This is a genomic window from Ramlibacter sp. (assembly GCF_028291745.1).
In the GTDB taxonomy this organism is placed as follows: domain Bacteria; phylum Pseudomonadota; class Gammaproteobacteria; order Burkholderiales; family Burkholderiaceae_C; genus Ramlibacter.
Genome location: NZ_JAQGNQ010000056.1, coordinates 55873 through 165535, shown reverse-complemented (window position 1 = coordinate 165535; position 109663 = coordinate 55873). Strand labels below are relative to the sequence as shown.

The window sequence follows — 109663 nt, the reverse complement described above, 5'->3', positions numbered from 1 at the left end:
GCGTTGCGGCGCGGCGAGCGCGCGGCCTATTACCTGTTCGACGAAGGCCTCTCCACGCTGGTGGTGCGCGGCAAGGCGCTGGGGCTCGACATGTCGCCCTTTCTCGAGAGCGGGCAGCTGCGCGTGATTGCGCTCGACCCGGCCGAAGTATCGGCCGGCGAGTTCGCCCACATGGTGCGCCACGCGGTCGAAGACGACCAGGCGATGATCGTGGTGATCGACAGCCTCAATGCCTACCTGCACGCCATGCCGGGCGGCAAGTACCTGATGCTGCAGATGCACGAGTTGCTCACCTACCTGAACCACCGCAATATCGTGACCATCCTCATCCTGGGCCAGCACGGCATGCTCGGGGAAATCGAGTCGGACATCGACATGAGCTACCTGGCCGATGCCATCCTGCTGTTTCGCTTCTTCGAATCCCGCGGCAAGCTGCTCAAGGCGATTTCCATGGTCAAGAGCCGCACCAACCGGCACGAGCAGACGATCCGCGAATTCCGCATGGGCCCGCAGGGGATAGAGGTCGGGCCGGAACTGACCGACTTCCAGGGCGTGCTGGCCGGCGTCACGGCCTATCACGGCAAGCTTCCCCTGCTGGGCGATTCCGCCGCTGGAGCGCGATGATGGACCTGCGCGTCCTGATCCATGCCCCCCGCGGGCGTGACGGCAACGTCGTGCAGACGGTGCTGTCCGGACAAGGCATTCCCTCGCTGGTGTGCGCCGGCGAGGACGAGCTGATCGCCGCGTTGCAACAAGGCGCGGCCGCCGTGATCCTCACCGAGGAGGCACTGCCGCAACTGCTGTCGGATGACCGCCTGCTCGCGTGGCTCAAGCAGCAGCCGCCCTGGTCCGACTTTCCCTTCGTGGTGCTGGCGACCAAGCGCGAGGGGCGGCGAGCTGACAACGATTTCCACTCGCTGCACAGCCTGGGCAACCTGGTGCTGCTGGAGCGGCCCCTCAATCCGGAGACGCTGGCCAGCGCCGCCGAATCGGCCGTGCGCGCGCGCCGGCGCCAGTACGCCGCCCGCGAGCACCTGGAAGAACTCAAGCGCACGCGCAGCGAACTCGAAGGCCTCAACGGCGAACTCGAAGACCGTATCCTGATGCGCACGCGCGAGCTGGCCAGCGCCAACGACCGCCTGATGAAGGAGATCAACGAGCGCGAGCGGGCGCAGCAGGCGCTGACCCAGGTGCAGAAGATGGAGGCGATCGGCCGGCTCACCGGCGGCATTGCCCACGACTTCAACAACCTGCTGCACGTGGTCAACATGAACCTCGAGCTGGTCTCCCTCTATGCCAAGGAGGAGAAGGTCAAGCCCGTGGTCGAGCGCGCCAAGAGCGCGGCGCGCCGGGGCGCGCGGCTGACCAACCAGTTGCTGTCGTTTGCCCGCAGCCAGTCGCTGTTGCCCAAGCTGACGCGCGTCAACCAGTTGATCCTGGGCATGAAGGACCTGCTGGAGATCTCGGTGGGTTCCGGCGTCGAGGTCGAACTCGACCTGTGCGAGGAAGACGCGGCCGTGGTGCTCGATCCGAGCCAGCTCGAGATGGCGATCCTCAACCTCGCGGTGAACTCGCGCGACGCGATGCCCGAGGGCGGCAAGCTGAAGATCGCCACCGGCACCCGCTACCTCGATGAGGACCCCGACATCGAGCCGGGCGACTACGTGCTGATCTGCGCCACCGACAGCGGCTCCGGCATCCCGTCGAACATCCTGCCGAAAGTGTTCGATCCCTTCTTCACCACGAAGCCGGTGGGCACGGGAACCGGCCTGGGCCTGAGCCAGGTGTACGGCTTCACGCGGCAGTCATCCGGCATCACCCGCATCCGCAGCGCCGAGGGGCAGGGCACGACGGTGGAGATGCTGTTCCCGCAGGCCGATGCCGAGGGCGAGGAAGCGACTGCCGTGCGCCAGCAGCCGGAAGTTCCCGCACTGGCCGGTGCCTGCCACATCCTGGTCGTGGAGGACGATCCCGATGTGCGCCGGGTGATCGTCGAATGCCTCAGCTTGATCGGCTACAAGGTGACCGAGGCCGCCAACGGCAGCGAAGCGCTGGCGCAGCTTGCGGCGGTGAAGCCCGACCTGCTGGTGGTCGACTACGCGATGCCCGACATGACCGGCGCGGAGGTGATCTCCGAGGCCCGCAAGCTGGTGGGCAACCTGCCCGTGATCCTGGCCACCGGCTACGCCGACATGGCGGCCGTGGAGCGCCTGGCCGGCAAGCCGCGCATCCTGCGCAAGCCCTTCGACATCGCCCAGTTGGGCGATGCGGTGAGCGGCGTGCTGGAAGAGGCGAAGGACCGCGCGGTGGCGTGAGCGAGGCTAGGAGCCTGGGCGGCCGCCCAGGCTCCTAGCGCCTGCTGCGCATGGCCAGGCTGCCCACCAGCAAGCCCAGCGCAAAGCACGCGTAGACCCCCGTCATGTCGGGCCGCGCCAGCCGATGCTCGAAGCCGGGCGTCAGGCGCTTGGGCGTGAGCTGGTAATCGACGAAGCAGGCGACGCTGGCGGCGGCCACCGCACCGGCCGCGGCCGGCAGCGGCTGCTTCGCGATCGCCCGCGTGCCCCAGGCCTTGGCATGCAGCACTCCCCAGAACAGCGAGGCGCCGTGGTGCGTCAGATAGCCCGTGAGCGTGTAGGTGAGACTGGGCGCGTCCTGCCGCAGCGAACGGTCGCCGAAAAACCAGTGGCTCACCGCGTTGACCGGGGCGGCCGGCACGCCGCGGCGCGCCCCGGCCCAGGCCAGGTACAGGGCGGAGAAGACGCTCGCGAGGCTGCCGGAGACCAGGCCCTCGCGCATTGCTTGTTTCCAGGTGCTCATTGCGCCGAGTCTAGGCAAGGCGCGGCGCGCCGGGGGCTCGGCTTCTCAAAGGGTAACCGGCCCAGTGACCCGCGCCGCCGCGAACAGGCCCTAGACTGGCGGCTCCTTGCCCGCCACCGCCATGCGCGTTCTTGTCACCGGTGCTTCCGGCTTCATCGGCCACGCTGTCGCGCATGCCTTGCGGCAGCGGGGACATCGCGTCGTGCGCGGGCTGCGCCATCCGCCGCCCGGCGCGACCGACACGCTGCTGGTGGACTTCGCGATGGTGCCGCGCCGCGAATGGTGGCTGCCGCGGCTGAAGGACATCGACGTCGTCGTCAATGCGGTGGGCATCCTGCGCGAGCAGCGCGGGCAGAACTTCCGCGGCCTGCACAGCGATGCGCCCGGCGAGCTGTTCCACGCCTGCGCGGCAGCCGGGGTCGGCACCGTGGTGCAGGTCTCGGCGCTCGGAGCCGATGGCGACGCGCGCTCCGCCTATCACCTGAGCAAGAGGGCGGCGGACGACGTGCTGCGCACCCTGCCGCTGCGGGGCGCGGTGGTCCAGCCCTCGCTGGTGTACGGCCCCGGCGGCACCAGCGCGGCCCTGTTCAACAAGTTGGCGGTGGCACCGCTGTTGCCCTTTCCCGAGGGCGGCCGCATGCAGGTGCAGCCGGTGCACATCGCCGACCTGGTCGCCGGCATCGTGCGCGTCGTGGAGCAACCGCCGCCGGCGATCGAGACGCTGGTCTTCGCGGGCCCCCAGCCGATCGCGCTTGCTGCCTATCTCTCGCAGTTGCGACACGGCCTGGGTGAAGCAGGGCGCCTGCGCATGCTGCCGCTTCCGGCCAGTCTGTTCCGCCTCGGTGCCAGTCTCGCCGCGCACCTGCCGGGGAGCATGCTCGATCGCGAGACCGCGGACATGCTGCTGGCGGGCAACGCCACGCAGCACAACGCGCTGCCCTCTCTGCTGGGGCGGGCGCCGCGGCCGCCGGAGAATTTCATCGCTCCGGAGACGCGCGAAGCAACGCGGCGCATGGCGGTGCTGGATCTCTGGACGCCGGTGCTCCGCGCGGCCCTGGCGTTCCTCTGGATCTGGACGGCCATCGTGTCCTTCGGCCTGTACCCCGTGCAGGGCAGCTACGAGCTGCTGGCGGGCGTGGGGCTGCACGGGCGCATCGCGACCTTCGCGCTCTATGGCGCGGCGGCGCTCGACCTGCTGTTCGGCGTGCTGACCCTGGCGGCGCCGGCCCGCTGGCGCCGCTGGCTCTGGCTCGCGCAAGTGGCACTGATCGCCGGCTACACGGTGCTGATCACGGTGTTCCTGCGCCAGTACTGGCTGCATCCTTATGGCCCGATCTCCAAGAACATCCCCTTGCTGGCCCTGATCGGCTTGCTCTGGGCATTGGAGCCGCGAGCCCCGAGGCGACGCTGATGGACTACCTGGTGCTGAAGTGGGTGCACATCCTCTCGTCCACGATTCTGTTCGGCGCCGGCATCGGCTCGGCCTTCCACCTGTTCGCGGCGACGCTGCGGCGGCACATCGCGGGGGTGGCCAGCAGCACGCGCAACGTGGTGCTGGCCGACTGGCTGCTCACCACGCCGACGGCCATCCTGCAGCCGGTGAGCGGCATCGCCCTGGTCAACAAACTCAGCCTGCCCCTGGGCACTCCCTGGGTGGCGTGGTCGCTCTCGCTGTACGCCGTGGCGATCGCCTGCTGGCTGCCCGTCGTGGTGCTGCAGATCCGGATGCACAAGGTCGCCGCTGACGCGGAACTGCGAGGCGCACCCGTGCCCGTTGGCTACGACCGCATGTTTCACTGGTGGACCGGCCTGGGCCTCGCCGCCTTTGCCGTCTTCCTGCTGATCTTCTGGCTGATGGTCACGAAGAAGCTCCCATGGTCTCCCTGATTCCCGCATGCCCGAAGAACTCCTCGATTGCCTGATCATCGGCGGCGGCGCCGCCGGCCTCACGGCCGCCGTGTACCTGGGGCGCTACCAGCGGCGCGCCCTGATCGTCGATGCCGGGCATAGTCGCCTCCAACGCATTCCGCGCACGCGCAACGTGCCGGGCTTTCCGGACGGCATCGAAGGCGCGGAACTGCTGGCGCGCATGCGCGAGCACGCGCGCAAGTACGGCACACCCACCGAGCAGGCCACGGTGGAAAGCCTGCAGCGCCTGGAGGACGGCAGCTTCCGTGCCGAAGCGCAGGGGCGCGCCTGGCGGGCCCGCTTCGCGATCCTGGCCACCGGTGCGTGCGACGTCGAACCGGAGATCGATGGCATCCGCGACGCCATGCTGGCCGGGCAGGTGCGCTACTGCCCGATCTGCGACGGCTTCGAGACGCAGGGCCAGCGGGTCGCGGTGCTTGGGCGATCCGGCCACGGGCTGCGCGAGTCGCTCTTCATCTCCGGTTTCGACAACCAGGTCACCTGGCTCGCCATGGCGACGCACGAGGAGGTCGACCCGGCGCAGCTCGCGCAGTTGCGCGCTGCCGGCGTGCGCCTGGCCGAAAGCCCGCCGCGTCGCATCGACTGCGGATTGGAGAACTGCGGCGTGCGCGTGGAGCTGCAGAACGGCCAGGTGCTGGAGTTCGACACGCTGTATCCCGCGCTGGGCCTGCGGCATGTGTGTGAGCTGGCGACGGCGCTGGGTGCCCGCGCCCGCGAGAACGGCCAGCTGGAGGTGGACGCGCACCAGGAGACGACGGTGCCCGGCCTGTATGTCGCGGGCGACGTGGCGGTCGACCTGAACCAGATCAGCGTGGCGGCAGGGCACGCGGCGATCGCGGCGACGGCGATTCACAATCGCTTGTAGCGGGACCCTCGGATGTCATCCCGCGCCCGTTGGATGTCATCCCGGGCTTGACCCGGGATCCACGACGGCCTGTGATCGATTGCCGCGTGGATTGCGGGTCAAGCCCGCAATGACATCCTCCGCGCCCCGCAATGGCATCCTCCGCGCTCCGCAATGACATCCTCCGCGCTCCGCAATGACATCCCTCGCGGCCGCAATGACCTTCACGAAATCTCCGCGCCGCGCTCCACCAGCAACTGCCGCAACACCGACCGGTGGCAGTGCTGCTCCTCCTCGCAATAACATCCGAGCGAGAACGCCGTCTGGTGCGACAGCGCCGCCAGCGTATCGAGCACATGGCTCGCCTCGGGCCGCTTCATCTCCGCCTGGAACTTGCGGCGGAAGGCGGCCCACTGCTGGTCGTCGGCGGCGGCGCGCCCGTGCGTCATCAGCTCCGCACTGGGTGCGAGGTTGGGCAGCCACACGTCGTAGAAGTCGCGCGCCGCGAATTCCTCTTTGGGCACCCCGCGCGGCGGCCGCCGCACCGTGCCCAGCCGCAGGCCCTCGCCGGGTGCGCGCGGGGTGCCGAGGCGGACGATGCGGATGGCCATGCCGGCGAGCTTGCCGGCCTCAGGACGAGCCGACGTTCTTCAGCCCGAGCACGTCGATGCGCTCGATGGACGGCGGCTTGGAGAACAGCTCGTCGGCCTTGGCCATCAGCGCCTGCGCGATCGGTCCGTTCAGGTGCGCGTCCACCCCTTGCTGGTTCTCGAAGGCGTCGAAGATGCCGAAGGTGCTGGGCGACAAGCGCAGCGCGAACCAGATCGGGGTGGTGCGTTCGTCGCGCGCCATCTGCAGGCCGGCCTGCAGGAAGCCGGCGACCGCTTCCTCCTTGCCGGGCTTGGCTTCGAGACGGGCGAACAGGGCGTGCGTGATCATGATGAGGCTCTCCTGGGTGGACCCGCCAAAGCGGCAGACCGATGCGCACTGTAGGCCTGGCAAGACGCGCCTGGAATGGTCAGAATGGACTGGTTCCATAGCGATCCTGCCAATATGCAAATCTCCGTTCTGGCGCTCGACGGTGCCTTCGATACCGGGCTGGCGGCGGTGATGGATGCCTTCGCCACCGCCAACGAACTGGCCGAGATGCAGGGCCTCGCCTCGCTGCATTTCGACGCGCGCCTGGTCGGCTTGCGCCGGCGGGTGAAGACCGCGCTCGGCCTGACGGTGCCGGTGGTGCCCGCCGGGCAACTGAAGTCGCCGGACTGGATCGTCGTGCCTGCCATCGGCACCAAGATGCCCGGTCCGCTGGTGGCCGCCCTGGACCGGCCCGACGTCCGTGACGCCACCGCCGCGCTGCGCCAGTGGCATGCCGGCGGCGCGCGCATCGCGGCCGCCTGCATCGGCACCTTCGTGGTCGCCGAGTCGGGGCTGCTCGCTGGCCAGCACGCCACCACCACCTGGTGGCTCGCGCCCCTGTTCCGCCAGCGCTATCCCGAGGTGCGGCTGGAGGACTCGCGCATGCTGGTGCACTCGGGGGGCTTCCTCACCTCGGGCGCTGCGCTCAGCCACATCGACCTGGCGCTGGCGCTCGTGCGACAGGCCAGCCCCGAGCTGGCGGCGCTGACCGCGCGCTACCTCGTGGTCGACCCGCGCCCTTCGCAGTCGGCGTACGCGATTCCCGATCACCTCGCGCATACCGATCCGCTGGTGGAACGCTTCGAGGCGTGGGCGCGTGGCCGCCTGGACCAGGGGTTTTCGCTGAACGACGCGGCCAGCGCGCTGGCCACCAGCAAGCGCACGCTGGCGCGGCGCATGAACGTGGTGCTGGGCAAGTCGCCGCTGTCGTACTTCCAGGACCTGCGCGTGGAGCGCGCCGTGCACCTGCTGAAGACGAGCCCGCAAAACCTCGATCGCATTGCCGAGCAGGTCGGCTATGCCGACGGCCTCACGCTGGGGACGCTGCTGCGCCGGCGCCTGGGCAAGGGCGTACGCGAGTTGCGCACCGCCCAGGCGTGAGGCCGCGTTACCCTGTCGCCAAGCCAAGGAGAGCCAGCCGATGAAAGTCCTGATGTTCTACGAACTGGCCGAGGACGGCCTGAAGCGGGTGCCCGTCCACATGGCCAATCACCTGGCCCGCGTGCGCGAGTTCCATGGCCGCGGCGTGATGCTGATGGCCGGCCCCTACGGCGTGCCGCCGGTGGGCGCGCTGGGCGTCTTCACATCCCGCGCCGCTGCCGAGGAGTTCGCCCGCGACGACCCCTTCATGCTCAATGGCGTGGTGGGCCGCTGCACTTTCCACGAGTGGAACGAGCACCTCGCCTGACGCAGACAATGGCGGCATGACCGCTGCCCTGCGCCTTTCCGTCCTCGACCAGTCCGTTGCCTGCGCGGGTCGCCCGCAGGACGAATCCATCAGCAACACCGTCGCGCTGGCGGAGCACTGCGAGCGCCTCGGCTACGAGCGCTTCTGGCTGAGCGAACACCATGCGCTGCCCACCATCGTCGGCACCGCACCGGAAGTGCTGATGGCGGCCGTGGCGGTGCGCACCTCGCGCATCCGTATCGGCAGCGCCGGCGTGATGCTCCCGCACTACTCGGCCTTCAAGGTCGCCGAGCAGTTTCGCGTGCTGGATGCGCTGGCGCCGGGCCGCATCGACCTGGGCGTGGGCCGAGCGCCGGGCAGCGACCAGCGCACGGCGATGCTGCTCAATTCGAATGCCCGCGCGGCCGACGACTTCCCGCAGCAGGTGCGCGATCTGCACGCCTGGGTGAGCGGCCAGGATCTGCCCGGGGGCCATCCCGGCCGCGGCGTGTCGGCCTATCCGCGCGGCAGCACCGAGCCGCAGCTGTGGATGCTGGGCAGCTCGGGCTATGGGGCGCAGTTGGCCGGGCACTTCGGCCTGCCGTATTCCTTCGCGTACTTCATCACCGAAGGCGAGGGTGCTGCCGAGGGGCTGGAACTGTACCGGCACATGTTCAAGCCGGGCGTGATCGACAAGCCGCAGGCCAACATCTGCGTCTGGGCCCTCGCCGCGGACACCGAGGAGCAAGCGTGGCACCTGTTCGCCAGCCGCGAGCGCGCCCGCGTCGACCGTCAGATCGGCCGCTTCGGCCCGCTGCTGCCGCCGCAGGAGGCCGCACGCGAGTACACGGCGGGCGAGGAGGCCTACCGGCAGACGCTGCGGCGCAAGGCGATCGTGGGCACGGGCCCTCAGGTGCTTGCGCGGCTGCGCGCGCTCGCCGAAGAACTGCAGATCGACGAGGTCGTCGTCATCACCTGGACCTGGGATCCGCTGGCGCAGCGCCGGTCGTATGAATTGCTGGCGCAGGCAATGCGCGAAGCCAGGTAAGACTCGCGTTGGGGACGCAAGTCCAAGGCGGACATCCGGCCTGCGACAACTACAACCTTAGTCCCGCGCCAAGCCCAGCGCGATCGTCACCGCTGCCCGCAATTCCTCGGTGCTGGCGCTCTTGGACAAGGTGGGGTACTCGCCGAACACGCCTTCCAGGTCGGGCGCTTCCTCGGGGCCGACCAGCGCCGTCAGGTAGAGCAGGGGCACGCCGGCCGTGCGCGCGTCCTGCGACAGCGCAAATGCGACCTCGTCGCCCTGCAGGCCCGGCATGTTGATGTCGCACAGGATCACGCCGGGCAATTCCGTGCGAGCCGTCTCCACGGCCTGGGCGGGGTCGCTCAAACCGACCACGTGGAAGTCGGGGCCCAGGCGGCCGGCAATGGCCCAGGCGACCGCTTCGTCGTCGTCGATCACGAGGACACAGGGCTTGGCTTTCTCCGGATCGGGCAGGGTGCGCATGGGTGCGTGGGGCTGGGCTTTTGCGGTAAGGTGCCACGATCATAGGTGCACCGAAGTAATCAACGGCCCAGGAGACCACTGCATGTTCCCAACGACGATCGCCGGCAGCCTGCCCAAGCCGGAGTGGCTGGCCGAAACCAACAAGCTCTGGCCGCAGTGGCGGGCCCAGGGCCAGGCGCTGCAGCAGGCCAAGGCCGACGCCACGCTGCTCTGGATCAAGGTCCAGGAAGACGCCGGTCTCGACGTGATCACCGATGGCGAGCAGTCGCGCCAGCACTTCGTGCACGGCTTCCTCGAGCAGGTCGATGGCATCGACTTCGCGCACCAGGTGGAGATCGGCATCCGCAACGACCGCTACAAGGCGATGGTGCCGCAGGTCGTGGCGCCGCTGCGGCTGAAAGGGCGGGTGCATGCCTTCGAGGCGCGGCTGGCCCGCGCGCACACGAAGAAGAAGCTGAAGTTCACGCTGCCGGGGCCGATGACCATCGTCGATACGGTGGCCGATCGCTACTACGGCGACCGCGTGAAGATGGCTTTTGCCTTTGCCGAACTGCTGAACCAGGAGGCGCGGGCGCTGCAGGCGGACGGCGTCGACGTCATCCAGTTCGACGAGCCGGCCTTCAACGTCTACATGAGCGACGCAGCCGATTGGGGCGTGCGCGCGCTCGAACGCGCGGCCGAGGGGCTGACCTGCACCACGGCCGTCCACATCTGCTACGGCTACGGCATCGACGCCAACAACAACTGGAAGAAGACGTTGGGCGAGGAATGGCGCCAGTACGAGCAGGTGTTTCCCGCGCTTGCGGCCAGCCGCATCGACCAGGTGAGCCTCGAGTGCTATCACTCGCACGTGCCGCCCCACCTGATGGCCTTGCTGGCGGGCAAGGACGTGATGGTCGGCGTGATCGACGTTGCCAGCCCCGAGGTGGAAACGCCGGAACAGGTGGCCGAAACCATAGGCCGTGCCCTGCAGTTCGTGGCCCGCGACCGCCTCTTTCCTTGCACCAACTGCGGCCTGGCACCCATGGACCGTGGCATTGCGCTGCGCAAGCTCGAGGCACTCGGCAAGGGCGCGGCCTTGGCGCGCGAACGATACGGGGCCTGAGCGTGCGGGCAAGTTAGTACTGGCCTTGCAAATTGTTCTGTAGGACTTCTTCGACTCGACGTCGGACGCCGCCTTGTGCAGCCGCGCACGGCCGCCTACACGGGGCTACTGCAGCGCTTGGGTAGAACACGGCAGTTCCAAGGGAGCTGTCATGACAACGAGCGCAAAGTCATTCCCGTCCAGGTCCGTGTTCGCCGCCGCAGCCCTGCTGCTTGGCGGCTTGGCTGCCACGGCCGTGGCCGCGCGGGAGCCGGAGGACTGGCGCAATGCCACGACCGGCGGCCCGCTGCGCCCCGGCGTCTATGGACGCATCGTGATCAAGGGCAAGGTCGCGCCGCCGGTGATCTTTCCCCATCCCCTGGTCGCCGATGGCAGCGCGCCTGTTCATGCGCAAGCCGTCTACCTGTACGTTCCGCCGGGGCAGGTGCGCAAGTGGAGCCAGAACTGCGCCAAGTGGTCGGCGTGCGAAGAGCCCGTGCTGTTCGTGCGCGTCGACGACAGCCCCAGTCGCTGGGGGCATTGGCGGCTGTTGCGCGAGCAAGTGGCCCTGCACCAGCACGACTGAAGCCCCGCGGCCCCACGGGCCCGCGAATTTCCCCGCCGTGCTGTAATGATCCGGCAGGGAATCCACTCAACCGGCGGCGCTGCGGCAGCAGACGCGCTGCACACCAGGAGGCCGGATCCATGTCCTCGAATCCCATTGCCGCGGGGCCCGTCATGCCGGCGGGCGCCAGCCGGCAGGCTCTGGCCGAGCGCTTCGCGGCCGTGCGCGCGCGCACCGTCGCCCTCGCCGCGCCGCTGTCGCCCGAAGACCAGTGCGTGCAGTCGATGCCCGAGGCCAGTCCCACCAAGTGGCACCTCGCGCACACGAGCTGGTTCTTCGAGGCCGTCGTGCTGGCGGCGCATGCGCCCGACTACCAGGTGTTCGAGCCGCGCTGGCACCACCTGTTCAACTCCTACTACGAGTCGCTCGGGACGCGCCATCCGCGGCCGCAGCGCGGCCTCTTGACGCGTCCGCTGCTGGCCTCCGTGCATCGCTACCGCGCGCACGTGGAGGCCGGCATGGAGCAGCTGATGACGCAGGCCGACGGCGACACGTGGCGCGCCGCGCAGCCCCTCATCGAGCTGGGCGTGCAGCATGAGCAGCAGCACCAGGAGCTGATCCTCACCGACATCCTCCATGCGCTGTCGTGCAATCCGTTGCTGCCCGCGTACGAGCCGGTGGATGCGCCCGCGCTGCGGCTGGCCACCGCCACGCCCGCGCTCGAGTGGTTGGCCGGGCCGGCCGGGCCGGTGCGCATCGGCCATGCGGGCGAGGGTTTTGCCTTCGACAACGAAGGGCCGCGGCACACCGCCTGGCTGCAGCCGTATCGCATCGCCGACCGGCTGGTGACCTGCGGCGAGTACGCCGACTTCATCGCCGATGGCGGCTATCGCAGGCCGGCGCTGTGGCTGTCCGATGGCTGGGCCCTGGCGCAGGCGCAGCAGTGGCAGGCGCCGTCCTACTGGCTGGCGCCGGACGACCCGCGCGCCCCCTCGTCGCAGTGGCAGGTCTTCGGCCTCGACGGCGTGCGGCCGCTGGATGTTCACGCGCCGGTGCTGCACCTGAGTTTTTACGAGGCAGCGGCGTATGCGGAATGGGCCGGCGCGCGGCTGCCGACCGAGGCGGAATGGGAGGCGGCCTGCGAGCTGCCCGGCATCCGCCAGATGAATGGCCACGCCTGGCAGTGGACGCGCTCCTCGTACGACCCCTACCCTGGCTATCGGCCGTGGAGCGGCGCCGTCGCGGAATACAACGGCAAGTTCATGGTGGGCCAGGTCGTGCTGCGCGGCAGCAGCCTCGCCACCGCGCCCGGCCATGCGCGCGCGAGCTACCGCAACTTCTTTGCGCCGGCGGCGCGCTGGCAATTCAGCGGGCTGCGGCTTGCCAAGGACGGTGCATGCTGAGCGAATTCGCCCGCGACCTCATCGCTGGTCTGGCGACCCGCCCGCACAGCATCTCACCCAAGTACTTCTACGACATCGAGGGCTCGCGGCTGTTCGACCGCATCTGCGAGCTGCCCGAGTACTACCCCACGCGCAGCGAACTGCAGATCCTGCAGGACCGCGCGGGAGAGATCGCGGCGCTGGCCGGGCGCGGGGCGGAGATCGTCGAATTCGGCGCCGGCTCGCTGCGCAAGGTGCGGCTGCTGCTGCAGGCCTTCAAGGCGCCGGCGCGCTACCTGCCGATCGACATCTCGGGCGAGCATCTGCGCGACGCCGCCGGCATCCTGCGCGGCGAATTCGCGGGGCTCGACGTGCAACCCGTCGTGGCCGACTACACGCAGGCGCTGCAGCTGCCGCCGGCGCGCGGCACGGGCCAGCGCATCGGCTTCTTTCCCGGCTCCACCATCGGGAACTTCACGCCCGAAGAAGCGCTGGTCTTTCTGCAGCGCGCGGCCGAAATGCTGCGCGGCGGCGCGCTGCTGCTGGGCGCCGACCTGGTCAAGGATCCGCAGGTGCTGCACGCCGCGTACAACGACGCGCAAGGCGTGACCGCGGCCTTCAACCTGAACTTGCTGGCGCGCGCCAACCGCGAGCTGGGCGCCAACTTCGTGCTGCCGCAGTTCGCCCACTACGCTTGCTATAACGCGCCGCGGCAACGCATCGAGATGCACCTGCTGAGCCGGGTGCGGCAGGAGGTCGCGTTTGCCGGCCAGCGCTTTTCGCTCGACGAAGGCGAGAGCCTGCAGACCGAGAACTCGTACAAGTTCACCATCGAGGGCCTGCGCGCGCTGGCGCGGCGCGCCGGCTTCCGTCCGGGGCCGGTGTGGACCGATCCCGCGCGCCTGTTCAGCGTGCACTGGCTGCACGCGCCCTGAAAGGAGATCCGCATGAAAGCCATATGGAAGGGCGTGACCGTGGCGGAGAGCGACGACACGGTGGTCGTGGAAGGCAACCACTACTTCCCCGCCAGCGCGCTCAAGCGCGAGTACGTCACCTTCAGCAACCACCGCACGAGCTGTCCGTGGAAAGGGCAGGCCAGCTACTACTCGCTGATGGTGAACGGCGAGTTGAACCCGGAAGCAGTCTGGTACTACCCCGATCCCAAGCCGGAGGCCGAGATGGTGAAGGACCGGGTGGCGTTCTGGAAGGGCGTGACGGTGACGCAATGAGGGGCAGCGCGATTCGTTAAGCTCGCGGCATGCTCCTGCGGCCTGCCTATACCTATCCCGATCAACTCACCGCCCTGCTGCGCCAGCAGGGCTATGCGGTGCTCAGTCCGCAAGGCGTGGCGCAATGGAGCGGCTGCAGCCTCGAAGAGCTGATGGCGCTGCGCACCACGTGGGGCGCGCTGCCCCCGGACCAGTACCTCAAGGACGGCGGCCGCTATCGGCGGCGGCGCCACTCCTGCTTCGTCGCGCGAGACAGCGGCGTGGCGCTGGCACCGCATCGCGCCCACTGGCAGCCCGTGGAATACAACGCGCTGCATGGCGGCATGCAGCGCTGGTTCGAGCCCATGGAAGCGGGCCTCGTCGCGCAACCGGCATGGACCCGGCTTCTTGCAGCGATGGCGCAGGTGGCCAGCGATGTGCGCGGGCCGCAGCCGTGGTTCCTGGAGGCGCACCAGTTCCGCATCGACACCGAAGGCGGCATCGGTCGGCCGACGCCCGAGGGCGCGCATCGCGATGGCGTCGACCTGGTGGCGGTGTTCCTGATCGCGCGCGAGGGCATCAAGGGCGGTGAGACCCGCGTCTTCCAGTCCGACGGCCCGGCCGGCCAGCGCTTCACGCTGACCGAGCCCTGGAGCCTGCTGCTGCTGGACGACGCCCGCGTGATCCACGAATCCACCCCGATCCAGCCGGTGGCGCAGGCGGGGTATCGGGATACGCTGGTACTGACGGCGCGGGCCGAAGGATTCCAGGGCGATTGATGTCGTAGGCTGGGCTTCGCGTCAGCGAACCCCAGCTTTCCCGGCGCAGCGCTGGGGTGCCTGTCGGCAGCCCAGCCTGCGAGAAGCCGCGCTTCAATCGCGCACGTCGGCCACCGGATTGCGCCCGAAGTCTTCCCGCTGCAGGAAGGCGATGATGCGCGCCGCGGCCTCCTGCGGCGACGCCAGCATGCCCTTCTCCTTCAGGCCCACGAAGTTGCCGCGGTCGGGGAACTGCGAGGCATCCGCCCCGCGCAGCTGCACCTGCATGTCGGTATCGATCACGCCCGGGGCCAGCGAGCAGATGCGCGCGCCGTGCGGCAGTTGCTCCTGCTCCAGTGCCACGCAGCGGGTGAAGTGGTCCATGCCGGCTTTCGCTGCGCAATAGACCGCCTGCGATGCCATGGCGCGCCGGCCCAGGCCCGAGGAGATGTTGAGGATGCGCCGCGGCATCGCCCAGGCGGCCGTCGCGCGCAGGAAGGCCGCCGTCAGCAGCATCGGCGCTTCCAGGTCCACCCGCATGGCCTCGGCCAGGTCGGCGGCCGCAATGGCTTCGACCGGCGCGATGCGCGGAATCATGCCGGCGTTGTTGATCAGGGTGACCGACGCCAGCTCACCGCTGTCCTGCGGCTTCAGCCAGGCTTCGAGCCGCGCTGCGGCCGTGTCGGCGCGGGCCAGGTCCTGCGGCCACTGCTCGCAGCTGCGGCCGGCCTGCGTGGCCTGGGCCGCGAGTTCGTCGCTGGTCTTGCGCGAGAGGCACAGGAGGTCGTGGCCACTGGCCAGCAGCTGCCGCGCCATGGCGAGGCCCATGCCGCGCGAGGCGCCGGTGAGGATGGTGAGGTGTCGCTGGGTCATGCGCGCATCGTACGCAAGTTGCTAGAACGGCGCGGCGCTGGCGAAAACCAGTGGCTCGCCGCTTGCCGGATGCGCCAATGCCAGGCCCGTCGCGTGCAGCGCCAACCGGTCTGAGCGCTCGCGCACCGTGGTCGGCGCATAGAGCGCATCCCCCAGGATCGGATGGCCGATCGCCTGCAGGTGCACGCGCAACTGGTGGGTGCGGCCGGTCACCGGCTCCAGCGCCAGCCGCGTGCTGTCGTCGCCGCGCTCCAGCACGCGCCAGTGGGTCACGCTGGGCCGGCCCTGCTCGGGGTCGACCTTCTGCTGCGGGCGATTCGGCCAGTCACGGCCAACGGGGAGGTCGATCATGCCTTCATCCCCGGGGATCGTGCCGGCGACGACTGCCTCGTAGCGCTTGGCCACGGCGCGGTCGGCAAAGGCGCGGCTCAGCACGCGCTGCATGTGCAGGCCGCGGCCCATGAGGACCAGGCCCGAGGTGGCCATGTCCAGCCGGTGCACGATCAGCGCGTCGGGCCACAGGCGCTGGGCACGCGCGGAAAGACAGTCCTGCTTGTCCTCGCCGCGGCCAGGCACGGCCAGCAGGCCCGAGGGCTTGTCCATCACCAGCAGGTGTTCGTCGACGAAGACCAGGCCTTCGGAGAATCGGTAGGGCGTGCTGTATTTCATATTCCGCAATGGGCAAGGCGACCCCGCAGGTAAACTGCCTGCGGTTTGCATAACGACATCCTCCGGCGCGCTCCTCCCCCATGCTCTTCAAGAAACTGCTCCCAAAAGAAGGCAACTTCTTCGAAATGTTCAACCAGCATGCCGAGCGCATGGTGGAAGGCGCCCACGCCTTCTCCAACCTGGTCGCGAACTACAACGACATCAATCTGCGCGAGCAGTACAACCGCGAGGTCGACCACGCCGAGCGCGCGGCGGACAAGGTGACGCACGAGGTGAACCGGTTGATCCACTCGACCTTCATCACCCCGATCGACCGCGAGCAGATCCACACGCTGATCAACACCATGGACGACGTGGCCGACCTGATCCAGGATTCGGCCGAGACCATGGCGCTGTACGACGTGCGGCACATGACCGAGGAGATCACGCGCCTGACCGACCTGAGCGTGCGCTGCTGCGAGCGGGTGAAGGAGGCGGTGAGCCTGCTGTCGCGCCTGTCGGATCCTAACTGCGCCACCGCGGCCCTGAAGACCTGCGAGGAAATCGACAAGCTCGAGTCCGACGCCGACCGCGTGATGCGCTCGGCGCTTAGCAAGCTGTTCCGCGAAGAGCCGGACGTGCGCGAAGTGCTCAAGCTCAAGGCGATCTACGAGCTGCTGGAGACCATCACCGACAAGTGCGAGGACGTGGCCAACGTCGTCGAGGGCATCGTCCTCGAGAACTCCTGAGGTCGGCATGAGCTCAACGCAAGCGGCCCTGTGGGTCGTCGTCCTGCTGGTGGCGATCGCCCTGGTGTTCGACTTCATGAACGGCTTCCACGATGCCGCCAACTCGATCGCCACCGTCGTTTCCACCGGCGTGCTCAAGCCAGCGCAGGCCGTGGTGTTTGCCGCCTTCTTCAACGTCGTCGCGCTGTTCGTCTTCCACCTGAGCGTGGCCGCCACGATCGGCAAGGGGGTGGTCGAGCCCGGGGTGGTCAACGTGCACGTGGTGTTCGGTGCCCTGATGGGAGCCATCGCCTGGAACTTCATCACCTGGTGGTACGGCATCCCGAGCAGTTCCTCGCACGCGCTGATCGGCGGCATCTGCGGCGCCGTGATCGCCAAGGCCGGCGCCAGCGCGCTGGTGGCCGAAGGCATCTGGAAGACGGTGATCTTCATCTTCGTCTCGCCGGTGCTCGGCTTCGTGCTCGGTTCGCTGATGATGGTGATCGTCGCCAACATCTGCCGGTCCACGCGCCCCAGCAAGGTCGACAAGTGGTTCCGCCGGCTGCAGCTGATTTCCGCCGGCGCCTACAGCCTGGGCCACGGCGGCAACGATTCGCAGAAGACCATCGGCATCATCTGGATGCTGCTGATCGGCACGGGCCACGTGGCGCAGAGCGCGGCGATGCCGCCGGCCTGGGTGATCATCTGCTGCTACACCGCCATGGGCCTGGGCACCATGTTCGGCGGCTGGCGCATCGTCAAGACCATGGGCCAGAAGATCACCAAGCTCAAGCCGGTGGGTGGCTTCTGCGCCGAGACCGGCGGCGCGCTGACGCTGTTCCTCGCGACCGCGCTGGGCATCCCGGTGTCGACCACCCACACGATCACTGGCGCGATCGTCGGCGTGGGCTCCACGCAGCGCATGAGCGCCGTGCGCTGGGGCGTGGCCGGCAACATCGTCTGGGCGTGGATCTTCACGATCCCGGCGAGCGCGTTCGTGGCGGCGATTGCCTATTGGGTGAGCTTGAAGCTGTTCTGAACTTCCAGCCACCGGACGCAGAAGGCGCGGAAGTTACGCAGAAGTCGCAAAAGGAATTCAAGAAAATCTTGATCTTTCTCTTCTGCGACTTCTGCGAAGTTTCTGCGCCTTCTGCGTCCGGTTGTCCGCATTCGACGGCCCTTACTGCGAAATCGCCCGCCCTTCCTCCACCTGGTTCTCGAAGTACGCCTGGAAGCTGATCGCGATGCTGGTCATGAGGACGGTGGCGCCGACCATCAGGGCCAGCGCGATCGCCCAGACGGTCGCCCAGCGGGTCTGGCCGGCCGCGGCTTCGGGGTCGGCCTTCGGATTGAAGCGGGCGTTCCAGTCCTCCGGCTTCTTCAGGCCATAGACGATCGCCGTGAGGCAGCAGGCGGCGAAGGTGAACCCGAGCAGCGGCACCAGCAGCCAGCTCAAGACATCGTCCTGCCCCAGGTCGCGCATGCGCAGCACGCCGTAGACGCCCATCACCGTGGGGAGCGGCAGCAGCCAGCCCAGGAGGTCGCGCACGCCGTGCAGGTAGAAACGGTGCAGGCCGATGGGGCCGCCGAGGAAGGCCAGCCAGGCGGCCAGGGTCTTGTTCTTCATGCGGCCTCCGGCGGGGTGCGGCTGCCTTCGCCGATCGATTTTTCCATCAGCACGATGTCGAGCCAGCGGCCGAACTTCCAGCCGCAGGCCTCGATGGTGCCCACGTGGCGAAAGCCCACGGCCCGGTGCACGCCGATCGAACGCACGTTGCCCGAGTCGCCGATCACGGCGATCAGCTTGCGCACGCCCGCGGCATGGGCGTGCCGCACGAGTTCGGACAGCAGCTTGTTGCCGATGCGCTGCCCCGCTGCGTCGGGGTCGAGGTAGATCGAGTCCTCGGCCGAGTAGCGGTAGGCCGGGCGCGGCTTGAACCACTGGCAGTAGGCGAAGCCCAGCACGCGGCCGTCGAGATCGGCCACGAGGTAGGGCAGGTCCTTGGCGAGCACGTCGGCGCGGCGTGCCGCCATGTCGGCCTCGCTCGGTGACACGGTCTCGAAAGTGCCCGTGCCGTGGGACACATGATGGGCGTAAATGGCAGTGATGGCGGGGAGATCCCCGTCGGTACTGGGCCGCAGAATGAGCATTGGGTGGAAGGAAGTTATAATCGTCGGCTTTGCGGCGTGTCGCTGGCCGGGTGGCCTAGTCGCGTGTCTCAACGTCGCAGGAATCAATTGCTGGTTTCGTAGCGAAACCCTTGCATCCACCCGAAGGATAAATCATGGTCGTCATTCGACTCTCCCGCGGCGGCGCCAAGTCCCGCCCGTTCTACAACATCGTCGTCGCCGACAAGCGCGTGCGCCGTGACGGCCGCTTCATCGAGCGCCTGGGTTTCTACAACCCCCTGGCCAAGGATGGCGAGGAAAAGATGCGCGTGGCGCAGGACCGCCTGACCTACTGGCGCGGCGTCGGCGCGCAGGCTTCGCCCACGGTCGAACGCCTGCTCAAGGATGCGGCCGGCCAGGCTGCTCCGGCGGCCGCTGAAGCCGCCCCGGCACAGGCTTAAGGCGCCATGGCCGCACCCGGCCGCCCGGCAGCCACGCTGCCGGCGCAGATCGAGCCCGCGGAACTGCCCGCGGACGCCATCGAAGTCGGGCGCATCGCCGATGCCTGGGGGATCAAGGGCTGGTTCAAGGTCCTCCCCCACAGCGCCGACCCGCAGGCGCTGTTCTCTTCGACCCGCTGGTACCTGCAAGCTTCCGAGCGAGGCCCGCAAGCCTTCACCGGCACGGTGCTGCTGCGGGTGCGCGAGATCAAGGAGCATTCCGACACCGTGGTCGCCCGCGCCGATGGCGTGGAAGACCGCAGTGGGGCCGAGGCATTGCGCGGCGCCCGCGTGTTCATTCCGCGTTCCTCCTTCCCGACGGCGCAGGAGGACGAGTTCTACTGGGTTGACCTGCTGGGACTCGACGTCTTCAATCGCGAAGGCGTGCACCTGGGGCGCGTGAAGGAACTGATGGCCACCGGGCCGCATTCCGTGCTGGTGCTCGAATACGAAGAGGGCGGCAAGACGCTCGAACGCATGCTGCCCTTCGTGGCTGCCTATGTCGATGGCGTGGACCTGCCCGGGCGCCGCATCAACGTCGACTGGCAAGCGGACTATTAGCAGCCGTGCAACAGCAGACTCGACAGGGTCTGCCTTCTTCGGCAGCATCGCGCGCAATGAAGTACAACCCAGCGCTGGACGGCCTGCGCGCCGTGGCCATCCTGGCCGTGATGCTGTTCCACGCGCGAGCCCCGCTGGCCTCGGGCGGATTTCTCGGCGTCGACGTCTTCTTCGTCCTGAGCGGCTACCTGATCACATCGCTGCTGCTCGCGGAACTGGCGGTCTTCGGACGCATCGAGCTGGCGGCGTTCTGGCGGCGGCGCCTGCTGCGGCTGACGCCGCCCTTGCTGACGATGCTCGCTGTCTACGTGCTGGTGGCGCCCCGGCTCTGGCCCGAGGTGCGGGACCACGGCAGCCAGGCGGCTCTCGCGGCTGTCTATCTATCCGACTACGGCGTCGCCTGGTGGGGGATGCCGCGCTTCGTCAGCCACACGTGGTCGCTGGCGGTGGAAATGCATTTCTACCTGCTGTGGCCCTTGCTGCTCTGGGGCGCATTCCGGCGCTGGAAGGGGGCTTCCCTGCCGGCGGTGCTGGCCGTCGGCTGGCTGCTCGCCACCGTGCTGCGGTGGTTCTGGCTGGTGCTGGGACATGGTTGGCAGGAGGTCTACTACCCGACCGACACGCGCCTGTCGGGCCTGATGCTGGGGGCGTGGCTCGCAGCGGCGCTGCGCGATGCGCGCTGGCGACTGGGGCTGCGCAGCCTGCAGCCCTGGACGCTTTGGCTGCCGGCGGCGGCGATGCTGTGCCTGCGCTTCCAGTGGCAGGACTTCTCGGTGATGACGTGGGGCATGAGCCTGGTGGAAGTCGCCACCGCTGCCGCGCTGTTCGCGGTGCGGGACCGTTCCTCGCAACTGGCGCAGATGCTCTCGCGGCCCTTGCTGGTCTGGTTGGGCAAGCTCTCGTACGGCCTGTACCTGTGGCACTATCCCGTCTTCTACTACCTGCGCGAGGACTGCCGCTATCGCTGGGACGACGTGCTCCTGGTCGGCGGCCCCCTCAGCCTCGCATTAGCCGCTGCTTCCTGGTACACGGTCGAAGCATGGGTGACCCGCCGGCGAGGCGGCGGGCTTGCGGTCCGGGCGCGCTGAACGCGAACCGACATGCGCTTCGACGTCGTCACCCTGTTTCCGGAACTGTTCGCGCCTTTCCTCGCGGCGGGCGTGACGCGCCGCGCGTACGAGGGCCGGCTGGTCGACGTGCGCCTGTGGAACCTGCGCGATTTCGCGCAGGGCAATTACCGGCGCGTCGACGACCGTCCTTTCGGCGGCGGCCCCGGCATGGTGATGATGGCCGAGCCGCTGGCCCGCTGCCTCGCGGCGCTCAAGGCCGAGCGATCGGATGCCGCTCCCGTGGTTCTCTTCTCGCCGATCGGCGAGAGGCTGGATCACGCCGGCGTCGAGCGCTGGTCGGCGAGTGCCGGTGCCATCCTGCTGTGCGGCCGCTACGAGGGGATCGACCAGCGCTTCATCGACACGCACGTCGACGTGCAACTGAGCCTGGGCGATTTCGTGCTCTCGGGCGGCGAACTGGCGGCCATGGCACTGCTCGATGCGGTGGCGCGCCTGCAGCCCGGCGTGCTGAACGACGCCGGCAGCCACCAGGAAGACAGCTTCAACCCCGCGCTCGACGGCCTGCTCGATTGCCCGCACTACACCCGGCCCGAGGAATGGCAGGGGCAGAAGGTGCCGGCCGAACTGCTGTCCGGCCACCACGCCCAGATCGGTGCCTGGCGCCGCCGGCAGCGGCTGGCCATCACTGCGCGGCACCGGCCCGACTTGATCGCCGCCGCCCGCCAGGCCGGGCGCCTGACCCGGCTCGACGAGGATTTTCTCGCCGGGCTATAATCACCGGCTTCCCGATCCTCTGTTCGGCCGTGTTGCCGCCGTCGCCCCCTGGGTGACCCCGGTGCGAGCAACACCCTTAGCGCAGCGCGGACACGATCGCCCAAGGAAACCATGAACCTGATCCAGACCCTCGAGCAAGAGGAAATCGCCCGCCTGGGCAAGAAGATCCCCGAGTTCGCCCCCGGCGACACGGTGATCGTCAGCGTCAACGTCGTCGAAGGCAGCCGCAAGCGTGCGCAGGCCTATGAAGGTGTGGTGATCGCCAAGCGCAACCGCGGCCTGAACAGCGCCTTCACGGTGCGCAAGATCTCCAGCGGCGAAGGCGTCGAGCGGACTTTCCAGACCTACAGCCCGCTGATCGCCAACATCGAAGTCAAGCGCCGCGGCGATGTGCGCCGCGCCAAGCTGTACTACCTGCGCGAGCGTTCCGGCAAGTCGGCCCGCATCAAGGAAAAGCTGGCCTACCGCGACCGGGCGCCCGCCGCCGAGTAATCGGACGGAGCCAGCCTCCCGAAACAGCCGCCGCCTGCCCAGTGCTCGCGGCGGTTTTTCTTTGATGCACCCCATGCCGATCGACCCGTCCGCCGCCATCCCGCCCGACACGCCGCTGTCCAAGATCCCCAACTTCGACCCGCGCGAGGCGCCCGTCGTCGCCGTCGACACGCAGTTGCCGGCGGTGGCTGCGGCCCGCCTCACGCCCGACGCACTGCGCCGCCGCTTCGCGCAACCGCCCGCGTGGGAGCCGGAGCTGCGCTCCGAAAAGCGCTTCAGCCAGCGCGAGCCCGCGGCAGCCGCGGTGCTGGTGCCGATCGTGCTGCGTGAACGGCCGACGGTGCTGCTCACGCAGCGCACCGTGCACCTCACCACCCACCAGGGCCAGGTCGCGTTTCCGGGGGGCAAGCGCGACGACACCGACGTCGATGCCGCCGACACCGCGCTGCGCGAGGCGCACGAGGAGATCGGTCTCGAGCGCCCGCTGGCGGAAGTGATCGGCACGCTGCCCACGTACACCACGGGCACGATGTTCATCATCACGCCGGTGATCGCGCTGGTGCAGCCGGATTACCAGCTGGCGCTGAACGCGTACGAGGTGGACGATGCCTTCGAGGTGCCGCTGGATTTCCTGATGGATCCGGCCAACCACCGGCTGCATGCGATCGAGTTGAGCGGCGTGCGCCGGCAGTGGTTCTCGATGCCGTATGCCGACAACGGCAAGGACCGGTTCATCTGGGGCGCGACGGCGGCGATGCTGCGCAACCTGTACCGGTTCCTCGCGGCCTGAGTTTTTGCATGGATGTCGTCCCGGGCTTGACCCGGGATCCACGCTGCGCCGATGCAAGGGCAGTCGTGGATTGCGGGTCAAGCCCGCAATGACATCCTGGGACATCCTCCGGCCCCTCGTTATGATCCCCGCATGTCCTTCTTCGCGATCCTGTTCGCGCTGCTGATCGAGCAGGTGCGGCCACTGGCGCCGCACAACCCGATTCATTCCGGGCTGCGGGTCTGGGCGCGTTGGGTCAGCAGCAATTTCGACGCCGGCAAGCCGCAGCATGGCTGGGTGTCATGGGTCCTGGCGGTGGTGGCCCCGGCCGTGCTCGCCCTGGCCATCCACTGGCTGCTGCTGGTCTTCATCGGCTGGCCCGCGGCCATGGTGTGGAGCGTGCTGGTGCTGTACGCCACGCTGGGCTTTCGGCAATTCAGCCACCACTTCACGCAGATCCGCGACGCTCTCGAGTCCGGCGACGAGGTCCGCGCCCGCCAGTTGCTGGCGCTGTGGCAGCGCGGCGACGCGAGCGAACTGCCCCGCAGCGAGATCGTGCGGCACGTCATCGAATACTCGGTGCTGGCCGCGCATCGCCATGTATTCGGTGTGCTGGCGTGGTTCTCCATCCTGGCGGCCTTCGGCCTCGGTCCCGCGGGGGCCGTGCTGTATCGCATGGCCGAATTCGTCGCGCGCTACTGGCGCCATCGCAATCGCATGCAGCTGCAGCCGGCCAGCGAGGCCCTGCAGTCCGCGGCGGCACGCGCATGGACGGCGGTCGACTGGCTGCCCGCGCGCATCACGGCGATCGCCTTTGCGGTGGTCGGCAGCTTCGAGGAAGCCATTGATTGCTGGCGCAACCATGCGCAGCGCTTTCCCAACGACAACGACGGCGTGATCCTGGCGGCGACTTCGGGGGCGGTGAACGTGCGCCTGGGCGGCGAAGCACTGCGGCCGGTGTTCTCGCCAGGCAGCTCGCAGACCTTCCAGGCCGCGGGCCTCGCCGCCTCCGAGCCGCCGACCGACACGACCAGCACGCCGGGCCGCGAAGCCGAGGTGGGGCACCTGCGCAGCATCGTGGGGCTGGTGTGGCGCTCGGTGGTGTTGTGGATGGTGTTGCTGGCCTTGCTCACCCTGGCCCGGTTGTTGGGGTGAGCGGGCGCGCTGGGGTGCGCTACGCGCAGCCCAGCCAACCAATGCGAATCACGCCGGCGTGAACACGCGCGCCAGCTGCGACTGCGTCCAGCGCACGATGTCGGCGGTGCCCATCGCGCCGGCCTGGCGCGCCACCTCGCGGCCGCCCGCGAACAGGGCCAGCGTCGGAATGCTGCGGATGTTCAGCCGCGCGCCCAGGCCCTGCGCTTCCTCGGTGTTGACCTTCACCAGCTGCACGCGCGGTTCGAGCTGCGCGGCGGCCTGCTCGTAAGCGGGGGCCATCATGCGACAGGGCCCGCACCAGGGCGCCCAGAAGTCCACCAGCACCGGCACCTGGCTGCGCGTGATGTGACGCTCGAACTCGGTGGCACTGAGGTTGACCGGCTCGCCCGTGAAGAGGGCGCGGTGACAGTTGCCGCAATCGGGTCCCTTGGCCAGATCCGCGCTCTGGACCCGGTTGGTGGTGTGGCAATGCGGACAGACGACATGCAGCTGGCTCATGGGCGGGTGCGCTCCTCCTTGCTGGAAGATGCGGGCGGCCCGCCGGGACACAAGAGCCTGAAATGCCTAGTACTTCGGCTGCTGCGACAGCTCCTCGAACAGCAGGCGGTAGATGCGATAACGGCTGGGCTCGATGCGGCCTTGCGGCGCATCGGGCAGGTCGCTCACTGCCGCCATCACGCCGCAGCCCGGTTCGTGCAGGTGGGTGCAGTTGTAGAACTTGCATTGCGCCACGTGCGGCGCCAGGTCCGGCATCAGTCCGGCCAGTTGCGTCGGCGCGATGTGGTGCAGGCCGAATTCCTGGAAGCCCGGCGAGTCGATGATCGCCGTGCTGCGCTGCGGGTCCACCCAATACCAGGTGGTGGCGGTCGTCGTGTGCTTGCCGGAATTGAGCGCCTGCGAGATTTCGCCGGTCTGGGCCTGCGCCTGCGGCACCAGCAGGTTGATCAGCGTGCTCTTGCCGGCGCCCGAGGGGCCGAGCACCAGCGTCGTCTTGCCCAGCATGTGTTGCAGCAGGTGCTCGCGGTCGGTGTCCTTCGACAGCCGCAGCGACAGCGGCAGCACGCCGTAGCCCATGTGGTGATACGGCACCAGCCGGCGCCACGCGCGCTCGAAGGGCTCGACCAGGTCCGACTTGTTCAGCGCGATCACCGGGGCGATGCGCTGCGCCTCGGCGGCGATCAGGGCGCGCGCGAGTTGCATCTCCGAGAACTCGGGCTCCGCGGCGATCAGCACCAGCACCTGGTCGAGGTTGGCGGCAAACGACTTGGTGCGGACTTCGTCCTGCCGGTAGAACAGGCTGCGGCGCTCCTCCACCCTGGCGATCACGCCTTCGTCGCCGGTGGGGCGCCACTGCACGCGGTCGCCCACCACCGTCTCGTTCTTCTTGCCCTTGGCGTGGCACAGCCGGCGGCTGCCGTCCGGGGACTCCACCACGCAGTGGCGGCCGTGACTGGCCACCACCAGGCCGGGGTGCGTTGGTTCGTGATCGGGCGTCATGCGAGCAGGGCGTCGGTGCGCGCGGCGCACTCGAAGTCGGCCTCCGAGATGGCGGCGAGCGAATGCGTGCGGAAGCGCACGATGCAGCGGTCGTACTGCACCGTCAGGTCGGGGTGGTGATCCAGCGAGTTCGCGACGAAGGCCAGCGCATTCACGAAGGAGATCGTCTCGTAGTAGTCGAAGAAACTGAAGCTCTTCTCGATCGACAGCTCCGGCCCGTTGCCACTGAGCTTCCAGCCGGGAAGGTCCGCCAGCCGCTTGACGATCTCCGTGGGGGTGAGGGCGCGGCGCTGTATGCGAGACCAGTCCCGGACCTTGAGCACCGATTCCGTCATGCACTGGCCCCGGCGCCGAGCCGCGCCAGGCGTTCGGAGGCGGGCGGATGCGAGTAGTAGAACTTGACGAACACCGGGTCGGGCGTGAGGGTGGAGGCGTTGTCCTCGTAGAGTTTCAGCAGCGCGCTGCCCAGGTCCTTGCCGCTGGTCTGCGTGACGGCGAAGGCGTCGGCCTCGAACTCGTGCTTGCGCGAGAACTGCGCCATCACCGGCGAAATGAAATAGGTGAACACCGGCACGGCCAGCATGAACAGCAGCAGTGCCAGGGCGTCGTTGGGCCCCTGGACATTGGGCTGCACGCCCAGCCCGGTGTAGAACCACAGGCGGGTGGCCAGCCACCCGAGCAGCGCGAAGCCCAGCAGGCTCATCGCGAACAGCGCCACGATGCGCTTGACGATGTGCCGGTGCTTGAAGTGGCCGAGCTCGTGCGCGAGCACCGCGTCGACTTCACCCGGCGACAGCTTGGTCAGCAGCGTGTCGTAGAAGACCACGCGCTTGGCCGCGCCGAAGCCGGTGAAATACGCATTGGCATGGGCGCTGCGCCGGCTGCCGTCCATCACGAACAGGCCCTTGGCCGCGAAGCCGCAGCGCTGCATCAGCGCAGTGACGCGCGCCTTCAGCGTCTCGTCTTCGAGCGGCTGGAACTTGTTGAACAGCGGGGCGATGAAGGTGGGATACACCACCAGCAGCAGCAGGTTGAAAGCGATCCACACGCCCCAGGCCCACAGCCACCACCAGCTGCCCGCCGCCCCCATGAGCCAGAGGATGAGCGCGGCGATGGGCGCGCCGATCAGCGCACCGAGCAACGTGGACTTCACCAGGTCGCCGAGCCAGAGCTTCCAGGTGATCTTGTTGAAGCCGAAGCGCTCTTCCACCACGAAGGTCTGGTACAGCCCGAAGGGCAGGTCCACCAGGCCGCTGATCACGGCAAACGCGGCCAGCAGTGCCAGCTGCTGGATCATGCCGGTACCCAGCCAGTCCACCAGCGCGCGATTGAGCGCGTCGAGGCCGCCCAGCAGCGTCCAGGCCAGCAGCACCGCCGCGCCGAACGCCGTCTCCAGCAGGCCGACGCGCGACTTGGCCACGGTGTAGTCGGCGGCCTTGCGATGCGCCGCCAGCGACACGGTGCCGGCAAACAGCGGCGGCACGGCGTCGCGGTGGCGGACCACGTGGCGCACCTGCCGGGTCGCCAGCCAGAACTTCACCGCCAGGCCCGCCACGAGAAAGGTGGCAAAGGCAAAGGTGAGTAGGGCGGAAGCTTGCATAGGTAGGCATCTTAGTTCCCCAGGCTCCTGCCACGCCGCAGCCACGGAAACTGCACGGCCATTCGCGTGCCGCTGCGGAACCGGCTTTGCCGGGCCGCTGGTGGCGCCCATCGGCGACAATTGACGGATATGGCAGACCCGACGGCAGCAAGCGCCCAGACGCTCGCGAAGAGCGACCAGAACCTCGTCTGGCTCGACTGTGAAATGACCGGGCTCGACCCGGACCGCGATCGCCTGATCGAGATTGCGGTGGTAATCACCGGCCCCGAGCTCGAGCCGCGCATCGAAGGGCCGGCGCTCGCGATCCACCAGAGCGACGAGCAACTGGACCTGATGGACGCCTGGAACAAGGGCACCCACGGCAAGAGCGGCCTGGTCGACAAGGTGCGGGCCTCGACGCTGGACGAAGCCCAGGCCGAGCAGCAGGTGCTGGACTTCGTCAGCCGCTACGTGCCGCGCCAGGGCAGCCCGATGTGCGGCAACAGCATCGGCCAGGACCGCCGCTTCCTGGTCAAGTACATGCCGAAGCTGGAAGCCTGGTTCCACTATCGCAATCTCGACGTGAGCACGCTCAAGGAGCTGTCCAAGCGCTGGCGGCCCGAGGTCTATGCATCGTTCAAGAAGCGGCAGCTGCACACGGCGCTGGCCGATGTGCAGGAGTCGATCGATGAGCTGGCGCATTACCGTGAGCATTTTTTGAAGCTCGGGTGAACGGGCACGCTGGGGTGCCTGCCGCAACCCATCCACTGTGCCCTCAAGCGACGCCGTGGATGGCGCGCTGCAGCATCTTCGAAAACGTCCTATAATCAACGACTTGGTTGCAGACAACGCAACCTTCAATCGCGCATCTGCCTTCTCGCACCGGCTCGCCACTCAAGGCGCATAGAGCCACACAGGTTGCAAAACCTGCGTAGTCGTTGGAATGGAAGATGTTCTCTAACCATTCTGATGACGGCGCACCCGCCCTGGGTAGCGCTGCGTGGGACTCTTCATGACCGATTTCGAATCCAACTCCGTCGCCGGCGACACTGTCGCCTTCGACAACACGCCCGTGGCCTTCGACGACACGCCGGTGGCCGCGCAAGCCGTGGACAACACGCCTGCCGCGCCGAATGGCTTCGCGCTGCTGAACCTGGCGCCCGAACTGATCGCGGCCGTCGCCGACCTGGGCTTCACCCAACCGACCTCCGTGCAGCAGCAGGTGATCGGCCGTGCCCTGGCGCAGGACGCGCAAGGCCGCTCGGTGAACGACCTGATGGTCTCCAGCCAGACCGGCAGCGGCAAGACCGCGGCCTTCCTGCTGCCCGTGCTCGACACGCTGATCCGCCAGAAGGCGGCCGAAGCGGAGGCCGAACAGAAGGCCTACGACGAAGCCGTCGCCCGTGGCGATGCGGGGGCCAAGCGCGCTCGCAAGAACCCGCTGAACCCGCGCACCTTCAAGGCCGCCGTGCCCGGCGCGCTGATCCTGTGCCCGACGCGCGAACTCGCGCAGCAGGTGGCCAACGACGCCATCGACCTGGTGAAGCACGCCCGCGGCCTGCGCATCGCCAGCGTGGTGGGCGGCATGCCTTACCAGATGCAGATCGCGCGCCTGCAGAACGCCGACCTCGTGGTCGCCACGCCGGGCCGCCTGCTGGACCTGCAGCGCTCCTCGCAGATCAAGCTCGACAAGGTGCAGTTCCTGGTCGTCGATGAAGGCGACCGCATGCTGGACCTGGGCTTTGCCGAGGACCTGGAAGCGGTGCACCAGATGACCGCGAACCGTCACCAGACGATGATGTTCAGCGCCACCTTCGCGCCGCGCATCCAGCAGCTGGCCACGCGCGTGATGCGCGAGCCGCAGCGCATCCAGGTGGACTCGCCCCAGGCGGCCCACGCCAACATCCAGCAGAAGCTGTTCTGGGCGGATACCCCCCAGCACAAGCGCCAGCTGCTGGATCACTGGCTGCGTGACAAGAGCATCGACCAGGCCATCGTCTTCGCCAGCACCCAGATCGAGTGCGATGCGCTCGCCGAAGACCTGCAGCAGGAGGGCTTCGACGCCGTCGCGCTGCACGGTGCCCTGTCGCAGGGCCTGCGCAACCGCCGCCTGATGGCGCTGCGTCGTGGCCAGGTGCAGATCCTGGTGGCGACCGATGTGGCCGCGCGCGGCATCGACGTGCCGACGATCACGCACGTGTTCAACTTCGGCCTGCCGATGAAGAGCGAGGACTACACCCACCGCATCGGTCGCACGGGCCGTGCCGGACGCGACGGCCTGGCCGTCACGTTCGCCGAATTCCGCGACCGTCGCAAGATCGGTGACATCGAGCATTACAGCAAGCAGCGCATCCAGGCGGAAGTGATTCCGGGCTTGGAGCCGAAGCAGCGCTTCTCCGCGCCGCCGCCGGCCCGCGCCGGCTTCGGTAGCCGCCCCGCGCGTCCGGGCGATCGTCGCCCGGCTGGTGGTTTCGGCAAGGCACCCGGCTCCGGCGCCAAGAGCTTCGGCCCGCGTGACGGCCAGGGCAGCCGCGATGGCGGCTTCGGCGGCCGCGACCGCGACGCCGGTCGTGGGCGTCCGACGCGCTAACGCGCGGTGATGGGGATTGAACAGGGCGGCCGTTGGCCGCCCTTTTTCTTTAGTGCATCAAGCAATCTTGAACGCAGAAGTCGCAGAACGAATTCAGAACACGCAGAAGAATATCCGAGAAGGATTTCAACTTCCGGATCCTTCTGCGTGTTTGGTTTTCCTTCTGCGACTTCTGCGTTCAAGATTCGCCGATCCAGGCGCGAGCCATCCAGCCAGACCCCTATGCGATCGCCGCGCGCCCCGTCTCCGGCCACTGGCGCCTGAGCCAGAGCCACGCCACCAGCCCCACGCTCATCATCAGCAGCGAAGCGAGCGCAAGGTGGCGCGTCGATCCCATCACCAGGGGCGCGATCACGCCGGCCACGATGCCGTTGGCCGTGGAGCCGATGAAGGCCTGCAGCGAGGAGGCCATGCCGCGCCGCTCGGGGTAGAGGTCCAGCACCAGCAGCGTCACCACCGGCACCATCAGCGCCCAGCCGAAGGCGAACAGCGCGATCGGAAACAGCGCCCATTCCACGCGCGGCGTGAACAGCCAGTTCGCCGCCACGTTGACCAGCGACACCGTGAACATCACCACGAAGCCCCAGCGGATCTGGTGCTTGGGCTGGATGCGTCCGGCCAGCCGCCCGCTGGCGAAGGAGCCGGCCATGATGCCGCCGATGGTGAGCAGGAAAAACCAGAAGAACTGCGTCGGTGCCAGATGCAGGTGCTCGCCCAGGAACGCGGGCGCCGACAGCACGTAGAGGAACATGCCGTTGAAAGGCACGCCACTCGCCAGCGCCAGCAGCAGGAACAGCGGATCCGATCCGAGCTGCCAGTAGCCGCGCAGCAGGTTGCGGACGTTGAACGACTGCTTGTGGGTGGCGTGCAGCGTCTCCGGCAGCAACTGGTAGTTGGCGATCCACAGCGCGATGCCCACGCCCGTGAGGAACCAGAAGATGCTGTGCCAGCCCGCGTGCACCAGCAGCCAGCCGCCGACCACGGGCGCGATCGCCGGCGCGACGCCGAAGTAGATCGTCACCTGGCTCATGACCTTCTGCGCCTGGTCCGGGGGGAACATGTCGCGGATCACCGCGCGCGACACGACCCAGCCGGCGCCGGTCGACAGTCCCTGCAAGGCGCGGAACAGCACCAGCTGGCCCACGTGCTGCGAGAGGGCGCAACCGATCGAGGCCAGCGTGAACACCGCGATGCCGCACAGCACCACCGGGCGCCGGCCGAAGCTGTCGGCGAGCGCACCGTGGAACAGGTTCATGAAGGCAAACCCGAACAGGTACGCCGACAGCGTCTGCTGCATCTCCACCGGCGTCGCGTTCAGCGCCTGCGCGATGCCCGAGAACGCGGGGATGTAGGTGTCGATCGAGAACGGACCGAGCATCCCGAGCAGCGCCAGCAGCATGGCGAGCGCCCAGCGCGGGGCGGTCCAGATTTGGTGGGCGTCGGGATTCATTGCGCAGAGCAGGGCAAAGGTCCGCTTGTACCAGACCTCGCGGATCGGGGCTCTCGTGGGCCGGTAGGCTGGGCTGCCGCAGGCACCCCAGCGTTTGCCGCGGCCGGTGCTGGGGTTCGCTGCGCGAAGCCCAGCCTACGTCGCCTGTAGCTTGTCCAGCATTTCCTTGGTGACCAGCACCACGCCGCTTTCGGTGCGGTAGAACCGGCGGCTGTCTTCGTCCGCGTTTTCGCCGATGACCGCGCCCTCGGGCAGCTTGCAGCCGCGGTCGATCACGACCTTGGACAAGCGGCAGCCGCGGGAGATGGTGGTGTCGGGCATGATCACCGCCTCGTGGATCGTGCAGCAGGCATCGACCTTCACGTTGGAGAACAGCACCGCGCGCCTGATGTTCGATCCCACCACGATGCAGCCGCCGGAGACCAGCACATTGGAAGTCTCGCCGTTGAGGCCGCGCTCGTCGGGGACGAACTTGGCGGGCGGCAACTGCTCCTGGTAGGTCCACACCGGCCAGTTGCGGTCGTACAGATTGAGCTCCGGCAGGTCGGAGGCGAGGTCCAGGTTGGCGGCCCAGAACGCGTCGACCGTGCCGACGTCGCGCCAGTAAGGCCGGTGGCGCGTGGACGCCGGGATGCTCGAGAGGTTCAGCGGGTGCGCCAGCGCGCCGCCGTCGCGCACGATCTTGGGAATCAGGTTCTTGCCGAAGTCGTGCTCGGAACTGTCGTCGGCGCCGTCCTGCTCCAGCAGCTGGTACAGGTACTCGGCATCGAACACGTAGATGCCCATGCTGCCCAGCGCGCGGTCCGGTTTGCCGGGAATCGCCGGCGGGTCCTTGGGCTTTTCGAGGAAGTCGGTGATGCGGCGGCGTTCGTCGACGTGCATCACGCCCAGCGCGGTCGCTTCCATGCGCGGCACCTCGATGCAGCCGACCGTGACCTTCGCCTTGCTCTCCACATGGTCCAGCAGCATCAGCGAGTAGTCCTGCTTGTAGATGTGGTCGCCGGCGAGCACCAGGATGTATTCGGGCTCGTAGGCGCGCAGGATGTCGATGTTCTGCGTGATGGCATCGGCGGTGCCGCGGTACCAGAAGGCCTCGTTCACCCGCTGCTGGGCGGGCAGCAGGTCGATGAACTCGTTCTGCTCGCCGCGCAGGAAGCTCCAGCCGCGCTGCAGGTGCCGCAGCAGCGAGTGCGACTTGTACTGCGTGAGCACGCCGATTCGGCGGATGCCCGAGTTGATGCAGTTGGACAGCGTGAAGTCGATGATGCGGAACTTGCCGCCGAAGTACACGGCCGGCTTGGCGCGCCGGTCGGTGAGATCCATCAGCCGCGAGCCGCGGCCGCCGGCCAGCACCAGCGCGATCGTTCGCTTGGGAAGCTCGCGCGCCAGCACCACCCGTTCGACCGCCGAGTCGGGGCCAAGCCCGCCCACGGCTTCGAGAATGCTCATGTTCTCTTTCATCACGTTATGCCTCTGTTAGCCCGGCTTCACTGTGTGACAGGCGCACACACAGCCATGTAGGACGCCAGCGCTTTTCCTGCGCCAGCCCGGCATTCGACGCGCACCTCAAGACGCTGCGTTGCTGCTGCGTTGCTCCTCCTTGCGGCGCCGGACGGTGCGCTTCCGGACGAGCGCGGCGGCCCCCAGCCACGCGGCACCGACGGCAAGGAGCAGGATGAAGGCGTTGGCGATGTTGATCATCCCTGTTGGACTGGCCGGCCGCGGCACGTTCGTAGGACGCCACCCCAATTGGAGGAGGGGGCCGCAAGGCGGCACCGTGGCGCGCCGCGATCCGGCTAGCATGACCCTCTCGCCGATCGATCCGGGAGCCACACCGTGCCGCTTGCCACCCCTCGAACGCGCATCGCTTTCCTGCTGCTGGCTGCCGCATTGCTGCTGGTGGTCGCGGCCGTCGTCGCCAGCGTGGTGTGGCTGCACGATCCGGTGCTGGCCGCCATTCTCGCGACCGCGGGGGTGGCGGCCAGCGTGGGCGGCGGGTTCGCATACGCCGTGTCGCGCGAAGGCGATGGCGCAGCGGCCTGGGCCGCCGATCGCCTGCCGGACGTCGCGACGCCGGTGGCGCCGATCCCGGTGCCGCGCGCGCCGATCCGGATCCAGTCGCTACCCGTGGCCGATCTCCCGCCGGCTTACCTGGCCGCGGTCATGAAGGGCGTGCATGCCAATCGCACGGCGCAGCCGGCGCGCGTGCTGCCCGAGGTCGAGCTGCGGCACTGATCGCCGGGTCACAGCAGCGCGTACAGCGTGCCGCAGGCGAGCGCCGCCACCAGCACGCGCGACACGAAGCGGCCACGCTCGCCGCTGCGATCCAGCCAGGCCATGGCGACCATCGCCGCCATGCCGATCGGCACCAGGGCAAGCGCCATCGGCGAACCGCTTGCGTGCCAGAGGGTGAACGCCAGCGGCAGCGAGAGCACTGCGAATCCCGCCGAGAGCACGAGCAGCGTGATGCGAAACAGCGTGCCGGCCGCGATGCCGAGCGCTGCGTGCATTCGCTCCATCGGCCGGTGCAGGCGCTTCACGTCGAGAGCCAGGGCCGCCACCCGGAACAGCAGCGGCGGCAGCAGCAAGAGCAGGGCGACGGCAATCACCGGGGCTTGCACGCCGCCGCGCTGGAGAAAGGCGAACAGCGGCGCCGGCATCGCGGCCGTGAGCAGCAGTCCGAAATGCCGGCCGAGCGCGCCAGTGCCGAACAGAAAGCGCACGGTGATCGCGGCCAGCTGCACGCCGGGGGACCAGTGCGCCCGCAAGGCGAGCCAGGGTTGACGCAGGCGGGGGGCGCGCGCCCTCGCACGCGGCTTGTGGGCCAGGCCGGCGGCCATGCCCGCCAACGTGCCTGCGCACAACAGCCACGGCTGCCCGCTCGCACCGATCGCCGCGAAGCCCGCGCAGGAGCCGAGCACGCAATACGCGACGCCGCGCGGCCGGCGCAGCGCGAGGCACTGCACCACCGGAACCTGGCCGGCCAGCGCGAGCACCGCTGCCATCGCGCCGCTGGTGGTCGTGCGCTGGAGCGCGAGCGAAGCCACGGCCGCGACGAAGGGCAGCCACAGGGGCAGGTCGGCGATCGCCAGCACGGTGAGGTCGACGGCTGCCGCCACGCGGGGCGCGAGCGGCATCGCGGTGAGGTGGTCCCAGGCCTTGCCACCGGCCACCGCCTGTCCTTGCAAGGCCGTCCACGACCAGGCCAGCAGCAGCATCGTGGCCCACACTGCGATGGAGCGCGCCGGATGGTCCGTCTGCACCGTCTGCAGCACGGGCGTGGCCAGCAGGTGCAACTGCTCCGCGAGCGGCATGTCCGCCGGCGACAGGAGCAACAACAGGAACACCATCGCGTGCCAGCGCCGCACCAGCAGGGCAAAGGTGGCGGCCGCGAGATGCCGCAGCCGCCAGCCGCACAGCTGGGGATAGAGACTCATGCCGCTTGCAGCGAGGCGAGTTCTATCGGCTGCGCGCCCAGCCGCTGTTGCTGGCCGATGTCATGGCAGGTGAGGACCACCAGTCCCCGTTGCGCGCGCTGCGCCAGCTGCTCCCGCAGGACTTCGAAGGAGGCCGCATCCAGGCCGTTGGTGGGTTCGTCGAGCAGGAGCACGGGCGTGGCGCACATCAGCGCCGAGACCAGCAGGAACTTGCGGGCGGTGCCGAGCGACATCGCGCCGAAGCGCACATCCAGCTGCGACTGCAGCTGCAAGGCGACCAGCAGCTCTTGCGCGATGCTGTCGTCGCAGCCGCGCAGGCCCTGCACGAAGGCGAGCCATTCGCGCCCGGTGAGAAAGGGGTAGACGGGGCAGTCGTCCGGCACGTAGGCGAGCAGGCGGCGTGCCGCCTGCGGCTGCGCGGCGAGGCTGTGGCCCTGCACCAGGATCTCCCCGGCATCGGGCGCCAGCGCGCCGGCCAGCAGCGCCAGCAAGGTCGTCTTGCCCGCGCCGTTGGGGGCACGCACGCACAGCATGCGCGGCGCATCCCAGGCGAAGTCGAGGCGCCGGAACACCATGCGCTCGCCCATGCGCCGGGCGACGCCGCGCGCGGCGAGCATCGCAGTCAAGGGGACCTCCGCATGGCGGGATCCTAATACCCCACCATGTTCCTGCGCACGTGGGCGAGATGGACCCGGGTTGCTTCCTTGGCGGTCTGCGCATCGCGCTCGCGCAGCGCCTGCACGATGTTGCGATGCTCCTTCTCGTACTCGGCGCGGCGTTCGGGCGTCACGCTGCGCTTCTTCAACAGGCCCCACTCGGCGCGGGAGCGGACCTGGTTCATCAGGCGGAACACGTTGAGCATGAAGCCGTTGTGCGCCGCTTCGGCAATCACCTCGTGCAGCATGCCGTCCCAATATTCGAACTCCTCCAGCGAGGGCGCCGACTCGGCGCGCTCGCAGCAGGTCAGCATGCGGGCGAAGTCGCCGACGGTTGCGTTCGCAACGACCATCTCGACGACCGCGGGTTCGAGGACCAGGCGCGCCTCCATCAGCTCCGAAGGACTGATGCCGTCCAGATGCAGGCCGGCCGCGTTGTGCGCGAGCAGCGTGCCGATGTCGTCGGACACGTAGGTGCCGCTGCCCACGGTCGGCGTGATCAGCTTCTGGTCCTTGAAGTCCGCCAGCACGCGGCGCACCGTGGTGCGGCTCACGCCGAACTGCTCGCCGAGCTCGCGCTCGGTCGGGATGCGGTGGCCCGGTGGCCATTGGCCCGACTTCAGCCGGGCCCGGATCGCGTCGCGCAGGGTGGCGGCAGGCGTCATGGGGCGGATTGGTGCACTTGGGTGTACCAATGATCCCCGCCGCGGCGGGCTGGCGCGGCAGTGCTTTCCCTCGAAAACCGAAGCTTTAGGGGAAATCCCCGCGCATTGGTACACCGTGGCGACACCAATTGGTATTGCGCATCGCCGCCGGCTTGCCGACCATACGCCCGAACAACCCAGGAGTTCCCATGACGGTCACCGCATTCACCCCCAACGCCAGGAACCACGCCGGACTCGGCGCGCTTGCCTCCCGTGTCGTGCACGCCAACGACATGGAATGGGAGCCGATCAAGTACCCCGGCTGCCAGGTCAAGACGCTCATGGTCGATCCGAAGAGCGGGCTGCTGACCGTGCTGCTGAAGATGGAGCCGGGTGCGCTGCTGCCGGACCACGAGCATGCGCTGATGGAGCAGACCTACATGATCGAAGGCCGCCTGGTGGACACCGAAGGTCCGGAGAAGGGCCTGGAGGTCGGCCCCGGCGAATTCGTCTACCGGCCCGCCGGCAGCCGCCACTCCGCGTACACGCCCGAGGGCGGCCTGATGCTGGCCATCTTCCAGGTGCCCAACAAGTTCTTCGAAAAGGATGGCGGCATCGTGGACCTGGTGGGCCAGGACTGGCAGAAGAAATGGGGCCACGTGGTGGGTTGAGCCCGTGCGCCCTTGACGACGTTCCAAAAACATAATCACCTGGAGACAAGCATGGAGAGCACTTCGTTGGGCCAGCAGGAGCTGGCGGGCGTACCCGCCGGCGCAGGCGGCGCGTTCGCCTGGTACAAGGAACTGGGAAGCAAGGAGCGCAGGACCTTCTGGGCCTGCTTCGGAGGCTGGTCGCTCGACGCGATGGACGCCAACCTGTACAGCTTCGTGATCCCGACGCTGATCGCGGCCTGGGGCATGTCGCGCGGCGACGCCGGCATGCTGGCGACGGGGGCGTTGCTGTCGTCGTCCATCGGCGGCTGGATGGCCGGCATCATCTGCGACCGCATCGGCCGCGTGCGCACGCTGCAGCTCACGGTCGTGTGGTTCGCGGTGTTCACGGCGCTGAGCGCCTTCACCAACTCGTACTCCGAGCTGCTGGTGGTGCGCATCCTGCAGGGACTCGGCTTCGGTGGCGAATGGGCGGCCGGCGCCTTGCTGATCGGCGAGATCATCCGCCCGCAGCATCGCGGCAAGGGCAATGGCGTGGTGCACAGCGGGTGGGCCGTGGGCTGGGCCGCGGCGGCGCTGCTCTACACCTTCCTGTTCTCGGTATTGCCGCCGCAGCATGCCTGGCGAGTGCTGTTCGCGGCGGGTCTGCTGCCGGCCGCCTTCGTGTTCTTCATCCGCCGCTTCATCGAGGAGCCGAGCAGCTTCGTCGCGGTGCAGCGCAAGTACCAGCAAGGCGCCGCGCGGGCCAGCAGCCTGCGCATCTTCCAGGGACCGTACCTGCGCATCACGCTGTTCGCCTCGCTGCTGGCCGTGGGAGCGCAAGGCGGCTTCTACGCCATCATGGTGTGGCTGCCCACGTACCTGAAGACCACGCGCTCGCTCTCGGTGCTCAACACCGGGGGCTACCTGATGGTGGTGATTTCCGCTTCGTTTCTCGGCTACGTGATCAGCGCGTACCTCACGGACGTCATCGGCCGGCGCAAGTGCTTCTACCTGTTCTCGATCTGCTCGGCGCTCACGGTGCTGGCCTACACCTTCCTGGACATCGGCAACACCGCGATGCTGTTCCTCGGGTTTCCGCTCGGCTTCTTCGCCTCCGGGATCTACAGCCCGATCGGCGCGTTCTTCAACGAGCTCTATCCCACGGAGATCCGCGGCTCGGGCGTCGGCTTCTGCTTCAACTTCGGACGCGCCGTGGGTGCGGTGTTCCCGGCGCTCGTCGGCGCCCTGAGCGGCACGATCTCGCTCGGGCAGGCGATCGGCTTCTTTGCGGTGGGTGCCTACGGCCTGATCATCATTGCCGCTTCGCTGCTGCCGGAGACCATGGGCCAGGCGCTGCGGTCCGAGTCGCTGGAACCAGCGTGATCAGGCGCTAGTCCCAGACGTAGCGCACGCCGACGAACGCCGTGCGCGGCGCGGCCGGCCCGATGAAGCGGGCCGGCTGCGGATCCTCCCCGGGGGCCAGCGTCCGCCCGCCCGGAAAGAAATCGAAGTTGCCGACCGCGGTGGTGGCGAAGCGCTTGTCGGTCACGTTGTTCACGCGCAGCCAGGCCTCCCAGCCGCGCGCGAACAGCCAGCTCGCACGGGCGTTCAACACGCCGTAGCCAGCGACCCGGCCCAGCTGCGGCACATTGCCGCTTTCATTGCCGGAGACCACCTGGCCACTCGCGGCCAGCAGGTCCACGCCCAGCCGCACTTGCGGCAGCGCGCGCCAGCCGAGGGACAGCTTGAGCACCTGCTTAGGAATGCCCGCGAGGCGCGTACCGGGCTGGAAGGTGTTGGGCGTGGTGTCGGTGCTCAGGGGACCGGGCAGCACGCCGCTGGACTGATAGGTCGCATCGACGTGGTTGTAGCTCGCGCTCCAGTCCCATGTGCGTTGCCGACCTTGCACCGCGAGTTCGAGACCCTGCCGGCGCGTGCGGTCGATGTTGGTGAAGAAGCCGGCCTGCGACACGCCGGAGCGCACGAACACGATGTCGTCGCGGTTGTCGGTGCGGAACACCGCGGCGGACCACTGCACGCCCTGGCTCACGGTGCCGCGCACGCCGGCTTCGAAGGTGCGGCTGACCACCTGGCGCAGGAAGGGGTCGGCCTGCAGTCCCGTGGGCAGCACGCAGGGCTGCGCGGGATCGGCGCAACCGAGCTCCAGGGCGGTGGGCACGCGGTTGCCTTGCGCCGCATTGCCGAAGAGGACGAGGCCGTCGCGCACGACGTAGCTCGCCCCCAGGGCCGGATTCAGCTTGCTGTAGCGGAAGGACTCGTCGAGCGCGGCATCGGGATGCCCCAAGGCGTTCTCGACCCGCACCAGGTTCCAGCGCAAGGAAGGCGTGAGCAAGGTGCGCGGCGACAGCGTCACGATGTCGGCGGCGAACAGCGCCAGGCGCTGCGTGCGTCCGCGCAGCGCCACCTCGTGCTGTTCCTCGGTCCCCGCCACGGGCACTGCGTTGCGGTCCGCATCGAACACGGCGTCCTGCGTGAACTGGTCGTGCCGCAGCCGGTTCGTGGCGACTTCGCCGCCGAGCGTGAGTTCGTGGCTGCCGCGCGCGCGGGTCCATTGCAACGCAAGGCCGGCCTCGTCCTGGCGCGAGCGGCTGCGGTTGAAGGTGGCAGGCGGGGGGCTCACCGAGGTGCCGGCGTCGACCTGCGCGATGTCGCCGGTGCTGCCGTCGCGGCTGCTGCTGCGCAGCCACGATTGCAGGGCAAGCGTGGTGTCCGCGTCGAGCGTGTGGCTGCCCTGGAAGGTCAGCAGCGTGTCCTGGCTGCGGGTGCGGTCCGGCGCGGTGTAGACGGCCCGCCAGTCCGCCGCGGCCAGCGATTCGTTGAGGAGGCCGTTGCCCGCGAGATTGCTGCCCGCCACCAGCAAGCTCACGCTCCAGTCCGTGTCGGCCTGCTTGCGTCCGCCTTTCAGGAACACGTTGGCGAGCTTTCCACTTGACCGGTCGCGCCAGCCCTGCTCGTCGAACAGCGTCGCGGCGACGAACAGATGCGAGCCGTCCTCGTTGCGCCGCCCCTGCGCGAAGTCCAGTCGCTTGCGCTGGCCGCTGCCGAAGGAGATCTCCGCCTCGCCACCCGGATGCGTGAGGCCCGATCGGGTGGTGAGCACCAGCGCGCCGGCCAGCGTGTTCAGGCCATAGAGCGGATTCGACCCGGGCACCAGCACCAGGTCGGCGATCGCTGCTTCGGGCAGCAAGTCCCAGCTGACGATGTCGCCGAAGGGCTGGTTCATGCGCACGCCATCGAGGTACAGCGACAGTCCCTGCGGCGTTCCGAGCAGCGGCGACAGGCGCTGGCCGCGATAGGTGATGTCCACCTGGAAAGGGCTGCCCTGGACGTCGCTGGCGATCACGCCCTGCAGGCGGCGGTTCATGAACTCCGCCAGGTTGGAGGCGCCCGATTCGCGGCGCGCCGCTTCGTCCGCCTGCTGCGCGTTGCCCGGATAGAGCGCGCGCGGAATGCCGAAGCCGGGCAGCGGCGCCTGCTGGATCACGGTGACCTCGGGCAGCGTCGGCACCTCCTGCGCGCAAGCGGAAGCCGCAAGGACAGGGAACATCGGCAGCAGCAGGAGGCGGCGGCGGTGCGGCGTCATGCCGGCCAGCGTACCGGTTCGCGCGCAGGGACCAAGGGAGGATTTCCCGGCGCTGCCCCGGGGTGTCCCTAGAAGGCGGGCGCAGTCGCGTCGATCAGGCCGTGCCGCAGCGCGAGGTGTACCAGTGCCGCCGGCGTGGCGAGCCCCAGCTTCTCCCGGATCTGCGACTGGTGATTGGCGACGGTCTTGGCGCTCAGGTGCAGCAGCTGCGCGATGTCGGCGACCGCGCGGCCCTGTGCCAGCAGGCGGAAGATCTCGTGCTCCTTGCCGGTGAGCGCCGCCAGGCGCCGCGCATCTTCCGCCAGGGCCGTGCGACTCTGGACGATGTCCGCACTCAGGTAGATGCGGCCGGCATGCGCGGCGCGCACGGCCTGCACCAGCACTTCGGGTTGGCTGCCCTTGGTGACATAGCCGCGGGCGCCCGCTTCGAGCGCGCGTTGCGCCACCAGTGCGCCTTCGTACATGCTGAAGACGAGGCAGCGCGCCTCGGGCAAGCGGGCCAGGATGCGCGTCAACAGCTTCATCCCGCCGGCGCCGCGCATGGAGAGATCCACCACGGTCACGTCGGGCAGGCACTGCGTCCAGAGGTAGAAGCCCGCGTCGGCATCCTCGGCGTCGCCCACCACCCGAAGATCGTCGCTGCGCTCCAGGAAGCGGCGATAGCCCTCGCGCACGACGGCATGGTCGTCGACCAGCAGGATGCGGATCAAGCGGCCAACTCCGGTACGGCCGGCACCCGCACCGCGACGCGCAGGCCCCCGCGCGGCGAGGCCGTGAGAGCCAGCGTGCCGCCGAGGCCCGCGACCCGTTCGGCCATCCCGACCAGGCCCAGGCCCGCATGGCGCCGGCCCTGCGCCATGCCGCAGCCATCGTCATCCACCGTCAGCAAGAGGCCGTGGCCATCACCTTCGGTAGCCAGCGCCAGTTGCACGTGCGCTGCACCCGCGTGCCGCGCCACATTGGTCAGCGCCTCCTGCGCGACGCGATACAGCGCGACGCGCGCTTCGTCGAGCAGGCCCTCGCAGCAGGCGGCGACTTGCACGTTGCAGGCGATGCCATGGCGCTGCGACCAGCCGCTGCCCAAGGCGTGAAGGCTGGCCTCCAGGCCCAGGGCATCCAGCATCGGCGGCCGCAGCCGGGTGAGCATGCCGCGGACCACCGCGTGCAGCCGGTCGACCGCCTCTCGGATCGCGCGCGCGCTGGCGGCGACCGCGGGCAGGTCGCGCGCGCGGCCCTCGTCCTCGATGCCGGCGGCTTCCACGCGGATGCCCACGCACTCCTGCGCCAGCTCGTCGTGCAACTCGCGGGCGATGCGGCCTCGCTCGTCCTCCTGCAGGCGCAGCAGGCGGCGCGCGAGTTCGCGGTTTTGCTGCAGGGCCAGGTGCATGGCCCCCTCCATTTGCATCCGCGCATGGATCTCGCGCGACCGCTCGCGCAGCCGCCGCCAGCCGAACCACGCCAGGCAGGCGCACAGCACCACCAGCGTCAGCGGCAGTTCGTCGAGCTGCCAGAACTCGTGGCGCTCGGTCCAGGCGACCACGCGTTCCGACAGCTCCACCTTGGCGGCAAAGACGAAGAACAGCACCGGAATGGCCGCGACCAGGAAGACGTCGGCCAGCACGCCGCCCCGCGGGACGGGGCTTTCGGAGGGAGGGGGGTGCTGCAGGGCAGGCATCGTTGAGGGCGCAACCGGTGTGGCTGGTCCATTCTGGCGGCGCGGTTCCATCGCCGTGATTGGGACTTCCCGCGTCGCTCCCCCGATTGCATGGCCCGGCTTCTGATACAGTTGATAGGAATACAAATCATTCTCATCTGAGAACGACAGCCAGCCAGGCACCCGCGTGCCAAGCCAGCCGAACAACAAGCAGGAAACCGGCTGGAGGCTGTTATGGCAAAGAAGAAACTCGTCGGCGCGCCGTTCGGGGCAATGATGCTGGCCGCCTCGGTCAGCAACTGGGCCCATGCCCAGCAAGCGGAGACGCCGGCGCTGCGCACGGTGACCGTGACGGGCACGCCCGAGGCGAGCCCGCAAGGCAAGGATGCGATCCAGACCCGGCGCACCACCATCGGCAAGGGCGAGCAGGACATCCGCGACATCCCGCAGTCGATCACGGTGATGACCGAGAAGCTGCTCGACGACGTCAGGCTCGATTCGCTGAAGGAGGCGCTGCACTACACGGCCGGCATCACCTTCGCTGCCGCGGAGAACGGCACCGACCAGGACATCCGCCTGCGCGGCTTTCCGATCGCCAGCACCGGCGACCTGCTGATCGACGGAATGCGCGACCCCTCGCAGTACGACCGCGACACCTTCAACCTCGATCGCATCGAGGTGATGCGCGGTTCGGCCTCGATGCTGTTTGGCCACGGTTCCACCGGCGGCGTGGTCAACCAGGTGAGCAAGAAGCCGCTGCTCGCGAACCAGACCGACGTGGTGGGCACCGTGGGAACGGGCCGCTACGCGCGTACCACCGGCGACTTCAACATCCGCACCGGCGAGACCTCGGCCCTGCGCATCAACGCGATGGTGAACAAGGCGGACAACGACGGCGCGAAGATCGACAAGCAGGGCATCGCGCCCAGTTACGGCTGGGGCCTGGGCACGCCCGACGAGTTCAACGTCGGCCTGTTCTACCTGCACAACGACAACGTGCCGCCCTCGGGCATCCGCTACGTCAATGGCACGCTCGCTGCCGTGAAAGCGGGATCGTTCTATGGCACGACGGCCGACTTCGCCGACGGCGAGGCAAGCTACATCAACGGTTCGTGGCTGCACCTCTTTCCCGACGGTTCGGAGTTGCGCACGCAATTCCGCAGCGGCGTCTTCGACCGCTCGACCTGGGGCAGCACGGTCGCGGCCTGCAGCGTGACCCCGACCGCCACCGGAACCTGCCCGACCGGCGCGCCGGCCGTGAGCTCGCTGGATGCATCGACCTTCCTCAGGCGCAGCGGCCTCACGCCACGCAAGGACCGCTACCAGGCCACGTACGCGCAAAGCGATTACAGCCGCAGCTTCGATGCGTTCGGCGGGCATCACGAATGGCTCGCCGGCGTCGACGCCGCATGGGAGCAGGCGCACCGGTTCCAGAACGACGGCACCGCGCTCGGCACGCGGCCGCCCACCACCGTGGGCACGCCCGACGACGGCGCTGTCCTGGTCGGCACCGGCCACGCGCCGCAGTGGCGCAACTCCAGCAACTATCGGGCGACCTCCTATGGCGTCTACGCGCAGGACCTGGTGCAGGTCGCACCCGCTTGGAAGCTCCTGGGCGGCTTGCGCTACGACCATTTCGCGGGCGACTTCGAACAGCTTTCGTATGCCGCCGGTGCTGCCGGCGCCTTGACCGGCACCACCAGCACGCACCTGTCGAATTCACCCTGGAGCTATCGGGCGGGCGTGCTGTACCAGCCGTCGGCGAGCCGGTCCTGGCACTTTTCCTACGGCACCTCATTCAATACTTCGGCCGACAGCTACCAGTTCGTGACGCCGCAGAACGCGAACACGCCACCCGAGAAAAGCCGCAACATCGAAGTGGGTGCCAAGCTCGACTGGCTGAAGGGCAAGCTGTCCACGCGCGGCGCGCTGTTCCGCACCGACAAGTACAACGAGCGCACCACCGATGCGGACTTCGCTGGCGACGCCTTCCTGCTTTCGGGCAAGCGCCATTCGAGTGGCGTCGAGCTCGATGTGGTGGGTCGCATCACGCCGAGGTGGGAGATCTACGCTTCCTATACCTGGATTCCGGTGGCGAAGATCGATGCGTTGGGCAGCGCGCAGGCGGCCTCGGTGGGCGCCCGCGTCGGCCTCACGCCCAAGCAGTCCGGCGCCTTGTGGGCGAGCTACCAGGCGACGTCGCAGTTGCGGCTGGCCGCGGGTGTGCACGGCGCCTCCGAAAACCGGCCGCTGCAAGGCACCACAGGCGCCGCATCGACCACCGCGCGGGTGCCGGGTTACGCGGTGGTCGATGCGATGGTCGAATACAAGTTCACGCCCGAGGTGTTCCTGCAGGTGAACGTCAACAACGTAGGCAACCACGCCTACGGCGACCAGCTGTACCCGGCCTTCACGATCCTCGGGCCGCAGCGCCAGTTGCTCGCGACCCTGGGCCTGCGCTACTAGGCAAAAGGACTTCGACGATGCTGTTGCAGATCAAGGGCGTGCTGGCGAGCGAGGAGGTGCGCGAGGCGCGCAGGATCCTGGCCTGCGCCCCGTGGGGCGACGGTCGCATCACGGCCGGCAGCCAATCCGCCCTGGCGAAGAACAACGAGCAATTGCCCGAGACCTGCGAGCAGACGCAGCAGCTGCAGCAGTTGCTGCTGCGCGGGCTGGAGCGGCACGAGACCTTCTTTTCCGCGGCGCTGCCCAAGCAGATCTCGCCGCCGCTTTTCAATCGCTACGGCGCCAGCGCCAACAGCTTCGGCAATCACGTGGACAGCGCCGTGCGCTTCCTGCGCAATGGCGCCGGGCGCGTGCGCACCGACATCTCCTGCACGCTGTTCCTGGCCGATCCCGAGGACTACGACGGCGGCGAACTGGTGGTGGAGGACACCTTCGGCGAGCACCGCGTCAAGCTGGCGGCGGGCGACCTGGTGCTTTATCCCGGCACCAGCGTGCACCGCGTGCTGCCCGTGACACGGGGCTATCGCGTGGGCAGCTATTTCTGGATCCAGAGCATGGTCCGCTCCGACGAGCAGCGCCGCCTCCTCTACGAGATGGACAAGCACCTGCGCCGCCTGCGCGTTGGCGCCGGCGAAGCGGACCCGTCGGTGATCGGGCTGACCGGCACGTACCACAACCTGCTGCGCATGTGGATGGACGTGTGAGACACGGAGCAAGAATCACCGGCTGCATCCGGGATCGCAGCGGGCGCTAGCTGCCTTGCGTGGTCGCCGGCGCGGTCTCTTCCGCGTTCGTGCCGCGCAGCGGATCCGACACTTCCATCCAGTCCAGCTCGTTCTCCAGCGCGTGGAAGGCGTCGTCGCCGATGGCGCCGCTGTCACGCATGGCCAGCAGCGCGCTGCGCGCGGATTGCAAGGCGGCTTCGTACGCCCGGCCATGCGCGAGCGTGAAGGCGTCCGACACGCCCGCTTCCACTTGCTCGTCGTTCATGCGCACGCCGAAGTCCTTGCGCACGAGGTCCATCGCCGGCGAGACGCCGGAGGGCAGGGCGGTGAGCACCGTGTCGAGCAGGCGCTGGCGGGCGGCGCGCATTTCCTCGCCGACCGGGTCCCCGTCGCGCAAGTCCAGGGCGCGCAGCAGATGCTTCAGCGTGAGGCCCTGGATCAGCAGCGTGCCCAGCACCACGAAGGCGGCCGTCAGCACGATTAGGTCGCGCAGGGGAAAGCCCGGCGGCAAGGCGATCGCGGCCGCCACCGTGACGATGCCGCGCATGCCGGCCCAGGAGATCACCAGGCCGCTGCCGACGGTGGGACGCAGCATCGGCCGCGGCGGATGGAAGCCGAAGCGCCGGTGCCGCCAGCGCAGCGCTGCGTTGAACGACATGTGCCAGGCCAGTCGCACGACGATCACCGTGACCAGCACCGCGGCCGCGATCAGCAGGTAGCGATCGCGTTCCGGCGCGCCCAGCTGCGCCACGATGGGCCGCACCTGCAGCCCGATGAAGATGAACGCGAAGATGTTCAGCGCGAAGATCACCGTTGCCCAGACCGCGTTGGTCGGAATCCGGATGCGCGCCGGGATCTGCGCCGGCGCCTTGCGCGCCAGCGTCATGGCAAAGCACACCGTGGTCAGCACGCCCGAGAGTCCGACCTGCTCCGCCAGAACCCAGACCGTGAAGGTGCCCACGAACTGCAGGATGATGGCCGTGGGCACGTGCTGGATGCGGCGCATGAGCGCCTGCATCAGCCAGCCCAATGCCGGCCCCGCCACCACGCTGCCCACGACGGCGAGCAGGAACGCGGGCACCACCGCCTGCACCGAGAAGCTCCCCGCCGCGACCGCGCCGATTGCCAGCCGGTAGATCAGCAGCGCGCTCGCGTCGTTCAACAGACTCTCGCCCTCCAGGATCGTGAGGATGCGATGCGGCGGCCGTAGCGGGCGCAGCACCGCGGTCGCGGCGACCGCATCCGGCGGCGCGACGATCGCCCCGAGCGCAATCGCCACGGCCCAGGGCATCGTGGGAAGGAGGGCATGCGCCACGACGGCCACGGCCGCCGTGGTCAGGCCGACGGCGACCACCACCAGCCCGAGGACGGGGCCCCAGTTGTCCTTGAGATCGCGCGCCGACGCATCGAATGCGGCATCGAGCAGCACTGGCGCCACGAACAGGGCCAACGCCAGTTCGGGCGGCAGCCGCAGCACCGGCGCCCCGGGCACGAAGGCCAGCAGGGTGCCTCCCAGCGCGAGGAAGACCGGATACGGCGCGCCCAGTCGCCGCGCCAGCCCGGCCAGCAGCATGGCCGCGCCGAACAGCGCGAGGATCTGCTCGAGTTGCTGCATCCCCGCAGTATGGAGGGATGCGCGCCAGCCAAGGGATCGGCTGGCGCTCGCGCGGCGCGAACTTGCTGGCTGTCACCAGCCCGTCACGAGCGTCTTCGAGACTGCGTGGGTCCGCAAACCTCCACCTTGGCCGGTGCGGGGCGTGGGCACCCCATCCACCGAACCGCAGATCCGAAAACGATGCCCATCTCCGATTCCCGTCCGATCACCAGCTCTCCCGTGCGCACGCTCACCGCCGTCGCCGCGGCCACTGCGCTCCTCGTCGCCTGCGGCGGGGGCAGCTCCGGCAGCGACCCGACGGCCGCCGCCACCGCCTTGAAGGGCGTGATCGTCGCCAGCGCCTATACCGCCGGCAGCAGCACCGATCCCAACCTGGCCGGCGGCTACTACCAGGGCGCGCTGGTGTGCATAGACGCCAACAGCAACGGTCGTTGCGACGACAACGAAAAGTCAGCGACCAGCGATGCCACCGGCGCCTTCACGCTGGCCGATGCACGCGGCTCCGCGGTGATCGCGGACGTTCGTCCCGGCGCCGTCAACACCGCCAGCGGCGTGAAGGTGACCCAGCGCACCGTGCTGCGCCTGTCCGCAGACCAGGCCACGGAGCAGGGCGACGCCGTCGTGATCAGCCCGCTTTCCACCGAACTCGTGCGCCTGATGGAAGCCAACGGCACCGACTACGCCAGCGAGAAGCAGAACCTGGCCGACCGCGTCGGCGCCAGCGCTGCGCAGGTGCTGGCCGACATGAACACCGTGTCCTCCGCGCCGCTGAAGAAAGCGCTGCTCACGGAGTCGAACGCGCTGGCCAACCGCTTCGAGTACGCGATCGCCAAGCTCGATCGCGGCGACCTTTTCCCCGACGCGCTGGCGGTGGCGGGGGGCGATCCCACGCTGACCGGCAAGGCCAGCGTGACCGCCGCCACCGCCACGGTTGCCGAAAGCCGCAAGCCGATCACCTTCCAGCAAGCCGAGCAGGCCGCGTTCCAGGTCGAGGGCATCCCGCGCTACGACCACATCTTCATCGTGATGCTGGAAAACAAGGGCACCAACCGGATCCTCAACTCGCCGTTCGCACCGAAGATCAATGCGTACATGAAGGCGGGCAACCAGTTCACCAGCTACTACGCAACGGGCAACCCCAGCGAGCCGAACTACACGGCGCTGGGCGGCGCGGACGACTTCGGCATCACGGACGACAGCCAGTGGAACTGCGATGCCACGGGCGCCAACGCGCCCGAAGACCTGCCGCTGCCGGACAAGACCCAGCCGGGCCTGGCGAGCTCGCCCTTCAAGGCCACCTGCACGCAGACGGCGGCCGTGAACCACAACATCAAGAACAGCCCCAACCTGTTCAACGCGCTGACGGCACGCGGCATGACCTGGCGCACCTACAACGAGTCGATGAACCCGGGCCAGGACCTGCGCACCGACAGTGTCGCGGACGCTGGCGTCACCGCGGCCGACAACGTGTATGCGCCCGGCACCACCGGCGGCAACGCGGCGCCGATCGGCAACGCGAGCCTCGTGTTCCAGGTGCCGGACGGCCTGTACAAGACCAAGCACCACCCGGGCATGGCCTACCAGAACGTGCGCAGCGCACCGGAGTTCCGCTGGAGCAACCGCACGCTGGGCGGCGGCCAGTGGGACGCCAACCTGAAGAACAGCACGAAGTACGCGATCCCGGCGGGCTACGACTTCGACCAGTTCAGCACCGACCTGGCCAGCAGCAACGTCGGCAACCTGAGCTTCGTGATTCCGGACCAGTGCGACGACATGCATGGCATCACGTACACGGCGACCGATGGCAAGAGCGCCCCGAGCGACTGCGGCGGCAACACCATCATCACCCGTGGCGACAACTACGTCGACCGGGTGGTCAAGCAGATCCAGTCCTCGCCGCTGTGGGCCAATCGCCAGAAGAAAGTCGCCATCGTCGTGATGTTCGACGAAGGCACTGCCACCTCGGGCTTCAACGCCTGCTGCGGCTGGAACCCGGTGAAGACGGCCAGCGCCGGCGCCGGCAACGCGGCCAACCCGCTGAAGCAGAGCGCGGACGGCAGCTTCGCCAAGGACACGTCCGTCAACAACTACGCGAGCGGCAATCGCGGCCACGGCGAGAGCGTGTTCTTCGTGCTGAACAACCAGCCTGACGCGCCCAAGGGCACGGTGGACAGCGACGCGTACAGCCACTTCTCCTTCGTGCGTACGCTGCAGGACATGTTCGGCCTGGCCGACCCCGCGGTGGCCGGCTCGTACATGAATCGCTCGAAGTACACCGAGCGATTCATCGCGGAGAACATCGTCAACCTGCCCGAGTACGCCGGCAGCGCCGACACGCACTTCGACGCGGTGCGGCCGATGAACCATGCGTGGATCGCTCCGGCAACGTACGTTCAGAAGCAGTCCTCCGACATCGACCCGGCGACGACCGCGCAGGTGGGCCCGGACGGCAGCCAGGTCAACCTCTGGTCGCTGAAGAAGTAAGCCTCGGGGCCGGCCCTCGGCGGGGGCCGGCCCGCTGCGCGAACACCAGACCCATGAACAACAATCAGAAGGTGGCCGCTGTCCTGGCGATCGCCTTGTGCCTCGTGATCGTCGTGTCGTGCGGCGGCGGGGGCTCCGGTGCCACCACCGCCAGCACGGCGGGCGTCGGCGCGAATGGCGGCGTCCCTGCCAGCAATCTCAGCGCCAAGGCGCAGGTCGGCCAGAAGATCTTCTTCGACGCCAGCCTCTCGGCATCCGGCAGGATGTCCTGTGCCAGTTGCCACGATCCGAATCACGCCTATGGCCCGCCGAACGACCTGTCGGTGCAATTGGGCGGTCCGGACCTCAAGAGCCCCGGCACCCGTGCCGTGCCCTCGCTGCGCTACAAGGACGTGGTCCCGCCCTACGCGGACCTGCTGGACAACCCGGACGGCATCAGCGCGCCCGGACCCGGCGGCGGCTTCGACTGGGACGGCCGCGCCGCCACACTGGCCGACCAGGCGCGCTTTCCGCTGCTGGCCGTCAACGAGATGGCCAACGCGAGTGCGTCCGACGTGGCCGCGAAGCTGCGCAAGACCGGCTATGTGGCGCTGTTCAAGCAGGCGTTCGGCGACGGCGCCCTCGACCAGGACGAAGGCGCCTTCACCTTCGCGACGCAGGCGCTGCAGGCCTACCAGCTGGAAGACGCGAGCTTCCATCCCTACAGCAGCAAGTTCGACCTGTATGCCAGCAACAAGATCGGTGGTGAGCTCACCGCGGCGCAAGCGCGCGGCATGCGCGTGTTCACCGACGCCAATCGCGGCAACTGCGCGTCCTGCCACTACCAGGGCGCGGGCCTCAACGGCACCTCGGCGCTGTTCACCGACTTCACCTACGAGGCGATCAGCGTGCCGCGCAACATGGCGATCGCGGCCAACCAGGACGCGAACTATCAGGACATGGGCCTGTGCGGGCCGGTGCGCAGCGACCATCTGCCCGCGGCCGCCGGCGCCGCGAACAAGTTCTGCGGGCTGTTCAAGGCGCCGACCCTGCGCAACGTGGCGCAGCGCGCGAGCTTCTTCCACAACGGTGCGATGCACTCGCTGGAGCAGGTGGTCCGCTTCTACAACACGCGCGACACGATGCCGCAGCTCTGGTATCCGACCGTGGGCGGCACTGCCAAGGCGACGCCGGATCGCGACTTCCCCACCTACGGCCTGATCACGACCCAGTACGTGGGCGGCACCGTGCAGAAGTTCGACGACCTGCCGGCGGCCTACCGCGCCAACATCGACGCGCAGATGCCCCTGGATGGCCGCGCCGCCGGCAGCGCCAATCCCATGAGTGAAGCGGACGTCCAGGACCTGATCTGCTTTCTCAAGACCCTCGACGACGGCTATCAGCCGCCCACCTCTGCGCCCACATCGGGCAGCTGCATCAACTGAGCGCATGCAAGCACCATGAATCAGATCCCCCGCATCTCCCTTGCCCTGTCCGTGTCGGCCGCGCTGCTGGCCGCCTGCGCCCCGGTGGCCGACCCCACCGCGGCCAACGAAGCGAACTTGACCCAGGCCATGCAGGCCTATCTCGCCAGGCGCGGCGACCTGTGCGTCGGCCGCAGTGCCTGGCCCGTGGTCGTCACGCGCGAGGAGGCCGCCCAGGGCTCGCGCAATTCGGTGCAGCTTCCCGTGCTGGAGCGCCTGGGGCTGGTCAAGTCGAGCGTCGTCCAGGTGACGACCGGCGAAGCGGCCCGCCATCGCACGGAGGCCCGCCGCTACGAGCTGACCGAGGCGGGCGGCAAGTTCTACCTGGCGCACGCGCCCCACAAGCGCGAAACCGGCCACCCCGTGGCCGATCATGATTTCTGCGCGGGACGCCTGAGCCTCAAGCGCGTGGTGCGCTGGGAGCCAGCGAGTTCGCGCGGCCCAGGCGCCGAGACGATCGTGACCTACACCTACGACATCACGCCGGCAACCTGGGCCGCCGACCCCGAGGTGCGCCAGGTCTTCCCGATGGTCGACCGCGTGCTGCGCGGCGCCGGCACCATGGAACTGAAGGAAGCGATGGTGCTCACGCCCCAGGGCTGGGAAGCCAGGGATCTGTGAGCGCCGCATGAATGAGCGCATCGGCTTCACGCGTGAGTTGCGTGACTGGGTGCTGCACAACGTGGACCGCGGCGTTCCGCCCGGGCCGCTGGCGCGCACGCTCGCGGAGCAGGGCTTCGACGGCGAGGCCGCCACGGCGGTGGTCGAGACGCTGTGGTCGGCGCGGGCCCGCGGCGTGGCTTTGCCCGAGGATGGCATCGACGCCGAGGAAGTGCAGGCCGCACGCTACCGCTACGAGGAGCCGCGCCTCCCGACCGGCATCAGCATCGATGTGGGTGACCGCCGCGTGCGCGTGGCGCTGCGCCTGGAGCGGCCCATGGTGGCCGTGCTCGACGGCGTCTTCAGCCCCGAGGAATGCGACGCGCTGATCGCGCTGACCCAGCCGCGGCTGCAGCCCTCGACGTTGGTCGACCCGGCGTCGGGCCAGGACGTCACGAGCGCCAAGCGCACCAGCCAGGGCCTGTTCTTCCGGCCGCAGGAGAACGCGCTGATCGATCGGATCGACCGGCGCCTGGCCCGCCTCATGGGCCTGCCGCTCGCGAACGGGGAGGGCCTGCAGGTGCTGCACTACGCGGCCGAAGGCGCCCAGAGCGCACCGCATTTCGATTTCCTGCTGCCCACCAACAGCGCCAACCAGGCGTCCATCAGCCGCAGCGGCCAGCGCGTGAGCACCCTGGTCGCTTACCTGAACGACCCGGAGGAAGGCGGCGAAACGGTGTTCCCGGAAGCGGGCATCAGCGTGGCGCCGCGCAAGGGCAGCGCGCTGTATTTCGAGTATTGCAACAGCGCAGGGCAACTGGATCCCCTCTCCTTGCACGCCGCCCTGCCGGTGCTGGCCGGCGAGAAGTGGGTTGCGACGCGCTGGATGCGGCAGCGGGCTTTCCGGACGGCCTAGAAGGACCGGCGCTTTCGCGGCGATAACGCGCATTTCGCACCCGCGCCAGCCCTTGGGGCAAAGGAGCGCTGGCTGCTTTCGTATGATGCATGCCGCTGGCCGCGCGGATCACTGCGCATGGCCACCGGAGGGCATTCACTTGAACAACGCAAGTACAGGGATCCCGGGACTCGACGACGTGCTTGGCGGCGGCTTCACGCCCGGCCGGCTGTATCTGATCGAGGGTACCCCTGGCGCCGGCAAGACCACCTTGGCCCTGCAGTTCCTGATGGAAGGTGCGCGTGCGGGCGAGTCGGTCCTTTACGTCACGCTGTCGGAAACCGTCGACGAACTCAAGGGCGTGGCGGAGTCCCACGGCTGGGACCTGGCCGGCCTGCAGACGCGCGAGCTGCTCCCGTCGCAGGAGAGTCTGCAGCCCGACGAGCAGTACACGGTGTTCCACCCTTCCGAGGTGGAACTCGGCGAGACCACGCAGCGCGTGCTGGCCGATGTGGAACAGCTCAATCCCACGCGCGTCGTCTTCGACTCGCTGTCGGAACTGCGCTTGCTGGCCGGCACCTCCTTGCGGTATCGGCGGCAGATCTTGGCGTTGAAGCAGTTCTTTGCCGGCCGCGGCTGCACCGTGATGCTGCTGGACGACATGACCTCGGCCGACCATGACCAGCAGGTGCAGAGCATCTCGCACGCCGTCCTGCGGCTCGAGCAGCTGCACTCCGACTATGGCTCTTCGCGGCGACGACTGCTGGTGCTGAAGTACCGCGGCCGGCGCTTCCGCGAGGGCTACCACGACTACAAGATCGACAAGGGCGGATTGATCGTGTTCCCGCGCCTGGTCGCCGGTGAACATGTGAGCAAGGCCCTTCAGGCCAAGCTGCCCAGCGGCGTGCAGACGCTGGACGATCTGCTGGGCGGAGGCATCGCGCGCGGTTCGAGCACGCTGGTGGTGGGCGCGCCGGGTACCGGCAAGTCGACCTTGGCGATGCAGTTCGCGTTTGCAGCGGCGCAACGCGGGGAGTGCGCGGCGCTGTTCATCTTCGATGAAACGATGACGAACCTCGTCAATCGCGCGGAAAGCCTGGGCATGGACCTGCGGCCGTACCTGGCATCCGGCCACATCCGGATCCGGCAGGTGGATCCCGCCGAAATGTCTCCGGGCGAACTGGTCCACGGAATCCGGCTGGCCGTGGAGTCGCACGACGCGAGGGTGGTGGTGATCGACAGCCTGAACGGCTATCTCAATGCGATGCCCGACGAACGATTCCTGATCGTGCAACTGCATGAACTGCTGATGTACCTCGCGCAGGCCGACGTGGCGACGATGATGATCGGCGCGCACCAGGGGCTCATCGGATCGCAGATGCAGTCGCCGGTCGACGCGAGCTATCTCGCCGACTCGGTGATCCTGCTGCGCTACTTCGAGACGAACGGGGAGGTCCGGCAGGCGATCTCGGTCGTGAAGAAGCGCACCGGGCACCACGAAAGAACGATCCGCAGCTTCACGATGTCCGGCCGCGGTCTCGAGCTCGGCCCGCCCCTGAGGGAGTTCCGCGGCATCCTCACCGGTGTGCCGACACCGGTGGAGCGGAGAGCGGATACCGAACAAGGGCACGGGTGACGGCTGCGATGGATCCGAGCGGGGAACTGCGCGTGCTGCTGCGTGCGGCGACCGCGAAAGACTGCGAACTGATGATTTCAACGCTGCGGCGGGCCGGTATCGAAAGCGCGTCGTGCCTCGATTGCAACGACATCTTGCGCGAAATCGGCCATGGCGCGGGCGTGCTGGTCCTGGCAGAGGAACTGCTGCAGGACCCCGCCTTCGCGAAAGTGCTGTCGGCCCTGCAGACGCAGCCGGACTGGTCCGATCTTCCCGTCATCGTGTTGGCGCGCACCGGCGCGGACTCGCCGGCCATTGCCCGGATCATGGAAGCCCTGGGCAGCTTGACGGTGCTGGAGCGCCCGATGCGCGTTGCCGCTTTCGTCAGTGCAGTGCGGGCGGCGCTGGCCGGACGCAAGCGCCAGTACGTGCTGCGGGCAACGCTCGAGGGCCTGCGCGAGGCCGACCAGCGCAAGACGGAATTTCTCGCCACCCTGGCGCACGAACTTCGCAACCCGCTGGCGCCGATGCGCACGGCGCTCTCGGTGCTGATGAACAAGCAGCCGGATGCGCAGACCTCGCGCAAGTTCTTCGAGATGATGGATCGCCAGGTGCAGCACATGGTGCGCCTGATCGACGACCTGCTGGAGGTGTCCCGCATCACCCGCGGCAAGATCGCGTTGCAGATCCAGCCCGTCGACCTGATCGAAGTGCTGCGCGATGCCGCCGACGTGAGTCGCCCGCTCGCCGAGGCGGCCGGCCAGCAGCTGGTGCTGCGGCTTCCCGCCGGCCGCATCGACGTGGCCGCCGACAAGGTGCGCCTGGTGCAGGTGTTCGCCAACCTGATGAACAACGCTTCGCGCTATTCGCCGGCGGGGACGCAGATCGAGATCGCGGTGGCGCGCAACGGAGCCGACGCCGAGGTCGTCGTGCGCGACCAGGGGATCGGGATCCCGGCGGACATGCTGGGCGAAGTGTTCGAGCTGTTCGTGCAGGTGGGAGACGCCGCGCGCGCTGCGCAGGGCGGCCTGGGCATCGGCCTGACGCTGGTGCGCAAGCTCGTGGAACTGCACGGCGGATCGGTAGACGCGCAAAGCGCCGGCAGCGGCAAAGGCTCGGTCTTCACCGTGCGCCTGCCCACCTGCGACCGCGAAGAAGCGGTGGTGCCTGCTGCGTACGCGACGCTGGACTTGCTCGGGCAAAAGGTGCTGATCGTCGACGACAACGCCGACGCCGCCGATTCGCTCGCCTTGCTCGTCGCTATGTTCGGCGCGACGGTCAAGGTGGCCTATGCCGGTGCGGATGCCTTGCGGCTCGTCGAGGAATTGCGGCCCGACATCGGCATCCTCGACCTGGGCATGCCGGGCATGGACGGCTACGAGCTCGCGCGCACGCTGCGCGGCAGTCCTGAAACCGCGGGGATGTTCCTGGTCGCGCTCACGGGTTGGGGCCAGGATTCGGATCGCGTGAAAGTCAGCGCGGCCGGTTTCGACCGGCACCTGTTGAAGCCGGTGGACATCCAGGATCTCGCTGCAGCGCTGGCACAGGCGCATCCGGCAAGCGAGGAGACCAAGAGAACCTGAAGATCGGGGAGGGAGACATCTTGGAAGCGGCCCCATCGTGTGACGTCGAAGACCAAGATCGCAGTAAAGGGGCAGTTCTCGTGCGCCACGTCTGACAGCAGGCGCTGCATGCCCGCTCGCCCGCTGAGGCTCAAGCCACTGCGTGCTTCATCGATGTACGTTGCGATGATGCGTATCTCGTTCGCTGACGCGTACTTTGCAATCGCTTCTGATTGAGCGCCAATCGAGAACGGCTGCGTCGTCGATGACATCCGGAGGTACTGGGCTGCATGCCGCATCTTGAGAACTCCCTGAGGATCGTGCTGGGGGTGTTTACGCCCCGAGCAACACAGCGGACTCAAGTCGCGGTGTGGTGCAGGGATGAGGAGTCCTGGCGAGTGATGATCGCGGCGTCTACCTGATCGTGGCGCGTTCTGGGGGCGTTGGCGACATCGCGACGCCGGGGTGACGTCATCGCGGTGGAGGAGCGACCACGGCTCACCGGCGCTGATGCGTGCGAAGATGACCACTCGAAGGAGAACACCGATGGGCTGCTGGGCGCGGGCTCTGCTCACGACAATCGCGCTGCTGGTCGCGGCCGCCTCGGCTGCCCAGGATCTACAGCGCGGCTTTCGCTACTACCAGGACATCGCCGCCGGCAGGAAACGCATCGAGCAACTGAGCCCCGCCGAAGTTCGCGAGGTGCTGTAGGTGCAGCGCATCGTGCGGGACGACACCGCGTCGCCCGAATGCCGCGACGCCAGGTCGAAAGCCCGCTCTGCTGCATCCGAACTCGCGAGCTCCTCGAAACGCCTGACCAGATGCGCGGAGGCAGAAGACTTCTCCGACGAGTGCGATTCGGAGTTTCGGCGCGCGAAGAGGGACCACGACGACTATGAGCGCGCCGTGTCAGACGTGGGCAGTGCTTGCGGGTAGCGACAGGCCGGCAGCCAGTCGCATCCGGGGAGTGACGTTCAGCCGGCCGCGACTGACCCTGACCGGGCCCCAGTGCCTATGGACAGCTCCAAGCCTGTCCCAAGACAGTGAACACGATGGACCCAGTCGTAATGCCGCTCTCCGGGATTGTTCTCCAGGTACTGCTTCACCATGTCCTTTGCTTGCTCTACGGTCGATCCTTCGGGTGCGCAAAAGAGGGGCTGTCCGCCCCACTCCCTCTGAGCTATCCGAGAAACCGAGGCTGCGTCGAGGAAGCCCCGGATGTACGCGGTCGTGCCGACCGTCGCGATGGTGCGATCAGGCTCGCGAAGATCCTTCAGAAGGTCGTTTCCGGTGAGCGCGTGGGCACGGGTCACGATCAGCGAGCCGGCCGCGAGAGCCGCCAAAGCCGTCTTCCTCATCAACATCCCTCCCGTGGCTCAGTGTGCCGCACGGCGCAGATCACACGTTGATCGTGGCGGACTGGCGCCGGCGCCTACCGGGGTTGCCCACGCCACCTCTGGCAGATTATGGCAACGAAGCATCGGTGCGATCCCGCCGACGTCTCCCGCGCGCAGCAGCGTGCACGCCGCATAGCCGCGCAGCCCCGGCGCAGAATCTCGGGTGCTGTGGAAGACGAACTTGTTCAGATCGAGCAACGCATAGTGGACGTGGAGCTGCGGGTGACAGAACTGCTTCGAAGTATTGAGGAGCGCCACAGTGGCTGAAGGGCGACGCAGCCGCTGGAGGTGAGGCTGCGAACGGCACAAGCGCTGCGCGATGTTCTATACAACTGCCGCGCTCTGCTGTTCACACGCCAGCGCGACAAGCCTGGGACGCTTTGAAACATGCGCGCTCCCCTCGCGCGAAGGCCGCCGGCACCTCCGATCGCACGATCCGTCATGCCCGTTCCTGCCGCGCCGTGTCGATCAGGATCGCGCGCGCGGGCATCGGCGTGCACGGGAACTGACGCGGTTGCACCCCGACGGCCAGGGAAGGAGGGAGCGGAATCCTGCGCCTCCCCGGCTACATGGTGGCTACACGAGCTGATCGAATCCACGGAGCCTATAAGCGGCCGCTACGTGTTTGATAGCAGAAGAAGGCGAAGGGAGAGGGCTGGGAAAGTGGTGGGTCCTGACAGATTCGAACTGTCGACCTACGGATTAAGAGTCCGCTGCTCTACCAACTGAGCTAAGAACCCACTGTCCGGAGCGAGCTTCGAAGTTCGAAGCTGCGATGGGGACGAAGTATAGCACCGCGGCCGGGCAGGCCTCTTCGGCCGCTGCGGGATCGACAATCCTCGATGGTGCGGCGTGTGTCCCCGCGGCCGTGCGCTAAAGCGCGGCATGAACACCTCAATGCACGCTGACCCGCAAGGCCCGCTCCATCAGTGCGCTCAGCTCGTCGATTGCGTAGGGGGGCCTACACGACGTCGGATAGCGCCAAGCGATGTGCGCTGGATGCGTGCCGGCTGTACAGCGACTGCACTCGCCGACCGGGATCAGGGCTGCGGCATGTCCAGCCCGAGGCCTTCCACCGTGCGGCGCGAATGCTCGATCAGATAGTCCATGAAGGCCCGCGTGCGCGCAGGCATGTACTTGCGGCTCGGTAGGGCCGCAATCAGCGTGAGCCGCGCCGTGATCCACGGCGCCAGCACGCGCTGCAGCAGGCCTGCCTTCAGCAAGGGCGCGAGCAGGTCGATCGGCTGGCTGCTGATGCCGCCGCCTTCCAGCGTGGCACGCAGCAGCGTGTCGGTGTGGTTGGCGGTCATCACGGCCGGCACATCCAGTTCCAGCAGGCGGTCCTGCTGGGTGGGATCGAGCAGGCGCATGGGACCGAGACGCACGCCGGGCGTGCGCAGGCGCAGGCAGCGGTGGCGCAGCAGGTCTTCCGGTGTCCGGGGCTCGCCATGCTGCCCGAGGTAGGCGGGAGCGGCGCAGAACACGGCCTGGCTCAGGATCACGGGACGGGCGATGACGTCGGGATCGATATGGACGGTGCTGTTCAGGACCGCCAGGTCATGGTCGTGGACTGCCGGATCGGGCGAGTCCTCCACGTGGACGTCCACGAACACCGAGGGATGCAGCTTCTGGAAGCCGATGATCGCCGGTGCGAGGGTGTGCGTCGCGGCCACCGGGGGCGCCAGGACCCGCACCCTGCCGCTCATTTCCCTGGTTTCGGCCTGCACCATCGCATCCGCATCGTCGATCTCGGACAGGATCGTCCGCACCCGCTCCAGGTACCGTTCGCCCGACTGGGTCAGCGACAGCCTGCGGGTGGTTCGCTGCAGCAGGCGCACACCCAGATGCTCCTCCAGGTCGCTGACCAGCCGGGTCACCACGGCGGGCGCGAGGTCCATCTTGCGCGCGGCTGCTGCGAAGCCGCCTTCGTCCACCACCTGTTGAAACACCCGCATGGATTGCAGCCTATCCATATCTACCTCGACGTTTGACGGCGCGCGATTATTGACCGAAGCGCAATGCGCGGATGACGCCCGTGCTGTTTTTCCGCAGGCCTTGCGTCCATACAGTTGGATCTCACGACAAGGTCTCACCCACTCCAGGAGCTCACATGATCACGCTCCGCAAATCCGAAGAACGCGGGCTCGCCGAACACGGCTGGCTGAAGTCTTATCACAGCTTCTCGTTCGCGGACTACCACGACCCCGAGCACATGGGCTTCGGCGAGCTTCGCGTCATCAATGAAGACCGCGTGGCGGCCGGCCAGGGCTTCGGCAAGCACGGCCACCGCGACATGGAGATCATCAGCTACGTGCTCGATGGCGAACTCGCGCACAGCGACACGATCGGCAACGTCAAGACGATCCCGCCCGGCGACGTGCAGCGCATGAGTGCCGGGCGCGGGGTGATGCACAGCGAGTTCAACCACGCGCAGGACCAGACGACGCACTTCCTGCAGATCTGGATCCAGCCGAACGTGCGCGGGATCGAGCCGAGCTATGAGCAAAAGCGCTTCGCCGACGCGGAGAAGCGGGGCAAGCTGCGGCTGGTCGCTGCGCCGGATGGCGCCGAGGGATCGGTCCTGATCCACGCCGATGCGCGCATGTATGCCGGCCTGTTCGACGCGACCGAGAAGGCGACGCTGCCGGCGGCAGCGGGACGCAAGTACTACGTCCACGTGGTTCGCGGCGACCTCACGGTCAATGGCAAGCCGCTGCACGCGGGCGACGCGGCCAAGATCGAAGGCGAGTCGGAAGTCGCCTTGAGCGACGGCAAGAACGCGGAAGTGCTGGTGTTCGAACTCGGCGCGTGATCCGGTGACGGCCTGCGGCGCGGCGCGCCGCGGGCTTCATCGGGGTTTGCGCTCGATCCTGCGGCGATGCTCCGCCAGTGCAGCCACCGGTCCCGCGGCTTTGGCCGGCCAGGCCTGCAATGCCTGCTTGACGGCCGCATGCGCCATCGTGACCGCGGGTTCATCGTGCAGGTGCTGCCGGTAACGCTGGCCGAATGGAGTGGCGGGTGCGCCGTCCGCAGGTGGGGTGAGCAGGCTGTCGACCGCGGCCCGGATGGCGGCGCGCAGGTCCTGGTCGTGCACGGCTGCGGGCTGCTCCTGCAAGTCGTCGATGTCGGCCATCAGCTCGGACAGGCTGCGCAGCCACGCGAATGCGGGATCCTGGGTCAGCAGTATCAGCAGCTGTCCGGGAGGCACCTCCTCGGCCAACCCGTGTTCGCGCGTGTAGTCGGCGCGTGCCCGTTGCAACAGCGCGTGGTGCAGTTGCCGCAGCGCGCGCGCCAGCGTGGTCCAGTCGTTCATGGGGAGCTCCGTTTTCCGGCCCGCGCCGGCACGGCTCGGGCGTTTCAGGGGAGTGAGGAATGTATCGCCGACAACCCAGCCCGCTTTGGGATACTCTGCACAGGCGTCTCGAACGGGCGCGAACGAGGACGTGCGATGGAAGAAGTAGTGTCGATGGCTGATCTGGACGACGGCGGCCGGCGTGCCGTGAACAAGGCAGCAGCCCTGGCGGCTGAGCAGCTGAGGTATGCGCAGGCCATTGCGCGCAATGCGACGCCGGCGGGGCAAAACCCCGACCCCGGTCTGGTTGCGGCACTGGTGCAGGCGATTGCCATCAACTTTGCCGCAGTGAAATAGACGCGCCGGCGCACAACCCCTATCATCCGACCATGCATCCGCTGCGCCCCGGCAAACCCGTTACTGTCGCCCACGAGAAGACCGTGGCTGTGAAGGACGACGTTCGCCAGGCCGAGGAGGACCTGCACGCGACCAACGAGACACTGGCCGACACGGTGGTGGGCACCATCGTGACCAAGGAAAGCGTGGAAGCCGCCCTCGTGCAGAACCTCCACATCGAAGGCCAGCTGCACGACGCGGTGAAGGAGTTGCAGGTCGTCACCGACCTGCTGAAGGTCGCGGAGCAGGAGAAGTCCGCCCACGACAGCGAGGACGTCACCATGGCCGGACGCCGCTCCGGCGAGGGGGTCGACAGCGTGTTGCAGCATATGACTGCCTCGGTCAGAGCCAAGCTCCGCCGCTGAGACCTGCGGCGACGCTGAGTCCGGCCAGCGCATCACGGCGCGCCAGAGCCGGCGCGCCAAGCGGCCTGGCGCACGAGCTTGCACAGCGCCAGCGGAATGGCAAAGGGAGGTATCGCGGCGGGCCGCTTCACCGACCGTGAAACACCGCGGCTATCGTGCTTTTCTCGCCGAGCTGGCATTCTCCCTGGCCGCCGCCGTTCATTCCCGACGCCGGCGCCTTCAAGGCGAAATGGCATTGCATCCGCGTACCGTCCGCGCTGGTGAGATCCGCCTGGACATTGCCTGAGTAAAGCGTGGTCAGCCCGCCTGGCGGAGACGTCACCTCCCCGCCGGGCGCGTCCCACTGGCCGGGCCAGCTGTCCGACTGCTCCGTCGCGAGGATGCTGCGTTCCTGCTGCGTGATCTGCATGAACGTACCGCTGAACGAAGCGCCTGTCCCGAGTCGCGCGCTCATGAGGCCGCTCATGCCACCGTCATCACTGCTCCAGTTGAACTCGACCGGCGTGTTTCCCGGCCGCAGCTCCCCAGTCCCTACTCCGATCGTGGTGCAGGCTGCCACCGCCAGTGCAGCCAATGCTGCGGCGTACTTGCCCGCGCTAGCGGGCATCGAAGCTGAATGAATCACGGTGAATCTCCGGCGCAAGAAGCTGCCGGTGCACTGTGGCGGCCCGGAGTGTCGGCATCGTTGCAAGGCCACGTGCATGCGTCACCGCTGCAACTTCGGGGGGCGACTGTTTCATCAGTAGCGAAGTCCCGTTCCGGCGCGTCGAGCCGGTGACAGAGGTGGCGCAGGATCGGAAATCCGCCAAAGGGTTCATGCGAAATCTTCCACTCCAGCCGCTGCGGTGCATGCAGCAGCCCAGGTTCACCCTGATGCTCTTCGTAGGCGCGCTGGTGTTCGTCGGCGCCCTGGTCGCGAGCGCGCTGTACGAGCTCAACCGCAGCCGGGACGAAGCGGAAATGCGGGCGGCGAACGAGATTGACGTGCTGGCGCGCGTGTTCGCCGAGCACACCCGGCGCTCGCTGCAGACCGTCGGCATCATGCTGCGCTCCATCGCGGAGGCGCAGCGCGATGGCACCCTGCCGCCGCTCGAGACGCGCGCCATGCACGACGAACTGGCGGCGCAGCGGGATCAGTTCAGCGACGTCGCCGCGGTGTTCGTCCACGACGCCGAGGGCAAGCGCCTGAACAGCTCGACCGCGTATCCGTCGCCCCCCAGCAGCGTGCGGGGAAGCGAGCTGGTCCAGGGTCTGCAGGGCGCACCGCGCGACGCCCTCTACGTCGGCGAGCCGGTGCGCTGGCTGGCCAACGGCCGCTGGGCCCTGCCGCTGGCGCGCCGGCTCGAAGGCCCGGCCCAGCGCTTCGACGGCGTGGTGGGCGCCTTGCTGGATTCCAGCTATTTCGACAACTTCTATGCCGCGGTCCACCTGGAGAGCGGCACCACCGTCGCGCTGTTGCACGAAGGCGGCGCCCTGGTGTCGATGTTCCCGCCCAACGACGCCGCGGTCGGCCGGCCGGTGCCGGCCTACCTCGCCCTGCGGGACGACGTGACGCAGAGCCCGCCGGCCCTGCTGCGCGACCCGGCCGGAAGCCCCGCGCGCATCGCGGTGGCGCGCCCGGTGTCCGGCTTCGCGATGACGGTGGTGGTCTCCCGCGAGCTCGGCACGGTGCTGGCATCGTGGCACGAGCAGGTCTTCTGGGTGGCCCTGCGTACCGTCATCCTGACCCTCATGATCCTGGCGCTGCTGCTGATGGTGCGGCGCCACGTGGCGCGGGTGAATGCGGCACGGCTGCAATTGCGCGAGTCCGACCAGCGCTACGCGCTCGCCGTGGCGGGTTCGAACGAGGGCTTGTGGGACTGGAACCTGGCAACCGGGGAGCTGTTCTTCTCGGAACGCGGCCAGCAGCTTTGCGGGCTGCTGCCCAGCCGGCCATTGCGCAAGCGGCGCGAATGGCAGGCATTGCTGCTGGTGCATCCCGAGGACCTGCCGCGGCTGCGCGAAGAAATGTGCGCGCACCTGCGCGGCCAGCGGCCCCACTTCGACGTGGAGGTGCGCGCCGCGGTGCGCCGCCCCGGCGCACCGGAGCCGGCCGCCCGCGAGCCGAAGTGGAACTGGTATCGCCAGCGTGGCGTGGCGATCCGCGACGCGCGGGGCCGACCGCTGCGCATGGCCGGCTCGATCGAGAGCATCGAGGAGCGCAAGCACTCCGAGCAGGAGCGCCAGCGGCTGGAAGCACAGCTGCGCCAGGCGCAGAAGATGGAAGCCATCGGCACGCTCGCCGGCGGGATCGCCCACGACTTCAACAACATCCTGGGCTCGATCCTCGGCTACGGCGAGCTGGCCCGCTCGGACGCGGCGCCCGGCAGCGCCTTGGCGCGCTACCTGGACGGAGTGATGAATGCAGGGCAGCGCGCCAAGGCGCTGGTCGAGCGCATCCTCGCCTTCAGCCGCTCGGGCATCGGCGAGCGCGTGCCGGTCCATGTGCAGTCGGTGGTCTCCGAGGGACTGGAGTTGCTGCTGCCCTCCTTGCCGCGCGGCATCACGCTCCAGCGCACGCTGGAGGCGGGCGACACCGCCGTGGTCGGCGACGCGACGCAGATCCACCAGGTCGTGATGAACCTCTGCACGAACGGGATGCAGGCGATGCAGGACGGCGGCACGCTGGAGGTGACGCTCGCCTTGCGGCGCGCGGACTCGGCCGCGATGCTGACCACCGGCGAGCTGCCGGCGGGCGACTACGTGTGCCTGATGGTGCGTGACGAGGGGCAGGGCATCGAGCCCGAGACGATGGAGCGCATCTTCGATCCGTTCTTCACCACCAAGCGGGTCGGTGTCGGCACCGGCCTGGGGCTGTCGCTGGTGCACGGCATCGTCACCGACCTGGGCGGCGGCATCGATGTCGCGAGCGTCCCCGGCGTCGGCTCCTCGTTCACCGTCTGGCTGCCCTGGTCGGGGCGCGTCGCTGCGGTGGCCCTGGGCGAAGCGAGCATTCCGCGCGGCGACGGGCAGCGCATCCTGCTGGTGGACGACGAAGTGCCGCTCGTGCATCTGGGCGAAGAGATGCTCGCGGCGCTCGGCTACGAGCCCGCGGGCTACACCTCCAGCGTGGAGGCGCTGACCGCCTTCGCCACCGATCCGCAAGGCTTCGACGCGGTGCTCTCGGATGAAACGATGCCGGTCCTGTCCGGCTCGCAGATGGCGCTGCAGATCCGCCGGATCCGCCCCGAGATCCCGATCGTCCTCATGAGCGGTTACGTCGGCCCCAACATGGCCGCGCTTGCGCGCCAGGCCAACGTGAACGACTTGTTGCCCAAGCCGCTGGTCTCGCGCGACATCGCCAAGGCGCTCGCCAGGCTGTTCGCGAAATAGCTTGCATCCCGACGCAGCTGAAAGCCTGAGCGACCGCATCGTGGTAGCGGGCAAGACCTTTCGCTACGGGAAAAGACGGTCCCGCGGGCCTGGTCCCGCACTCCGGTGCGGCGGCCCGTGGACTCACACCAGTCTGGCCACGCCCGCATTGGCCAATGCTTCGAACGCGAGTGCCGACAGGTCGTGCGCGGCACCGAAGCCGCGCGCGCGGACCGCGAGGAAGCGGTCGTGGACCAGGCTGGCCACCGGCATCGGCACGCCCAGGGCCTCGGCGGCCGCAAGCATCAGGCGGTTGTCTTTCTGGCCGAGCGGCAGGGCGAAGCCGGGCGGCTGGAAACGCTGCGCCGCGATCGCGGGACCGTAGATCCGGTACGGCGGTGCATTGAAGACCGTGGTGGTCAGGAGTTCGACCAGGCGCATGGGATCGATGTCCGCCTTGCCGGCCACCGCGCAGGCTTCGCCCAGGGTCTCGACCAGCGCGGTCAGCATGAAGTTGCCGATCAGTTTCACCAGGTTCGCCTGCCAGGGGTCGGAGCCGACCACCCCCACGGACTGCCCCACCTGTTGCAGCAGCGGCAGCGCGAGCTTCAGGTGATCCTCGGCTCCCGCAGCCATCACGAACAGCTTGCGCTGCGCCGCGGAGTCCGGCCGCCCGAACACCGTCGCGGACACGAACCCCAGGCCGGCCTCACGGTGCCGCGCCGCGAGCCTTCTGGCGCTGTCCACGCTGATGGTGCTCATGGAGATGTGCAGCGCACCCGGCTGCGCGCCGGCGACGATGCCCATGTCGCCGAAGGTGACCGATTGCAGGGCGGCGTCGTCGGCCACCATGGTGAAGACGACCTCGGCGGAGTGCGCCGCCACCGCCGGGCTCGCCACCACCGTGGCGCCCGCCGCGCGCAGCGGCTCGGTCCGTTCCGGACTCCGGTTGTAGACGCGCAGCTGGTGACCGGAGGCGAGCAGGTTGCTGGCGATGGGTGCGCCCATTGCGCCCAGGCCGATGAATCCGATTTCCACGATGAGGCTCCTCGGTAGTTGAGACACCCATCCTTGCCCGCCGCAATTGCGTGCCCATTGCACGGCGGCGCCGCCCGCGTCACGTCTGTCAGAGCGGTGTCACGGATGAAACGTCGGCGTAGCCATGCGGTGGCCGCCGGCCGCGAGCATCGGTCATCCCAAACTTCAAGAGATGTGAGCCATGCGCATGGAGACCATTCGGATCGAAGGCATAGCCGCTCCTGTTTCCCGGATCGGCTTGGGGACCTGGGCGATCGGCGGATCGATGTGGGGCGGCTCGGATGACGCGAGCTCCGTCGCGACCATCCGCCAGGCGATGGATTCGGGCATCAACCTGATCGATACTGCCCCCGCCTACGGCTTCGGCCACTCGGAGGAAATCGTCGGCAAGGCCCTCCTGGGGATCCGTGACCAGGCCGTGATCGCGACCAAGGTCGCGCTCGAGTGGCCGGGCGGCAAGGTGCGCCGCAATGCGACGGCCGCCCGCATCCGGGTCGAGATCGAGGACTCGCTGCGCCGCCTGCGCACGGACCGCATCGACTTGTACCAGGTGCACTGGCCCGACCCCCTGGTGCGGCACGAGGAGACGGCGCTGGAGCTGGAGAAGCTGCGCCGCCAAGGCAAGATCCTCGCCATCGGCGTGAGCAACTACGCGCCGGCGGAAATGGAGAAGTTCCGCCGCTTCGCCCCGCTGGCGACCGTGCAGTCTCCGTACAACCTGTTCGAGCGCGGCATCGAGCAGAACGTGCTGCCTCATGCGCGCACGACCGGCGCGACGGTGCTGGCCTACGGTGCCTTGTGCCGCGGCCTGCTCTCCGGCCGCATGCATGCGGATACCGCTTTCGGCGGCGACGACCTGCGCAAGTTCGATCCCAAATTCCAGCAACCGCGCTTGCGGCACTACCTGGCCGCGGTCCAGGCACTGGACCGGTTCGCGCGGGAACGCCACGGCAAGACGGTGCTGGCGCTGGCCGTGCGCTGGATCCTCGACCAGGGACCGACGATCGCACTGTGGGGCGCGCGCCGCCCCGAGCAGCTGCAGGGCATCGACGCGGCCCTGGGCTGGAAGCTCCGTGCCACGGACCTGGAGCAGATCGACGCGCTGCTGGCGCAGCACATCACCGACCCGGTGGGTCCCGAGTTCATGGCGCCGCCGGCGCGTCCCCTCACCCTGGAACAGCAATGAAAAAGCTCTCTGCCCTCGCCCTGCTCGCCGCCGCGTCCGCTTCGGCCAGCGCCCAGTCCTCGGTGACGCTGTTCGGTGTCGTCGACGTCAATGTCGGCGTCAACAAGAACGGCGCGGCCGGCACGTCGCACTACGTGGGCGACAGCGGCAACGAGTCGAGCCGGCTCGGCTTCCGCGGCAGCGAAGACCTGGGCGGCGGGCTGCACGCCGGCTTCTGGCTGGAAGGCGAACTGTTTCCGGACACCGGCAACCTGAAGGGACTGGATTTTGCCCGCCGCTCCACGGTCAGCCTGATCGACGACACCTGGGGTGAGTTGCGGCTCGGTCGCGACTACGTGCCGAACTACCGGACGCGCATCGACTTCGATCCCTTCGGCCAGAACGGTATCGGCTCGCAGGGGAACATGCTGGTCCTGAACGCACCCATCCAGGTCGCCAACCAGCTCGCGGCGTTCCCCGGGGCGGTGAACAGCACCCCGCTCGGATCCAACGCCCCGACGTACAAGCGATCGAGCAACACCGTGGGTTACGTCCTGCCGGCCAACCTGGGCGGCGTGTACGGCCAGGTCATGGTGGCGCCAGGCGAGCAAACCAGCGGCCTGGGCACGTACACGTCCGGCCGCCTCGGCTACCAGTCAGGCTTGTGGAACGTTGCCGCCGCTTACGGCGTCACGAAGTTGACCAGCCCCGGAGCCAGCTCACTGAAGGACCTCACTGCCGGCGCTTCCTACGACTTCGGCGTGGTCAAGCTGCTGGGGATGTACCAGAGGTACTCCTACGAGCATTCCCCCGGCCCCACCGCGCTGAAGGACCTGATGGTCGGCGCAACCGCGCCGTTCGGGTCGGGCACGGTAAAGGTGTCCTACAACCGCGCCACCATCAGCGGCGCGCCAACGGGCGTCAGCGGCCTGGGCGACGGCAGCGCGCGGATGTTTGCCGCCGGCTACGTGTACGACCTCTCCAAGCGCACGGCGCTGTACGCCACCGCGGCGCGCATTTCCAACAGCGCCGGCACGCAGTTCACCGTGGGTGGCCAGGGCACCGGTCCTTCGATGTTCGTGAACGGGCAGTTTCTGACCGGCCAGAGATCGACCGGCTATGAGGTGGGTATCCGGCACCGCTTCTGAGCGCTTGCCACCATCACCAACTTACTCGGAGAGCTGCTCATGTTCACAAGGTCCCGGTGCCGCGCGTGGGGTGCGGCCAGTTTCGCAGCGGTGCTTGGCATCGCCGCGCAGTTCCCGGCGCAGGCTGCGGCACCGGCGGCACCCGCCGGCCTGGCGACCTGCGTGGCTTGCCACGGCACGCAAGGCCAGGGCAGTGCGGCCGGCGTGCCCCGGCTGGCCGGGCAGAACGCCCAGTACCTCGAAAACGCGCTGGCCATGTTCAAGACGGGCAAGCGCTCCAACCCGGTCATGCAGCCCATTGCCGCTGGCCTGGACGATGCCGCGATGCATGCACTGGCCACCTACTTCGCCGGGCTGCAGGGCGTTGCGCTGGCGCCGGCGGCGCCGCCACCCGCGGATCTGGTGCGGGCCGGAGAGGAGCTCGCGCGGGTCGGCGCCGTATCGGATCCGACGCCCCCTTGCTTCAGCTGCCACGGGGCGGACAGCCGCGCCGCCAACCCGCATTTCCCGGCGATCGAGGGGCAGCCTGCTGCATTCACGGTCGATCGCCTGCACGAGTTCCAGGCGCGGGCCCGGGCGAAGGCGCCGGACCCCGCGACGATGACGGCCGTCGCCGCGCGGCTGAACGAAACGCAGATCAGGCAGGTCGCGGCCTACCTCTCGACCCTCAAGCCGGCACCGTGACAGGTGCACCGGCGCGGCGAACGTACCCACAAGCAGTAAGGAGACAGACATGGAGACCCTCGGACATTCCAACCTCACCCCCGACACGCTGGCCACCGAGAAGGCGCGCTATTTCGGCACGGCCGGCTGCAGTGCGGGCAACCGCGGCTGCGGCTTCCGGCCGGCCTTCCAGGACCGCGAAACCGGTCGGGTCTTCCTTTCCGCTTTCGCGGATGGCCGCCCTGCGCCCGTGCACGTGCTGGACGGCCTGCCGCCTTCGCTGGTGCTGGCGCGGACCGCGCTCGGCCGCGTATGCGCCGTCAAGGGCAGCGTGATTTCCGGCTTCGCCCGCGACGGCCACTTCTACACCCGCGATGAAGCGCTGCGCGAGGCGGAGGCCGAGGCCGACCCCTTCCCGCTCGTCGCCTGACTTGTCAAACCAAGGAACCCCCATGTTCAAGGCAGCCACCCTGATCGTCGTCATTGCGTTGGCCGCGTGCTCCGGCATGCCCTCGGCCACGTACGGCGGCTCGCCCTGCGCCACCAGTCCCGGCGGCTACCAGTGCGAGATCGAGCGGTACATGCATGCCTCATGAGGCCGCGCCGCCGCAGGAACAGGCGGCCTTCCACTGGAGTATCGAACTTGTCCAAGCTGATCACGCTTTCCCTGCTCGTGGCCTTGCTCGCCGCCTGCACGACCGGGCCCCTGTCCGCGGAACTTGGCGGCGTCAACGCGCAGGATCCCCGCGCGCGGGAGAGTGCCAGGTGGTTCGAATGGGCCCGCGCCAACAACGGCGGCCCCAACTGAGAGCTCGCCCGCCGCGTCCCCGGCGCGGCAACCCGGGCTTCAAGGGCTCCAGTACCTGGGATCGGGTTCGACGTAGGCGGTGACCCGGTGGTCCAGGATGCCGGCTGGTGCGACCTGGCGCAGGTCGAATGACGATTCGCCGGTGGCGCCGTCGAAGAAGTACGCGAACTGCCGGCCGTCGTCGACGAAGCGGACGGCGTCGCCGTGCTTGACGTTGACGTAGCGGGTGGCCGCGGTGATCTGGATCGTGCGGGTCGCCAGGCCCGCGGGAACCACATCGCCCAGCAGGCGCGTGGGAACGGCCGCATGGGCCGCCATCGCGGCGAGCAGGCCAAGGGTGGAGAGGGGAAGAAGGTGGGGTTTCATGAGCTGCTCCTGTGCAGGCAAGGGAGGCCGAGGTGGCCTCAGGCTCCCAGCTGGTTTGCGATCGGCAGGCTGCGGATGCGCTTGCCGGTCGCCGCGAAGATGGCATTGCACAGCGCGGGGGCCATCGGCGGCACGCCGGGCTCGCCGACCCCGCCCAGCGGCAAGGCGAAATCCCCCGGGATCATGTGCAGCCGGATCTCGCGGGGTGCGACGTTCATGCGCGCGACCTGGTAGTCGTTGAAGTTGCTCTGCTCCACCCGGCCTGCCTTGAAGGTGATCTGCGACAGCATGGCGTTGCCGAGCCCCATCACGCATGCGCCTTCGAGCTGCGCGCGCACCCGCTCGGGATTGACCTGGGCGCCGCAGTCGAAGGCGATGTCGACCCGGGGAATGGAAAGTTCGCCCTTGGCGCCGACGGCAACCTCGACCACTACGGCCACGTAGGCGAGGAAGCTGTAGTGCGCCGCAATCCCCAGCCCGCGGCCCGCCGGCAGCTTCCTTCCCCACCCGGCTGCCGTGGCCGCCGTTTCGATCACGCGGCGCAGCCTGCCGGTGTCGAGCGGATAAAGCGTGGGCGACTCGGTGTAGTTCCACGAGTCCTCCAGCGCGCGGGGATCCACCTTGCGCGCCGGGCCTATGAGTTCCAGCAGGTAGTCCTTGGGGTCGCGCCGGGCGGCCGCCGCCAGTTCGCAGACGAACGACTGGATCGCGAACGCGTGCGGGATGTTCGACACCGAGCGGTACCAGCCGATGCGCGTGTGCGCGGCGGCTTCCGGGTTCTCGATCCGCAGATTCGGAATGGCGAACGGCACGTTGACCAGGCCCATGCCGAGCTCGAAGGGCTGCTCGTGCTTCGGATCGGGCCCGAAGATGGAACGGATGGACGGGGCGGCACTGCGATGCAGCCACGCCACGGGCCTGCCGGCGGCGTCCAGTCCCGCCTCGAGATGTTCGAGCGACACGGTGTGGTAGTAGGAGTGCTGGACGTCGTCTTCGCGCGTCCACGTGACCTTGACCGGCTGGCCGTTCATGGCCTGCGAGAGCAGGGCCGCTTCGACCGCATAGTCCGGCTTGGACTTGCGCCCGAATCCGCCGCCCAGCAGCGTGACGTTCACGGTGACCCGGTCGGCCGGAATGCCGAGGCGCTTGGAGATCCGGTCGTGCGTGGCTTGCGGCGCCTGCACCGCGGCCCAGACCTCGCAGCGGCCGTCGACGATACGCGCCGTCGCGGCGGGCGGCTCCATCGGCGCCTGCGTCATGTGCGGAACGTAGTACTCCGCTTGGACCGAATGCGCGGCCGCCTTGAGGGCGCTGGCGACGTCGCCCCGGTTGCGCACGACTTGGCCGGGAGCGCGCGCTGCCGCCTCCAGCGACGCCTTGTAGGCCGTCGAGTCGTACGACGCATTGGCGCCGTCGTCCCACTGAATCTTCAATGCGTTGCGGCCCTGGATGGCGGCCCAGGTGTTGGTCGCGACCACCGCGATGCCTCCGAGCGGCTGGAACTCCGAAGGCGGCGGCGTGCCGGGAATCTCGATCACCCGCACGACGCCCGGCACCTTCAGGGCCGCGCTCGCGTCGTGCGACACCACCTTGCCGCCATAGACCGCCGGGCGCGCGACCACGGCGTACAGCTGGCCGTCGAGGCGCGTGTCGATGCCGTACCTGCCGCGTCCCGCGACGATGTCGGGCCCGTCGACGAGCTTCACCTGGCCCTTGCCGATGTAGCGGAACTGCGCCGGGGTCTTGAGGCGAAGCTGGTCGCGCGCGGGCACCGGCAGCTGCGAGGCCGCCGTCGCCAGCGCGCCGTACCCCAGCTTCCGGTTGGTTCGATGGTGGATGACCTCGTGCAGGCCGGCCGCGACCTCGGTCACGGGCACGCCCCACTGGGCGGCTGCCGCCTGCTCCAGCATCGTGCGCGCCGCGGCGCCGCAGCGGCGCATCGGCGCGAAGAAATGGCGCACGCTGCGCGATCCGTCGGTGTCCTGGTTGCCGAACCGGACTTCGTCGGCTTGCGCCTGCCGCACCCGCACCCGGCTCCAATCCGCGTCGAGTTCATCGGCGACCACCATGGGCAGGCTGGTGCGCACCCCCTGTCCCATCTCCTGGCGGTGGCAGGTGATCGTCACCGTACCGTCGGTGGCAATGGTGACGAACACCAGCGGGTTGTCCACCCAGCCATGCGGCATCGAGTCGGCGCCGTACCTGGGAGCGGCGTCGGCGCGCGCCGATGGCGGCAGACCGACCGCGAGGACCAGGCCGGCGGCGGGGATCGCGCCCAGCAGCGTGCGCCGGCTGAGGTTGATGACTTCGAGGGTGCGTTCCTGGTCCATCACGCCTCGCTTTTCGCCTGTGCGGCCTGGTGGATCGCGGCGCGGATGCGGGGATACGTGCCGCACCGGCAGATGTTTCCGCTCATCGCGGAATCGATGTCGGCATCGGTGGGACGCGGCTTCTGCTTGAGCAGTGCGGTGGCGGCCATCACCTGTCCCGACTGGCAATACCCGCATTGCGCCACACCGAGGGCGAGCCATGCCGCCTGCACGCGCTGGCCGACGGGGTCGGCGGAGATCGCTTCGATGGTGGTGATCTTCTTGCCGACGACCGCCGAGATCGGCGTGATGCAGGCGCGTGTCGCCACGCCATCGAGATGGAAGGTGCAGGCGCCGCACAGCGCCACCCCGCAACCGAACTTGGTCCCCGTCATGCCGAGCACGTCGCGCAGGGTCCACAACAGGCGGGTGTCATCCGGCACGTCCACCGTCACCGCCTTGCCATTGATGTTCAAGGTGGTGCTCATGGCTGGCGCTCCTGCGCGTTCAACGGGCTCCGCATGGTTTCACCGCCTCCAGGTTGCGTCGGACATCCGACGCCACCAGACTGCCGCCGGTTGCCTGCGCGCCGATGTCAGTTCGCAGGGGCGGACGTGACGGTTGTAGTCGCAGGCCGGCCCAATACCAATGCGCGTGACGGATGAAACGCGCCGGTGCTCGCAAGCAATGCAGCCGCCATGGGGGCTTGCCATGGTCAGGGCGTCGCTTTCCGATGGAGGTTTCCATGGCCGATTCAATCCTGCCCACCCGCAGCCCCCCCGATGGCGAAACGCTCGAGCTCCTGCGGCGCCCGCCGCTGCCCCGCGTCCACCTGGATTCGCCCGCCGAACAGGTGATGACCAGGATGGCCGATCTGGCGGCTGCCACGGTCATGCCGCACGAGGACCTGGAACAGGCGAAGCAACGGATGGCGCAACAGGATGCGCAGGTGGTGCTGGTCGCGGCGCAGATGCCGCAGGTGCTGGGTGTACTCGCCATCGAAGACCTTCACGGCGAGAAACCGCTGCGCCTGGTCTCGGCTCGGCGCCTGGCGTACAAGGACCTGCGCGTCGCGGACCTCATGCACCCGGTTTCCCAGCTCGACTCGATCGATCTGCGGACACTGCGCCATGCGCGAGTCGCGCAGATCGTCGCCACCCTGAACCGGTCGGGGCGGCCGCACCTCCTGGTGGTCGAGCCAAGGTCGGACAGCGGGATCCTCCAGCTGCGCGGGCTGCTGTCGAAGACACAGGTGGAACGCCAGCTCGGGATCCGGTTGCCCGCGATGGCCATTGCCGGCACGTTCGCGGAAATCGGGCAAGCCCTGATCTGAACGCCGGCGCGGCCCCCGGTCCTGCCACCGGCGGCCTGCACCATCAGCCGACGTGCGGCGGCCCCAGGCGCGTGGACAGGTCATCGAGCGCCGCTTGCACGGTGTCGCGCGCCCGCGTCCACTCCGATTCCGCGGAGGTGCCGGCGCGGCTCGCGAGTTGGGCGCCGAATCCCTCCACCCTCTGCAAGCCCTGGACCGTGCCGCCGGCCGCCTTGGCGTCAAGCGTCAACAAGGCCCGCCGAACGTCACGCGACGCCGCCGAGGTCCAGCCCAGGCTCGTCGATCTGGCGGCTCGAGCGGTGCTGGGCGACCAGGGAAGCAGGCGTGTCGGCGGCCAGTGCCGGGGCAAGGCCGGCGACGCCCAGGGCTGCTGCCAGCAGGCAGCGCAAGGCAAGGCTTTTCATGAGGAACTCGCTTCGTGGGTTTGCGTGAGTCACGCCGGCTGCGGCGTGGGCGAGTGTTCGTCGAGCACGTCGGGAGCGGATTGGCGCAGCAGGCGCTTCGCCGTCGCGGCCTCGTCCGCCCCGCCGTGGGCGATGACGGCGAACTTGCCGGCGCGGACGGCCGTCTCGTACTTGACCACTGCGTCGCGCCCCAGCCCGATCGACGAGAGTGCGCCTCCCAGGGCGCCGGCGCCGGCACCCAGCGCGGCGCCGCCGGCGGTATTGAGCAGCGCACTGGCGACCGGCCCGAGCACCACGATGTGACCGGCGCCCGGCAGCAGCAGCATCGCCGATCCCGCCAGCACGCCCCACAGCGCGCCCCAGAGCGCGCCGAACTTCCCCCAGAAGCGGATGCGGTCACCGCTGTTCACGTAGCCGAGTACCTGCTCCTCGGAGATGTAGTCGCGCCCGATGATCGACAGCTTCTTCATGTCGAAGCCGGCCTTCTGCAGGTTGCGGATCGCCGCTTCGGCCTGGATGTGATCGGCAAACACCGCGACCACCTTGCTTTCGTCATTCATGGGAATCTCCTTGCTTGCCTGGTTCTCTGCCGCGGTCGGCGCTTGCGGGACTGGCAGTGGGCACATTGCCCTTGCGGCCGTCCTGCCAGTGGAAGATCTTGTGAACTTGCACGCTGCTTCCTTCCTTGTGGTTGGTACGAGCGCCGAAGCTGGCGCGCCGCTGCCAGTCTCGGCAGCCACCATGTTCGGAAGGTGTCGGCGAACGGCAGCCGCCACTACGCGTGCAACGGCCGGCGCGCCTGCGGGCTGGCCGCTCAGTACATCGATTCGACCGGCACGTTGAAGACGTAGCCGGCGCCGCGTTCGGTGACGATCAGCTGCGGCCGGGCCGGGTCGGCCTCGATCTTGCGACGCAGCCGCACGATCTGGACATCGACGGTGCGGTCATAGACCTCGGCGCTATGCAGGCGCGACATGTTCATCAACTGGTCGCGGGAGAGGACCCGCTGCGCGGAGCTGCAGAACGCGGTGAGCAGGCTGAACTCCCCGTTGCTCAGATCGAGCTTGCGTCCGTCCGGCGCAGTCAGCTTGCGCGTGCGCACGTTGAACTCCCAGCCCGCGAACCGATACGCGCGGCGCTTGTCGTCGCGCCCGGGCAGCTGGGACTGGTGCTGGTAGCGACGAAGCACCGCGTGGATGCGGGCCAGCAGTTCGCGAGGGCTGAACGGCTTGCTCACGTAGTCGTCGGCACCGAGTTCGAGGCCCATGACACGGTCGGCTTCTTCCGTGTTGCCGGTCAGCAGCATGATGGGCACGGAGGCGCTCTCTCTCAGGGTCTGCGCAAGTGCCAGGCCGTTCTCGCCGTTCAGGCGCACATCCAGCAGCACGAGGTCGATGGCCTCGGACTCCATGGTCTTGAGCATCTCGCTGCCGGTGGCCACGGCCGTGACGCGGACGTCGTTCTTCGAGAGGTACTCGTGAAGCACGGCGCGGAGATCGGGGTCATCGTCGACCACCAGCACGTGGGACTGATTGGAGGCCGGAGCGGCGACAGGTTCTGTTTTCACGGCGGTGACCTTGCAGCGGATGGGTAGCGGAGGATCTGCTCCAGTGTCATGCGCAGTGAACACCGGTCGGTTGCGGCTGGGCCGCGTTGCGTCACAACTGCAACATGGCGGTCGGCGCGCGTGGCAGCGGCAGCACTACGGCCGCTGTCTCGATTGAAACGCGTCCCGGCCGCGGCGCACTCGGGCGGTAGTCCGCCGCGGTGAGAGTCGGGGTCCCAAGGCCGCGTCCTGAAGGGGATCTTCCGGACGCGGCGGAACCTACGACTGGAGTCATCATGACAAGGTTTTCGAGCAACGGCCTGGCATTCATCCTTTGCACCCTGGCGCTGGCCGGCGCCGCCGCCGGGCCAGCGCAAGCAGCCGTGCCGCCGGCGATGGATCTGACGGCCGCAAGGGCAGGCGTGTCGGCGCCGGCCAAGGCAGGCGTGCTGCAGCTGGTGGCGCCGATCGCCCTCTACCCGGACGCGCTGGTCGCGCAGATCCTGACCGCTGCCGGGTATCCGGCGGAACTCGAGCAGGCCTCGAGCTGGATGCGAGGGAATCCGCAGCTGGCGGTCAGCGAGATCGCCATGGCCTCCGATCTGCAGCCGTGGGATGCGAGCGTCAAGGCCATCGTGCAGTTCCCGGCGGTCCTGCAGAACATGGCTACGAACCTGGCCTGGACTTCGGCCCTGGGGGATGCGTACCGGAAGGACCCGCAAGGCGTGCTGGATGCGGTCCAGGTGCTGCGCCAACGCGCGCGGGCAGCAGGCAAGCTGCAGAGCACCAGCGAGCAGACCGTGATGGTGCAGGGACCCACCATTGCCATCGAGCCGGCGGACCCCGATTTCGTGTACCTGCCGGCCTACGACCCGTGGCAGGTGTATGGCGCTCCCATTGCGGCGTATCCCGGCTGGGTCGATGTTCCGGGGGCTTTCTACTCAGGTGCCGATCTCTACTTCGGAGACGCCCTGGACGTTGGCCTGCTCGCCGGCTTCGGCTGGGGGTGGAACGACTGGGGTTTCGATTGGCACGACCGGAGAATGGTGCACGACCATGAGAACCACGACGGCCACGGCGAAGCGGTCGCTCGCGCGCACGAAGGCATGCACGACCACGTCGGTGGCTTTCCCGGTGCGCACGAGAACTTCGCTCCCGGCGGACTGCCGGGCCGGTTCGCAGGGGAGGAACATGCGTCCATCGCTGGTGGTTTCCATGGCGAGGGTCATGGCGAAGCCGGCTTCCACGGCGGCATGGGGCACCTGGGCATGGGCGGCGAAGCGCTGCCCAGCCAACACGAGGAGCGGGCGTCCGCAGGCGGCGAGCTGCACCTGGGAGGCGGCATGGGAGCAGGGTTCCACGGTGGTGGACACGAGTTCGGCGGCGCCGCACACGGGATCGGCGGCATCGGTGGCGGTGGACACGAGTTCGGCGGGATCGGCGGCGGCGGGCACGAGTTCGGCGGCATCGGCGGCGCCGCACACGCGATCGGCGGCATCGGTGGTGGTGGACACGAGTTCGGCGGGATCGGCGGCGGCGGGCACGTGGGCGGCGGCTTTGCCTTTGCTGGCGGCGGGCACGCGGGCGGCGGTTTCGGGGGCGGCGGCCATGGCGGCGGCGGCCACGGCGGCGGAGGTGGGGGCGGCGGCCATGGCAGGTAGCCGCTGCCGGGCGGCACCCGTCGAGGAGTCACGCGGCACCTCGATCACAACATGATGCCGGTCATGCGGTGACAGCCGCCACCAAAGGCCCCGACGCTCGACATGCGCGCGAAACCCTGGCCATCGAGATTGGAGTCATCGCAGCCGTTCAACGGAGATGACTCATGATCACCCCGATCCCCAGCAGTTTCCTCGCCCCTGCCGCGCGCATGCGGGTCGGCGCCGAAGACCGCGCCGCCGGCCAGCCGATAGCGCAGGTGCCCGCACCGCTTGGCGAGTACTCCCGCCGGGGCGCCGCCTGCAGCTGTTGGGGCACGACAACGGAGGCGGGCCTCATGCCCGCGAATCCATGAAGGTCGGGGTGATCGGGGCCGGGGCGGTTGGCTCCGCCTGCGCCTTCGCCCTCGTGCTGCGCGCCTGCGCCAGCGAGATCGTCCTGGTGAACCGGAACCGCAAGCGCGCCGAGGGCCTGGCCACCGATCTTCGCTACGGCGCCGCCCTGTCCGGGGCGGTCGAGATCAGCGCTGGAGACTACCGGGACCTCGCCGGCGCGCGGCTCATCATGATCACCGCCGGCGTGAACGAGAAGGCCGGCGGCGCGACCGACCGCGGCGATGCGGCCGGACGCTTGAGGCTGCTCGACCGCAACGTGGAGGTCTATCGCGAAATCCTGCCGCGCCTCTACCCGGTGGCCCGGCAGGCAGTGATCCTCGTCGTGACCGATCCTCCCGATCCGCTGGCGGACCTGGTCCGCGCGTTCGGCTTCAGCCACGTCATGAGCAGCGGCACCTTCCTGGACAGCTTGCGTTTTCGCTTCCACCTGGCCCGGCATTTCCAGCTCAAGCCCGAGGCCGTGGAAGCGCAGGTGCTCGGCGAGCACGGCACGTCGCAGGTGTTCCTGTGGTCCGCCGCGCGCGTGGCCGGCATGCCGGTGAGCGGCGTGTCGCGGGAAAGCCTGGAGCGCGAAGTGCGTTTCGCCAATATCGCCATCATCGAGGGCATCGGGGCGAGCCAGTACGGCATCGGCATGGTCTGCGCGCGCATCGCGCAAATCGTGCTGCAGGATGAACGCGAGGTGATCCCGGTCGGCTCCTTCAGCCCTGCCTATGGCGTCACGCTGTCGCTGCCCAGCGTCGTGGGACGCAGGGGGGTCGAGCGGGTGCTCCACCCAGCACTGTCCGGGGCGGAGGAGCAGGCGCTGCAGCGCAGCGCGGATACCCTGCGCGCCGCAATCGATCGGAAGCTGTAGCGTGCGCAAGGCAGCGGCCACCTGGGCGTTTCAGTTGCGACCGGGCCGCGGGTTTCGGCAACATTGCTACAGCACGCAGGTCATTCAATGGGGACTCGCCGCCTCGCCACTCGCCATCGCCAGCGGTCTGGCTTGCATGGAGCTCACCGATGACTACCGGACCCGAAGATCGCAGGAAATTCCTCAAGGGAGCAGCAGCCGTTCCCGCCGCCCTGCTGCTGGCAGGCGAAGCCAGCCTGCTTTCCCCGCCCGCCGCCGCGGCACGCCCCGCGCGCAGTGAGGCCTACGAGCCGGTCTATTTCACGCCGGCCGAATGGGCGTTCATCAACGCCGCGACCGATCGGCTGATTCCGTCCGACGAACACGGTCCTGGCGCGGTCGACCTGAACGTGCCCGAATTCATCGACCGGCAGATGGAAACCGAGTATGGCCACGGCGGCCTGTGGTACCTGCAGGGCCCGTTCCACCCCGAGGCGGACGCCACCCTGGGCTACCAGCTGCGCTACTCGCCGCGCGATTTCTACCGGGTGGCGATCGCCGAGATCAACCTCGCATGCCGGCAGGCCCACGACAAGGATTTCGCCGATCTCCCCGCTGCGATGCAGGACGTGGTGCTCTCGGCGCTGGAGAAGAACGCGATCCCGCTTGCCAGCACCAGGGCTTCCGAGTTCTTCATCCAGCTCCTGGCGAATACCCGGGAGGGGTACTTCGCCGATCCCATGTACGGCGGCAACCGCGCCATGGGCGGCTGGAAGATGATCGGCTTTCCGGGCGCACGCGCGGACTTCAAGGACTGGTCTGCCAGGCCCGGCCAGGTCTACCCGCTCGGCCCGGTCTCCATCCGCGGCGGCAAGGGTTGAAGCCGTGAGCACCACCATGAAGGCAGCCGATGTCGTGGTGATCGGCCTCGGGTGGACCGGAGCCATCCTCAGCATGGAGCTCGCGCGGGACGGACTCGAGGTGGTGGCCCTGGAGCGGGGACACAACCGCGATACCTCGCCGGACTTCACCTATCCCAAGGCCGCCGACGAGTTGAAGTACGCGGTGCGCGGCGATCTGTTTCGCAAGCTGTCGCTGGAGACGGTCACCGTGCGGCACCGCGGCGCCGACGTGGCCGTTCCCTATCGCCAGTACAACGCCTTCCTGCTGCCGGACCACGTCGGCGGCGCCGGACTCCACTGGAACGGCCAGCTTTACCGCCCTTCACCCGAGGACCTGAAGTTCCGTACGAGGAACGTCGAACGCTACGGCAGCAAGTTCCTGCCGAAGGACATGACGATCCAGGACTACGACGTCACGTACGACGAGCTGGAGCCGTACTTCGACCGGTTCGAGTACCTGAATGGCACCTCCGGCCAGGCGGGCAACCTGGACGGAAAGCCCCTGCCGGGGGGCAATCCGCATGAAGGAAGGCGCTCGCGGGCGTTCCCCACGCCACCGGTCGCGGATACCCAGGCCGCGATCCTGTTCGCCAAGGCTGCCCGGGAGCTTGGCCACCACCCGTTCCCGCAACCGAGCGCCAACTGCTCGCAGCCCTTCACGAACCCGTACGGCGTGCGGCTGGGACCCTGCAACCTGTGCGGCTTCTGCGAGCGCTTCGGCTGCTTCCTGTATTCGAAGGGATCGCCGCAGACGACCATCCTGCCGGCGCTGAGACGGTTGCCGAATTTCACGCTGCGCACGCAGAGCCATGTCACCAGGATCAAGCTCGATGCAAGCGGCAAGCGCGCCATCGGTGTCACCTACGTCGATTCCTCCGGCGCCGAAATCTTCCAGCCCGCGGGGCTGGTCATCCTGGCCTCGTTCCAGATCAACAACGTGCGCACGATGCTGCTCTCGGGCATCGGCAAGCCGTACGACCCGCAGACGGGCAAGGGCGTCATCGGCAAGAACTTCGCCTACCAGATGATGAGTGCGACCTCGGTGTTCTTCGGCAACGACGTCGCGATCAATCCCTTCATCGCCGCCGGATCGGGCGGCTCGCAGATCGTCGACGAGTTCAACTCGGATCACTTCGACCACGGGCCGCTCGGCTTCGTGGGCGGTGGCTACATCATCGGCGGGCAGACCGGAGGGCGGCCCATCCAGCAGCTCGCGGTGCCCCCCGGCACCCCGGGCTGGGGCGCCGCGTGGAAGCGTGCCGCGAAGGAGAGTTACCTGCACACCACCAACGTGGTGACCCATGGCTCGGTGATGTCGTACCGGGACGCCTACCTCGACCTCGACCCGACCTACCACGACTCCCTCGGCCAGCCGCTGCTGCGCATGACCTTCGACTGGCACGAGAACGAATACCGCATGACCCGCTATCTCACCGATCGGGCGCTCGAGATCGTGGACCGGATGAAGCCGAACGCGAAGTCGACGCTGATCCGGCAGCAGGGTGACCATTTCAATGTCCGCCAATACCAGACGACCCACACGACCGGGGGAGTGATCACCGGCGCGGACCCGGCGACCAGCGCGCTCAACCGCTACCTGCAGTCCTGGGACGTGCCCAACCTGTTCGTCATGGGCTCCTCCGCCTTTCCGCAGAACATCGGCTACAACCCGACCGGCCTGGTCGGGGCCCTGGCGTACTTTGCCGCCGACGCGATCAGGACGAAATACCTGAAGAACCCCGGCCCCCTGGTGGCCGCCTAGGAGCGCGGGATGGCTGTCAAGTTCACTCCTTCTCGCGTCCTTGTCGGCCTGCTGGCGCTCGCGGTGCTGTGCGTTTTCGCCGCCTGGCTCGCGACGGCGGTCTTCGGGAGCCGGGGCGGCGACCGGACGCAAACGCTCGCCCCCGGTCCCACCCGTGAGTTGATCGCTCGCGGCGCCTACCTGGCGACCGTCGGCGATTGCGCCGCTTGCCACACCGCCGCCGGCGGCAAGCCCCTGGCCGGGGGCTTGGCGATCGCCACGCCCGTCGGTGTGGTGTACAGCTCGAACGTCACGCCGGACCAGGCGACCGGCATCGGGCGCTACAGCCTTGGCGATTTCGAGCGCGCGGTGCGCCGCGGGATCCGGCCGGACGGCAGCACCCTCTATCCGGCGATGCCGTTTCCCTCCTATGCGCGGACCAGCGATCCCGACATCGCGGCGCTCTACGCCTATTTCATGAACGGCGTCGCGCCGGTCGCGCAGGTGGACCGGAAGGCGGACATTCCCTGGCCCTTGTCGCTGGACTGGCCTTTGACCTGGTGGCGCTGGGCGTTCGCGCCCTCGGTTCCCGCAGCCTTGCCCGCCGCTGGCGGCGCGCTCCTCGCGCGCGGTGCCTACCTGGTGGAGGGGCTCGGTCATTGCGGTGCCTGCCACACGCCCCGTGGTTACGCATTCGAGGAGAAGGCGCTGACCGACGCTGGCGGGCCGGCCTACCTCTCCGGCGCTCGCGTGGATCGTTACTTCGCCAGCAACCTGCGCGGCGACGATCGCAACGGACTGGGCCGCTTCAGCGAGGAGGACGTCATTCGCCTGCTCCAGGCCGGCCGCAACTCCGGCACGGCAGTGTTCGGCGCAATGGCGGACGTTGTCAGCCACAGCACCCAGTTCATGCGCCTGGAGGATCTGCGCGCGATCGCCCACTACCTGAAATCCCTGCCGCCCTCCGGCGCGGGTGGAGGCTTCGCCTATGACGCCACGGCGGCAGCGGCCCTGAGCTCCGGCAACGCTTCGACGCGGGGCAGCCTGGACTACCTGAACAACTGCGCGGCCTGCCACCAGTCCTCGGGGAAAGGTTACGCCGAAACCTTCCCGGCCCTGGCCGGCAATCCGGTGGTGAACAGCGCCGATCCCAGTTCGCTGATCGACATCGTGTTGAACGGCGCGACGATGCCGCCGACCGGCCAGGCGCCCACGTCCTTCGCGATGCCCCCGTTCCGCGAACGCGTGAGCGACGAGCAGGTGAGCGATGTCCTCACCTTCATCCGATCGAGCTGGGGCAACAAGGCGCCTGCCGTGGACGCCGCCGCGGTGGCCAGGCTGCGCCGGGCCACTACTGCCAATGGCCCCACGCGATGACCGAGCGCGACGGCCCCTTGCCCTTGCTGTTGATCGTGCTCACCGGGGTGACCGGCCTGGTCGATGCAGTGAGCTATCTCGCGCTGGGGCGCGTGTTCGTGGCGAACATGACGGGCAATGTCGTGTTCCTGGGATTCGCGGTCGCCAACTCCCCCGACCTCTCGATCCCGCCGTCGCTCTGGTCGCTCGCCGCCTTCCTCGCGGGAGCCTTCTCGGCGGGGGTGATCGGCGCGGGCACGGGAGAACATCGCGGCAGGCTGCTCGCCGTTTCATCGGCCTTGCAGGTCTGTCTGGTCGCAGGCGCACTGGCCCTGGTCGTCGTCCGGAGTCCGAGCCCGGTCGCCCCGCTGCGCTATGCGCTCATCGTGCTGCTGGCGCTTGCGATGGGCTTGCAGAATGCGACCGTGCGCCGGCTCGGTGTGCCGGACTTGACGACGACCGTGCTCACCATGACGCTGACGGCCCTCGCATCGGACGCGGCCTTGCCGGGCGGAAAAACCCCTCGCCCGGGCCGCCGCCTCCTGTCCACCGGAACCATGTTTCTCGGCGCCGCGGTCGGCGCACTGCTCGCCATTCATGCGGGGGCCGGCGTCGTGCTCGCGCTCGCATTGGCCATGCTCCTGGCCACCGCGATGGCGAGCGGCAGGTACTGGTTCTCCCAAGCAGCGTGGACCCTCGCCCGGCCACAGCTCCCCGTCGACAACACTGCCAGGCAGACACCATGAACTCCATTGAAAACACCCCGCCGGGAGCGGTCGCCGACGGCGCCGTGCCCATTCGCTTGCGCATCAACGGAGCCGAGCACCAGTTGCGCGTCGATCCGCGAACGAGTCTCCTCGACTGCCTGCGTGAATCACTCCTGCTCACCGGCACGAAGAAGGGGTGCGACCACGGGCAGTGCGGCTCCTGCACCGTGCACGTCAACGGCCGGCGCGTGAACGCGTGCCTCACCCTCGCCGTGATGCATCAGGGCGACGAGATCACGACCGTCGAAGGCATCGGTCAAGCGGGCGCCCTGCATGCCATGCAGGCGGCTTTCGTCGTCCACGACGCTTACCAGTGCGGCTACTGCACGTCGGGCCAGATCATGTCGGCGCTTGCGCTCCTGCAGGAGCCCTGCGGGCCGGAAGACGCCGACGTGCGCGAGTGCATGAGCGGCAACATCTGCCGATGCGGCGCGTATCCCCGGATCGTCGCGGCGATCCAGCAAGTCCGCGGCAAAGCCTGATCCGGGAGCCCCCATGCAAGCCTTCGAATTCCTCCCGGCGCGGGACACCCACGCCGCGATCGCCGCCGCAGCGCGATCCAGCACCGCGCAGCAAGGGGCCACCGTGCGGTTCGTCGCCGGCGGCACCACCTTGCTCGACCTGATGAAGCTCAATGTCGAACGGCCGGCGCTGATCGTCGACATCAGCCGGCTGCCGCTTGACCGCATCGAGCGGCAGCGGGACGGCGGCCTGGTGCTGGGGGCGATGGTGCGCAATTCGGATCTCGCGAACCATCCCCTCGTGCGCAGCGATTTTCCGGTGCTCTCGCAGGCGATCCTCGCCGGTGCATCGGGACAGCTGCGCAACATGGCCACCACCGGCGGCAACCTGCTGCAGCGCACGCGCTGCATGTACTTCCGCGACACAGCCTATCCCTGCAACAAGCGTGAGCCTGGCAGCGGTTGCGCCGCCATGGAGGGCGCGAACCGCACGCTCGCCATCCTCGGTACCAGCGAGCACTGCATCGCCACCAATCCGTCCGACATGAACGTGGCGCTGGCGGCGCTCGAAGCGACGATCCACGTGGAAGGTTCGCGGGGGGCGCGGCAAATTCCGATCGCGGAGTTCCACCTTCTTCCCGGCAGCACTCCGCACATCGAGACGGTGCTGGAGCCGGGCGACCTGATCACGCACGTGAGCTTGCCGCCTCCCGTGCCCGGCAGCCGATCCTGCTATCTCAAGCTGCGCGACCGCGCTTCCTACGAATTCGCGCTCGCGTCGGCCGCCGTGGTGGTCAAGCTCGAAGGTGACAAGATCGCGCGCGCCCGCATCGCCATGGGCGGCGTCGGCACCAGGCCCTGGCGATCGACCGAGGCCGAGGCCCTGCTGGTCGGCGCGCAGGCCTGGGAGCCGGCATTTCAACGGGCAGCAGACGCCGTGTTGCGCGACGCCAGGCCCAGCAGCGAGAACGGCTTCAAGGTGGAACTGGCCCGTCGCTGCCTGGTGCATGCGCTCAAGGAGGTGACCCAATGATGTCCCACATCGGCAAGGAGCAGCCCCGCGTCGAAGGCCCGCTGAAGGTGAGCGGCCAGGCGCGCTACACCTCGGACCATCGCTTCCCCGGCATGCTGTACGCGGTGCCGGTCTGCAGCACCATCGCCAACGGCGAGATCCGCGAGATCGACACGAGCAGCGCCGCGAAGATGCCGGGCGTGCAGGCCATCCTCGAGCGCGCGAACATCGGTCCGCTGTTCCGGGCGACGGCGAATCGTGAATTCGGCGCGGACATGGTTCGCCTCGACGAGATCCGTGCTCCGCTGGAAGACGACGTCATCCGCTACTACGGGCAGTACGTGGCGCTGGCCGTCGCCGACACCTACGAGCAGGCAGTGGCGGCCGCGGAGGCGGTGCGGGTCGCGTACCGCGAGCGTGCGCCGAACGTGGCGCCGCAGCTGGCGCCGGAGACCAAGCACCGGGTGGAGAGCGAGCGCGGGGATGCCGCGAGCGCCTTCGACGCGGCGCAAGTGCAGGTGGACCAGACCTATGGCCTGCCGCCCGAGACGCACAACCCGATCGAACTGCACGCGTCCGTCGCCCTGTGGGACGGGACGAACTACACGCTGTACGAAACCTCGCAGGGGGTGGTCAACCACCGCAACGTGCTGGCGCAGATGCTGGGCGTGCCGAGGGAGAACGTTCGGGTCATCACCAAATTCCTGGGTTCGGGCTTCGGCGGCAAGCTCTGGCCCTGGACGCAGTCCGCGCTGGCGGCGGCTGCAGCGCGGCAGCTGGGGCGACCGGTGAAGCTGGTGGTCAGCCGCCGCATGATGTTCCAGACCGTGGGCCATCGACCGCGGATCGAGCAGCGCATCCGGCTGGGTGCCACGCGCGAGGGCAAGCTGACCTCACTGCGGCAGGACTGGGTGAACCATGCATCCATGCTGGACGACTACCGGGAGAACTGCGGCGAGGCCACGCCCCAGATGTACAGCGTGCCCAACCTGCGCATCACCTCCGCACTGGCGCGCCGCAACGTGGGCTCCGCCACTTCGATGCGCGGACCCGGCGCGGTGCCGGGCCTCTGGGCGACCGAGTCCGCGCTCGACGAGCTTGCCTGGAAGCTCGGCATCGACCCGGTGCAGTTGCGTCTGTCGAACGAGCCGCAGATCGACGAAGGATTGCAGCTTCCCTTTTCCTCGCGCCACCTGAAGGAGTGCCTGGCCACAGGCGCGGAGAAGTTCGGCTGGTCGCAGCGCGACCCGCGCGTGGGTGCCATGCAGCGCGATGGCTTGACGCTGGGATGGGGAATGGCCGGCTGTTCCTGGCAAGCCGCGCGCTTTCCCTGCGCCGCGACCGTCGAATTGCGCATGGACGGCACCGCGCGGGTGTTCTGCGCCACGCAGGACATCGGCACCGGCAGCTACACGATCCTGGCGCAGCTGACGGCCGAGAGCCTGGGTCTGCCGCTGGCCAGCGTGGAGGTCGTGCTCGGGGACACGCGCTTGCCGCCGGGTCCGCTGTCCGGTGGATCCGGGGCGACGGCCGCCGTGATACCCGCCGTCCTGGCGGCGGCGGCCAAGGCGATCGACGCGCTGCTGGAGCTGGGCTCGCGTGCACCTGGCTTGAAATTGGCGGGCCGCAGGGGCTCCCCTCTCGCGTACACCGAGGGCCGGGTGCATCCGAGCGGCGAGCCGCCGGCGAGCGGCATGGCGTTTGCGGAGCTGCTGCGGCGTGCTGGGGTCGATACGGTGTCCGGCTCCGGCAGCTCCGAGGGCCGGGGCGCGTTCGGAACCGGCAAGCCGGAGTTCTCGAGCCACTCCTTCGGCGCGCACTTCGTCGAAGTGACCTGGCAACCGGAGATTGCGCGACTGCGCGTGAGCCGCGTGCTCTCGGTGATCGACGCCGGCCGGATCGTGAATCCGCTCACCGGTCGCAACCAGATCGAAGGCGCGGTGGTCATGGGCATAGGCATGGCCCTCTTCGAAGAGACTTCCTACGAGCCGCGCAGCGGCGGGCCGATCAACGCCAACCTCGCGGACTACATCGTCGCCGCCAACGCCGACGTGCCCGCGCTGGAGGTTCATTTCCTGGAATACCCCGACACCCGGCTGAACGAACTGGGTGCGCGCGGTATCGGTGAGATCGGACTCGCCGGCACCGCCGCCGCCATCGCGAACGCCGTGTACCACGCGACCGGCGTTCGCGTCCGCGAACTGCCGATCCGGATCGAGGACCTGCTCACGTGAGCTTGCTGGAAGCCAGCCAGCAGGAAAGCCTCACGCAACTTGTCCAGGCGCCGGCCCTATTCGGCCGCAATCGCGGCCGATCTCGCCCCTTGCGTTCGCGCCGCCGGCCGCGCCAGCCAGGCAACTCCGATCAAGGCGAGGAACAGCAGCGCCGAGGCATGGAACATGTCGTTGGCCGACAGCATGAAGGCCTGCTGGGTGACGAGCCGATCCACCACCGCAAGGCTTTGGGCCACGCTCATTCCGTTCGCCTGCAGCAGCGAGAGTGCCTGCTGCGCCTGCGCATCGAAGCGGGTGATGTGCTCGACGAGCTGTGCGTGGTGCAGGGTCGCGCGCCGGTCCCAGAAGGTCGTCGCGATCGAGGTGCCGAAGGAGCCGGCGAGGAGCCGCGCGAAATTGAACAGGCCCGACGCGGAGGCAATCCGCTCCGGCGGCAGGCCCGATAGCGCCAGCGTGATCAGCGGCAGGAAGAACATCGCCATGGCCGCGCCCTGCACGAGAGTGGGTATCGCCAGCGTGGTGAAGTCGGCCGAAGTGGCGAACCGCGAGCGCATGTACATCACGAGCCCGAAGGTCGCGAACGCGCCGGTGACGAACAGCCGCGGGTCGACCTTGTCCACGGTCCGGCCGACGACCGGCGTCAGCAGGATGGCCAGCAGGCCCACTGGCGCCAGCACCATCCCGGCGTCCGTCGCCGTGTAGCCCATGTACTCCTGCAGCCAGAGCGGCAGCAGGACGACGCTGCCGAAGAAGGTGCCGTAGGCGAGCGACACGGTCACCGTGCTGACCAGGAAGTTGCGGCGCGCAAACAGCCGCAGGTCCACCACCGGGTAGCGCTCCGTCAGCTCCCACACAACGAACAACGTGAAGCCCACGACGGCGGCGATGGCCAGCAGCACGATCTGCGTCGAAGCGAACCAGTCCAGGTCCTTGCCCTGGTCCAGCATGATCTGCAGCGCCCCGACCCACACCACGAGCAGCGCCAGCCCGACGCCGTCGATCGGCAGCCTGACGATGGGGGACTCGCGCTTGCGATAGATCATCCAGGTCACGGCAGCGGCGCCGAGGCCGACCGGGACGTTGATGTAGAAGATCCAGGGCCACGAGTAGTTGTCGGTGATCCAGCCTCCGAGCACGGGTCCCACCACCGGCGCGACGAGCGTGGTCATGGCCCAGATCGCCAGGGCGCTGCCGGCCTTTTCCTTGGGATAGCTCGCGAGCAGCAGCGTCTGCGAGAGCGGGATCATCGGCCCGGCCACGGCTCCCTGGATCACGCGGAACACGATCAGCAGGCCCAGCGACGGCGCCAGGGCGCACAGGATCGAGGCGATCACGAACAGCAGCACCGAGGCCGTGAACAGGCGCACCTGCCCGTAGCGCTGCGTGAGCCAGCCGGTCAGCGGCAGCGAGATCGCATTGGCGACGCCGAAGGACGTGATCACCCAGGTCCCCTGGTCGGACGACACGCCCAGGTCACCCGACATCGCGGGAATCGACACGTTGGCAATGGACGTGTCCAGCACGTTCATGAACGTGGCGAGCGCAAGTGCAACGGTCCCCAGGGCGCGCATGCCGCCGGAGAGATACGGCGGCGCGGCGGCTGCGGCGGAGGGCGCGCTCACAGGTTGTCGGCGATGATCGCCTGGATCCGCCGCGCGCTGTGGCCGTCGACGGCCTCGTAGACCCCGGTGCGGTACGCGGGCGGCGCGGCGGCGGCTTGCTGCGGCGGCTGGAGGGCAGGCGGGCCGGTGTCCACGTCGACCACCATCGACAGCCCGATGCGCAGCGGGTGCTCGGCGAGCTCGCGCGGTTGCAGCGCGATGCGCACCGGCACGCGTTGCACGATCTTGATCCAGTTGCCGGTGGCATTCTGGGCCGGCAGGAGGGCGAAAGCCGAGCCGGTGCCGGCGCCGAAGCCGACCACCGTGCCGTGATAGGCGACCTTGCGGCCGTAGACATCGGCGGTCAGCGTGGCGGCCTGGCCGACGCGCATGGTCGCGAGCTGCGGCTCCTTGAAGTTCGCTTCCACCCAGAGCTGGTCCAGCGGCACCACCGCCATCAATGCCGCACCCGGTGCGACGCGCTGCCCGAGCTGCACGGCGCGCTTGGCGACGAAGCCCGATACCGGCGACGGCAGGCGTGTGCGCGAGAGCTCGAGATAAGAATCGTGGACCTGGGCCGACGCCGCCAGCACGTCCGGATGGTTCGCGACGGTCGTGCGGTCGACGCGCGCGCGATTGGCGTCGTGCTCGCGCCGTGCGGCCAGCTCCGCCGAGCGCGCGGCGGCCAGCGTGTCGCGCGCGTGCTGGAGGTCTTCGCCGGACACGGCGCCGGAGGCGGCGAGCCGCTCGCGCCGCTTCAGGTCCTCGGCGGCGCGGGCGACATCGGACGCGCGCTGGTCCACGGTGGCGCCCAACTGCCCGGTGGTCGCGAACAGGCCCCGGACCTCGCGCACTGCCTTGCCCAGCCGGGCATCCGCCTGTTCCAGGGCGATCGTTGCATCCTGCGGATCGAGTTCGACCAGGGTTTGTCCCGCGCTCACGAACTGCGTGTCGTCGGTGGCGATGCTGATCACCGTTCCGGCCACTTGCGGCGTGATCTGGACGACGTTGCCGTTGACGTAGGCGTCGTCCGTGGACTCCGTGTGACGCAGGGCCAGGGCCCAGTACCCGCCCCATGCCGCGCCGGCCAGGACGAATGCGCCGATCACGATGGCGAGCCAGCGCTTGCGTGCCGCGTTGCTCGGGGTGGTCTGCGTGGCCGCGACCGGGGCCGCTTCGGCGACGTCGTTCATAGGACTCCTCCGCCCAGGGCGCGGATCAGGTTGATCGAAAGTTCCAGCTCCCGCGCCCGCAGGTCGGCCTGCCGGCTGCGCTGATCGAGCAGCGGCTGCTCGGCGGACAGCACCTGCAGGTAGTTGCCCAGCCCCTCGCGATAACGCAGGAGCGACAGGTCGTAGGCCTCCTGCAGGGGGGCGAGGGCGGCGGTCTGCTCGCCGCGTTGCTCCGCCAGGCTGCGCAGGGAGACGATCTGGTCCACCACATCGCGCATGGCATCGGCCAGCGCCTGGTTGTATTGCTCCACGGCGATGTCGTAGTCGGCATCCTTCCCGGCCAGGTTGCCGCGCAGGCGTCCGCCGTCGAAGATCGGGAAGGAGATCGCCGCCCGGACGCCCTCGATGCGGTTCGCCGCCGTCAGCAGGCTGGCGCCGTTGAAGCTCTGGAATCCGGCCAGGGCCATCAGGTTCACGTCGGGATAGAACTGCGCCTTGGCCGACGCGATGTCCTTGCCCGCCGCTTCGACCCGCCAGCGTTGCGCGACGAGGTCGGGGCGGCGGCCGAGAAGCTCCGCGGGCATCGTCGACGGCAACGCCACCGGCGTCAGCGCCTGCGCCGCGGGTCTCGCGATCGCCAGCCCGCGGTCCGGACCGGCACCCAGCAGGGCGGCGATCTGGTCGTGGGCGAGCGCGATGCGCTCGTGCAATTGGGCGATCTGCACGCGCAAGACGTGCAGCGCGGCCTCCGCTTGCTTGAGCTCCACGCGGGTGTCGAGTCCGGCCGCGTTCCGGGCCAGCGTCAAGGCCAGGATGTGCTCGCGTTCCTCCAGGCTCGCCTGCGCCACGTCCAGTTGCAGGTGGTCCCGCTGCAGTTGCACGTAGGCCTGCGCGATGCTGGTCGAGAGCGCCAGCCGGGCGGCGTGGAGGTCGATCTCCGCCGCGCGCGCAGCGCCCACCGCGCTCTCGTAGGCCGCGCGGTTCTTGCCCCACAGGTCGAGGTCCCAGCTGAGGGTGGCCTGGAGCTGGTCGAGGGTGAACCAGTTCCCGCCCAGGGGCGGCGGCGTGGCAAGGGATTCGGGCAGCCACGCGCGCGTGCTCGAAGCGCCGCCTCCGGCCTGCGGCAACAAGGACGCGTGGCTCACGTTGGCCACCGCCAGCGCCTTGCGGGCACGCGCGGCCGCGACCGCCAGCGTAGGGCTGCCGGCGAGCGCTTCAGCCACCAGCGCCGTCAGCTGCGGATCGCCGAAAGTCTGCCACCAGTCGGCACGCGGCCACGCGGCCTCGGAGACGGGCACGCCGGCGAGGCTGCGATCCGCCGCGAGCACGTCGGGCTGCCGCAAGGACGCCTGCGGCACCAGGCCACGACTGCTCGCGCAGCCCACGAGAAGCGAGCCCGCACCCAGCGCGATGGCGGCGAAGCCGAGGTGAACTCTCGTGCGCATGCCCTCCCTCTCTTCCTGTGTGCTGTCGATGCCGGATTGGGCGCGATGGCGTTCCCGCCACTGTTACGTCGCGCAGACTTCCGGTTGCGGACGCAATGATTGGGCGGAGGCAGTGAAACCGTGGGTGCACCGGGAGTGCGTTGAATGGAGCTTTCGTCGGGATCACCTTGGAGGTTCGAAATGATGTTGGACTGGAATGGCTACCGGGAACAGCTGCTGCGCCGCATAGGGCAGCTTGCCAAGGCCACCCCGGACACGGTGCGCGGCTATCGCCAACTGGGCGATGCGGGATCGAAAACGAACCTGCTGGGTGGAAAGAACCGCGAGTTGATCGCCCTCGCGGTGGCGGTGACACGGCAATGCGACGGTTGCATTGCCGTGCACACGGAAGCCGCCCTGCAGCAGGGGGCGACGCGTGAGGAGATCGCCGAAGCGCTGGGCGTTGCGATCGCCGTCAACGCGGGCGCGGCCCTGGTCTATTCGGCGCGGGTGATGGACGCCTTCGAGGCCAAGGCGGCCCAGGGCTGATGGCCCTGCGCTCCAGCGCATGCGAGCACGCAGAATCCGCTGGAGGGCAGTCACGCCCTCACGCGCTGCGCCAGCGTCCATCGTCAGCTCCTCGCGCCGGCGGCGAAGCGCTGCACGGCGCGCACGATCCGCAGGTGCGTCCCGCAGCGGCAGAGATTGGCCGCGAGGGCGTCCTTGATCTCTGCCTCCGTGGGATGCGGGTTCGCGTCCAGCAGCGCCTTGGCCTGCATGATCATGCCGTTGATGCAATAGCCGCACTGCACCGCCTGCTCGGTCATGAAGGCCTGCTGCAGGGGGTGCGGATCCCGCGCGCTGCCGAGGCCTTCGAGCGTTGTCACCTTGCCCTGGCCGACGGCGCTGACCGGGTAGACGCAGGAGCGGACCGCCTTGCCGTCGATGTGCACCGTGCAGGCGCCGCATTGCGCCAGCCCGCAGCCGAAGCGGGGCCCGCGCAGCGCGAGCCCGTCGCGCAGGGCATACAACAGCGGCATGGCGGGATCGGCTACCTCCACGTCGGCCAGCCTGCCGTTGACGGTGAGCGTCACTTTCATCGGCGCGACACCCGCCAGATCGTGCCATTGCCGTCTTCGGTCACGAACAGCGAGCCGTCCCTGCCGACGGTGACCCCCACCGGCCTGCCCCACATCCGGCTGTCGGAGAGCACGAAGCCGGTCATGAAATCCTCGTATTCCCCCGTGGGCTTGCCGTTCGCGTCGAAGAGCAGCCGCACCACCTTGTACCCCGTGCGCTGCGCGCGGTTCCAGGACCCGTGCATGGTGACGAAGGCGCTTCCCCGGTATTCGGCGGGAAAGTTGTCGCCCTGGTAGAAGGTCATCTGCAGCGGCGCCGAGTGGGCCATCATCATCACGTCGGGGACCGTGACCTTGTTCCTGAGGTCGGGCCTCGCGCCGGCATGCCGTGGATCTTCGTGGCCGCCGATGTAATACCAGGGCCAGCCGTAGAAGGCGCCTTCGACGACGTGGGTCACGTATTCGAAGGGCGTGTTGTCGCCGATGTCGTCGCGCTCGTTGACGGCGCACCAGAGCTGCGCGGTGGCAAGCTGGATCGCCATGCCCTCGCAGTTGCGCAAGCCCGTTGCGACGATCTTCATGTCCTTGCCGTCCGGGTCGAAGGACAGGACGTTCGCGCGCAATTCTTCCGTGTCCCATGCGGCTCCGAGCGGCTTGGTCTTGACCCACTCCGCGAGGCCGTCAACGTTGCGCGGTTCCGGATGCATGGTCCAGTGCGGCTCTGGAAACATGTCGAGCGCCGCGTTCGATCCGGAACCGACGCCCAGGTAGAGCCGCTTGCCGTCCGGCGAGAAAACGATGTCCCGCGCATAGTGATGCGCCGACGGCAGCGCTTCGATGATGCGTTCCGGCTTGCCGGTCGCCTTGAGATCGCCGTTGCGGTAGCGGAAACGCACCACGCTGTCGGTGTTGGCGACATAGACCCATTGCGGATCGGGCCCGGGAGGATAGAAGGCAATGCCGAACGGCTGCTTCAGGCCGCTCGCGAAGACCACGTCCTGCTCCGGCTTGGCGCTGCCCTCGGGGACGCGCAGCACGCGCACCGAGTTGAACATGCTGTCGGCGATGAAAAGGTCGCCGTTGGGTGCGGCGCGGATCACGCGAGGCTTGTGCGCATCGGTGGTGACCAGTTCCGCCTTGAAGCCCTCGGGGACCTGGGGCCGCGCACCTGGGGGCACCGGCACGACCTGGGCCGCGCCGTAGGTGGGCTTGCCTGTGGGCGGCAGGTCCTGCGGCGTCAACCGGCGCCGGACGCCGGGCTGGTCGTCGCGCCAGCTGCCGATGGCCGCTTCCCCCCGCATGACCTGGGCGAAGGCCTGTTGGCCGGCGAGCAGCATGAGCCAACAGGCGCAAGCCGAGAGGATCTTGAGGTGCATGCAAGTTTCTCCATGGAGGTGCCGCGTGAGGCGTCAGGGCGCCATTTCGCGCTCGCATCGCTCCCGGGGTGTTACGCGCGCCGCGGGGACGGTCTCACCCGTAACAGGGGCGCGGCGCGGCGTAACGCGGCTGGAATCGCCGTCGATCCCAATCGGGCTGCGCCGCCTGGCGTACCACCCAAGAAAGGAATACCCGTGAAACTTCCCGCATCGGCTTTGGCGGTGATCGCAGCCCTTGGCATGCTCGGGGGCTGCGCCTCCGACGCACCCTTCGCATGGAACGACCGTCCTACCAATGTGGAGCGGGTCGAAACCGGCGTGGTCGAGCGCATCGAACTGTTCCGCGACGGGGAGTCGGCGCCCACCGGCCTGGGTGCAATCCTCGGTGGCGTCGCCGGCGGCGTGATCGGCCACCAGATCGGCGGCGGGGTCGGCAACGTGGCCGCGACCATCCTCGGCGCCGTGGGCGGCGCGGTCGCCGGCAACCACATCGAGCACGCGAACGCGCGCGACCGCTATCGCATCACCGTGCGGCTGGACGGCGGCGGCCAGCTCGAGGAAACCGAGGTCGGCGAGGGCGAACTGCGCGTCGGCGACCGCGTCCGCGTGGTGAACAACCGCGTGTATCGCGCCTGACGCGATGCGGCCCGTCGCGAGCCCCGGCTGCATTTCAATCGCAACGATCCCGGCTCGCCGAACCGGCGCCAGTCGTCGGGCCTTCCTGATTCGCTGGAGGACTTTGCAATGAAGACACTGCGGAAATTGATGATGATCGCCCTCGGCCTGGTCTCGGCGCTGTTCTTCATGGCGCAAGCGTCGGCACAGTCCGCACGGCCAGCACCAGCGCGCAATGTGGTGCTGGTGCATGGCGCGTGGGCGGACGGCTCCTCCTGGAGCGAGGTCATTGCGCGCCTCCAGGCGGCGGGCTTGCAGGTAACCGCTGTGCAGAATCCGCTGACATCGCTCGCCGACTCCGTCGCGGCGACGCGCCGGGCGCTGGCACTGCAAGATGGACCCACCGTGCTGGTCGGCCATTCCTGGGGCGGTACCGTCATCAGCGCCCGAAGCTCATGTGACCCGGCCGGCGTCAGTCGTCGCGCGTTCCTGAATGCGCCATCCTGGCGCGGATGCGCTTGACCAGCGTTGCCAGCAGCAGGGCCGCGGTTGCCGACGCCGCCAGCTGCGGCGAGCTTGCGAGCAGCTGCGCGAGGCTGTCGATCGCTTCCACGCTGACTTGCTGCACATGCTGCGCCAGCGCGACGACGTCGCCGGCCTGCACCCGCCCGAGCTCGTCGAGCTGGATGTGGAACTCACGGCCGCTGCGAAACCGGATGGCCGCAAAGATGCCATGGGCGATGGCGACCAGCGAGAGCACGCCCAGCGGCCGCATCAGCAGCTCCAGCATCCGCCCGCGCTCCGTGGGCGCCGCCACCTCGTAGACCTGGCCGATCAGGTCGGGGATGGCGTGTTCCGGCGGTTCGCCGCCCATGCCGGGCGCCGTTGCTGGCAAGGAATCTTCATTCATGGTTCTGGTCCTTTGCGGCGCGCAGTGAAGCCATGCGCGCGGTGAACATGGTGTCCATGAAACCTGGAGGGCGCATGAAGGTGTTGCGTCGCTGCGTAACAAATCCCGTGGCCCGCCCCTCGCCTCTGGCGCTGGAGAGGGCCATCGTGCCGCATGTGCGAAGTCCCCTGTTGCAGTGGCAGCGCTGTTCATTACGTTCGTGGTCATCGAGCGGCGACTTGAAACGGTTTCGCCACCGTGCGGGCCCACTCTTGCACTCCCCGACAACATGATCGTGGCCACACGAACTGCAATGCACACCAACGCTATCGTCCGGGAAGCGTCGCTCTCCCTCCCCTCCGGCGTAACCATTCCCGACAGCAAGTTGACGCGCGAGGCGACCGAACTGGTTCGCGACACGGAGAGCGTCCTCCTGTTCAATCATTCATGCCGCGTTTATTGCTTTGCCTGTGCAGCCGGCAAGCGCAAGGGCCTCGCCTTCGATCAGGAACTGCTGTATGTGAGTGCCCTGTTCCATGACATGGGCCTGACTCCGGAACACAGCAGCGCGACCGAGCGATTCGAGGTCGACGGCGCCAACGCCGCCCGCGAGTTCCTTCGCAGCCACGGGATCTCCCGGCAGGACATCGACACGGTGTGGACTTCGATCGCACTCCACACCACGCCCGGCATCCCCCAGCACATGCATCCGGTGGTTGCGTTGTTGACCAGCGGTGTCGAGATGGATGTACTCGGCATCGCCTACGCGGAATTCTCCGACGCCGAACGCGAGGCGATCGTCGCGGCGTTTCCGCGCACCGAGCACTTCAAGGAAGACATCATCCAGGCCTTCTACGACGGCATCAGGCACAAGCCCGGTTCGACCTTCGGCAACGTGAAGGCCGATGTGCTGGCGGACAAGGAGCCGAACTTCCGGCGCGCGAACTTCTGCAGTCTCATCCGCGGTTCGCGGTGGGTGGGCTAGCACGGGTCGTTCGACCTGATGCTGGAGACGATGCGATGCCGCAATCCAACTTGACGCCGGCGCGGCTGGCCCGGCGGCGATTCCTCGAGGGCGTGGGCGGCGCCGGTCTGGCGGGGCTGTTCGGCGCGTCGGCCGGGCCGGCGAGGGCGGCGTCATTCGCCGAGCTTCCCTTTGCCAACGGCCGGCGCGAACTGGTTGCGAATTTCCCGCAGAAGGGCGAGCTGCTGCTGCAACGCACGCGACCACCGCTGCTCGAAACGCCCTGGGAAGTCTTCGACCGGGGCGTGTTCACGCCCAACGACCGCTTCTACGTGCGCTGGCACCTGCCCAATATCCCCGGCACGGTCGATCCCGCCACCTTCCGCCTCAAGGTCCGGGGGCAAGTACAGCGGCCGCTGGCGTTGACACTCGATCAACTCGTGCGCGAGTTCGAGCCGTTCGAGATGGCCGCCGTCAACCAGTGCTCGGGAAACTCGCGCGGGTTCTTCAGCCCCCGCGTGCCTGGCGGCCAATGGGCCAACGGGGCGATGGGCAACGCCCTCTGGCGAGGGGTGCGGCTGAAGGACGTGCTCGATCGCGCGGGGGTCAAGGGCGGGGCCCTGCAGGCTCGCTTCAATGGTCTGGACACGGGCCTGCTGCCGCAGACGCCCGACTTCATGAAGTCGCTCGCCATCGACCATGCGCGTGACGGCGAGGTCATGATCGCCTACGCCATGAACGGCGAGCACCTGCCGCTGGTGAATGGCTTCCCGCTGCGCTTGGTCGTGCCCGGGTGGTACGCCACCTACTGGGTCAAGATGCTGGCCGACATCGAGGTGCTGGCCCAACCGGACGACAACTTCTGGATGACCCGGGCCTACGTGATTCCCGACACGCCGTTCGCCAACATGGCGCCCGGACAGCAGGGAGTGAACATGGTGCCCATCAACCGGATGCCGCCGCGCTCGTTCTTCACCAATGTCAAGGACGGCGCCTTGCTGGCGCCGGGACGAACGACGAGCGTGCGCGGCATCGCCTTCGGCGGCGACACCGGGTTGGCAAAGGTGATGTTCTCCGCCGATGCGGGCGGCCGCTGGCAGGAAGCGCGGCTTGGGCCCGACCATGGAAAGTACGGCTTCCGGCAGTGGGAAATCCCGTTGCGCCTGTCGTCGCCCGGCGCGCACACGCTGATGGTCAAGGCGATCAACACGCAAGGCATTGCGCAGCCCGCCCAGGCCAACTGGAACCCGTCGGGCTTCCAGCGCAACGCAATCGAGTCGGTGTCCGTGCGGGCGGGCTAGGCGGCGAGGGACGATCATGAATGCGAAGCTGCGCAATGCTGCCTTGGACGCAGTGCTGTCTCCCATCTTTGTCCTGGTGGTCGCGGGCGGCCTGCTGTGGATGGGCGCCGATGCCGCACCCTCGGTGGAGGGCGCGCAGACGGCAGCCGACGCGGCCTGGACCAGGCTCAGCGTCGAACTGCCCACGAGCGAAGCCCGGTTCCCGGCCGCAAGCGGCGCGGACGTCGCCAATGCGCAATGCCTCCTTTGCCACTCGGCGGGCATGGTCCTGCGCCAACCGCCGCTCACGCAGGATCAATGGAAGGGCGAGATCGAAAAGATGCGCAGTTCTTACGACGCTCCGCTGCCGGCGGATCAGGTCGAGGCGCTGGCCAGGTACTTACAAGCAAGCGTTGGCCGCAACTAGTCATGACAAGGAAACCAATGTCGAATCCCGAACGCTTCACCAATGCAACCGGTGCTCCCGTACCGGACAACACGAACATCCTGACGGCCGGCCCTCGTGGTCCGGCCCTGCTCCAGGACATCTGGCTGATCGAGAAGCTCGCGCATTTCGATCGCGAGGTCATTCCCGAGCGGCGGATGCATGCCAAGGGCTGGGGCGCACATGGCACCTTCAGGGTGACGCACGACATCACCAGGTACACCAAGGCGTCCATGTTTTCGGCGATCGGCAAGCAGACGCCCATGTTCGCGCGCTTCTCGACCGTCGCCGGGGAACGCGGCGCCGCCGATGCGGAGCGCGACATCCGCGGGTTTGCCGTCAAGTTCTACACCGAGGACGGCAACTGGGACATCGTCGGCAACAACACGCCGGTGTTCTTCTTCCGCGATCCCCTGCGTTTCTCCGACCTCAATCACGCCATCAAGCGTGACCCCCGCACCGGGCTGCGCAGCGCCCACAACAACTGGGACTTCTGGAGCCTGTTGCCGGAGGCACTGCACCAGGTGACCGTCGTCATGTCCGACCGTGGCATTCCCAGGTCGTTCCGGCACATGCATGGCTTCGGCAGCCATACCTATTCGATGATCGACGCAAGGAATGAGCGCAGCTGGGTGAAGTTCCACTTCCGTTCGCAGCAGGGAATCGAGAACCTCACGGACGAGGCCGCCGCGGCGCTGGTGGCGAACGACCGGGAGACCCACGGCCGGGATCTGCTGCAGGCCATCGACCGTGGCGACTTTCCGCGCTGGACGCTCTTCATCCAGGTCATGACGGAGCAGCAGGCCAGGACCCACAAGCACAATCCCTTCGACCTGACCAAGGTCTGGCCCAAGGGCGACTATCCGCTGATCGAAGTGGGCGTGATGGAGCTCGATCGCTATCCGGACAACTACTTCGCGGAGGTGGAACAGGCGGCCTTTTCGCCGGCGAACGTGGTTCCCGGGATCGGCTTCTCTCCCGACAAGATGCTCCAGGCGCGGCTGTTCTCGTATGGCGACACGCAGCGTTATCGCCTGGGCGTCAACTTCAACCACATCCCGGTCAACGCGCCGAAGTGTCCGGTGCATTCCTATCACCGCGATGGCCAGATGCGCACGGATGGAAACCTGGGAGCAACCACGTCCTATCACCCGAACAGCGCGGGATTGTGGGACAACCAGCCCGAGTACGCGGAGCCGCCGCTCGCGCTCGAAGGCGACGCCCGCCACTACGACCACCGCCTGGAAGAGGATCACTGGGAGCAACCGGGCAATCTCTTTCGCAAGATGACGCCCGAACAGAAGCAGCTGCTGTTCGACAACACCGCGCGTGCGATGAACGGCGCCTCCCGGGAGGTCCAGGAAAGACATGTGGCGAACTGCAGGAGGGCCGATCCGGCCTATGGCGATGGCGTGGCGCGCGCCTTGAAGGATCCATCGGAAATCACGATCGGCGGCGTCGCGGCGGGGCTGATGACGGCGAAGGGCAAGTTCGGCGCCACGGAGACAGTCGATCGCTTCGCCAGCGCCGTCGCCGTCACTGTCGCCAGGGACGCCACCGGAGGCTGACCGTGGGAGCCATCGCCGTGCCGGCCTCGTACTTCGGGATCGTCCTGGGGCTCGCCGGGCTGGGCGGCGCGTGGCGTCATGCGGCGCACGTCTGGGGCATGCCAGGAGTCGTCGGTGAAATCCTGATGCTCCTGGCCGCTGTCACCTGGTTGCTGCTGCTGGCGCTTTATGCGGCCAAGTGGATGCATGCGCGCGCGGATGCGCTGCAAGAGCTGGGGCATCCGGTCCAGTGTTGCTTCGTGGGCCTCATCGGCGTCTCGACCATGCTGGTCGCCACGGCCGCTCTTGCGTACTCGCGGCTCGCCGCGCAGATCCTTTTCATTCTCGGAGCGGCCTTCACGATCGCTTTCGCGGTCTGGCGAACCGGCATCCTGTGGCAAGGCGGCCGCGATCCCGCCACGACGACCCCGGTCCTCTATCTCCCGGCAGTCGCCGGCATCTTCGTCACGGCGACGGCCGCTGCTGCGTTCGGGCATGGCGATTGGGGGCGGCTCGCGTTCGGCGCCGGACTGTTTTCCTGGCTCTCGATCGAATCCGTGCTGCTGCATCGGCTGTACACCGTGGCCAGCATGCCCGCTGCACTGCGCCCAACCCTTGGCATCCAGCTCGCCCCGCCGGTGGTCGGAGCGGTTGCCTATCTGAGCGTGACGCCCGGTGCGCCCGACCCGTTCGCTTATGCCATGCTGGGGTATGGCTTGCTGCAGGCCGTCCTGATGCTGCGTTTGCTGCCCTGGATCCGCCAGCAACCCTTTGCACCTTCCTACTGGGCCTTCACCTTCGGCGCGACCGCGCTGGCCACCGCACCGCTTGCCATGGTGGAGCGCGGGGCCACGGGCGCCGTCGGGACGATCGCGCCGTATCTCTTCGTCGCCGCCAACATCGTGGTCGGACTGATCGCAATCGCGACCGTGCGTCTCATGTTCCAGGGACGCTTGCTGCCGAGGATCCACACGCAGCAGGGCACGCCGATGATCCAGCCGGATCCGAGCAGTCCTCCATGAGTGAGCCTGCCGGACCCGTGCTGGAGCGCCTGCGAAGGCGGTTGCCTATCTCGGCGCCTTCTGCGCCAGGGCCTCCTGCATCGCCGGGATCTGCTGTTGCTGCGCGGTGATGATGTCTTGCGCGATATGCCGCAACTGCGCGTTGCGACCGTAGCGCAGTTCGGATCGGGCCATGTCGACCGCGCCCTGGTGATGCGGCACCATCATCGCGACGAAGTCCGCGTCGACGTCGCCGGAAGGTTTGACCTGCATGGCCTTCATCATCTTCATCATCGCGGCATGATTGTCGGCGAGGAAAGCCGTTTCCCCTGAACTTGCGGCAAGCGCTGTGGCGCCGGCGGCGAGCAGCAGTGCGAACAGCGCCGCGCGCCGGGCGCGGGCAGGGCGGAGATGGGATTGCATGCGCGTTCCTTTGTATCGAGCGTCGACCAGGACATTGTCCGGCGCAGGCGCGATGATCGCGTTTCGGCTCGGCGCGCTTGCATGTCAGGTGCAGTGCGCGCCGGCTTGGCGGCAGGGGCGATGGATGACAGAATGACCGCCCTGAGCACTCAGCACGCGAGGTTCCCTCCATGAGCGAGCAGTCCGCGTACGTGCTCGAGCCTCTGCGGAACGACCACGAGTTCACTCTCTACCGTGGCCGGTATGAGGGCTACCCGTTCCCCGTCCTGGTGTTGGCTCCCGCCGCCGAACAACCGGCGCCCCGCTGCCTGCAACGGCTCGAGCACGAATACACGCTCGCGGCCGAGCTCGAGCCCGCATGGGCGGCCCAGCCGCTCGCGCTCGCCCGCCACGGCGTCCGGCCTGTCCTCGTGCTCAAGGACACGGGCGGCGAGCCACTGGACAGCCTCGTGGGAAAGCCGATGGAGTTGCGTCAATTCCTGCGCATCGCCATCGGCCTGTCGGCCGCGCTCGGGCGGATGCACCAACGGGGCCTCGTGCACAAGGACCTCAAGCCGGCCCACGTCCTCGTCGACGTCGCGAGCGGGCAGGCCTGGCTCACGGGCTTCGGCATCGCGTCGCTGCTGCCGCGCGAACGCCAGCCTCTCGAGGCATCGCAGGCCCTCGCGGGCACGCTCGCCTACATGGCGCCCGAGCAGACGGGCCGCATGAACCGCTCCATCGATTCGCGCAGCGACCTCTATTCGCTGGGCGTCACGCTCTACGAAATGCTCACCGGCGGGCTTCCGTTCACCGCCTCGGACCCGATGGAGTGGGTGCATTCGCACATCGCGAAACGGCCGCTGCCGCCCGCGGACCGGTGCTCGGAGATTCCGCCACAGCTGTCGGACATCGTCCTCAAGCTGCTCGCCAAACTGGGTGAGGAGCGCTACCAGACAGCCGGCGGCGTGGAGGCCGACCTCAGGCGCTGCCTCGCCGAACTGGAGTCCGTGGGAGGCATCGCTTCCTTCCCCGTCGGGACGAGCGACATGCCGGACCGGCTTGTCGTTCCGGAGCGCTTGTACGGACGCGAGCGCGAGATCCAGGCGCTCACAGCCGCCTTCGATCAGGTCGTCGCCACCGGCGCGCCTGCCCTGGTGCTCATCTCCGGGTATTCGGGCATCGGCAAATCGGCGGTCGTGAACGAGCTGCACAAGGCGCTCGTGCCGTCGCGCGCCCTGTTCACGTCCGGCAAGTTCGACCAGTACAAGCGCGACATTCCTTACGCAACGCTGGCCCAGGCGTTCCAGAGCATTGTCCGGTCGATTCTCGGGCAGAGCGATACGGAGCTCGCACTCTGGCGCGACGCGCTGCTCCAGGCGCTCGGCCCCAACGGCCAGCTCATCGTGAACCTCGTGCCGGAGCTGGAGCTCGTGCTCGGGCCCCAGCCCCCGGTCGCGGCGCTGGCACCGCAGGATGCCAAGAACCGGTTCCAGATGCTGTTCCAGCAGTTCGTTGCCGTCTTCGCGCGACCGGAGCACCCGCTCGCCTTGTTCCTCGACGATCTGCAATGGGTGGACGCCGCAACGCTGGACCTCCTCGAGCACCTGCTGACGCATTCCGAGGCGCGGCACCTGCTGCTGGTCGGCGCCTACCGGGACAACGAAGTCGATGCCGCGCACCCGCTCAGGCGCACGCTGGCAGTGGTTCGCGGCGCCGGCGCGCCGGTGCACGAGATCGTGCTGTCGCCTCTGGTGGCGGAGGATGTGGGCAGGCTCATTTCAGACGCGCTCCGCTGCGAGCCCCGGCGCGCGCAGGCGCTCGCGCACCTGGTCCATGAGAAGACCGGCGGCAATCCGTTCTTCGCGATCCAGTTCTTCGCGGCCCTCGCCGATGAGGGCCTTCTCGCGTTCGACGCCGCCGCGCCCGGGTGGCAATGGGATGTGGATCGCATCCGCGCCAGAAGCTACACCGACAACGTCGTGGAGCTGATGGCCGGCAAGCTGCGGCTCTTGTCCGCGTCCACCCAGGAGGCCGTGCAGCGGCTCGCCTGCCTGGGCAACCTCGCCGAAGTCGCCACGCTGACCCTGCTCGCAGGGGGATCGGCGGCGCAGATGCATGCCGGATTCCGGGAAGCCGTGCACGCGGGGCTCATCTTCCGCCAGGAGAGTTCCTACAAGTTCCTGCACGACCGGATTCAGCAGGCGGCCTATTCGCTCATTCCCGAAGGGCAGCGGGCCGAAGTCCACCTGCGCATCGGCCGCGCGCTGCTGGCCGGCCAGGCGGCGGACGGGCTCGCCGAGCACGTGTTCGAGATCGTCAACCAGCTCAATCGCGGCACCGCGCTGATCACGTCGCGGGACGAGCGTGAGCGGCTGGCTGAGCTCAACCTGCTCGCCGGCCGGCGCGCGAAGGCGTCCGCCGCCTATGTCTCGGCGCTCACCTATCTGGTCGCCGGCGCGGCGCTTCTGGCCGAAGACTCGTGGGAGCGGCGCCACGAGCTCACATTTGCACTGGCGCTGGACCGGGCCGAATGCGAGTTCCTGACCGGCGCGCTGGCGCAAGCGGAGCAGCGCCTGACGGCGCTGGCGCAGCGCGCGGCAACGACGGTCGAACGCGCGTCGGTCGCGTGCCTGCGCATCGATGTGGACCTGACCCTCGACCAGAGCGGCCGCGCGGTGGCGGTCGGCCTGGCCTACCTCCGGCACTTGGGCTTCGACTGGTCGCCGCATCCGACGGCGGAGGACGCGCGCCGGGAATACCAGCGGATCTGGTCTGCGCTCGGAGACCGCACCATCGAGGCGCTGGTCGACCTGCCCTTCATGAGCGATCGGACGTCCCTCGCCACCCTGGATGTGCTGACCAAGCTCACGGCCCCTGCCTGGTACACGGATGCGAACCTGCTTTCGCTCGTCATCTGCCGGGCCGTCAATCTCAGCGTCGAGGGCGGCAACTGCGACGCCTCATGCTTTGCCTATGCGACGCTTGGCTTGCTCGCCGGACCGCACTTCGACGACTACCAGGCCGGATATCGATTCGGCCGGCTGGGCTACGACCTGGTCGAGCAGCGCGGGCTGAAGCGCTTCCAGGCCAGGACCTACATGAATTTCGGCAACGTCGTCTTGCCGTGGACCAAGCATGTCCGCACCGGCCGCGACCTGGTGCGGCGCGCGTTCGAGGTCGCGAACCAGGTTGGTGACCTCGTGTTTGCGGCGTTCTGCTGCCATCACGTGAACACCAACCGGCTCGCGGCGGGAGACCCTCTCGATGAGACCCAGGCCGAGGCCGAGCGCGGCCTGACTTTCGCGCAGAAGATGCGCTTCGGTCTTGGCATCGACCTGGTGCTGCCGCAGCTCGCGCTGATCCGGACGTTGCGCGGCTCGACCTCGAGCTTCGGCTGCTTTGACGACGAGGAGTTCGACGAGCGCCGAATCGAGCGGCACTTCTCGGAGAATCCGAACCTGGCGATTGCCGAGTGCTGGTACTGGATCCGCAAGTTGCAGGCGCGCTTCTTCGCCGGCGACCATGCGGCCGCCATCGAGTTCGCGGAGCGGGCGCAACCGCTGCTGTGGACATCGCCGTCACTGTTCGATACGGCGGAGTATCACTTCTACGGGGCACTCGCCCGGGCGGCATCCTGCGACGGGGCGATGGCCGACCAGCGACGGCGGCATGTCGATGCCCTGGCCGCGCACCATCGCCAGCTCGAGATCTGGGCGGCCAATTGCCCGGAGAATTTCGGCAACCGCGCCGCACTCGTCGGGGCGGAGATTGCCCGGATCGAAGGTCGCGCCCTCGACGCCATGGACCTTTACGAGCAGGCGATCCGTTCGGCACGCGAGAACGGGTTCGTCCACAACGAGGCCCTCGCCAACGAGCTGGCGGGCCGCTTCTATCTGGCTCGCGGTCTCGAGAAGAACGGGCTGGCCCACCTGCACGACGCCCGCGCCGGCTATGCCCTGTGGGGCGCCGACGGCAAGACGAAGCAGCTCGATCGGCTCTATCCGCATCTGGCCGCTCCGGAGCGGCACCGTACCGCAGCCGGCAACGGTCTCCCGCTCCAGCATCTTGACGTCGCCAGCGTCGTCAAGGCGTCGCACGCCATCTCCGGCGAGATCGTGCTCGGGGACCTGATCGACAAGCTGATGCGCATCGTGCTCGAAAACGCCGGCGCCCAGACCGGCCACCTGCTGCTTGCCCGCGATGGGCGACTGGTTCTCACGGCCGAAGCGGGCGTCGAGCAACAGACGATCCATGTGAGCGTGCCGCCCGGCGAGGCGCCGCCCGAATCGGCGGTGCCGGCATCGCTCATCAACTATGTCCGGCGCAGCCAGCAGCGCGTGCTGCTGGCCGACGCCACGCAGCCGCACCTTTTTTCGGCCGACCCCCACTTCGCCCGCGGGCAACCGAAGTCGGTGCTGTGCCTTCCGATCATGCGGCGATCCGCGCTGGTGGGCCTGCTGTACCTGGAGAACCAGCTGGCGACGTACGCCTTCACGGCGGAGCGGCTGGCGGTACTGGAGTTGCTCGCCTCCCAGGCGGCGATCTCGCTCGAGAACGCGCTGCTCTACGACGACCTGCGGCAGGAAAACCGCGAGCGCAAGCAAGCCGAGGAGGCGCTGCGTGAGCGCGAAGCGCGCATCCGGCGGCTCGTCGAGTCCAACATCATCGGCGTGCACTTCTGGGACCTGGCCGGGGGCCTCAGCGAGGCGAACGACGCGTTCCTGCAGACGGTCGGCTACTCCCGGGAAGATCTGCTGTCGGGGAACGTCAGTTGGGCCGGCATGACGCCGCCCGAACATCGCGCCGCGGACGCGCGCGCGATCGAAGAACTGGCGCACACCGGGGTTTTCCAACCCTACGAGAAGGAATACATCCGCAAGGATGGCGGACGCGTCGCGGTTCTCATCGCCGGCGCTTGTTTCGAGGGGGCCACCGATCAAGGGGTGTCGTTCATCCTGGACGTGACCCGGCGCCGGAAGGCGGAAGCCGAGCTCGCGCACAGCGAGGAAGTCCTGCGCGAGCAGGCCAGCCTGCTCGATCTCACGCACGACACGGTCATCGTTCGCGACATGCACGATGTCATCACGTTCTGGAACCACGGTGCCGAGGAGCTGTATGGGTGGCGCCGGGACGAGGTGGTCGGCAGGATCACGCACCAGCTCCTCGAAACGCGTTTTCCCGTGCCGCTTGCCGAGATCGACGCGCAGTTGCTCCGCACCGGCCGCTGGGAAGGCGAGCTGGTTCACGCGAAGCGGGACGGTGCAGAAGTGGTGGTGGCCAGCCGATGGGCCTTGCAGCGGGACGAGAGCGGCACCCCGATTGCGGTCCTGGAAACCAACAACGACCTGACCGAGCAGCGGCTGCGCGCGCACGAGCGCGAGGAGATGCAGCGGCGGCTGCAGCAGGCGGCCAAGATGGAAGCCGTGGGCCGGGTCGCGGGCGGGATTGCGCACGACTTCAACAACGTGCTGAGCGGGATCCTCGCGTACGGCGAGACGCTGGTCGAGGACACGGCGCCGGCTTCGCCCCTGCGGCGCTATGCGCAGAACGTGGTCACGGCCGCGAACCGCGGCCGGTCGCTGGTCGAGCAGATCCTCCTTTACAGCCGCAGCCAGCGCGGCAAGCGTGCAGCGGTCGACATCGCCGGCGTGGTGCAGGAGACGCTGGAACTGGTGAAGGCCTCGCTGCCGGCCAACCTCCGGGTCGAGGCGACGCTGCCCGCGTCGCCGCTGGTCGTCTCAGGGGATGCCACCCAGCTCCACCAGGTGACGATGAACCTGTGCAGCAATGCGATCCACGCGATGGCCGCGGGCGGTATCTTCCAGGTGGTGCTCGCCGTCGAAGACGTCGCCGCCCGGCGATCGCTCTCGCACGGAACGCTGGCTGCCGGCCGCCATGTGTGCCTGACCGTCAGCGACCACGGGAGCGGCATGGACGAGGCCACGCTCGCGCGCATCTTCGAGCCGTTCTTCACCACGAAGGAAGTCGGCCGGGGTACCGGTCTGGGCCTCTCGATCGTCTACGCGATCGTCGCCGACGCGGGCGGCGCGATCGACGTCAAGAGCGAGCTGGGGCAGGGCAGCACTTTCGCAATCTACCTGTTGCCGATGTAGTCCGCACGTAATGCGGTCGTCGCCGTCGCATTCATATCCTACGTGCATCCGGTCGCAGGCGCTGATTTCTCAGGCCTGCGTTGAACCGGATGCCATTGTGAATGTGAAAGGAATCCAGATGAAATACCAGTACAAACTGGCAGCGGCCCTTGTGTTTGCCGCGGTTGCGGGCGTGTCGTCGGCGCAGGGGCTGACCCGCGCACAGGTCAAGGCCCAACTCCAGGAAGCCATCCAGAACGGCGACATGCTGGCTCCGGGCGACGCCGGCCTGACAGAACGGCAGCTCTATCCCAGCGAGTACCCTCCGCAGGCGGCCGCAGCCCCCGGCAAGACGCGCGCCGAGGTGCAAGCCGAACTGCAGACCGCCATCAGGAACGGCGACATGCTCGCTCCCGGGGACTCCGGCCTGACCCTCGCACAGGAGGATCCCGCCGAGTACCCGGCGCCGCCGGTCGTCGTCGGCAAGACGCGCGCGCAGGTCAGGGCCGAAACCGCAATGGCCATCCGGGATGGGGACATCATCGCCCCGGGCGACGCTGGCCTGACCTTCGCACAGGAGGATCCGCGCCAGTACGCCGCGCAACGCGCCATCGATGCGGAGACCATGCAGGCGCAGCAGCAGCCGGTGCAGGGCCCCGACACAGCCCAACTCGGGGCGGCGCCGGAGCCGGGCGTGGCGCAGTAAGGCACGCGCTCGGGCGGTGGATCGACCGGCCCACCGCCCGGATGACAGCTGCAACCAATCCGGGCGAGGGCTGAAGCAGGGCGGTGACCCGCCCGCCGCCCAATCCCTCGCACGCAAGGAGGATCGATGAACGCAATCAGACACCTCGCCCCGGCGACTCTCGCCGGGATCCTGTTGGCTGGGCTGGCGTGCAACGCACAGGCCCAGATCAACCTGAACATCGGCCCGGAGCCGAATTGCCCCTACGGCTTCTACGACTACGCTCCCTACGCCTGTGCGCCCTCCGGCTATTACGGGCCGGAATGGTTCCTGAATGGCGGCTTCATCGGCGCCGGGCCGTGGTTCCACGGTCCCGACCGCTTCCGCGGCCGCGTCGATAACCACTTCGACGCTCGGCACGGCTATCGCGGTGGACTGCCTGCCATGGGCGAGCGGCACGATCCCCAGATGCATGCCGGCCGGATGGCGCAATTCGGTGGCAATGAATTGCACGAGGGTGGCGGCCACGAAGGTGGTGGCCATGGCGGCGGTCACGGCCGCTGAACGGCGGAGCCTCCTGGAAAGAAGGCGCGCGGACCGGACACCGCACACGCCACTCCACCGCCACCCGCACCGCGAGCACGCGTCACGATGATTGCCGCCGCTGCGGGCGGCGGGGTCCGCATCGTGGCCGCTGGCGTCCGTTTCGTGAGCGGAAACGAAGCCCGCCACCGGCCAACCTGGTGATGCCGGACCAGCCGTTCACCGGAGCGGCTTCGCTGGTGACCGGCTGATGCCGCTTCGCAGCACTGGCCTGAACCTGCCCGGTGCAGCCTGCCTGCTTGCCGGTACCGGCCGCGAACCCGCCGGCGGCGACGGGCGCACCCGGCGCGTTGGAGATGTAGCGGCAATTACGCGCGCTGCAATGCGGCCAGGCATGCGGGCCGCTACGCTTTGACCGTGTCACAGTCAAGCGAGCGCCTTGCGATGTCCTTCCCTGCCGAACCCGGAGCGCCCGACGCGCCGGCCGAACTCCACTCCACGTTGCCGGCGGTCGCCCTGTGCGAGCCCGACGGCCCGCTGCGCACACTCTTTGAAGAGTGGCTGCAGCGAGGCGGATACACGCCCTTGCGTTGCGGATGCGTGGCGTGCGCCGCGCGCGTGGTGCTCGTGATCGCCGACTTTCCCATGCCGCAGTGCGAGGGGGCCGGACGAATCGCGATGCTGCGGCGCCGCTTCCCGGGCGCAAGGGTGCTCGCGATCTCGAGCCAGTTCACGCCGCGCATGCACGGCGCCACTGCCGCCGCCGCCACGCTGGGCGTCGATGCGGTCCTGGCCAAGCCTTTCTCCTGCGAGCCGTTCATGGCGCAGGTGCGTGCACTGGTGGGTTCCGCAGCCGCAAGCGCTGCGGGCGCCGTGCCGCGCTGTTGAGCGCGTGCCGCGCGGGGTTGCCGCGCCCCGGCCGCCCCGCACGGGTCCCGGTTACAGATGCGATGCAGGCGGGGCGAAGTGCAACTTGCGCGCTGCAAGGTGTTGCGATCCTCACGTCCCATGTCAAGCCCATCGATGGGGTAAGGGAACGCACATGGACAGGACCACTTCAACACGCACGGCACTCGCCGCGCTCTCGGCCGCCCTGGCCCTGCAGGGCTGCGGGCCGGCAAAGCCCCCGCCCGCCCCACCGCCGCCGCAGGTTTCCGTGGTCAAGGTCCATCGCGAAAGCGTCGCGATCACGATGGAGATTCCCGGCCGGACCACCGCCTTCATGACGGCGCAGGTGCGCGCGCGGGTGGACGGCATCGTTCTCAAGCGAAAGTTCCAGGAAGGCAGCGACGTGAAGGTGGGGCAGCCGCTCTACCTGATCGACCCCGCGCCCTACATAGCCGCGCTGAACCTGGCGACGGCGACCTTGCAGAAGGCACAAGCGGAACTGCTCGCGGCGGCGGCGACGGTCGAGCGCTACAAACTGCTGCTCCCCACGAACGCGATCAGCAAGCTGGTCTACGACAACGCGGTGGCGGCACGGGACATGGCCGCCGCCGACGTCGCCACCGGCAAGGCGACCGTGGCGACGGCCCAGATCAACCTGGGCTACACCAACGTGCTGTCGCCGATCACCGGCCGGTCCGGCCTGTCGATGGTCACCGAAGGAGCCTACGTGCAGGCGCTGGCGGCGACGCTCATGACGACCGTGCAGCAGATCGATCCGATGTACGTCGATCTGACGGAGTCGAGCGTTGCGGGCCTGCAGCTGCGCCGCGACATCGCCAGCGGCAAGCTGAAGGTGGACGGACCCGACCAGGCGAAGGTCACGCTGTTCCTGGAAGACGGCACGGAATATCGCTTGCCGGGCCGCCTGCAGTTCACCGACATCAGCGTGAACATGGGCACGGGCATGGTCACCGTTCGCGCAATCTTTCCGAACCCCAAGTTCATCCTGCTGCCCGGCATGTTCGTGCGCGCCCGCATCGAGCAGGGTATCGCGGACGACGCCATGCTCGTGCCGCAGACCGGGGTTACGCACGATCCTCAAGGCAAGGCGACCGCGCTGGTGGTCGGCGCCGACAGCAAGGTCGCCGCGCGGACGCTGACGCTCGGCGGCACCCGGGACAACGACTGGATCGTCCAGGGCGGCCTGAACGAGGGTGACCGCGTGATCGTGGCCGGGGTGCAGAAGGCGCAACCCGGAGCGGTGGTGCAGGCCACCGAGATCCAGCCGGTGGCCCTCGCCGCGATGCGCTCGGCGGCCTCCGCCGCGCCGCCGACAACGGCACCAGCGCCTGGCCCCGCGGCCCCCGCGGCAGCGGCAGCGTCCAGCGCCGGGGTCGTCTCGCAGGCAGAACCGGCCGGCACCGCCGGCCAGCCACGATAA

110 protein-coding genes, 1 tRNA gene and 3 pseudogenes (1 of these 114 cut by a window edge) are annotated in these 109663 nt (G+C 68.4%); 71 read left to right on the top strand and 43 right to left on the bottom strand.

Going from position 1 to position 109663, the window contains the following annotated elements:
• Positions 1-624 carry the 3' portion of an ATPase domain-containing protein gene (locus tag JWP60_RS09900; protein ID WP_299789963.1) on the top strand. 891 nt of this gene lie to the left of the window's left edge, so only the last 624 of its 1515 coding nucleotides appear in the window; its start codon lies off the left edge, out of view; it ends in the stop codon at positions 622-624.
• The gene (locus JWP60_RS09895) at positions 621-2315 is read left to right on the top strand and encodes a response regulator (protein WP_299789960.1); all 1695 of its coding nucleotides are present in this window, start codon (positions 621-623) and stop codon (positions 2313-2315) included. Before JWP60_RS09900 ends, JWP60_RS09895 begins: the two co-directional genes overlap by 4 nt.
• A gap of 34 nt (positions 2316-2349) precedes the next feature.
• Here the strand turns inward: JWP60_RS09895 and JWP60_RS09890 are convergent, their stop codons facing one another.
• Complete coding sequence (locus JWP60_RS09890) at positions 2350-2817, bottom strand: hypothetical protein (RefSeq protein ID WP_299789957.1); 468 nt, start codon at positions 2815-2817, stop codon at positions 2350-2352.
• 106 nt (positions 2818-2923) lie between these two features.
• Between JWP60_RS09890 and JWP60_RS09885 the strand changes: the two genes are divergently transcribed.
• From JWP60_RS09885 to JWP60_RS09875, 3 genes are read left to right on the top strand one after another with little or no spacing between them, the layout of a single operon-like run.
• Positions 2924-4228, top strand: coding sequence for an SDR family oxidoreductase (locus JWP60_RS09885; protein ID WP_299789953.1), 1305 nt, complete (start codon positions 2924-2926; stop codon positions 4226-4228).
• A complete protein-coding gene (locus JWP60_RS09880) occupies positions 4228-4704 on the top strand; it encodes a DUF2269 domain-containing protein (protein WP_299789949.1) in 477 nt (158 codons plus the stop codon). Before JWP60_RS09885 ends, JWP60_RS09880 begins: the two co-directional genes overlap by 1 nt.
• Before the next feature lie 7 nt (positions 4705-4711).
• Positions 4712-5611: an NAD(P)/FAD-dependent oxidoreductase gene (locus JWP60_RS09875; protein ID WP_299789946.1), complete on the top strand. Its 900-nt coding sequence runs from the start codon at positions 4712-4714 to the stop codon at positions 5609-5611.
• Positions 5612-5814: 203 nt separating this feature from the next.
• Here the strand turns inward: JWP60_RS09875 and JWP60_RS09870 are convergent, their stop codons facing one another.
• Both JWP60_RS09870 and JWP60_RS09865 read right to left on the bottom strand, forming a co-directional pair.
• Positions 5815-6201, bottom strand: coding sequence for a DUF488 family protein (locus JWP60_RS09870; protein WP_299789943.1), 387 nt, complete (start codon positions 6199-6201; stop codon positions 5815-5817).
• Positions 6202-6220: 19 nt separating this feature from the next.
• Positions 6221-6529 carry an antibiotic biosynthesis monooxygenase gene (locus JWP60_RS09865; RefSeq protein WP_299789940.1) on the bottom strand — a complete coding sequence of 103 codons (309 nt, stop codon included), beginning with the start codon at positions 6527-6529 and terminating at the stop codon, positions 6221-6223.
• A gap of 114 nt (positions 6530-6643) precedes the next feature.
• Between JWP60_RS09865 and JWP60_RS09860 the strand changes: the two genes are divergently transcribed.
• Genes JWP60_RS09860 through JWP60_RS09850 form a run of 3 tightly spaced genes read left to right on the top strand, consistent with a single transcriptional unit; the run spans position 6644 to position 8943 of the window.
• Complete coding sequence (locus tag JWP60_RS09860; RefSeq protein ID WP_299789937.1) at positions 6644-7609, top strand: helix-turn-helix domain-containing protein; 966 nt, start codon at positions 6644-6646, stop codon at positions 7607-7609.
• 40 nt (positions 7610-7649) lie between these two features.
• Complete coding sequence (locus JWP60_RS09855; protein WP_299789934.1) at positions 7650-7916, top strand: YciI family protein; 267 nt, start codon at positions 7650-7652, stop codon at positions 7914-7916.
• Between the two features lie 16 nt (positions 7917-7932).
• The gene (locus JWP60_RS09850) at positions 7933-8943 is read left to right on the top strand and encodes an LLM class flavin-dependent oxidoreductase (protein ID WP_299789931.1); all 1011 of its coding nucleotides are present in this window, start codon (positions 7933-7935) and stop codon (positions 8941-8943) included.
• Between the two features lie 57 nt (positions 8944-9000).
• On the opposite strand, the gene JWP60_RS09845 is transcribed toward JWP60_RS09850, so the two are convergent.
• Positions 9001-9405: a response regulator gene (locus tag JWP60_RS09845; protein ID WP_299789928.1), complete on the bottom strand. Its 405-nt coding sequence runs from the start codon at positions 9403-9405 to the stop codon at positions 9001-9003.
• Between the two features lie 82 nt (positions 9406-9487).
• Between JWP60_RS09845 and JWP60_RS09840 the strand changes: the two genes are divergently transcribed.
• The 6 genes from JWP60_RS09840 (at position 9488) to JWP60_RS09815 (ending at position 14423) form a co-directional block, all read left to right on the top strand.
• Positions 9488-10510 (top strand): methionine synthase, encoded by a 1023-nt coding sequence (locus JWP60_RS09840; protein ID WP_299789925.1) that lies wholly within the window; start codon positions 9488-9490, stop codon positions 10508-10510.
• A gap of 151 nt (positions 10511-10661) precedes the next feature.
• Positions 10662-11075, top strand: coding sequence for a hypothetical protein (locus tag JWP60_RS09835; protein WP_299789923.1), 414 nt, complete (start codon positions 10662-10664; stop codon positions 11073-11075).
• Between the two features lie 152 nt (positions 11076-11227).
• The gene (egtB, locus tag JWP60_RS09830) at positions 11228-12457 is read left to right on the top strand and encodes an ergothioneine biosynthesis protein EgtB (protein ID WP_299790202.1); all 1230 of its coding nucleotides are present in this window, start codon (positions 11228-11230) and stop codon (positions 12455-12457) included.
• Positions 12451-13371 carry an L-histidine N(alpha)-methyltransferase gene (gene egtD, locus JWP60_RS09825; RefSeq protein WP_299789922.1) on the top strand — a complete coding sequence of 307 codons (921 nt, stop codon included), beginning with the start codon at positions 12451-12453 and terminating at the stop codon, positions 13369-13371. Before egtB ends, egtD begins: the two co-directional genes overlap by 7 nt.
• A 12-nt stretch (positions 13372-13383) precedes the next feature.
• Positions 13384-13665: a DUF427 domain-containing protein gene (locus tag JWP60_RS09820; RefSeq protein WP_299789920.1), complete on the top strand. Its 282-nt coding sequence runs from the start codon at positions 13384-13386 to the stop codon at positions 13663-13665.
• A gap of 29 nt (positions 13666-13694) precedes the next feature.
• On the top strand, positions 13695-14423 hold the full coding sequence (locus tag JWP60_RS09815) for a 2OG-Fe dioxygenase family protein (RefSeq protein WP_299789918.1): 729 nt from the start codon (positions 13695-13697) through the stop codon (positions 14421-14423).
• A gap of 93 nt (positions 14424-14516) precedes the next feature.
• Here the strand turns inward: JWP60_RS09815 and JWP60_RS09810 are convergent, their stop codons facing one another.
• Together JWP60_RS09810 and JWP60_RS09805 are read right to left on the bottom strand one after the other, a co-directional pair.
• The gene (locus tag JWP60_RS09810; protein WP_299789917.1) at positions 14517-15275 is read right to left on the bottom strand and encodes an SDR family NAD(P)-dependent oxidoreductase; all 759 of its coding nucleotides are present in this window, start codon (positions 15273-15275) and stop codon (positions 14517-14519) included.
• Between the two features lie 21 nt (positions 15276-15296).
• Positions 15297-15944, bottom strand: coding sequence for an RluA family pseudouridine synthase (locus JWP60_RS09805; RefSeq protein ID WP_299789916.1), 648 nt, complete (start codon positions 15942-15944; stop codon positions 15297-15299).
• 80 nt (positions 15945-16024) lie between these two features.
• On the opposite strand from JWP60_RS09805, the gene JWP60_RS09800 reads away from it, so the two are divergent.
• Together JWP60_RS09800 and JWP60_RS09795 are read left to right on the top strand one after the other, a co-directional pair.
• A complete protein-coding gene (locus JWP60_RS09800; RefSeq protein ID WP_299789914.1) occupies positions 16025-16672 on the top strand; it encodes a DUF47 domain-containing protein in 648 nt (215 codons plus the stop codon).
• Positions 16673-16679: 7 nt separating this feature from the next.
• Positions 16680-17690: an inorganic phosphate transporter gene (locus JWP60_RS09795; protein ID WP_299789912.1), complete on the top strand. Its 1011-nt coding sequence runs from the start codon at positions 16680-16682 to the stop codon at positions 17688-17690.
• Positions 17691-17831: 141 nt separating this feature from the next.
• Here JWP60_RS09795 and JWP60_RS09790 read toward each other — a convergent pair whose 3' ends face one another.
• Positions 17832-18278, bottom strand: coding sequence for a hypothetical protein (locus JWP60_RS09790; RefSeq protein ID WP_299789910.1), 447 nt, complete (start codon positions 18276-18278; stop codon positions 17832-17834).
• A complete protein-coding gene (locus JWP60_RS09785; RefSeq protein ID WP_299789908.1) occupies positions 18275-18802 on the bottom strand; it encodes a GNAT family N-acetyltransferase in 528 nt (175 codons plus the stop codon). Before JWP60_RS09785 ends, JWP60_RS09790 begins: the two co-directional genes overlap by 4 nt.
• A gap of 134 nt (positions 18803-18936) precedes the next feature.
• Here JWP60_RS09785 and rpsP point away from each other — a divergent pair, with 134 nt between their 5' ends.
• The 7 genes from rpsP (at position 18937) to JWP60_RS09750 (ending at position 24081) form a co-directional block, all read left to right on the top strand.
• The gene (gene rpsP / locus JWP60_RS09780; protein ID WP_299789906.1) at positions 18937-19221 is read left to right on the top strand and encodes a 30S ribosomal protein S16; all 285 of its coding nucleotides are present in this window, start codon (positions 18937-18939) and stop codon (positions 19219-19221) included.
• Between the two features lie 6 nt (positions 19222-19227).
• Entirely contained in the window at positions 19228-19821 is a 594-nt protein-coding gene (gene rimM, locus JWP60_RS09775) for a ribosome maturation factor RimM (RefSeq protein ID WP_299789903.1), read from the top strand.
• A 56-nt stretch (positions 19822-19877) separates the two neighbouring features.
• Positions 19878-20909 carry an acyltransferase gene (locus JWP60_RS09770; RefSeq protein ID WP_299789900.1) on the top strand — a complete coding sequence of 344 codons (1032 nt, stop codon included), beginning with the start codon at positions 19878-19880 and terminating at the stop codon, positions 20907-20909.
• A 12-nt stretch (positions 20910-20921) separates the two neighbouring features.
• Positions 20922-21665, top strand: a complete 744-nt coding sequence (gene trmD / locus JWP60_RS09765; RefSeq protein WP_299789897.1) for a tRNA (guanosine(37)-N1)-methyltransferase TrmD — start codon at positions 20922-20924, stop codon at positions 21663-21665.
• Between the two features lie 111 nt (positions 21666-21776).
• A complete protein-coding gene (rplS, locus tag JWP60_RS09760; protein WP_299789894.1) occupies positions 21777-22157 on the top strand; it encodes a 50S ribosomal protein L19 in 381 nt (126 codons plus the stop codon).
• Between the two features lie 73 nt (positions 22158-22230).
• Positions 22231-22947 (top strand): CoA pyrophosphatase, encoded by a 717-nt coding sequence (locus JWP60_RS09755; protein WP_299789891.1) that lies wholly within the window; start codon positions 22231-22233, stop codon positions 22945-22947.
• A 132-nt stretch (positions 22948-23079) separates the two neighbouring features.
• Positions 23080-24081, top strand: a complete 1002-nt coding sequence (locus JWP60_RS09750) for a CobD/CbiB family protein (RefSeq protein ID WP_299789888.1) — start codon at positions 23080-23082, stop codon at positions 24079-24081.
• 48 nt (positions 24082-24129) lie between these two features.
• On the opposite strand, the gene trxC is transcribed toward JWP60_RS09750, so the two are convergent.
• The 4 genes from trxC to JWP60_RS09730 form a co-directional block, all read right to left on the bottom strand.
• Entirely contained in the window at positions 24130-24582 is a 453-nt protein-coding gene (gene trxC / locus JWP60_RS09745) for a thioredoxin TrxC (protein WP_299789885.1), read from the bottom strand.
• A 66-nt stretch (positions 24583-24648) separates the two neighbouring features.
• Positions 24649-25581: a ribosome small subunit-dependent GTPase A gene (rsgA, locus tag JWP60_RS09740; RefSeq protein ID WP_299789882.1), complete on the bottom strand. Its 933-nt coding sequence runs from the start codon at positions 25579-25581 to the stop codon at positions 24649-24651.
• Positions 25578-25916, bottom strand: coding sequence for a 4a-hydroxytetrahydrobiopterin dehydratase (locus tag JWP60_RS09735; protein ID WP_299789879.1), 339 nt, complete (start codon positions 25914-25916; stop codon positions 25578-25580). The genes rsgA and JWP60_RS09735 overlap by 4 nt, the downstream gene beginning before the upstream one ends.
• Complete coding sequence (locus JWP60_RS09730; protein ID WP_299789877.1) at positions 25913-27181, bottom strand: M48 family metallopeptidase; 1269 nt, start codon at positions 27179-27181, stop codon at positions 25913-25915. The genes JWP60_RS09735 and JWP60_RS09730 overlap by 4 nt, the downstream gene beginning before the upstream one ends.
• 129 nt (positions 27182-27310) lie before the next feature.
• Between JWP60_RS09730 and orn the strand changes: the two genes are divergently transcribed.
• Both orn and JWP60_RS09720 read left to right on the top strand, forming a co-directional pair.
• Positions 27311-27892: an oligoribonuclease gene (gene orn, locus JWP60_RS09725; RefSeq protein WP_299789874.1), complete on the top strand. Its 582-nt coding sequence runs from the start codon at positions 27311-27313 to the stop codon at positions 27890-27892.
• A gap of 280 nt (positions 27893-28172) precedes the next feature.
• Positions 28173-29750, top strand: coding sequence for a DEAD/DEAH box helicase (locus JWP60_RS09720; protein WP_299789871.1), 1578 nt, complete (start codon positions 28173-28175; stop codon positions 29748-29750).
• Positions 29751-29970: 220 nt separating this feature from the next.
• On the opposite strand, the gene JWP60_RS09715 is transcribed toward JWP60_RS09720, so the two are convergent.
• The 3 genes from JWP60_RS09715 to JWP60_RS09705 form a co-directional block, all read right to left on the bottom strand.
• Entirely contained in the window at positions 29971-31200 is a 1230-nt protein-coding gene (locus JWP60_RS09715; RefSeq protein WP_299789868.1) for a multidrug effflux MFS transporter, read from the bottom strand.
• A gap of 135 nt (positions 31201-31335) precedes the next feature.
• Positions 31336-32649 (bottom strand): glucose-1-phosphate adenylyltransferase, encoded by a 1314-nt coding sequence (gene glgC, locus JWP60_RS09710; RefSeq protein WP_299789865.1) that lies wholly within the window; start codon positions 32647-32649, stop codon positions 31336-31338.
• A 117-nt stretch (positions 32650-32766) separates the two neighbouring features.
• Positions 32767-32901 carry a hypothetical protein gene (locus tag JWP60_RS09705; protein WP_299789862.1) on the bottom strand — a complete coding sequence of 45 codons (135 nt, stop codon included), beginning with the start codon at positions 32899-32901 and terminating at the stop codon, positions 32767-32769.
• A gap of 135 nt (positions 32902-33036) precedes the next feature.
• Here JWP60_RS09705 and JWP60_RS09700 point away from each other — a divergent pair, with 135 nt between their 5' ends.
• A complete protein-coding gene (locus JWP60_RS09700; protein ID WP_299789859.1) occupies positions 33037-33435 on the top strand; it encodes a hypothetical protein in 399 nt (132 codons plus the stop codon).
• A gap of 8 nt (positions 33436-33443) precedes the next feature.
• On the opposite strand, the gene JWP60_RS09695 is transcribed toward JWP60_RS09700, so the two are convergent.
• Genes JWP60_RS09695 through JWP60_RS09685 form a run of 3 tightly spaced genes read right to left on the bottom strand, consistent with a single transcriptional unit; the run spans position 33444 to position 35958 of the window.
• Positions 33444-34637 (bottom strand): hypothetical protein, encoded by a 1194-nt coding sequence (locus JWP60_RS09695; protein ID WP_299789856.1) that lies wholly within the window; start codon positions 34635-34637, stop codon positions 33444-33446.
• The gene (locus JWP60_RS09690) at positions 34634-35254 is read right to left on the bottom strand and encodes an ATP-binding cassette domain-containing protein (RefSeq protein ID WP_299790200.1); all 621 of its coding nucleotides are present in this window, start codon (positions 35252-35254) and stop codon (positions 34634-34636) included. The genes JWP60_RS09695 and JWP60_RS09690 overlap by 4 nt, the downstream gene beginning before the upstream one ends.
• 32 nt (positions 35255-35286) lie before the next feature.
• On the bottom strand, positions 35287-35958 hold the full coding sequence (locus JWP60_RS09685; RefSeq protein ID WP_299789854.1) for a FadR/GntR family transcriptional regulator: 672 nt from the start codon (positions 35956-35958) through the stop codon (positions 35287-35289).
• A gap of 188 nt (positions 35959-36146) precedes the next feature.
• Between JWP60_RS09685 and JWP60_RS09680 the strand changes: the two genes are divergently transcribed.
• A complete protein-coding gene (locus JWP60_RS09680) occupies positions 36147-36608 on the top strand; it encodes a cupin domain-containing protein (RefSeq protein WP_299789852.1) in 462 nt (153 codons plus the stop codon).
• A gap of 51 nt (positions 36609-36659) precedes the next feature.
• Positions 36660-37973: an MFS transporter gene (locus JWP60_RS09675; RefSeq protein ID WP_299789849.1), complete on the top strand. Its 1314-nt coding sequence runs from the start codon at positions 36660-36662 to the stop codon at positions 37971-37973.
• 7 nt (positions 37974-37980) lie between these two features.
• On the opposite strand, the gene JWP60_RS09670 is transcribed toward JWP60_RS09675, so the two are convergent.
• The 3 genes from JWP60_RS09670 to JWP60_RS09660 form a co-directional block, all read right to left on the bottom strand.
• On the bottom strand, positions 37981-40194 hold the full coding sequence (locus JWP60_RS09670; RefSeq protein ID WP_299789847.1) for a TonB-dependent receptor: 2214 nt from the start codon (positions 40192-40194) through the stop codon (positions 37981-37983).
• Between the two features lie 68 nt (positions 40195-40262).
• Positions 40263-40904: a response regulator transcription factor gene (locus JWP60_RS09665; RefSeq protein ID WP_299789844.1), complete on the bottom strand. Its 642-nt coding sequence runs from the start codon at positions 40902-40904 to the stop codon at positions 40263-40265.
• Entirely contained in the window at positions 40901-41869 is a 969-nt protein-coding gene (locus JWP60_RS09660; RefSeq protein ID WP_299789841.1) for a sensor histidine kinase, read from the bottom strand. Before JWP60_RS09660 ends, JWP60_RS09665 begins: the two co-directional genes overlap by 4 nt.
• A 213-nt stretch (positions 41870-42082) precedes the next feature.
• On the opposite strand from JWP60_RS09660, the gene JWP60_RS09655 reads away from it, so the two are divergent.
• Together JWP60_RS09655 and JWP60_RS09650 are read left to right on the top strand one after the other, a co-directional pair.
• Entirely contained in the window at positions 42083-44314 is a 2232-nt protein-coding gene (locus JWP60_RS09655) for a TonB-dependent siderophore receptor (protein WP_299789838.1), read from the top strand.
• Between the two features lie 17 nt (positions 44315-44331).
• Complete coding sequence (locus JWP60_RS09650; protein ID WP_299789835.1) at positions 44332-45018, top strand: Fe2+-dependent dioxygenase; 687 nt, start codon at positions 44332-44334, stop codon at positions 45016-45018.
• A 46-nt stretch (positions 45019-45064) separates the two neighbouring features.
• Here the strand turns inward: JWP60_RS09650 and JWP60_RS09645 are convergent, their stop codons facing one another.
• Entirely contained in the window at positions 45065-46654 is a 1590-nt protein-coding gene (locus JWP60_RS09645) for a sodium:proton antiporter (protein ID WP_299789832.1), read from the bottom strand.
• Positions 46655-46834: 180 nt separating this feature from the next.
• On the opposite strand from JWP60_RS09645, the gene JWP60_RS09640 reads away from it, so the two are divergent.
• The 6 genes from JWP60_RS09640 to JWP60_RS09615 all read left to right on the top strand — a co-directional run bounded on the left by JWP60_RS09640 (position 46835) and on the right by JWP60_RS09615 (position 55294).
• Positions 46835-49138, top strand: a complete 2304-nt coding sequence (locus JWP60_RS09640; protein ID WP_299789830.1) for an alkaline phosphatase family protein — start codon at positions 46835-46837, stop codon at positions 49136-49138.
• A gap of 53 nt (positions 49139-49191) precedes the next feature.
• Positions 49192-50562 carry a cytochrome c peroxidase gene (locus JWP60_RS09635; protein ID WP_299789827.1) on the top strand — a complete coding sequence of 457 codons (1371 nt, stop codon included), beginning with the start codon at positions 49192-49194 and terminating at the stop codon, positions 50560-50562.
• A gap of 15 nt (positions 50563-50577) precedes the next feature.
• A complete protein-coding gene (locus tag JWP60_RS09630) occupies positions 50578-51222 on the top strand; it encodes a hypothetical protein (protein WP_299789825.1) in 645 nt (214 codons plus the stop codon).
• A gap of 7 nt (positions 51223-51229) precedes the next feature.
• On the top strand, positions 51230-52117 hold the full coding sequence (locus tag JWP60_RS09625; protein ID WP_299789822.1) for a 2OG-Fe(II) oxygenase: 888 nt from the start codon (positions 51230-51232) through the stop codon (positions 52115-52117).
• Between the two features lie 139 nt (positions 52118-52256).
• A complete protein-coding gene (locus JWP60_RS09620; RefSeq protein ID WP_299789819.1) occupies positions 52257-53732 on the top strand; it encodes an ATPase domain-containing protein in 1476 nt (491 codons plus the stop codon).
• Between the two features lie 8 nt (positions 53733-53740).
• Positions 53741-55294: an ATP-binding protein gene (locus JWP60_RS09615; protein WP_299789816.1), complete on the top strand. Its 1554-nt coding sequence runs from the start codon at positions 53741-53743 to the stop codon at positions 55292-55294.
• 35 nt (positions 55295-55329) lie between these two features.
• On the opposite strand, the pseudogene JWP60_RS26755 reads toward JWP60_RS09615, so the two are convergent.
• A pseudogene (locus JWP60_RS26755) lies at positions 55330-55572 on the bottom strand (recombinase family protein); the annotation flags it as partial.
• Positions 55573-55819: 247 nt separating this feature from the next.
• Between JWP60_RS26755 and JWP60_RS09610 the strand changes: the two are divergent.
• Positions 55820-55984 (top strand): hypothetical protein, encoded by a 165-nt coding sequence (locus JWP60_RS09610; RefSeq protein WP_299789813.1) that lies wholly within the window; start codon positions 55820-55822, stop codon positions 55982-55984.
• A gap of 263 nt (positions 55985-56247) precedes the next feature.
• On the opposite strand, the gene JWP60_RS09605 is transcribed toward JWP60_RS09610, so the two are convergent.
• The 3 genes from JWP60_RS09605 to JWP60_RS09595 all read right to left on the bottom strand — a co-directional run bounded on the left by JWP60_RS09605 (position 56248) and on the right by JWP60_RS09595 (position 58625).
• Positions 56248-56631, bottom strand: coding sequence for a Rap1a/Tai family immunity protein (locus JWP60_RS09605; protein WP_299789810.1), 384 nt, complete (start codon positions 56629-56631; stop codon positions 56248-56250).
• Between the two features lie 703 nt (positions 56632-57334).
• Positions 57335-57410, bottom strand: a tRNA-Lys gene (locus JWP60_RS09600).
• A gap of 300 nt (positions 57411-57710) precedes the next feature.
• Entirely contained in the window at positions 57711-58625 is a 915-nt protein-coding gene (locus JWP60_RS09595; RefSeq protein ID WP_363320836.1) for a LysR family transcriptional regulator, read from the bottom strand.
• A gap of 155 nt (positions 58626-58780) precedes the next feature.
• Here JWP60_RS09595 and JWP60_RS09590 point away from each other — a divergent pair, with 155 nt between their 5' ends.
• A complete protein-coding gene (locus tag JWP60_RS09590) occupies positions 58781-59482 on the top strand; it encodes a pirin family protein (RefSeq protein WP_299789806.1) in 702 nt (233 codons plus the stop codon).
• A 36-nt stretch (positions 59483-59518) separates the two neighbouring features.
• On the opposite strand, the gene JWP60_RS09585 is transcribed toward JWP60_RS09590, so the two are convergent.
• Entirely contained in the window at positions 59519-59983 is a 465-nt protein-coding gene (locus JWP60_RS09585) for a hypothetical protein (RefSeq protein WP_299789803.1), read from the bottom strand.
• Positions 59984-60118: 135 nt separating this feature from the next.
• On the opposite strand from JWP60_RS09585, the gene JWP60_RS09580 reads away from it, so the two are divergent.
• On the top strand, positions 60119-60319 hold the full coding sequence (locus tag JWP60_RS09580; protein ID WP_299789801.1) for a hypothetical protein: 201 nt from the start codon (positions 60119-60121) through the stop codon (positions 60317-60319).
• 32 nt (positions 60320-60351) lie between these two features.
• Positions 60352-60723: a hypothetical protein gene (locus tag JWP60_RS09575; RefSeq protein ID WP_299789798.1), complete on the top strand. Its 372-nt coding sequence runs from the start codon at positions 60352-60354 to the stop codon at positions 60721-60723.
• Between the two features lie 127 nt (positions 60724-60850).
• Here JWP60_RS09575 and JWP60_RS09570 read toward each other — a convergent pair whose 3' ends face one another.
• Positions 60851-61348 carry a hypothetical protein gene (locus JWP60_RS09570; RefSeq protein ID WP_299789795.1) on the bottom strand — a complete coding sequence of 166 codons (498 nt, stop codon included), beginning with the start codon at positions 61346-61348 and terminating at the stop codon, positions 60851-60853.
• A 248-nt stretch (positions 61349-61596) separates the two neighbouring features.
• Here JWP60_RS09570 and JWP60_RS09565 point away from each other — a divergent pair, with 248 nt between their 5' ends.
• The gene (locus JWP60_RS09565; RefSeq protein ID WP_299789792.1) at positions 61597-64095 is read left to right on the top strand and encodes an ATP-binding protein; all 2499 of its coding nucleotides are present in this window, start codon (positions 61597-61599) and stop codon (positions 64093-64095) included.
• A gap of 123 nt (positions 64096-64218) precedes the next feature.
• Here JWP60_RS09565 and JWP60_RS09560 read toward each other — a convergent pair whose 3' ends face one another.
• On the bottom strand, positions 64219-65112 hold the full coding sequence (locus JWP60_RS09560) for an NAD(P)-dependent oxidoreductase (protein ID WP_299789789.1): 894 nt from the start codon (positions 65110-65112) through the stop codon (positions 64219-64221).
• Between the two features lie 187 nt (positions 65113-65299).
• Between JWP60_RS09560 and JWP60_RS09555 the strand changes: the two genes are divergently transcribed.
• Genes JWP60_RS09555 through JWP60_RS09530 form a run of 6 tightly spaced genes read left to right on the top strand, consistent with a single transcriptional unit; the run spans position 65300 to position 68896 of the window.
• Positions 65300-66298, top strand: coding sequence for an aldo/keto reductase (locus tag JWP60_RS09555; RefSeq protein ID WP_299789786.1), 999 nt, complete (start codon positions 65300-65302; stop codon positions 66296-66298).
• Positions 66295-67425 (top strand): porin, encoded by a 1131-nt coding sequence (locus JWP60_RS09550; RefSeq protein ID WP_299789783.1) that lies wholly within the window; start codon positions 66295-66297, stop codon positions 67423-67425. Before JWP60_RS09555 ends, JWP60_RS09550 begins: the two co-directional genes overlap by 4 nt.
• Positions 67426-67464: 39 nt before the next feature.
• Entirely contained in the window at positions 67465-68109 is a 645-nt protein-coding gene (locus JWP60_RS09545; RefSeq protein ID WP_299789781.1) for a c-type cytochrome, read from the top strand.
• 49 nt (positions 68110-68158) lie between these two features.
• Positions 68159-68518: a hypothetical protein gene (locus JWP60_RS09540; RefSeq protein WP_299789778.1), complete on the top strand. Its 360-nt coding sequence runs from the start codon at positions 68159-68161 to the stop codon at positions 68516-68518.
• A 22-nt stretch (positions 68519-68540) separates the two neighbouring features.
• Entirely contained in the window at positions 68541-68684 is a 144-nt protein-coding gene (locus JWP60_RS09535) for a hypothetical protein (protein ID WP_299789775.1), read from the top strand.
• 47 nt (positions 68685-68731) lie between these two features.
• Positions 68732-68896: a hypothetical protein gene (locus tag JWP60_RS09530; protein ID WP_299789772.1), complete on the top strand. Its 165-nt coding sequence runs from the start codon at positions 68732-68734 to the stop codon at positions 68894-68896.
• Between the two features lie 39 nt (positions 68897-68935).
• Here JWP60_RS09530 and JWP60_RS09525 read toward each other — a convergent pair whose 3' ends face one another.
• Genes JWP60_RS09525 through JWP60_RS09515 form a run of 3 tightly spaced genes read right to left on the bottom strand, consistent with a single transcriptional unit; the run spans position 68936 to position 72059 of the window.
• Entirely contained in the window at positions 68936-69262 is a 327-nt protein-coding gene (locus JWP60_RS09525) for a CzcE family metal-binding protein (protein ID WP_299789769.1), read from the bottom strand.
• A 38-nt stretch (positions 69263-69300) separates the two neighbouring features.
• Positions 69301-71592, bottom strand: coding sequence for a molybdopterin cofactor-binding domain-containing protein (locus JWP60_RS09520; protein ID WP_299789766.1), 2292 nt, complete (start codon positions 71590-71592; stop codon positions 69301-69303).
• Positions 71592-72059: a (2Fe-2S)-binding protein gene (locus JWP60_RS09515; protein WP_299789763.1), complete on the bottom strand. Its 468-nt coding sequence runs from the start codon at positions 72057-72059 to the stop codon at positions 71592-71594. The genes JWP60_RS09520 and JWP60_RS09515 overlap by 1 nt, the downstream gene beginning before the upstream one ends.
• Positions 72060-72316: 257 nt before the next feature.
• On the opposite strand from JWP60_RS09515, the gene JWP60_RS09510 reads away from it, so the two are divergent.
• Positions 72317-72904 carry a hypothetical protein gene (locus JWP60_RS09510; protein ID WP_299789760.1) on the top strand — a complete coding sequence of 196 codons (588 nt, stop codon included), beginning with the start codon at positions 72317-72319 and terminating at the stop codon, positions 72902-72904.
• Positions 72905-72947: 43 nt separating this feature from the next.
• Here JWP60_RS09510 and JWP60_RS09505 read toward each other — a convergent pair whose 3' ends face one another.
• From JWP60_RS09505 to JWP60_RS09490, 4 genes are all read right to left on the bottom strand, one after another.
• On the bottom strand, positions 72948-73136 hold the full coding sequence (locus tag JWP60_RS09505) for a hypothetical protein (RefSeq protein WP_299789757.1): 189 nt from the start codon (positions 73134-73136) through the stop codon (positions 72948-72950).
• Positions 73137-73149: 13 nt separating this feature from the next.
• A complete protein-coding gene (locus tag JWP60_RS09500) occupies positions 73150-73308 on the bottom strand; it encodes a hypothetical protein (protein ID WP_299789754.1) in 159 nt (52 codons plus the stop codon).
• 29 nt (positions 73309-73337) lie between these two features.
• On the bottom strand, positions 73338-73868 hold the full coding sequence (locus JWP60_RS09495) for a DUF1269 domain-containing protein (protein ID WP_299789751.1): 531 nt from the start codon (positions 73866-73868) through the stop codon (positions 73338-73340).
• A gap of 254 nt (positions 73869-74122) precedes the next feature.
• Complete coding sequence (locus JWP60_RS09490; RefSeq protein ID WP_299789748.1) at positions 74123-74875, bottom strand: response regulator transcription factor; 753 nt, start codon at positions 74873-74875, stop codon at positions 74123-74125.
• 275 nt (positions 74876-75150) lie between these two features.
• Between JWP60_RS09490 and JWP60_RS09485 the strand changes: the two genes are divergently transcribed.
• From JWP60_RS09485 to JWP60_RS09440, 10 genes are all read left to right on the top strand, one after another.
• Positions 75151-76515, top strand: coding sequence for a DUF3300 domain-containing protein (locus JWP60_RS09485; protein WP_299789745.1), 1365 nt, complete (start codon positions 75151-75153; stop codon positions 76513-76515).
• A gap of 164 nt (positions 76516-76679) precedes the next feature.
• Positions 76680-76868 carry a hypothetical protein gene (locus tag JWP60_RS09480; protein ID WP_299789742.1) on the top strand — a complete coding sequence of 63 codons (189 nt, stop codon included), beginning with the start codon at positions 76680-76682 and terminating at the stop codon, positions 76866-76868.
• Complete coding sequence (locus JWP60_RS09475; protein ID WP_299789739.1) at positions 76865-77764, top strand: hypothetical protein; 900 nt, start codon at positions 76865-76867, stop codon at positions 77762-77764. The genes JWP60_RS09480 and JWP60_RS09475 overlap by 4 nt, the downstream gene beginning before the upstream one ends.
• Positions 77765-77913: 149 nt before the next feature.
• A complete protein-coding gene (locus JWP60_RS09470; RefSeq protein WP_299789737.1) occupies positions 77914-78624 on the top strand; it encodes a gluconate 2-dehydrogenase subunit 3 family protein in 711 nt (236 codons plus the stop codon).
• Between the two features lie 16 nt (positions 78625-78640).
• A complete protein-coding gene (locus JWP60_RS09465; protein WP_299790197.1) occupies positions 78641-80407 on the top strand; it encodes a GMC family oxidoreductase in 1767 nt (588 codons plus the stop codon).
• A gap of 9 nt (positions 80408-80416) precedes the next feature.
• Positions 80417-81763: a cytochrome c gene (locus JWP60_RS09460; protein ID WP_299789734.1), complete on the top strand. Its 1347-nt coding sequence runs from the start codon at positions 80417-80419 to the stop codon at positions 81761-81763.
• Positions 81760-82488 (top strand): YoaK family protein, encoded by a 729-nt coding sequence (locus tag JWP60_RS09455; RefSeq protein WP_299789732.1) that lies wholly within the window; start codon positions 81760-81762, stop codon positions 82486-82488. The genes JWP60_RS09460 and JWP60_RS09455 overlap by 4 nt, the downstream gene beginning before the upstream one ends.
• On the top strand, positions 82485-82991 hold the full coding sequence (locus JWP60_RS09450) for a (2Fe-2S)-binding protein (protein ID WP_299789701.1): 507 nt from the start codon (positions 82485-82487) through the stop codon (positions 82989-82991). Before JWP60_RS09455 ends, JWP60_RS09450 begins: the two co-directional genes overlap by 4 nt.
• A gap of 13 nt (positions 82992-83004) precedes the next feature.
• Positions 83005-84003 (top strand): xanthine dehydrogenase family protein subunit M, encoded by a 999-nt coding sequence (locus JWP60_RS09445; protein ID WP_299789698.1) that lies wholly within the window; start codon positions 83005-83007, stop codon positions 84001-84003.
• Positions 84003-86216 (top strand): xanthine dehydrogenase family protein molybdopterin-binding subunit, encoded by a 2214-nt coding sequence (locus tag JWP60_RS09440; RefSeq protein ID WP_299790194.1) that lies wholly within the window; start codon positions 84003-84005, stop codon positions 86214-86216. Before JWP60_RS09445 ends, JWP60_RS09440 begins: the two co-directional genes overlap by 1 nt.
• Before the next feature lie 56 nt (positions 86217-86272).
• Here JWP60_RS09440 and JWP60_RS09435 read toward each other — a convergent pair whose 3' ends face one another.
• The 3 genes from JWP60_RS09435 to JWP60_RS09425 are packed head-to-tail and all read right to left on the bottom strand — an operon-like array spanning position 86273 to position 90434.
• Entirely contained in the window at positions 86273-87787 is a 1515-nt protein-coding gene (locus JWP60_RS09435; RefSeq protein ID WP_299790191.1) for a DHA2 family efflux MFS transporter permease subunit, read from the bottom strand.
• A gap of 47 nt (positions 87788-87834) precedes the next feature.
• A complete protein-coding gene (locus JWP60_RS09430; protein WP_299789696.1) occupies positions 87835-89010 on the bottom strand; it encodes an HlyD family efflux transporter periplasmic adaptor subunit in 1176 nt (391 codons plus the stop codon).
• Positions 89007-90434: an efflux transporter outer membrane subunit gene (locus JWP60_RS09425; protein ID WP_299789693.1), complete on the bottom strand. Its 1428-nt coding sequence runs from the start codon at positions 90432-90434 to the stop codon at positions 89007-89009. The genes JWP60_RS09430 and JWP60_RS09425 overlap by 4 nt, the downstream gene beginning before the upstream one ends.
• A gap of 183 nt (positions 90435-90617) precedes the next feature.
• On the opposite strand from JWP60_RS09425, the gene JWP60_RS09420 reads away from it, so the two are divergent.
• Positions 90618-90962, top strand: a complete 345-nt coding sequence (locus JWP60_RS09420) for a carboxymuconolactone decarboxylase family protein (protein WP_299790188.1) — start codon at positions 90618-90620, stop codon at positions 90960-90962.
• An 83-nt stretch (positions 90963-91045) separates the two neighbouring features.
• Here JWP60_RS09420 and JWP60_RS09415 read toward each other — a convergent pair whose 3' ends face one another.
• Entirely contained in the window at positions 91046-91513 is a 468-nt protein-coding gene (locus tag JWP60_RS09415) for a (2Fe-2S)-binding protein (RefSeq protein ID WP_299789690.1), read from the bottom strand.
• Positions 91510-92868, bottom strand: a complete 1359-nt coding sequence (locus JWP60_RS09410; protein ID WP_299789687.1) for a PQQ-dependent sugar dehydrogenase — start codon at positions 92866-92868, stop codon at positions 91510-91512. Before JWP60_RS09410 ends, JWP60_RS09415 begins: the two co-directional genes overlap by 4 nt.
• A gap of 195 nt (positions 92869-93063) precedes the next feature.
• Between JWP60_RS09410 and JWP60_RS09405 the strand changes: the two genes are divergently transcribed.
• Together JWP60_RS09405 and JWP60_RS09400 are read left to right on the top strand one after the other, a co-directional pair.
• Positions 93064-93504, top strand: a complete 441-nt coding sequence (locus JWP60_RS09405) for a glycine zipper 2TM domain-containing protein (protein WP_299789684.1) — start codon at positions 93064-93066, stop codon at positions 93502-93504.
• Positions 93505-93672: 168 nt separating this feature from the next.
• Positions 93673-93927, top strand: a pseudogene (locus tag JWP60_RS09400) (alpha/beta hydrolase); the annotation flags it as partial.
• Between the two features lie 28 nt (positions 93928-93955).
• On the opposite strand, the gene JWP60_RS09395 reads toward JWP60_RS09400, so the two are convergent.
• On the bottom strand, positions 93956-94393 hold the full coding sequence (locus JWP60_RS09395) for a hypothetical protein (protein ID WP_299789681.1): 438 nt from the start codon (positions 94391-94393) through the stop codon (positions 93956-93958).
• Between the two features lie 292 nt (positions 94394-94685).
• Between JWP60_RS09395 and JWP60_RS09390 the strand changes: the two genes are divergently transcribed.
• Genes JWP60_RS09390 through tehA form a run of 5 tightly spaced genes read left to right on the top strand, consistent with a single transcriptional unit; the run spans position 94686 to position 99630 of the window.
• Positions 94686-95357: an HD domain-containing protein gene (locus tag JWP60_RS09390; RefSeq protein ID WP_299790185.1), complete on the top strand. Its 672-nt coding sequence runs from the start codon at positions 94686-94688 to the stop codon at positions 95355-95357.
• Positions 95358-95392: 35 nt separating this feature from the next.
• The gene (locus tag JWP60_RS09385; protein WP_299789678.1) at positions 95393-96637 is read left to right on the top strand and encodes a molybdopterin-dependent oxidoreductase; all 1245 of its coding nucleotides are present in this window, start codon (positions 95393-95395) and stop codon (positions 96635-96637) included.
• Positions 96638-96653: 16 nt separating this feature from the next.
• Positions 96654-97043 (top strand): cytochrome c, encoded by a 390-nt coding sequence (locus JWP60_RS09380; protein ID WP_299789675.1) that lies wholly within the window; start codon positions 96654-96656, stop codon positions 97041-97043.
• A gap of 17 nt (positions 97044-97060) precedes the next feature.
• Complete coding sequence (locus JWP60_RS09375; RefSeq protein WP_299789672.1) at positions 97061-98629, top strand: catalase; 1569 nt, start codon at positions 97061-97063, stop codon at positions 98627-98629.
• A 2-nt stretch (positions 98630-98631) separates the two neighbouring features.
• Positions 98632-99630 carry a dicarboxylate transporter/tellurite-resistance protein TehA gene (gene tehA / locus JWP60_RS09370; RefSeq protein WP_299789669.1) on the top strand — a complete coding sequence of 333 codons (999 nt, stop codon included), beginning with the start codon at positions 98632-98634 and terminating at the stop codon, positions 99628-99630.
• 60 nt (positions 99631-99690) lie between these two features.
• Here tehA and JWP60_RS09365 read toward each other — a convergent pair.
• Positions 99691-100032 (bottom strand): annotated as a pseudogene (locus tag JWP60_RS09365) (DUF305 domain-containing protein); the annotation flags it as partial.
• Between the two features lie 170 nt (positions 100033-100202).
• On the opposite strand from JWP60_RS09365, the gene JWP60_RS09360 reads away from it, so the two are divergent.
• The 5 genes from JWP60_RS09360 to JWP60_RS09340 all read left to right on the top strand — a co-directional run bounded on the left by JWP60_RS09360 (position 100203) and on the right by JWP60_RS09340 (position 109663).
• The gene (locus JWP60_RS09360) at positions 100203-106127 is read left to right on the top strand and encodes an AAA family ATPase (protein ID WP_299789666.1); all 5925 of its coding nucleotides are present in this window, start codon (positions 100203-100205) and stop codon (positions 106125-106127) included.
• A 118-nt stretch (positions 106128-106245) separates the two neighbouring features.
• Positions 106246-106812: a DUF4148 domain-containing protein gene (locus JWP60_RS09355; protein ID WP_299789663.1), complete on the top strand. Its 567-nt coding sequence runs from the start codon at positions 106246-106248 to the stop codon at positions 106810-106812.
• A 126-nt stretch (positions 106813-106938) separates the two neighbouring features.
• Complete coding sequence (locus tag JWP60_RS09350; protein ID WP_299789661.1) at positions 106939-107355, top strand: hypothetical protein; 417 nt, start codon at positions 106939-106941, stop codon at positions 107353-107355.
• 423 nt (positions 107356-107778) lie between these two features.
• Complete coding sequence (locus JWP60_RS09345) at positions 107779-108222, top strand: response regulator (RefSeq protein WP_299789658.1); 444 nt, start codon at positions 107779-107781, stop codon at positions 108220-108222.
• Positions 108223-108376: 154 nt separating this feature from the next.
• Positions 108377-109663 carry an efflux RND transporter periplasmic adaptor subunit gene (locus tag JWP60_RS09340; protein WP_299789655.1) on the top strand — a complete coding sequence of 429 codons (1287 nt, stop codon included), beginning with the start codon at positions 108377-108379 and terminating at the stop codon, positions 109661-109663.

Excerpts from the sequence above, each read along its gene's own strand:
- JWP60_RS09895 (WP_299789960.1), top strand. The coding sequence starts at position 621 with ATGATGGACCTGCGCGTCCTGATCCATGCCCCCCGCGGGCGTGACGGC.
- JWP60_RS09890 (WP_299789957.1), bottom strand. The coding sequence starts at position 2,817 with ATGAGCACCTGGAAACAAGCAATGCGCGAGGGCCTGGTCTCCGGCAGC.
- JWP60_RS09880 (WP_299789949.1), top strand. The coding sequence starts at position 4,228 with ATGGACTACCTGGTGCTGAAGTGGGTGCACATCCTCTCGTCCACGATT.
- JWP60_RS09875 (WP_299789946.1), top strand. The coding sequence starts at position 4,712 with ATGCCCGAAGAACTCCTCGATTGCCTGATCATCGGCGGCGGCGCCGCC.
- JWP60_RS09870 (WP_299789943.1), bottom strand. The coding sequence starts at position 6,201 with ATGGCCATCCGCATCGTCCGCCTCGGCACCCCGCGCGCACCCGGCGAG.
- JWP60_RS09865 (WP_299789940.1), bottom strand. The coding sequence starts at position 6,529 with ATGATCACGCACGCCCTGTTCGCCCGTCTCGAAGCCAAGCCCGGCAAG.
- JWP60_RS09860 (WP_299789937.1), top strand. The coding sequence starts at position 6,644 with ATGCAAATCTCCGTTCTGGCGCTCGACGGTGCCTTCGATACCGGGCTG.
- JWP60_RS09855 (WP_299789934.1), top strand. The coding sequence starts at position 7,650 with ATGAAAGTCCTGATGTTCTACGAACTGGCCGAGGACGGCCTGAAGCGG.
- JWP60_RS09850 (WP_299789931.1), top strand. The coding sequence starts at position 7,933 with ATGACCGCTGCCCTGCGCCTTTCCGTCCTCGACCAGTCCGTTGCCTGC.
- JWP60_RS09845 (WP_299789928.1), bottom strand. The coding sequence starts at position 9,405 with ATGCGCACCCTGCCCGATCCGGAGAAAGCCAAGCCCTGTGTCCTCGTG.
- JWP60_RS09840 (WP_299789925.1), top strand. The coding sequence starts at position 9,488 with ATGTTCCCAACGACGATCGCCGGCAGCCTGCCCAAGCCGGAGTGGCTG.
- JWP60_RS09835 (WP_299789923.1), top strand. The coding sequence starts at position 10,662 with ATGACAACGAGCGCAAAGTCATTCCCGTCCAGGTCCGTGTTCGCCGCC.
- egtB (WP_299790202.1), top strand. The coding sequence starts at position 11,228 with ATGCCGGCGGGCGCCAGCCGGCAGGCTCTGGCCGAGCGCTTCGCGGCC.
- egtD (WP_299789922.1), top strand. The coding sequence starts at position 12,451 with ATGCTGAGCGAATTCGCCCGCGACCTCATCGCTGGTCTGGCGACCCGC.
- JWP60_RS09820 (WP_299789920.1), top strand. The coding sequence starts at position 13,384 with ATGAAAGCCATATGGAAGGGCGTGACCGTGGCGGAGAGCGACGACACG.
- JWP60_RS09815 (WP_299789918.1), top strand. The coding sequence starts at position 13,695 with ATGCTCCTGCGGCCTGCCTATACCTATCCCGATCAACTCACCGCCCTG.
- JWP60_RS09810 (WP_299789917.1), bottom strand. The coding sequence starts at position 15,275 with ATGACCCAGCGACACCTCACCATCCTCACCGGCGCCTCGCGCGGCATG.
- JWP60_RS09805 (WP_299789916.1), bottom strand. The coding sequence starts at position 15,944 with ATGAAATACAGCACGCCCTACCGATTCTCCGAAGGCCTGGTCTTCGTC.
- JWP60_RS09800 (WP_299789914.1), top strand. The coding sequence starts at position 16,025 with ATGCTCTTCAAGAAACTGCTCCCAAAAGAAGGCAACTTCTTCGAAATG.
- JWP60_RS09795 (WP_299789912.1), top strand. The coding sequence starts at position 16,680 with ATGAGCTCAACGCAAGCGGCCCTGTGGGTCGTCGTCCTGCTGGTGGCG.
- JWP60_RS09790 (WP_299789910.1), bottom strand. The coding sequence starts at position 18,278 with ATGAAGAACAAGACCCTGGCCGCCTGGCTGGCCTTCCTCGGCGGCCCC.
- JWP60_RS09785 (WP_299789908.1), bottom strand. The coding sequence starts at position 18,802 with ATGCTCATTCTGCGGCCCAGTACCGACGGGGATCTCCCCGCCATCACT.
- rpsP (WP_299789906.1), top strand. The coding sequence starts at position 18,937 with ATGGTCGTCATTCGACTCTCCCGCGGCGGCGCCAAGTCCCGCCCGTTC.
- rimM (WP_299789903.1), top strand. The coding sequence starts at position 19,228 with ATGGCCGCACCCGGCCGCCCGGCAGCCACGCTGCCGGCGCAGATCGAG.
- JWP60_RS09770 (WP_299789900.1), top strand. The coding sequence starts at position 19,878 with ATGAAGTACAACCCAGCGCTGGACGGCCTGCGCGCCGTGGCCATCCTG.
- trmD (WP_299789897.1), top strand. The coding sequence starts at position 20,922 with ATGCGCTTCGACGTCGTCACCCTGTTTCCGGAACTGTTCGCGCCTTTC.
- rplS (WP_299789894.1), top strand. The coding sequence starts at position 21,777 with ATGAACCTGATCCAGACCCTCGAGCAAGAGGAAATCGCCCGCCTGGGC.
- JWP60_RS09755 (WP_299789891.1), top strand. The coding sequence starts at position 22,231 with ATGCCGATCGACCCGTCCGCCGCCATCCCGCCCGACACGCCGCTGTCC.
- JWP60_RS09750 (WP_299789888.1), top strand. The coding sequence starts at position 23,080 with ATGTCCTTCTTCGCGATCCTGTTCGCGCTGCTGATCGAGCAGGTGCGG.
- trxC (WP_299789885.1), bottom strand. The coding sequence starts at position 24,582 with ATGAGCCAGCTGCATGTCGTCTGTCCGCATTGCCACACCACCAACCGG.
- rsgA (WP_299789882.1), bottom strand. The coding sequence starts at position 25,581 with ATGACGCCCGATCACGAACCAACGCACCCCGGCCTGGTGGTGGCCAGT.
- JWP60_RS09735 (WP_299789879.1), bottom strand. The coding sequence starts at position 25,916 with ATGACGGAATCGGTGCTCAAGGTCCGGGACTGGTCTCGCATACAGCGC.
- JWP60_RS09730 (WP_299789877.1), bottom strand. The coding sequence starts at position 27,181 with ATGCAAGCTTCCGCCCTACTCACCTTTGCCTTTGCCACCTTTCTCGTG.
- orn (WP_299789874.1), top strand. The coding sequence starts at position 27,311 with ATGGCAGACCCGACGGCAGCAAGCGCCCAGACGCTCGCGAAGAGCGAC.
- JWP60_RS09720 (WP_299789871.1), top strand. The coding sequence starts at position 28,173 with ATGACCGATTTCGAATCCAACTCCGTCGCCGGCGACACTGTCGCCTTC.
- JWP60_RS09715 (WP_299789868.1), bottom strand. The coding sequence starts at position 31,200 with ATGAATCCCGACGCCCACCAAATCTGGACCGCCCCGCGCTGGGCGCTC.
- glgC (WP_299789865.1), bottom strand. The coding sequence starts at position 32,649 with ATGAGCATTCTCGAAGCCGTGGGCGGGCTTGGCCCCGACTCGGCGGTC.
- JWP60_RS09705 (WP_299789862.1), bottom strand. The coding sequence starts at position 32,901 with ATGATCAACATCGCCAACGCCTTCATCCTGCTCCTTGCCGTCGGTGCC.
- JWP60_RS09695 (WP_299789856.1), bottom strand. The coding sequence starts at position 34,637 with ATGAGTCTCTATCCCCAGCTGTGCGGCTGGCGGCTGCGGCATCTCGCG.
- JWP60_RS09690 (WP_299790200.1), bottom strand. The coding sequence starts at position 35,254 with ATGCTCGCCGCGCGCGGCGTCGCCCGGCGCATGGGCGAGCGCATGGTG.
- JWP60_RS09685 (WP_299789854.1), bottom strand. The coding sequence starts at position 35,958 with ATGACGCCTGCCGCCACCCTGCGCGACGCGATCCGGGCCCGGCTGAAG.
- JWP60_RS09680 (WP_299789852.1), top strand. The coding sequence starts at position 36,147 with ATGACGGTCACCGCATTCACCCCCAACGCCAGGAACCACGCCGGACTC.
- JWP60_RS09675 (WP_299789849.1), top strand. The coding sequence starts at position 36,660 with ATGGAGAGCACTTCGTTGGGCCAGCAGGAGCTGGCGGGCGTACCCGCC.
- JWP60_RS09670 (WP_299789847.1), bottom strand. The coding sequence starts at position 40,194 with ATGACGCCGCACCGCCGCCGCCTCCTGCTGCTGCCGATGTTCCCTGTC.
- JWP60_RS09660 (WP_299789841.1), bottom strand. The coding sequence starts at position 41,869 with ATGCCTGCCCTGCAGCACCCCCCTCCCTCCGAAAGCCCCGTCCCGCGG.
- JWP60_RS09655 (WP_299789838.1), top strand. The coding sequence starts at position 42,083 with ATGGCAAAGAAGAAACTCGTCGGCGCGCCGTTCGGGGCAATGATGCTG.
- JWP60_RS09650 (WP_299789835.1), top strand. The coding sequence starts at position 44,332 with ATGCTGTTGCAGATCAAGGGCGTGCTGGCGAGCGAGGAGGTGCGCGAG.
- JWP60_RS09645 (WP_299789832.1), bottom strand. The coding sequence starts at position 46,654 with ATGCAGCAACTCGAGCAGATCCTCGCGCTGTTCGGCGCGGCCATGCTG.
- JWP60_RS09640 (WP_299789830.1), top strand. The coding sequence starts at position 46,835 with ATGCCCATCTCCGATTCCCGTCCGATCACCAGCTCTCCCGTGCGCACG.
- JWP60_RS09635 (WP_299789827.1), top strand. The coding sequence starts at position 49,192 with ATGAACAACAATCAGAAGGTGGCCGCTGTCCTGGCGATCGCCTTGTGC.
- JWP60_RS09630 (WP_299789825.1), top strand. The coding sequence starts at position 50,578 with ATGAATCAGATCCCCCGCATCTCCCTTGCCCTGTCCGTGTCGGCCGCG.
- JWP60_RS09625 (WP_299789822.1), top strand. The coding sequence starts at position 51,230 with ATGAATGAGCGCATCGGCTTCACGCGTGAGTTGCGTGACTGGGTGCTG.
- JWP60_RS09615 (WP_299789816.1), top strand. The coding sequence starts at position 53,741 with ATGGATCCGAGCGGGGAACTGCGCGTGCTGCTGCGTGCGGCGACCGCG.
- JWP60_RS09610 (WP_299789813.1), top strand. The coding sequence starts at position 55,820 with ATGGGCTGCTGGGCGCGGGCTCTGCTCACGACAATCGCGCTGCTGGTC.
- JWP60_RS09605 (WP_299789810.1), bottom strand. The coding sequence starts at position 56,631 with ATGAGGAAGACGGCTTTGGCGGCTCTCGCGGCCGGCTCGCTGATCGTG.
- JWP60_RS09595 (WP_363320836.1), bottom strand. The coding sequence starts at position 58,625 with ATGCGGGTGTTTCAACAGGTGGTGGACGAAGGCGGCTTCGCAGCAGCC.
- JWP60_RS09590 (WP_299789806.1), top strand. The coding sequence starts at position 58,781 with ATGATCACGCTCCGCAAATCCGAAGAACGCGGGCTCGCCGAACACGGC.
- JWP60_RS09585 (WP_299789803.1), bottom strand. The coding sequence starts at position 59,983 with ATGAACGACTGGACCACGCTGGCGCGCGCGCTGCGGCAACTGCACCAC.
- JWP60_RS09580 (WP_299789801.1), top strand. The coding sequence starts at position 60,119 with ATGGAAGAAGTAGTGTCGATGGCTGATCTGGACGACGGCGGCCGGCGT.
- JWP60_RS09575 (WP_299789798.1), top strand. The coding sequence starts at position 60,352 with ATGCATCCGCTGCGCCCCGGCAAACCCGTTACTGTCGCCCACGAGAAG.
- JWP60_RS09565 (WP_299789792.1), top strand. The coding sequence starts at position 61,597 with ATGCTCTTCGTAGGCGCGCTGGTGTTCGTCGGCGCCCTGGTCGCGAGC.
- JWP60_RS09555 (WP_299789786.1), top strand. The coding sequence starts at position 65,300 with ATGGAGACCATTCGGATCGAAGGCATAGCCGCTCCTGTTTCCCGGATC.
- JWP60_RS09550 (WP_299789783.1), top strand. The coding sequence starts at position 66,295 with ATGAAAAAGCTCTCTGCCCTCGCCCTGCTCGCCGCCGCGTCCGCTTCG.
- JWP60_RS09545 (WP_299789781.1), top strand. The coding sequence starts at position 67,465 with ATGTTCACAAGGTCCCGGTGCCGCGCGTGGGGTGCGGCCAGTTTCGCA.
- JWP60_RS09540 (WP_299789778.1), top strand. The coding sequence starts at position 68,159 with ATGGAGACCCTCGGACATTCCAACCTCACCCCCGACACGCTGGCCACC.
- JWP60_RS09535 (WP_299789775.1), top strand. The coding sequence starts at position 68,541 with ATGTTCAAGGCAGCCACCCTGATCGTCGTCATTGCGTTGGCCGCGTGC.
- JWP60_RS09525 (WP_299789769.1), bottom strand. The coding sequence starts at position 69,262 with ATGAAACCCCACCTTCTTCCCCTCTCCACCCTTGGCCTGCTCGCCGCG.
- JWP60_RS09520 (WP_299789766.1), bottom strand. The coding sequence starts at position 71,592 with ATGGACCAGGAACGCACCCTCGAAGTCATCAACCTCAGCCGGCGCACG.
- JWP60_RS09515 (WP_299789763.1), bottom strand. The coding sequence starts at position 72,059 with ATGAGCACCACCTTGAACATCAATGGCAAGGCGGTGACGGTGGACGTG.
- JWP60_RS09510 (WP_299789760.1), top strand. The coding sequence starts at position 72,317 with ATGGCCGATTCAATCCTGCCCACCCGCAGCCCCCCCGATGGCGAAACG.
- JWP60_RS09500 (WP_299789754.1), bottom strand. The coding sequence starts at position 73,308 with ATGAAAAGCCTTGCCTTGCGCTGCCTGCTGGCAGCAGCCCTGGGCGTC.
- JWP60_RS09495 (WP_299789751.1), bottom strand. The coding sequence starts at position 73,868 with ATGAATGACGAAAGCAAGGTGGTCGCGGTGTTTGCCGATCACATCCAG.
- JWP60_RS09485 (WP_299789745.1), top strand. The coding sequence starts at position 75,151 with ATGACAAGGTTTTCGAGCAACGGCCTGGCATTCATCCTTTGCACCCTG.
- JWP60_RS09480 (WP_299789742.1), top strand. The coding sequence starts at position 76,680 with ATGATCACCCCGATCCCCAGCAGTTTCCTCGCCCCTGCCGCGCGCATG.
- JWP60_RS09475 (WP_299789739.1), top strand. The coding sequence starts at position 76,865 with ATGAAGGTCGGGGTGATCGGGGCCGGGGCGGTTGGCTCCGCCTGCGCC.
- JWP60_RS09470 (WP_299789737.1), top strand. The coding sequence starts at position 77,914 with ATGACTACCGGACCCGAAGATCGCAGGAAATTCCTCAAGGGAGCAGCA.
- JWP60_RS09465 (WP_299790197.1), top strand. The coding sequence starts at position 78,641 with ATGAAGGCAGCCGATGTCGTGGTGATCGGCCTCGGGTGGACCGGAGCC.
- JWP60_RS09460 (WP_299789734.1), top strand. The coding sequence starts at position 80,417 with ATGGCTGTCAAGTTCACTCCTTCTCGCGTCCTTGTCGGCCTGCTGGCG.
- JWP60_RS09455 (WP_299789732.1), top strand. The coding sequence starts at position 81,760 with ATGACCGAGCGCGACGGCCCCTTGCCCTTGCTGTTGATCGTGCTCACC.
- JWP60_RS09450 (WP_299789701.1), top strand. The coding sequence starts at position 82,485 with ATGAACTCCATTGAAAACACCCCGCCGGGAGCGGTCGCCGACGGCGCC.
- JWP60_RS09445 (WP_299789698.1), top strand. The coding sequence starts at position 83,005 with ATGCAAGCCTTCGAATTCCTCCCGGCGCGGGACACCCACGCCGCGATC.
- JWP60_RS09440 (WP_299790194.1), top strand. The coding sequence starts at position 84,003 with ATGTCCCACATCGGCAAGGAGCAGCCCCGCGTCGAAGGCCCGCTGAAG.
- JWP60_RS09435 (WP_299790191.1), bottom strand. The coding sequence starts at position 87,787 with ATGCGCGCCCTGGGGACCGTTGCACTTGCGCTCGCCACGTTCATGAAC.
- JWP60_RS09430 (WP_299789696.1), bottom strand. The coding sequence starts at position 89,010 with ATGAACGACGTCGCCGAAGCGGCCCCGGTCGCGGCCACGCAGACCACC.
- JWP60_RS09425 (WP_299789693.1), bottom strand. The coding sequence starts at position 90,434 with ATGCGCACGAGAGTTCACCTCGGCTTCGCCGCCATCGCGCTGGGTGCG.
- JWP60_RS09420 (WP_299790188.1), top strand. The coding sequence starts at position 90,618 with ATGTTGGACTGGAATGGCTACCGGGAACAGCTGCTGCGCCGCATAGGG.
- JWP60_RS09415 (WP_299789690.1), bottom strand. The coding sequence starts at position 91,513 with ATGAAAGTGACGCTCACCGTCAACGGCAGGCTGGCCGACGTGGAGGTA.
- JWP60_RS09410 (WP_299789687.1), bottom strand. The coding sequence starts at position 92,868 with ATGCACCTCAAGATCCTCTCGGCTTGCGCCTGTTGGCTCATGCTGCTC.
- JWP60_RS09395 (WP_299789681.1), bottom strand. The coding sequence starts at position 94,393 with ATGAATGAAGATTCCTTGCCAGCAACGGCGCCCGGCATGGGCGGCGAA.
- JWP60_RS09390 (WP_299790185.1), top strand. The coding sequence starts at position 94,686 with ATGCACACCAACGCTATCGTCCGGGAAGCGTCGCTCTCCCTCCCCTCC.
- JWP60_RS09385 (WP_299789678.1), top strand. The coding sequence starts at position 95,393 with ATGCCGCAATCCAACTTGACGCCGGCGCGGCTGGCCCGGCGGCGATTC.
- JWP60_RS09380 (WP_299789675.1), top strand. The coding sequence starts at position 96,654 with ATGAATGCGAAGCTGCGCAATGCTGCCTTGGACGCAGTGCTGTCTCCC.
- JWP60_RS09375 (WP_299789672.1), top strand. The coding sequence starts at position 97,061 with ATGTCGAATCCCGAACGCTTCACCAATGCAACCGGTGCTCCCGTACCG.
- JWP60_RS09360 (WP_299789666.1), top strand. The coding sequence starts at position 100,203 with ATGAGCGAGCAGTCCGCGTACGTGCTCGAGCCTCTGCGGAACGACCAC.
- JWP60_RS09355 (WP_299789663.1), top strand. The coding sequence starts at position 106,246 with ATGAAATACCAGTACAAACTGGCAGCGGCCCTTGTGTTTGCCGCGGTT.
- JWP60_RS09350 (WP_299789661.1), top strand. The coding sequence starts at position 106,939 with ATGAACGCAATCAGACACCTCGCCCCGGCGACTCTCGCCGGGATCCTG.
- JWP60_RS09345 (WP_299789658.1), top strand. The coding sequence starts at position 107,779 with ATGTCCTTCCCTGCCGAACCCGGAGCGCCCGACGCGCCGGCCGAACTC.
- JWP60_RS09340 (WP_299789655.1), top strand. The coding sequence starts at position 108,377 with ATGGACAGGACCACTTCAACACGCACGGCACTCGCCGCGCTCTCGGCC.